The organism is Streptomyces sp. NPDC090025, assembly GCF_044748125.1.
GTDB lineage: Bacteria > Actinomycetota > Actinomycetes > Streptomycetales > Streptomycetaceae > Streptomyces.
On sequence record NZ_JBIVFL010000001.1, the window covers coordinates 997491 to 1112128 of the forward strand.

A 114638-nucleotide genomic window follows, 5' to 3' on the forward strand; every position below is an offset into this window, starting at 1 on the left:
GTGGCGAGGACGACCGCGGGGGCCTTGAGCACGAAGCAGCGGCCGGTCTCCCGCTCGTAACAGAAGACGCCCGCGACCCGGCCGAAGGCGTCCTTCAGGATCCGGGTGACGGTGCACTCCTGGAAGACCTTCAGACCGCTCTCGTAGTCGCCGGTCGCCCGGTGGTCCTCCTGCTGGAGCTGGACGGTCTGCTGCTGGAGGGTGCGGATCAGTTCGAGCCCGGTGCGGTCGCCGACGTGCGCGAGCCGCGGGTACTCGTGGCCGCCGAAGTTGCGCTGCGAGATCCGGCCGTCGGGGGTGCGGTCGAACAGCGCGCCCCAGGTCTCCAGCTCCCACACCCGGTCCGGCGCCTCCTGCGCGTGCAGTTCGGCCATCCGCCACTGGTTGAGGAACTTCCCGCCGCGCATGGTGTCGCGGAAGTGGGTCTGCCAGGAGTCGTGCGGGTTGGCGTTGGCCATGGAGGCGGCGATGCCGCCCTCGGCCATCACCGTGTGCGCCTTGCCGAAGAGGGACTTGCAGATCACGGCGGTACGGGCGCCCCGCTGCCGTGCCTCGATCGCCGCGCGCAGCCCGGCGCCCCCGGCGCCGACCACGATGACGTCCCAGCGCTGGCTTTCCGTGTCGGTCATGTCAGAAGAACCTCGGGTCGTCGAAGGCGCCGGTGGCGAGCAGGTACACGTACAGGTCGCAGACCGCGACGCTGATCAACGAGGCCCAGGCGAGCCGCATGTGATGGGCGTTCAGCCGCCCGGCCCAGGTCCACAGCCGGTAGCGCACCGGATGCTTCGAGAAGTGCCGCAGCCGTCCGCCGACGACATGGCGGCAGGAGTGGCAGGAGAGCGTGTACGCCCAGATGAGGCCGATGTTGACGACGAAGACCAGGGTGCCGAGCCCGGCGTGGCCCCAGGCGTAGTGCTGGTCGCGGAAGGTCAGCACGGTGTCGTACGTCAGGATGCCCGCGACCGGCAGCGCCAGGTAGAAGAAGTACCGGTGGACGTTCTGCAGGATCAGCGGGAAGCGGGTCTCGCCGGTGTAGCCGCGGTGCGGCTCGGCGACCGCGCAGGCGGGCGGTGACGCCCAGAAGCCCCGGTAGTACGCCTTGCGGTAGTAGTAGCAGGTCAGCCGGAAGCCCAGCGGGAAGATCAGGATGAGCAGCGCGGGCGACAGGCCCCACCAGCTGCCGAACAGCTCCCAGTTGGGGCCGCCGCGCATCGGCGCGCAGTTCTCCGCGAGGCACGGCGAGTAGAACGGCGAGACGTAGGGCGCGGCGTAGTAGTGCGCGTTCGCGAAGGCCCGCCAGGTCGAGTAGGCGATGAAGGCGAGCAGTCCGGCGGCGGTCCCGGCGGGCGCCAGCCACCAGCGGTCGGTGCGCAGATGGCGAGCGGCGATGGCGGCGCGCCCCGGGGAGCGCACCCCCGTCGCCGCCGCTCGACTCGGTGGGGGTTCGGTACCTGTGGCCAACAGGGCCTCCTCGGCTCTACGGCGCGTGGCGGTCGCGTGCTCCCAGGCCCTCGTCGTCGGTGTCCGTCCACAGCCCGCTGTCGTACGGGGTGTCGGGGACGGTCACCATGCTCTCGGCGCGGCCCTCGGGCGGTGGCGCGGGTGCGCCCCGATCCGCTCCGACGCGGCGTTCCAGGTCGTCGACCGTGCGTTCCAGGTCCTGCAGACGGCGCCTGACGGCCGCCAGATCGTCCTGAACGGACATGGTTGCCCTCACTTCCGGAGCGCGGGTCGTACGCGAGTGTCGCGCGTCACATCCCGCTTGTGAAGCCGTGTGCACGGGATTCCACTCGTCCGGAGCGTCTGCGGCGAACGGCGGTTGGGCCGCACGAGTGGGGTTTGCCGGGCGTGCCGCCGTGTCGTCGGCACCTGATCCGCTCCGTCCTTTTCAGTGTATGAGCAATAGGTGTGATCATCTCCAAATGGCATAAAACTGGACGAAGGGGTACAAGTCATGTCCCAGGTCGGCGCCCCTCGCGGGAGGACATGCTCCAGGAGCCCCCGCTCCCGCACGCTCCGCTCCGTCGCCACACTCGGCAGCACCGTCCTCGCCCTCGCCGTACTGGCCGGCTGCTCCTCCGGCGACAGCGGCGACGAGCCGCCCGCCGCCGCCCAGGACAACGCCCCGGCCGCGCGCGAACAGGTCGCCGACGGCGGCACCCTGCGCTGGGCGGTCGACGCGCTGCCCACCACCCTCAACACCTTCCAGGCCGACGCCGACGGCGCCACCGCCCGGATCGCCGGAGCGGTGCTCCCCGCCCTGCACACCCTCGACGAGCGCGGCAGGCCGCGGCTCAACCCCGACTACCTGGAATCGGCCGAGGTCGTCGAGACCGAGCCCAAGCAGGTCGTCCTCTACAAGCTCCACCAGCAGGGGGTGTGGAGCAACGGCCGCGAGATCGGCGCCCCCGACTTCGTCGCCCAGTGGCGCGCCCTCAGCGGCCGCGACACCGCGTACTGGACCGCCCGCAACGCCGGGTACGAGCGGATCGAGAAGATCGAGCGCGGCAAGAACGACCTGGAGGTCCGGGTCACCTTCGCCAAGCCGTACGCCGACTGGCGCGCGCTGTTCTCACCGCTCTACCCGAAGGAGGTGATGGGCAGCCCCAACAGCTTCAACGACGGCGCCCGCACCGCCCTCAAGGCCACCGCCGGTCCCTTCGTCCTCAAGACGGTCGACCGGAAGACCGGCAGCGTCACGCTGGCCCGCAACCCCCGCTGGTGGGGCCAGACCCCCAAGCTCGACAGCCTCGTGCTCACCGCCGTGCCCCGCGACAAGCGGGCCGCCGCGCTCGCCGACGGCACCCTCGACCTCGCCGAGATCGACCGGTCCGCCGCCGAGCGGATCGCGCTCGCGGTACGCGACTCCCGGGCCGGGAACACCGGCGCGGGCGGCGCCCTCGCGCACGGCCCCGGCGCCGGGATCACCCCGGCCGCCGCCCTCAGGTCCTGGGCCCTCGCCCACGGCTCCGACGAGGAGAAGGCCGAGGAGGTCAGGGCCGCCCGGGAGAAGAACCAGCAGGCCATCGCCCGGTACGCGACCGAGCAGAAGGGCCTCGCCGGATTCGTCGTCCGCAAGTCCCTGGAGCCCGCCTACACCCAGCTCTCCCTCAACGGGGAGTCCGGGGCGCTCGCCGACGAGCGGGTCAGGCGCGCGGTGGCCCGGGCCATCGACCGGCGCGAACTGGCCGAGACCGTGCTCAAGCCGCTCGGGCTGCCCGCCGTGCCGCCCGGCAGCCACCTGGCGCTGCTCGGCCAGGCCGCCTACGCCGACAGCAGCGACGCGCTCGGCGGCCAGGACACCAAGGAGGCGCAGGCGCTGCTCGCCGACGCCGGCTGGGTGCCGGGCGGCGCGCTGACCAAGCCCGCCGGGACCAAGGCGGGCAGCGAGGCCGCCAAGAAGGGGGCCGCACAGAAGAAGGAAGGTTCCGCCACGGAGGACGCCGGGGCGGACGGCGCCGAGAAGGCGGCCGAGAAGAAGAAGGACGCCGATGAGAAGGCCCGCCGCGACGACACCGCCTCCGACGACGGCCTCTACATCGTCGGCGACGACAAGCCGGGCGACCGCCCGGCCAGCCCGCTGATCGGCGCGGGCGGCCCGGAGAACGGCACCAACATCCTCGCCCCCGCCCCGGTCGCCGCCTTCCAGGGCGCCGCCCTGCTGCACCAGGCCGAGTCCCTCGACACCGGCACCACCGGCGCGGGCACCCAGGCCCAGTCCCAGGTCCAGGCCCACCCGGTCAAGCCGGTGGCCGGTGCCTACGCGCCGCGCGGCTCCGCCGCCCCGGCCGCCGTGGACACCGCCGCCATGAAGGCGCTCGGCAAGGACGGCAAGCCGCTCAGCCTGCGGTTCGTCCTTCCGTCGGGCCCCGGCTCCGAGTCGCTGCGCGCGGTCGGCGACCGGATCGTCCGGATGCTCGACGCGGTGGGCATCCGTACCGAGGTCACCAAGGTCTCCGACGAGAGCTTCTTCAAGGACCACATCGCCTCCGGCGACTACGACCTGGCGCTCTACTCCTGGCCCGCGACCGCCTTCCCGGCCACCGACGCCCGGCCGATCTTCGCCAAGCCGGAGCCCGCGTCCGACGGCTCGCTGCTCGTCGAGCAGAACTACGCCCGGGTCGGCACCGACCGCATCGACCAGCTCTTCGACCAGGCGGCGGCCACCCTCGACGAGGACGAGGCCCGCGACCTGGTGCGCCAGGCCGACGCCCGGATCTGGGCGGCGGCCGGGTCCATCCCCCTCTACCAGCGCCCGCAGCTGGTGGCCGCCAAGCCCGAGGTCGCGAACGCGGGCGCCTTCGGATTCGCCGCCCCCCGCTACCAGGACATCGGCTTCAAGAAGCCCCGGTCGGCGAACGGCGCCGAGCGCAACAAAAGGTAGGCCGAACACGAGGTGACCGTTCGCGGAAGGTCATGGGACCGAGGCCGTGACAGGGCCCGGCGGGGCTTCGGATCCAGCATCCTGGATCCGGAAGCCCCGCCGGGCCCGGCCCGTACCCCCGGCAGGACCCGGCCCGTCCCCGCACCCCCGGCGACCCGGTCGGAGCAGTGGGGCGCCAAAAACACCCCATTACCCGAAAGCACCCCGAAAATCCAAGTCGCAAGCTCAGAAGCAGCTCAATTTCCTTGCCCGCCGGTCTCCCGGGCGGGCAGGATCACCACGGCCCCTTGACCCGGCCGCACGACCCCCTCCTCGCACACCCACATGTGCGCAACCCCCCAGTAGACCCTCTCGGACCCCGGGTGGGGAAGCCCCTTGCACAGGGGCCCCGTACCATAGGACATAGCCGTGGCGCGTCCGCCCGGCGGGCGTACGGAACTGACGCCGATTCCCACGATCCGAGAGAAGCGCAAGCACCCATGCCCACGCGCCACGACATCCGCAACGTCGCCATCGTCGCCCACGTCGACCACGGCAAGACGACCATCGTCGACGCCATGCTCAAGCAGGCCGGTGCCTTCGCCGCCCACCAGCAGCTCGACGACCGCATGATGGACTCGAACGACCTGGAGCGTGAGAAGGGCATCACGATCCTGGCCAAGAACACGGCGGTGAAGTACCACCCCAAGGACGGCGGGGCCCCGATCACGATCAACATCATCGACACCCCCGGCCACGCCGACTTCGGCGGCGAGGTCGAGCGCGGTCTGTCGATGGTGGACGCGGTCGTCCTCCTCGTCGACGCCTCCGAGGGCCCGCTCCCGCAGACCCGCTTCGTGCTGCGCAAGGCCCTCCAGCAGCGCAAGCCGGTCATCCTCTGCATCAACAAGACGGACCGCCCGGACTCCCGGATCGACGAGGTCGTCAACGAGACCTACGACCTGTTCCTCGACCTGGACGCCGACGAGGACCAGATCGAGTTCCCGATCGTCTACGCCTGCGGCCGTGACGGCGTCGCCTCGCTGACCAAGCCGGAGGACGGCACCGTCCCCGCCGACTCCACCAACCTGGAGCCGTTCTTCTCCGCCATCCTGGAGCACGTCCCGGCCCCGACGTACGAGGAGGACGCGCCGCTCCAGGCCCACGTCACCAACCTCGACGCCGACAACTTCCTCGGCCGCATCGCGCTGCTCCGCGTCGAGCAGGGCGAGCTGCGCAAGGGCCAGACGGTCGCGTGGATCAAGCGGGACGGCACCATCTCCAACGTCCGCATCACCGAGCTGATGATGACCGAGGCGCTCACCCGCAAGCCGGCCGAGGTGGCGGGCCCCGGTGACATCTGCGCCGTCGCCGGTATCCCGGACATCATGATCGGCGAGACCCTGGCCGACCCGGAGAACCCGATCGCGCTGCCGCTGATCACGGTCGACCAGCCGGCCATCTCGATGACCATCGGCACCAACACCTCGCCGCTCGTCGGCCGTGGCGGCACCGGCAAGGGCGCCGACGCGAAGACCGCGGTCAAGGACCGCAAGGTCACCGCCCGCCAGGTCAAGGACCGCCTCGACCGCGAGCTCGTCGGCAACGTGTCGCTCCGCGTCCTGGAGACCGAGCGCCCCGACGCCTGGGAGGTCCAGGGCCGTGGTGAGCTCGCGCTCGCCATCCTGGTCGAGCAGATGCGCCGCGAGGGCTTCGAGCTGACCATCGGCAAGCCCCAGGTCGTCACCAAGGACGTCGACGGCAAGGTCCACGAGCCGGTCGAGCGCCTCACGGTCGACGTGCCCGAGGAGCACATGGGTGCCGTCACCCAGCTCATGGGCGTCCGCAAGGGCCGCATGGACAACATGTCGAACCACGGCTCCGGCTGGGTCCGCATGGAGTTCGTCGTCCCGTCCCGCGGCCTCATCGGCTTCCGTACGGAGTTCCTCACCCAGACCCGCGGTACCGGCATCGCGCACTCGATCCACGAGGGCCACGAGCCCTGGTTCGGCCCGCTGCAGACCCGTAACAACGGCTCCCTGGTCGCCGACCGCGCCGGTGCGGTCACCGCGTTCGCGATGACCAACCTGCAGGAGCGCGGTGTGCTGTTCACCGACCCCGGCACCGAGGTGTACGAGGGCATGATCGTCGGCGAGAACTCGCGCTCCGACGACATGGACGTGAACATCACCAAGGAGAAGAAGCTCACGAACATGCGGTCCTCGTCGGCCGACTCGTTCGAGGCGATCGTCCCGCCGCGCAAGCTCTCCCTTGAGCAGTCCCTGGAGTTCTGCCGCGACGACGAGTGCGTCGAGGTGACCCCGGAGGCCGTCCGTATCCGCAAGGTCAACCTGGACCAGCGCGAGCGCGCCCGCGCCGCCTCCCGCGCGAAGAACGGCTGACCCTCCGCGGTCACGGCGCGCACCGCGCGCTTCCCGGCAGGAACGGCTGAACCCCGCTCCTGAGCGGAAGATCACATTCAGGGCCCGGCCCCTCGTACCACGTACGAGGGGCCGGGCCCTTCCGCTTCTCTTTGGCACCTCCTGGAACGACCCGGGGTCAACTTTTCGTCAACCTCATTTCGGAGGGGTGGTGTCCGGATATCGGCCGTCGCTCTCCGGAACGTGTGTTAACGGTCCGTTTCGTCGGTGTCTGTCTGTGCTCAGTTTGTCCGGATTTCGGGCTTCCCGGCCCTGGCGATGTTGTCAAAACGAGACCACTTAAGTGTGGTTTACGGCCCGGGCGTACTTAATAGTTGGCTCCATTGAGCTCGGGTCAATGGGTCACGCACTGTGGGGAGTGCCGACTCACGAGCACGCTCGGGGTACTGGGGTGAATCGCCGTCAGGGGTGTCGGCGGGACCTGGAGTACCCCTCTTGTAGTGACAAGTGGACTCATGAGGAGGAACCCCATGCGCGGTGCCAAGAGCGCCAAGTGGGTAACGGGCGCGATCGTTGTCGCCCTGGCAGCGACCGCCTGTGGCGGGGGCAAGGGCGATGGCGGCTCCGACGCCAAGGGCAAGGCTGACCCGAACGGGATCTTCTCGGTCGAGCTCGGCGAGCCCGAGAAGCTGCTGCACACCGGTGACACCATGGAGAGCAACGGCTCTCTCGTGATGCAGAGCCTGTTCTCGACGCTGGTCAAGTACAAGGCCGACGGCTCGCTCGAGATGATCAACGCCGAGTCGCTCACCACGACCGACTCGAAGACGTGGACCGTCAAGCTCAAGCCGGGCTGGACCTTCCACGACGGCACCCCGGTGACCTCGAAGTCCTTCGTGGACGCGTGGAACTGGAACGCCAACGTCAAGAACGCCATGGGCCTCGCGTCCTGGTTCTCCGACATCAAGGGCTACGAGGCCCTGCACCCGGAGAAGGAGGGCGCCCAGCCCACCGCGGACAAGCTCGAGGGTCTGAAGATCGTCGACGACAACAGCTTCACCATCGAGCTGAAGTCGTCCGTTCCGGCCTTCGGTCACAAGCTCGCCTACATCCCGTTCGCGCCGCTTCCGGCGTCCTTCTACAAGGACCCCAAGGCCGCGGGCGAGAAGCCGGTCGGCAACGGCCCGTACAAGTTCGAGTCCTGGGACCACAAGAAGCAGATCAAGGTCGTCCGCTTCGACGGTTACAAGGGTCCGAACAAGGCCAAGAACGGCGGTGTGCTCTTCAAGAACTACACCGGCCTCGAGGCCGCGTACGAGGATCTGAAGTCGGGCAACCTCGACGTCCTGCGCCAGGTCGGTCCGAAGGACCTCCCGGTCTACCACCAGGACCTCGGCGACCGTGCCGTGGACGCCGACCACTCGGCCATCCAGTCGATCGCCGTCGCGTTCTACGCCGACCAGTGGGCGAAGCCGAAGCCGGTCGACGTCAAGGTCATCCAGGGCCTCTCGATGGCCATCGACCGCGCCACCATCACCAAGACGGTGCTCCAGGGCACCCGTGAGCCGGCGACCGGCTGGGTGGCGAAGGGCGTCCTGGGCTACCAGGAGAACGCCGCGGGCGACGTCACCAAGTTCGACCCGGCCAAGGCCAAGGAGCTCATCGCGGCCGGCGGCGGTGTCCCCGGCAACAAGATCTCCATCCAGTTCAACGCCGACGGCGGCCACAAGGAGTGGGTGGAGGCTGTCTGCAACAGCATCACCCAGGCCACCGGCGTCGCGTGCACCGGTGACAGCAAGCCGGACTTCCAGGCCGACCTCGCGGCCCGCAAGGCCAAGCAGGTCAAGTCGATGTACCGCTCGGCCTGGTCGCTGGACTACCCGGTCAACGGCAACTTCCTGAGCGACCTGTACCGCACGGGTGCCGCCGGTAACCAGGGTGGCTTCTCCAACGCGGACCTGGACAAGAAGCTGGACGCCGCGGCGAGCGCCAAGACGCTCGACGAGTCGGTCAAGCTCTTCCAGGAGGCCGAGAAGGACCTGGTCAAGTACATGCCGTCGATCCCGCTCTGGTACTACAAGGTCAACGCGGGTTACTCGGAGAAGGTCAACGGCGTCAAGTACGACCAGGCCGGCGACCCGATCCTGTACAACATCGAGGTTGTGAAGTAAACACCTCAGCGTAGTCCGCACGCCGGGCCGTGGTCTGACGGATCGTCAGGCCCGGCTCGGTGCCCTACGCAGCGGCCGGGGGGCCCTTCGAACGACATCGCGTGTCCGATGACGCGCGTCGATCGAGGGTGCCCACCCGGCTTCCGCTGTGTGACATCTCAACGGAGGCATGATGGGGCGCTATGTCGCACGACGACTGCTCCAGATGATCCCGGTCTTCCTCGGGACAACCTTTCTCATCTTCTTCATGGTCTACAGCCTGCCCGGCGACCCCGTTCTCGGGCTGTTCGGCGAAAAGGGCGTGGACCCGGCGACGCTGGCCGCGAAGAGGCATGAACTGGGACTGGATCTGCCGATCTGGCAGCAGTACTGGAACTACATGACCAACATCGTTCTGCACTTCGACTTCGGCACCCAGCTCCGCAACGGGCGCCCGGTCACCGACGTGCTGGGCGATGCGTTCCCCATCACGCTGCAACTCGCGGCGCTGGCCTTCGCTTTCGAGCTCGTCTTCGGAATCGGCCTGGGCATCATCGGCGGTCTCAAGGCGGGTCGCCTGGCGGACAACGCCATCCTGATCTTCACCCTCCTGATCATGTCGATCCCGGTCTTCGTGCTGGGCTACATCATCAAGATGGTCTTCGCCTTCCAGCTCGGCTGGATCGAACCGAACGTCAGCGTCGACCAGAAGTGGTCCGAGCTGATCGCGCCGGCCATCGTGCTCGGCGGACTCTCACTGGCGTACGTGGCACGACTGACCCGTACGTCGATGGCGGAGAACCTGCGCGCCGACTACATGCGCACCGCGGTCGCCAAGGGCCTGCCGCGCCGCCGCGTCGTCGGTGTCCACCTGATGCGCAACTCCATGATCCCGGTCGTCACCTTCCTCGGCACGGACATCGGTGCCCTCATGGGCGGTGCGGTCGTCACCGAAGGCATCTTCAACATCAAGGGTGTCGGTGGTGTCATCTACGAGTCCATCACCCGCCGCGAAGGCAGCACCCTCGTCGGACTCGTCACCATCCTCGTGATCGTCTACCTCGTCACGAGCCTGCTCATCGACCTGCTGTACGCGGTCCTGGACCCGAGGATCCGTTATGCCTGACGTGACCAAGACCGCCGCCCCGGCAGAGGGCACCGTCGACGCCGTCACCGTCGCCGCGGCCGGCGACAGCGCGGTGAAGCAGGAGAAGGCGCGCTCCCTGTGGGGCGACGCGTGGCGCGACCTGCGCCGCAACCCGTACTTCCTCGTGGCGTCGGTGCTGATCTTCTTCCTGCTGCTCATCACGGCCTTCCCGGGCCTGTTCACGAGCGCGTCGCCGACCACCGGCGACCTCGTGCACCACTACATGGGCAAGCCCGAGCTCAGCAAGATCGGCTCCGAGGGCTGGCTCGGCTACGACATCCAGGGTCGTTCGGTCTACGCGCGCCTCATCCACGGCACGCGCGCCTCGATCATGGTCGGCGTCGCCGTCACCCTGATCGTCACCATCCTGGGCAGCATCATGGGTATGCTCGCCGGCTACTTCGGCGGCGTGATCGACGCGATCCTCTCCCGGATCACCGACATCTTCTTCGGCATCCCGTTCCTGCTCGGCGCCATGGTCGTGCTCCAGTCCTTCGCGGAGCGCACCATCTGGGTCGTCGTCTTCGCCCTGGCGTTCCTCGGCTGGACCCAGATCACCCGCGTGATGCGCGGTGCCGTGATCACGGTCAAGCAGGCCGACTACGTGCACGCCGCCAAGGCGCTGGGCGCGGGCACCACCCGCATCCTGATCAAGCACATCCTGCCCAACGCCATGGCGCCGGTGATCGTGGTCGCCACGATCGCGCTCGGTGGCTACATCTCCGCCGAGGCGACGCTGTCGTACCTCGGTCTCGGTCTGGCCGCGCCGACCGTCTCGTGGGGTGTCGACATCTCCGCCGGTGTCCAGGCGATCCGGACGTCGCAGCACATCCTGCTGTACCCGTCGATCATGGTGAGCATCACCGTCCTGGCGTTCATCATGCTCGGCGAAGCCGTCCGCAACGCCCTCGACCCCAAGATGCGCTGAGGAGGGCGTACACGTGAGCACCATCGACAAGACCGCGACCGTCCCGGCGCCGCGCGACGGCGACGACCACACCGGTCCGCTGCTCGAAGTCCGTGACCTGCACGTCGAGTTCCACACCCGTGACGGTGTGGCCAAGGCGGTGAACGGCGTCAACTACTCGGTCGACGCCGGCGAGACCCTGGCCGTGCTCGGTGAGTCCGGTTCCGGCAAGTCCGTCACCGCGCAGGCCATCATGGGCATCCTCGACATGCCGCCCGGCAAGATCCCGCAGGGCGAGATCCTGTTCCGCGGCCAGGACATGCTGAAGATGTCAGGCGAGGAGCGGCGGAAGATCCGCGGCCGGAAGATCGCGATGATCTTCCAGGACGCGCTGTCCTCCCTCAACCCGGTCCTCACCGTCGGCTACCAGCTGGGCGAGATGTTCCGCGTCCACCAGGGCCTGTCCAAGAAGGAAGCCACGGTCAAGGCCGTCGAGCTGATGGACAAGGTGAAGATCCCGGCCGCCAAGGCCCGGGTCTCCGACTACCCGCACCAGTTCTCCGGCGGTATGCGCCAGCGCATCATGATCGCCATGGCGCTGGCCCTGGAGCCGGACCTGATCATCGCGGACGAGCCCACCACGGCGCTCGACGTGACCGTCCAGGCCCAGGTCATGGACCTGCTCGCGGAACTCCAGCGCGAGTACAACATGGGTCTGATCCTGATCACCCACGACCTCGGCGTCGTCGCCGACGTCGCGGACAAGATCGCGGTCATGTACGCGGGCCGGATCGTCGAGCAGGCCCCGGTGAACGAGCTGTACGGGCGCCCCGCGCACCCCTACACCCGCGGTCTCCTCGACTCCATCCCGCGCCTGGACCAGAAGGGCCAGGAGCTGTACGCGATCAAGGGTCTGCCGCCGAACCTGCTGAAGATCCCGTCGGGTTGCGCCTTCAACCCGCGCTGCCCCAAGGCCGACGACATCTGCCGCACCGACGTGCCGGCCCTGGTGCCGGTCACCGAGCAGGACGGTGGCGAGCTGGTCGGCCGCAAGAGCGCCTGCCACTTCTGGAAGGAGACGATCCATGGCTGAGCTCAGCAAGAACGAGGAGGCCGCGGACGTGTCCGAGGCGGAGGCCGTAGCCGCCATCGAGGCACCCGCCCAGCGTGGCGAGCCGATCCTCCAGGTGCGCAACCTGCAGAAGCACTTCCCGCTGACGCAGGGCATCGTCTTCAAGAAGCAGGTCGGCGCGGTCAAGGCCGTCGACGGCGTGTCCTTCGACCTGTACCAGGGCGAGACCCTGGGCATCGTGGGCGAGTCCGGCTGTGGCAAGTCCACGGTCGCCAAGCTCCTGATGAACCTGGAGCGGGCCACCGCGGGCGAGGTCTTCTACAAGGGCCAGGACATCACCAAGCTGTCCGGCCGTGCCCTGAAGGCCGTCCGCCGCAACATCCAGATGGTGTTCCAGGACCCGTACACCTCGCTGAACCCGCGGATGACGGTCGGCGACATCATTGGTGAGACCTTCGACATCCACCCCGAGGTGGCCCCGAAGGGCGACCGGCGCCGCAAGGTGCAGGAGCTCCTCGACGTCGTGGGTCTGAACCCGGAGTACATCAACCGGTACCCGCACCAGTTCTCCGGCGGTCAGCGCCAGCGCATCGGCATCGCCCGCGGCCTCGCGCTCAACCCGGAGATCATCATCTGCGACGAGCCGGTGTCGGCCCTGGACGTCTCCGTCCAGGCGCAGGTCATCAACCTGATGGAGAAGCTCCAGGACGAGTTCAACCTGTCCTACATCTTCATCGCGCACGACCTGTCGATCGTCCGGCACATCTCCGACCGCGTCGGCGTGATGTACCTGGGCAAGCTCGCGGAGATCGGTACCGACACCGAGATCTACGACCACCCGACCCACCCGTACACCCAGGCGCTGCTCTCCGCGGTGCCGGTGCCGGACCCGACGGCGCGCGCCAACCGGGACCGCATCATCCTCACCGGTGACGTCCCGTCCCCGGCCAACCCGCCGTCGGGCTGCCGCTTCCGCACCCGCTGCTGGAAGGCCCAGGACAAGTGCTCGGTCGACGTGCCGGTCCTCGCGATCCCGGAGCGCTTCCGTGGTCAGGACACCCCGGCCGCGCACGAGTCGGCGTGCCACTTCGCCGAGGAGAAGGACGTCATCCACGCGAGCTGATCAGGCCGCGCGGGTGACTCCCGTACCACGAAGGCCCCCGACGCCCCCTCAGGGCGTCGGGGGCCTTCGCCGTTCCGGCGGAGCCGTCCGTGTCGTCCATGCCGTCCATGCCGTTCATCCGGACGCCGTAAAAGTGCACTCGCTACCAAACCGGGTGATATTGGGGCCTAAGTCACATTGAGGACCGAGGACCAGTACATCAGGAGGCACTCCATGCGCGGAGCCACGCACGCCAAGTGGGCCGCACTGGCCACCGCAGTCGCCCTCGCGGCGACCGCATGCGGCGGTGGCGGTGACAGCGGTGGCGGGGGCGCGGACGGCGTCGTGACCTCCTCGTGGGGTGACCCGCAGAACCCGCTCGAACCGTCGAACACCAACGAGGTGCAGGGCGGCAAGGTGCTGTCCATGATCTTCCGGGGTCTCAAGCAGTACGACCCGAAGACCGGCGAGGCCAAGGACATGATGGCCGAGAAGATCGAGACCTCGGACTCGACCAACTTCACCATCACCCTCAAGGACGGCTGGACCTTCTCCAACGGCGAGAAGGTGACCGCCCAGTCCTACGTCGACGCCTGGAACTACGGCGCCCACCTGAAGAACAACCAGAAGAACGCCTACTTCTTCGGCTACATCGAGGGCTACGACAAGGTCCACCCGGAGAAGGGCGACGCCACCGCCGCCACCATGAGCGGCCTCAAGGTCGTCGACGAGAAGACCTTCACCGTCAAGCTGACGCAGAAGTTCTCCACGTTCCCCGACACCCTCGGCTACGCGGCCTTCTCGCCGCTGCCGAAGGCGTTCTACAGCGACCACGCGGGCTGGCTGTCCAAGCCCGTCGGCAACGGCCCGTACACCGTGGACTCGTACTCCAAGGGCTCCCAGATGATCCTGAAGCGCTGGGACACCTACGCGGGCCCGGACAAGGCGCAGAACGGCGGCATCACGCTCAAGGTGTACACGGACAACAACACCGCCTACACCGACCTGACCGCCGGCAACCTCGACCTCGTCGACGACGTGCCCGCCTCGCAGCTCAAGAACGTCTCCGCCGACCTCGGCGACCGCTACATCAACACCCCCGCCGGCATCATCCAGACCCTCGCCTGGCCGTTCTACAACCCGGAGTTCAACAAGCCCGGCCAGGAGAAGCTGCGCAAGGGCCTGTCGATGGCCATCGACCGCCAGCAGATCACCGACACGATCTTCCAGAAGACCCGCACCCCCGCCAAGGACTGGACCTCCCCGGTGCTCGGCGCCGACGGCGGCTACAAGGAGATCTGCGGCGACGCCTGCGAGTACAACCCCACCGAGGCGAAGAAGCTGGTCGCCGAGGGCGGCGGCATCCCCGGCGGCACCCTGAAGATCTCGTACAACGCCGACACCGGCTCCCACAAGGAGTGGGTGGACGCCGTCTGCAACTCCATCAACCGCGCGCTCGGCAACAACAACGCCTGCGTCGGCAACCCGGTCGGCACCTTCGCCGACTACCGCAACCAGGTCACCGCGCAGAAGCTCGCCGGACCCTTCCGGGCGGGCTGGCAGATGGACTACCCGCTGATCCAGAACTTCCTGCAGCCGCTGTACTACACCAACGCCTCGTCCAACGACGGCAAGTACACCAGCCCGGAGTTCGACAAGCTGGTGAACCAGGCCAACGCCGAGTCCGACACCAAGAAGGCCGTCGAACTCTTCCAGCAGGCCGAGGGCGTCCTCCGCGACGACATGGGAGCCATCCCGCTCTGGTACCAGAACGGCAGCGCCGGCTACTCGGACCGGGTCGAGAACGTGACCCTCAACCCGTTCAGCGTCCCCGTCTACGACCAGATCAAGGTCAAGTGACGCCGTAGCAGGTCGGCGAGGCGTACGGCCCGGCCCGCGGACCCGCGTGCCGGGCCGTACGCCTTTCCTCGAAACCCCCGGAGCCTGACATGGGTCGATATGTGATCCGGCGGCTGCTGCAGATGATCCCGGTCTTCTTCGGCGCGACGCTGCTGATCTTCCTGATGGTGAACGTGATGGGCGACCCCATCGCGGGACTGTGCGGCGACCGCCAGTGCGACCCCGCGACCGCCGCCCAGCTGAAGAAGGAGTTCGGCCTCGACAAGCCCGTCTGGCAGCAATACCTGACCTACATGGGCAACGTCTTCACCGGCGACTTCGGCACCGCCTTCAACGGCCAGCCGGTCACCGAACTGATGGGCAGCGCCTTCCCCGTCACCATCCGGCTGACCATCGTCGCCATCATCTTCGAGGTCGTCATCGGCATCACCCTCGGCGTCCTCACCGGCCTGCGCCGCGGCCGCCCCGTCGACACCACGGTGCTCCTGCTCACCCTGGTCGTCCTCTCCGTCCCCACCTTCGTCACCGGCCTGCTGATCCAGCTGCTGCTCGGCGTGAAGTGGGGCTGGATCAAACCGGCGGTGTCGCCCGAGGCCCCCTTCGACGAACTCATCGTCCCCGGCCTCGTCCTCGCCTCCGTCTCGCTCGCCTACGTCACCCGGCTCACCCGCACCTCGATCGCCGAGAACAAGCGCGCCGACTACGTCCGCACCGCCGTCGCCAAGGGCCTGCCGCGCCGCCGGGTGATCACCCGGCACCTGCTGCGCAACAGCCTGATCCCGGTGGTCACCTTCATCGGCGCCGACGTCGGCGCGCTGATGGGCGGCGCCATCGTCACCGAACGGATCTTCAACATCCATGGCGTGGGCTACCAGCTCTACCAGGGCATCGTGCGGCAGAACACCCAGACCGTGGTCGGCTTCGTGACGGTCCTCGTCCTGGTGTTCCTGATCGCCAACCTGCTGGTCGACCTCCTGTACGCCGTCCTTGACCCGAGGATTCGCTATGCCTGAGCAGCCGCAGCAGCCTGAGCAGCCGCACCGGCCCCAGCAGCCCCACCGGCCCGAGCAGCCCCAGCGGCCCGAGCCGCTTGAGTCGTACGAGGCGGGCCGGGCCATCGCCCCCACCGGCGCGGGCGGCGCGGCCGATCTCGCCACCGCCGAGGCGGAGAGCCTGGAGAAGGTCCCGGGCGGACCGTCCGGCGGCCCCGACGGCACCGGACCCGACGGGGCCGCCGCCGACCGCAAGCCACGCTCCCTGTGGTCCGACGCCTGGCACGACCTGCGCCGCAACCCGATCTTCATCGTCTCGGCGCTCGTCATCCTGTTCCTGGTCGTCATCTCCATCTGGCCGTCCCTGATCGCCTCCGGCGACCCGCTCGACTGCGACCTGGCCAAGGCGCAGGAGGGCTCCCAGCCGGGACACCCCTTCGGCTTCAACGGCCAGGGCTGCGACGTCTACACCCGCACCGTGTACGGCGCCCGCACCTCCGTCACCGTCGGCCTGCTCGCCACCCTCGGCGTCGCGATCCTCGGCAGCATCCTCGGCGGCCTCGCCGGCTTCTTCGGCGGCACCTGGGACGGCATCCTGTCCCGGATCACCGACGTCTTCTTCGCCATCCCCGTCGTCCTCGGCGGCCTGGTGCTGCTGTCCGTGGTCACCAGCGCCACCGTCTGGCCGGTGATCGGCTTCATGGTGCTGCTCGGCTGGCCCCAGCTCTCCCGGATCGCCCGCGGCTCCGTCATCACCGCCAAACAGAACGACTACGTGCAGGCGGCCCGCGCCCTCGGCGCCTCCAACTCCCGGATGCTGCTGCGCCACATCGCGCCCAACGCGATCGCCCCGGTGATCGTCGTCGCGACCATCGCGCTCGGCACCTACATCGCCCTGGAGGCGACCCTGTCGTACCTCGGCGTCGGCCTGAAGCCGCCGACCGTCTCCTGGGGCATCGACATCTCCTCGGCCTCGCAGTACATCCGCAACGCCCCGCACATGCTGCTCTGGCCCGCCGGCGCGCTCGCCGTCACGGTGCTCGCCTTCATCATGCTCGGCGACGCGGTGCGCGACGCCCTCGACCCGAAGCTGAGGTAGGGCCATGCTGCTCGAAGTGCGCGACCTGCACGTGGAGTTCCACACCCGGGACGGGGTGGCCAAGGCGGTCAACGGCGTCAACTACTCCGTCGACGCGGGCGAGACCCTCGCCGTGCTCGGCGAGTCGGGCTCCGGCAAGTCGGTGACCGCCCAGGCCGTCATGGGCATCCTCGACATCCCGCCCGGCAAGATCAGCGGCGGCGAGATCATCTTCCAGGGCCAGGACCTCCTGAAGCTCAAGGAGGAGGAGCGGCGCAAGGTCCGCGGCGCCAAGATGGCCATGGTCTTCCAGGACGCGCTGTCCTCCCTCAACCCGGTGCTCAGCGTCGGCGACCAGCTCAGCGAGATGGTCATCGTCCACAAGGGGATGTCGAAGAAGGACTCCCGCGCCAAGGCCGTCGAACTCATGGACCGGGTCCGCATCCCGGCCGCCAAGGAACGCGTCGGCCAGTACCCGCACCAGTTCTCCGGCGGCATGCGCCAGCGCATCATGATCGCCATGGCGCTCGCCCTCGAACCCGAGCTGATCATCGCCGACGAGCCCACCACCGCCCTCGACGTCACCGTCCAGGCCCAGGTCATGGACCTGCTCGCGGAACTCCAGCGCGAACTCAACATGGGCCTCATCCTCATCACCCACGACCTCGGCGTGGTCGCCGACGTCGCCGACAAGATCGCCGTCATGTACGCCGGACGGATCGTCGAACAGGCCCCCGTGCACGAGATCTACAAGGCCCCCGCCCACCCCTACACCCGCGGCCTGCTCGACTCCATCCCGCGCCTGGACCAGAAGGGCCAGGAGCTGTACGCGATCAAGGGCCTGCCGCCCAACCTGCTCGCCATCCCGCCCGGCTGCGCCTTCAACCCGCGCTGCCCGCTCGCCCAGGACGTGTGCCGCACGGACGTGCCACCACTGTACGAGGTCACCGAGTCGCCCGTACCGCGCTCCAGCGCCTGCCACTTCTGGAAGGAGACGATCCATGGCTGAGCCGATCCTCCAGGTCCGCGACCTGGTCAAGCACTACCCGCTCACCCAGGGCATCCTCTTCAAGAAGCAGGTCGGCGCGGTCAAGGCGGTCGACGGCGTCGACTTCGACCTCGCCCAGGGCGAGACCCTCGGCATCGTCGGCGAGTCCGGCTGCGGCAAGTCGACGGTCGCGAAGATGCTGGTCAACCTGGAGCGCCCGACCGCGGGCTCCATCTCGTACAAGGGCGAGGACATCACCAAGCTGTCGCAGCGCGCCCTGAAGGCGGTGCGCCGCAACATCCAGATGGTGTTCCAGGACCCGTACACCTCGCTGAACCCGCGGATGACGGTCGGCGACATCATCGGCGAGCCGTACGAGATCCACCCCGAGGTGGCCCCGAAGGGCGACCGGCGCCGCAAGGTGCAGGACCTGCTCGACGTCGTCGGCCTCAACCCCGAGTACATCAACCGCTATCCGCACCAGTTCTCCGGCGGCCAGCGCCAGCGCATCGGCATCGCCCGCGGCCTGGCCCTCCAGCCCGAGATCATCGTCGCGGACGAGCCGGTCTCGGCGCTCGACGTCTCCGTCCAGGCGCAGGTGGTCAACCTGCTCGAACGGCTGCAGAACGAGTTCAAGCTGTCGTACGTGTTCATCGCGCACGACCTGTCGATCGTGCGGCACATCTCGGACCGGGTCGGCGTCATGTACCTCGGCCGGATCGTGGAGATCGGCTCCGACGCGGAGATCTACGACCACCCCACCCACCCCTACACCCAGGCGCTGCTCTCCGCCGTCCCGGTCCCCGACCCGGACGCGCGCGAGCACCGCGAGCGGATCATCCTGGCCGGGGACGTGCCCTCCCCGGCGAACGTGCCGTCCGGCTGCCGCTTCCGCACCCGCTGCTGGAAGGCGCAGGAGCGCTGCGCCCTTGAGGTGCCGCTGCTCGCGGTGCCGGCGGAGTTCCGGCTGACGAACACTCCGGCGAAGCACGACTCGGCGTGCCACTTCGCGGAGGAGAAGCAGGTGGTGCCGCCGGAGAACGGGAACGGGAACGGGGGCGGGGGCGGTGGCGGTGGCGGGGTGCCCGGGCCCGTGATCGAGAAGAAGCCCGAGGCCGCCCCGGAGGACCGCGAGGCAGGTCCGGCGGACGACACCCCGGACGAGCCTTAACGCGGCGGCAACGCGACGGACTTCGGTCCGATATACGGACGGCACACGCTGTACGGCGTACGGCCGTGCGGGTGCCGTAGGCCGGTCGGGGTGCCATGCCGCCCCGCCCGGCCGCCCGCGTTTTCGGCCCTTTCCGCCCTGTCCTGAGCCCGACTTGACGCATGAGCTTCCCGCATATGCGGAACCGCTTGTTTCGGCCCATCGCGACCGTGAGTATGCGCCTCGTGACTGTGACACGAACGGCACGTCTCACCGGCGCCGCCCTGTGCGCCGCGCTCGCCCTCGTCATCGTCGTCTGGCTGGTGCGCGACCTCGCCGCGTTCGGCCCGACCGCCGAACTGCTCTGGTACTGGGCCGGGGACCACGGCTTCCGGCTCGCGCCCGCCGCCACCACGACCCTCGTCGACCCGCTGCTGCTCGCGGCCTACGTCACCACCGCCGTCGTCGCGCTGCGCTCACCGCTGGCCGGTCCTGCACTCGCCGTCACCGGCCTCACCACCCTCGCCCTCCGGCTCCCCGGCCTGTGGGCCGCCGGGGTCGAGGCGCTCGCCACCACACTGCTCGCGCTCGGCCTCGGCGCCGCCCTGGTCATCACCGCCGCCGCCGGACGGCGCGACGCCGTCCCCGGCGACCTGCCGGGCCCCGACCGGCCCCGTACCGGACCGGCCTGCGCGGCGGGGGCGTTATGCGCGGCCGCGGCCCTGCTGTGGGCGGCCTGGGAGATCCGCTGGGCCTCCCTCATGCCCCCCGAGTACACCCTCGGCCGCTTCACCGGCGGCCGCTCCCTGCTGCTGCCCGCGCTCGCCGTGCCGCCCGGCTGGTACGACACGGTGCTGGTGGTGGCCCTCCTTGCCGCCGCGGGCGGCCTGTTCGCCCGCGCCCGGCACGCCCGCCCGCTCGGCCTGACCGCGGGCCTGCTGCTCGTCGGCGCGGGCACGGCGGGCACGGCGGCGGCGCTGCGCGACGAGTGGCACACCTATGTGCCCGAGTACGACGTGTACGCCACCGCCTACGACATCGGCTGCTGCCTCACCCTCGCGGCGGGCCTCGCGATCCTGCTCCTCCTCGGCCGCCCGGCCCGCGCCCGCCGCATCCCCCACCACCCGATCGCGGCCCTGCCCCCGGCCCCGCCGGTCCGTCGCCCGCCGGGCTGGTGAGGCTCACGAGACGGCTGTGCCGTTCCGTGCTGTTCGCTTCGAACAGGCCCTGAAGTTAAGGGAGTTGTCTATGGTGCGGACATGACATTGCGCCGTAGGCTCCTGCTCTCCGCACATGCCGTCGTCTCCGTCGTCGCCGCCCTGGCCCTGAGCGCGGCACCCGCCCAGGCCGCGGACCCCGTCCGTCCACTGGACGACCGCATCAGGCCCCACCACGACGACGCCGAGCTGACCACGAGCTCCCGGCCGGAACTCCCGGACGCGACCAACGAGGCACCCTCCTCGGGGCAGATCGTCAACCCCGCCGAGACGGCCCCGGCCACGGTCGAACGCCCGGCGGAGGAGAGCACCGGCTCCGAGCCGAGGGGCGAGGAGCGGGGCGAAGCACCGGGCGACTCGCCGGCCGAACCCCGCTCGCCCGAGACCGGCCCGCGCGCCGACGCCGAGAACGAGACCCAGAACGAGTCCCAGAACGGCCCGCGCGGCGGTGACGCCGACGTGGTCAACCCGGCGGCCCCCGGCATCGAGGCGGCCGCGGGCGCGGCGGTGGCCGGCGGAGCGGCGGCAGCGGCAGCCGCTGCCGCCGCGGCGGCGGGTGCGGCCGCGGGCGGGGGTGGCGGCGGCGGTGACGGTACGGGAAGTGGCTCGGGTGAGGGTCCGGGCGGCGGGTCCGGTGACGGCTCGGGGAATGGCTCCGGTGACGGTACGGGGCAGGGTTCGGGTGACGACGCCGGTGACGGGTCGGGCAATGGCTCGGGCGATGGGTCCGGTGACGGGTCCGGGGATGGCTCCGGTGACGGTACGGGGCAGGGTTCGGGTGACGAGCCCGGCGGTGGGTCCGGCGATGGCTCGGGCGACGAGCCCGAGAGCGGCCCGGGCGAGCGGCCGGACAGCGGCTCCGAGGATGTGTCCGGCACCGGCACCGACACGGACACCGACACGGACACGGACGCCGGTTCGCAGGGCCGGGACCAGGACACCGACCGGCCCTCGCGGGACGAGCCCACGGAGGAGGAGCCCACGGAGGACGAGCCCTCGCGGGACGCGACCGACCGGGACGGCGACTCCGACGCCGACCGATCCGACGTCGACGCCGAGGACCGGGAAGAGACCGCGCCCGGCTCCGGCCGCGACGGCGAGGACGGTCGACAGGACACGGACCCGGGGGAGTCGTCCTCGGACGACAACGACCGAGGAGGGGACCGTCAGGACAGCGATGATTCCTCGGACCGTGAGGGCCGCGAGGAGTCGTCCGACCGTCAGGACAGGGACGACTCCTCCGACCGCCAGGACGACGACGACCGGGGCGAGGACCGTCAGGACCGCGACGATTCCTCGGACCGTCAGGACAGGGACGACTCCTCCGACCGCCAGGACGACGACGACCGCCAGGTCCGCCAGATGATCGAGCACGATCGCGACGGCGGCGACTCCGACGATTCGGGCGACGATTCGGGCGACGATTCGGGCGACGACTCCGGCGACGAGTAGCTAGCTCCGCCCCAGCCCCAGCGACCGCCGCAGGAAGTCGACCTGGAGCAGGAGCAGGTTCTCCGCGACCTGCTCCTGCGGGGTCATGTGGGTCACACCCGACAGCGGCAGCACCTCGTGCGGGCGGCCCGCCGCCAGGAGGGCGGAGGAGAGACGCAGGGTGTGGGCCATCACCACGTTGTCGTCGGCGAGGCCGTGCACCAGCATCATCGGGCGGGCCGGGGCGACGGCCCCGGTCAGACCGCCCGCGTCGACCAACGAATTGGCCGCGTAGACACCGGGCGCGGCGTCCGGCAGGCCGAGATAGCGCTCGGTGTAGTGGGTGTCGTAGAGCCGCCAGTCCGTCACCGGCGCGCCCACCACCGCCGCGTGGAACACATCGGGGCGCCGCAGCGCCGCCATCGCGGCCAGGTAGCCGCCGAAGGACCAGCCGCGGATCGCCACCCGGCCGAGGTCGAGCGGGAAGTCCTCGGCCAGCGCGTGCAGCGCCGCGACCTGGTCCTCCAGGGCGAGGGTGAGGTCCCCTGCGACGGCCTTCTCCCAGGCGGGGGAGCGGCCCGGCATCCCGCGCCCGTCGGCGACCACCACCGCGAAGCCCTGCTCGGCGAACCACCGCGAGGTCAGATACGGGTTGTGCGCGGCGAGCACCCGCTGACCGTGCGGACCGCCGTACGGGTCGAGCAGCACCGGCAGCGGCCCGTCGCCGTCCCGCCAGGTGGAGGGCAGCAGCACGGCGCAGGGGATCCGCCGCTCGCCCGCCTCGACGAGCCGGACGTCGGCGGCGAGCGAGGGCCGCTCCGCGTACGAGCCGACCTCGGCGACCTGTCCGCTGTCGCTCAGCACCCGCACCCGGCTGCCCGGCACGTCCGTACGCGCCGACGAGAGCACCGTCACGGCGCCCGAGCGGACCGCACCGTGCACGCCCGGTTCGGTGGACACCCGGACGGCGCCGCCGACGGCGTCGGGCAGGTGCCCGACCCGGTAGACGTGGATCTCGCCCGTCTCGGGAGCCCCGGACGCCTCCGCCGCCGCACCGGCCGACGCCGAAATCAAGACATCTTCGGGACCGACGTCGAGCACGGCCCGTACGTGCAGTCCGGCGTCCGTGAGGACCCGCTCGCCGACCACGAGCGCCCGCGCCCCGCTCGCGTCGCTCAGCCGCACGAGCCGCCCGTCCGGCGTCCACACGGGCACGCCGGGGAACAACTCGACCCACACCGGATCCCGTTCGACCAGCAGGGTCTTCGTGTCGCCCGTCCCGGGGTCGACCGAGAGGTACGCGGTGCTCCGCTGGTCCCGCGCCTGCACCAGGAGCAGCGGCGCGCCCGCCGCCGACCAGTGCACCCGGGCCAGATAGGGGAAAGAGGCCCGGTCCCACAAGACCTCGGTGCGATTTCCGGACAGATCCACGACGAAGAGCCGGACGTCCGCGTTCGCCGTCCCCGCGGCCGGGTAGGCGACCCGCTGCGGCTCGCGGCCGGGGTGCGCGGGATCGGCGATCCACCAGCGCTCCACCGGGCTCTCGTCGACCCGGGCGACGAGCAGCCGGTCGGAGCCCGGCGCCCACCAGAAGCCCCTGGCCCGGTCCATCTCCTCCGCGGCCACGAACTCGGCGAGCCCGTACGTGACCCCCGCCACCGCCTCGTCCGCGTAGGGCGCGGCCACCGCCCGGTCGGGGAAGGCGGCGGCCTCGTCCGCGCCGGTCACCCGCAGCGCCCCGCCCGCCGCGTACGCCACCAGGCGCCCGTCCGGCGAGGGGCGCGGGTCGACCACCGGACCCGGCACCGGCAGTTCGCGCGCGGTGCCCGCCCGCAGCTCCGCCACGAACAGGCGTCCGGACAGCGCGAACGCGGCCCACTCGACCGCCGCGTCCGTCGCGTACCCGACGATCCCCGCCGAGCCCTCCCGGCTGCGCTCGCGCCGGGCCCGCTCCTCGGCCGACAGTTCCTCGGCGGCGCCGTCGAGCAGCACCGCCGGGTCCGCCGCGAGCCGTTCCACCGGGGCGTCGGGGCCCCCGGGCCCGTCGAGGTCGAGCACCCACAGCCGGTGCGCGCGGTCGGTGGGGCCGCCCGAGCGCAGGAACACCACCCGGGAGCCGTCAGGGGCCACGGTGAAGCCACGGGGCGCGCCGAGGGTGAACCGCTGTGTCCGCGCGTACTGCCGGGGGAAGGAGACCGGAGCGGGCTGCTCCGAAGCCGTCGACCGCGGTGCGTGGGACGGCTGTTCATGAGGCGAAGTCATGTGACCGAAACTAGCGTCCGTGCGCCCCCTCATGCCTCCGTACACCGATCGATGCGATCGCACGGATAGTTATGATCCGTAGCGCTAGGTGGGTATGCATCCTCATGGCACATGCCAAGCGAACGTCCGACCGTTCATCCCGAACATCCGACCGAACGTCCGACTGAAGAAGTGTGGAGGTGAACCGCCGTGGCACTCTCGATCTCGGTGGTGGTGCTGCTGGCGATCGTCGTCTTCCTTCTGATCCGGAAATCCGGACTGAAAGCCGGCCACGCGGCGATCTGCGCGCTGCTCGGCTTCTACCTGGCGAGCTCGTCCATCGCCCCCTCGATCAGCACCCTCACCACCAACGTGGCGAGCATGATCGGCGGCCTCAAGTTCTGACGCCGGGCCGACGCCGCGGTGCGGGCCCCGCCTCGTAGGGTGGGGCCATGACCGCTCTCCCAGCCCGTCGTCTGCTCCTGGTGCACGCGCACCCGGACGACGAGTCGATCAACAACGGCGCCACCATGGCCAGGTACGCGGCCGAGGGTGCCCTGGTCACCCTCGTGACCTGCACCCTGGGCGAGGAGGGCGAGGTCATCCCGCCCGGGCTCGCCCATCTCGCGCCCGACCGCGAGGACCGGCTCGGCGCCCACCGGGTCGGCGAACTCGCCGCGGCCATGAAGGAGCTGGGCGTCACCGACCACCGCTTCCTCGGCGGCCCCGGCCGGTTCCGCGACTCCGGGATGATGGGCGTCCCGCAGAACGCCCGCCCCGGCGCCTTCTGGGCCACTCCGGTCGACGAGGCCGCCCCGTACCTCGTCGAGGTGATCCGGGAGACCCGCCCGCAGGTGCTCGTCACGTACGACCCCGACGGCGGCTACGGCCACCCCGACCACATCCAGGCCCACCGGGTCGCCATGCGCGCCGCCGAGCTGGCCGCCGACCCCGGCTACCGCCCCGACCTCGGACCGGCCCACGCCGTCGACAAGATCTACTGGAACCGGGTGCCCCGGCCGGTGATCGAGGCGGGCTTCGCCCGGCTCGCCGCCGAGGGCTCCGTGTTCCCCGGCGACGCCGTCGTCGGCGACGTGCCCGGCGTGGTCGACGAGGACCGGATCACCACCGTCATCGCGGGCGGCCCGCTCGACGACGACAGCGTCGCCGCCCGCAAGCGCGCCGCGATGGCCGCCCACGTCACCCAGGTGGCCGTCGACGGCCCCTTCTTCGCGCTCTCCAACGACCTCGCCCAGCCGATCCAGACCGACGAGTACTACGAGCTGGTCCAGGGCGTCTCCGGCGCTCCCGAGGGCGTACGCGAGACCGACCTGTTCGCGGGGGTGACCTCGGCATGAGCACCTCCCGCAGCCGCGCCTCCGGCTCCTCGGATTCCTCCGGCAAGGCCTCCGGCAAGGGCACCGGCAAGGGCACTGGCGACGGCCCCGGCACGGTCCCGAAGGGCTCCGGCGCCGCCAAGTCGCCGCGCGTCAGCGCGACGCCGCGCGGTGCCACCCCCACCGGTACCTCCACCGGTACCTCCACCGGTACCTCCACCGGTACCTCCACCGGTACCTCCACCGGTACCTCCGGCGGTACCTCCGGCGGAAGCTCCCACGCGGCCGGTCCCGCCTCCCTCTCCGCCACCGCCCGCTATGTCTGGTACGGCGTCCTGTTCGTCCTCGGCGCGGTCGTCGGCACGGCCGGTTCGCTCGTCCAGGCGGCCTGGTTCCCGCTCGGTCTGCTGCTCGCGCTGCTCGGCACGGTCGCCGTCTTCTACGGCGGCCGCCGGGCCACCGGCAACCAGGTCGGCGTCGCGGCGGCGGGCGGCGGCTGGCTGGTCGCCATCGTGCTGCTGAGCTTCGGGCGCCCGGAGGGTGACGGCCTGTTCGGCGGCGGCGTCGGCGAGCTCGTCTTCCTGTTCGGCGGAATGGCGGCGGCTGTGATGTGCGCCACGATGGGCCGGCCGGCCCGGCCGGGGCTGTGAACAGGCCGAGTTGACGCGAGATCGTCTTGACTTCACCCCCCGCGCCCCTGGCGGATCCACGCCGGGGCCGGTGCGGGTGGGCGGCGGCCAGTATGGTGGTGGCGCCGTCGTCCGCCCGGATCACCGCGAGCATCAGCAACAGCGGGCGGCGGAGCCAACCGGGAGATCCTGCTTTGAGTCGTGAAACTGGTCGAGAGACTGACAGTTCGTCCTCCGGCGCCCAGGGGCGCGGCGGGGCCGCCTACCCCTCGGGCACTCCGCCGTACGGTGTGCGGGGCGGTCAGGAGCCCGCTCCGGAGGCCGCGAAGGCCCCGGAGGAGCCCAAGACCGAGACCACGCTGACCACCCGGATCCGGATCAACATCCCGGGTTCGCGGCCGATTCCGCCCGTCGTCGTCCGCAAGCCGGTCGGTGACACCCAGGGCGGCGGCTTCGAGGTCCCGGCCGCCGACCGGGCGGCCACGGCCGAACGGCCCGCCGCCGCCGAGGCACCCGCGCCCGCGCCCGTACCGGCCCCCGTGCCGGAACCCGAGCCGGTGGCGCCGCCCGCGCCCGCCCCGGTGGAGGAGAAGGCGAGCGACTGGTTCGCCCCGCGCAAGGCCGCCCCGGCGCCCGCGCCCGCCGCGCCCCCGGTGGCGCCCGCGCCGCAGACCGCTGCGGCGCCCGCCCCGGCCGCCCCGACGCCCGGCTTCGCGGGCTCCGCGTCCGGCGGCGTGCCGACCGTGGGCAGCACCACCCAGAGCATGCCGATCGTGACCCCGCTGACCGGCGCGGGCCACACCCCGCCCGGCGGCACCCCGATGTACGACGCGGGCCCCGGCCACACCCCGGCCGCCGGTACCCCGGTGTACGACGACGGCTACGCCCCCTCGGGCCAGGCCCAGGGCCAGGCCCCGGGCGATGGCCAGGGCGTCGGCAACCCGCTGTACGACGACGGCGGCCCCGGCTACGACCGCCCCGGCTACGACGGCCGTGACACCTACGGCAACGCCTTCGGCGCCAACCCGGCCCACGGCAACCCCGGTCACGGCAACCCGGCCCACGGCAACCCGGGCTACGACAACGGCCCGGCGCACACCCCGCCCGGCGGCCACCCGATCGTCGACGCCACCGGTTCGCCCGTCGGACCCACCACCTCGGTCACCGGCAGCAGCCCGGTCGTCGGCCCGGACCGCGCCCTCGGCGTCGCCCCGCGCCGCGCCGAGCCGCCGCGCATGTCGGACGACACGGCGATCCTGACGCCGCAGCCGCCCGCGCCCGCGGCGGGCCCGTTCGGCGGCCAGGACCAGGGACACGTCTCCGGCAACACCGTGACCAGCGGCATGCCCGTGGTCCCGGCGGGCCCCGGCGGCGGCCACGGCACCGGGCCCGGCCCGGACCTGACGCCCCGCATCCCGGACCGTCAGGACCAGCACGCGCGGCAGGCCCAGGCGCCCGCGCCCAAGCCTGCCCCGAAGCCCGCGCCCGCCGCGAAGAAGGCGAAGAAGAAGGGCCGCTCCAAGCTGGTCCTCGTCGGCGTCGGCGTGGTCGTCCTGGCCGGTGTCGCCTACGGCGCCGGGCTGCTCATGAACCACTCCGACGTGCCCAAGGGCACGACGGTGCTCGGCGTCGACATCGGCGGCGGCACGAAGGACGAGGCCGTCGCCAAGCTGGACGCGGCCCTCGGCAAGCGCGCCCACGCGCCGCTCCAGCTCGACATCGGCGGCAAGAAGGCCGAACTCGCCCCGGACAAGGCGGGCCTCGCCCTGGACGCCCAGGAGACCGTGCGCGCGGCGGCGGGCAACGACTACAACCCGGTGTCGGTCATCGGCTCCCTGATGGGCGGCCAGCGGGTCGCGAAGCCGGTGTTCCCGGTCGACGAGGAGAAGCTGGCGGTCGCCCTGACGGACCTGGCGGGTGCCAGCGGTTCGGCCACCGACGGCACGATCCTGTTCGCGCCGAACAAGGTGACCCCGGTCGAGGGCAAGGCGGGCAAGGGCGTCGACGTCCAGCGCGCGATGATCGCCGTCAAGGACGCGTACCGCGCCCAGGTCGAGACCGGCCGTCCGAACGCGATCGAGCTGCCGGTCGTCACGCGCCAGCCCAGCGTCACGAAGGACGAACTGGAGCGGGCGATGGAGGAGTTCGCCGAGCCCGCGATGTCGGCGAACATCACCATCAAGGCGGGCGGCAAGAAGATCGACTTCGGTCCCGGCCGCTCGCTGCCGAAGATCCTGTCCATGAAGGCCGTCGACGGCCGGCTGGTCGAGGTCTACAACAAGGAGGCCATCACGGACCTCCTGGACGGCGTCTTCGCCGGCATCATGATCACCAAGGCGGACGGCTCCAAGCACGAGGTGGGCGCGGACGACGTGGCGTTCGTGATGCGCGACGCGCTGCGCGGCAAGACGAAGGCGGAGCGGACGAAGACGATCGATCTGTCCGGCAACGGCTGATCCCTTCTCCGCTCGCGCACGCGAAAGCCCCGTCGGACCGGGGGACCTCCGGCCCGACGGGGCTTTCTCGTGCCCGAGGGGCGGGCCCGCTACAACACCCGCGTGAACCAGGCGACCTCCCCGGCGCCCTCCTCCTCGGTCACCCGGTCCCGGGTGAACCCCAGCTTCTCCATGACCCGCAGGGACGGCGCGTTCCACGTCCCCACCGTCGACCAGAGACGTTCCCGCCCGGTCGCGGCGGCCGCGTCGAGCACGGCGAGCGCCGCCTCGGTGGCGTAGCCGCGCCCGTGGGCGTGCTGGAACAGCTCGAACGCGATCTCGGGCTCGTCGAGATCGGTACGGCCGGTGATGAGGCCGCAGTAGCCGATGAAGTCGCCCTCCTCGCGGCGCACGATCGGCAGCAGCGCGATGCCGGAGGTCTCCGTACCGGCCAGGAACTCCACGATCGCGTTCCGGATCCGGTCGACGGGCGGCTTCCCCTTGCCGCGTTCGGCGAGGAGTTCGCAGAAGACGGGGGCGTCCGATTCGGCCCACGGCCGCAGGATCAGTCGCTCGGTCTCCAGGTGGCAGGGCATGGGCGGGTACGCGTTCATGGCCTCACCCTGCCGTACGCCTCCGCCCTCGCGGTGGCCGCCCCGCGCAGCCCGTACGCGCCGACGGCCCCGGCCCACAGGAGCAGCGGGAACGCGGCGACGCGCTCCATGCCGCCCATGCCGAGCCCCAGGTAGGTGCGCGACAGGAACAGCGCGAGGGCCGCGAACGCCACCACCCCGAGCACGCCCGCCGCCCGCCGCAGCGCCGCCGGGACGGTGTCGGTGAGGGCGAACCCGGCGGCGACGAGGCCGATGTTGCCGAGCGCCATGATGAGCAGCGCGCCCAGGACGTGCTGGTTCTCGTCGACGTCGGCGGGCGCGAGCCCGGCGAGCGCGAAGCCCACCCCGGCGGCGGCGAGCAGCCCCCGCGCGATCCCGGCGCCCGCACCGCGCCGCCACAGCGCGCGCCCGGTCAGGACGACGCCGACGACGAGCAGGACGCCGAGCGCGACGAACGAGAAGTTCATCAGGTCGTGCCGCGGCGAGCAGATGTAGCGCGGCTCCGGCTCCGACTGGGTCGCGCAGAGCGCGTTCCCCAGGTCGCTGATGTTGTTGTCCATCCAGCTGTACGGCGTCGCCGCCCACGCGCTCCCGACGACCACCTGCACCACGAAGAACTGCACCACACCCAGCACCCAGGCCGCGTACCCGATTCTGGCCTTCAACTGCCCACCCCCGTCACGTGTTTCCGTGCGACTTTCCGTGCGACCCAGCCGATCACGGCGGACGGGTCCTGGTCGCTCCGAGCAACCCCCGGACCGGGGTGGGGCGTACCCCAGCGCCGCACGGGGCGTCAGGCCGCCGCCCCGTGGTGGGCCAGCACCGCGTGCTGGGCGGGGCTGCCGGTGTGGTCCGTGTGGACGGTCGCGGCGGTCAGCCGGGGCACGGAGTGGATGAGGGCGTGCTCGGCGGCGACGGCGAGTTCGTGGGCCTGCACGACGGTCAGGTGCGGGTCGACGACGATGTCGGCCTCGGCGCGCAGGGCGTGCCCGATCCACCGCATCCGCACCTGCCCGAGGTCGCGCACCCCGTCCACGGCGCGCAGCGCGTGCTCGGCCTTGTCGACGAGGGCGGGGTCGACGGAGTCCATCAGGCGCCGGTAGACCTCACGGGCCGCGTCGCGCAGCACGGCGAGGATGGCGAGGGTGATGAGCAGCCCGACGATCGGGTCCGCGTACCGCCACCCGACGGCCGCCCCGCCCGCGCCGAGCAGCACGGCGAGCGAGGTGAAGCCGTCGGTACGGGCGTGCAGGCCGTCGGCGACGAGCGCGGCGGAGCCGATCCTGCGGCCGGTGCGGATGCGGTGGCGGGCGACCCATTCGTTGCCGATGAACCCGACCACGGCCGCCGCGGCCACCGCCCACAGGTGGGTGATCTCGCGCGGGTTGAGGAGCCGGTCGATCGCGGTCCAGGCGGCCAGCGCGGAGGACGCGGCGATGGTCACCACGATGGCGATGCCCGCGAGGTCCTCGGCGCGGCCGTAGCCGTAGGTGTAGCGCCGGTTCGCGGCGCGGCGCCCGAGCACGAACGCGATCCCGAGGGGGAGGGCGGTCAGCGCGTCGGCGGCGTTGTGGATGGTGTCGCCGAGCAGTGCCACGGACCCGGACAGCGCGACCACGGCCGCCTGTATGACCGTCGTGACGCCGAGGGCGACGAGCGACAGCCACAGGGTGCGCATCCCCTCGCGGGAGGTCTCCATCGCGGAGTCGACCTTGTCGGCGGCCTCGTGGCTGTGCGGCGTGAAGAGGTGGGTGACCTCGTGCCACAGCCGCGCCCACGGCGAACGACCGTGGTCGTGGCCATGGTCGTGCTCGTGGTCATGAGCGTGATGGCCGTGATCGTGATCGTGATCGTGGTGATGGTCGTGGGTGCGCACGGCAGGGCCTTCCGGGAGGCGGACAGGGCAGCACGGGCAGGCCGGACCGTGACGGCCGGTCCGACCACCTCACCATACAGGAACATATGAACAGGTCTTCAAGTGTCATCGGTATCATGGGCGCCATGGGCCACGAACTCGACGGCGGACGACGCGCCACCACCCGCGAACGCCTCGACGCCGTGGGCACCGACGACGTGGCCGCCACGCTCCAGGCCCTGGCCACCCCGTCCCGGCTGCGGATCCTCGCCCGCCTCCAGGAAGGCCCGTGCGCCGTCACGGCACTCGCCGAGGCCGTCGAGATGGAACCTTCGGCCTGCTCGCACCAGCTCCGCCTGCTGCGCAACCTCGGCCTGGTGGCGGGCGAGCGGCAGGGCCGCTCGATCGTCTACTCGCTGTACGACCACCACGTCGCCCAACTCCTCGACCAGGCCCTGTTCCACGTCGAGCACCTGCGCATGGGCCTGCGCGACACACCCCCGGCGACGGCGGCCCCGGCCACGGCCTAGGCGCGCCGGGTACCTCGGTGCGGCCGGGTCAGACCCTGAGCGGCACGACCGCGTCGCCGCCGGTCAGCACGTCCAAGTAAGCCTGGATGTCGCCGGGGTCGGATGTGGCGATGACGTTGGCGCGGATCTGCACCGCGGTGAGCGCAACGAGCCCGTCCACCGGGTCAGGGCGCTTCTTCGACGGAAGACCGGCCTCCCCGATGAGCTCTCCCACGCGCCGCCACTCGGACTCGGTGTAGCAGCAGATGACGGCGCAGTCCTTGAGCGAGCGGGCGAGGTGCACCTGACTGGCGCCGCGCCGCCACGCCTGGGCCACAACGGGAGCGGGGACGACCGGCAGCCCCTTCGTGCGGTGGCGGTTGTGCCGGACAAGGGCGAGGCCGGGCTTGGGTGTGGCCAACGCGATGAGCATTCCCGCGTCGTAGACGACATTGCCCAGGGTGCTCACGTCAGGGCAGGTGGCACATGAGAGGTTCATGCCGTTGCTCCTGAGCGACGGGCGCGGCGGCGGCTCTCCGAGCGTGCCTCGGCCGCTGCGATCTCGGCTTCGACGCGAGCGACCTCGGCCGGGTCGAGATCTTCCTGAGGCGGCCACTCCAGGGCCTCGGCCTCGGCCTCGACGGCCGCGATGCGGGCATCGATCCTGGCAAAGGCGGCAGCCACCTCAGCCAGTCGCTCGGCCTCCGCGTGGGCGGCCCTCACAAGAAAGGCGGACACGTCCAGGCCATGCTCCGCGGCGACCTTGCGGATCAGCTCGGCGTCTTCCGGCTTGAGGCTGATGGAGATGCGCGTCTTGGCCATGTCATCAACGTAACACGCCGTATTACGCATGGTTCGCTCCTTGTCGGAGGGCAGCCCTGGCCATGGCCGGGCCGCCCCAGAAGGGCCAGAGGCCCGGCGGCTCAGGCGACGGCGGCGGCTGGGGCTCGCTGCGGCAGTCCGGGCAGAGGGATTCGTCCGCCAGGGGCCGGAACAGCAGCGGTTGGGTGTGTCCTGAGCCCTCGCATTCGCGGAGGGTGGACACCCGGGGCGGCGGGGGTGCGACGGGGACCGGGGGCACCTCGCGGAGGATGTAGCGCAGCAGGCCGCCGGGGCGGGGGATGGGCGTGCTGCGGCCGGGGAGGCAGCGGCTGACGGCCGCCCGTACGCCTTCGGGCAGGTGCCCCGCCGCCAGCCATCCTGCCACCAGGCCGGTCAGCTCCGGCAGCATGCCGCGCGGCACGTTCAGCCTGCGGTCGAGCGCGGTCAGTGAGTCCAGCAGCTGCCGGGCCTCCGGGGGATGGTTGGAAGTGTTACCGAAGGTGTTGGCTTTTGGATGACGACCGACGGCCCGACCGGTCGGCTCACCGGCGGCCGGAAACCCGTCCGTCGGAGACGCCGGAGGAGCCGGAGGGGCCGGAGGAGCGACCTCCACCTCCGGCTCCGACTCTGGCTCCGGCTCCGGTTCAAACTCCGGTTCAAACTCCGGTTCAAACTCCGGTTCGGGCTCAGGCTCCGGCTCGGGTACGGGGGGAGCCGGCGGTACCTGTACGCGTCCCGCTCCTCCGCCTGCCCGTACGAGTGAAGCCTGTTCCGCGGTCAACGCCACGCTCGAGACAAGCTGCTGGGTTGCCCACCGCCCGCGCGCCCCCTGCTCCCGCCACTCGTGGACGAAGCCGGTCTTCTTCAACAGCCGCTTGGCGCACAGGAACGCGCACTTGCCGATGCCGACCTTCTGGGCGGTCTTCCACAGCGACTCGTTGGCGTTCGCGGGCAGCGCCAACTGCAAGCACAAGATGCGGACCGCATCGGAGTTGAGCTCGTCGTGGCGCAGAATCTCGTGCGGCGTCTGGGAAAAGGCGCGTTCGGGCGCGATAACATGCCGAAGCATTCCGGGTGCTCCTTCGTGTAAGCACTCGTAGTGAAGGCCCTCGCTGCTGGTTGCACCCAGCTCGGGGGCCGCTTTTCGCTCACCGTATCGCACGTTCCGTGGTCATATGCTCACTCGAAGTGATGAAACAACGGGGGCATCGGCACGGCGGGAACCGCAGAATCGATTCGATCTGCACCCCTCCCCGCCGGGGCCGGAACACCCTGGTCTTCGACCAGGTCCGGCCCCCGTCACGGGACACCCGCAACGTCATCATCACCACTCGCCGCCGTACCGCTGCTGCTTCGCCCGCAGCCACTCCTTCACCTGAGCCGTCTCGCTCGTCGTCGCCACCCGCAGATCGGTCGCCTTGATCGTGGCCACGAAATACACGAAGCGCACCCGCCGGTGCTCTCCCTCCACTCCGAGGACCTTGCCCGGGCCGTACACGTCGGTCCCCGTGTGAGCGACGAAACTGCCGGGTCCGTGAGGGGTCGCCATCATGCGCCTTTCGCTGTGTGTGTTGTTTCCGTCACACAGTGACGCGCCCGGCGCTAGCCTCGACAGGGGGACACGCGTGACATCGCGAACGGCACATCAGCGCTCGTGGGGAGGTCGCCGATGGCGATCGAGGACAACCCGGTTACCCGGAAGGAATACGGCGAGGAGCTGCGCCGCCGAAGAGAGGCGGCCGGCCTGACGCAGGACCAGCTCAGCGAGCTGACGATCATCTCGCGCTCGCACCTCGCACATATGGAGGCAGGGAGGAGACGCCCGTCGCCGGACGACGCCAAGCGGCTGGATCGTGAGCTGAAGGCGGGGGAGTTCTTCCAGCGGTTCCTGCCGACCCTGGACGGCAAGGCCGTCGCCGAGCACTTCGCGGAGGCCCTGGAGTTCGAGGGCGAGGCGATCGTCATCAGGGAGTACGCCCCGAAGGTCGTCCCGGGCATCCTCCAGACGGCCGCGTACGCCGCCGAGGTGCTGAACTCGGGTTCCACGCCGAAGAGCGACGAGGAACGTGACCAGCTGCTCGTCACACGACTGGAGCGCGCCCAGATCCTGGAGGACTTCGACTCCCCGGTGGTGTGGGTGCTGCTGGACGAGGCCGTCATACGGCGGCCGGTCGGCGGCCCGTCGGTGATGTGCGAGCAGTTGCGGCACATCGTGGCTCTTGGCGAGAGCCGCCGTATCCGGGTGCATGTCCTGCCGTTCTCGGTCGGCTATCACGCGCTGATAGAGGGCGAAGTCAAGCTGATGTGGTTCGCGGACCAGCCGCCGATCGCGTACACCGAAGGGCTCAAGTCGGGCCGTGTCTGGGAGAATCCGGACGTGGTCCGGGACTGCCAGCTGGCCTACGATCATGCCTTGGGCGACGCGCTGTCCCATCGCGGGTCGCTGGCTCTGATCAGATCCGTCGCGGAGGAATACGAGCATGCAGCACGGCAACAAGATGAGCGTCCCTGACGCCTCTGTCCTCCCCGCCTGGCGCAAGTCCTCCTACAGCGGCGGGAACAGCGGCGACTGCATCGAGATCAGCGAGGCGTTCGCCTCCTGGCGGAAGTCGTCCTACAGCGGCGGCGACAGCGGCGAATGCCTCGAAGTCAACGACGCCTGCCCCGCCTGCGTCCCCGTCCGTGACTCCAAGAACCCCCACGGCCCCGCCCTCGTCTTCACCGCCGCCGCCTGGTCCGCCTTCGTCGACGGCGTGAAGTAGTCCGGCAGCGACAGCCGCTCAGCGGAACGCGGCCACGTTCCTCGTCGCCCACTCCGCGAAGGCCCTCGGCGCGCGCCCCAGGACCCGTTCCACGTCCGGGCTGACCGCCAGCTCGGCCGGGGTCGGGGCGCCGAGGATGTCGAGGGTGTCGTTGGCGACCTGTTCCGGCATGACCTGGGTCATGCCGGCCAGCGCCTCGGCGCGGGTGAGTTCGTGGAACCGTACCGGCGTGCCCAGCGCGGCGGCGATCGCCGCCGTCTGGCCGCGCGGGGTGATGACCTCGGGACCGGTCAGCTCGTAGACGCCACCGACGTGCCGGTCGTCGAGCAGGCAGGCCGCGGCGACGGCCGCGATGTCGTCGGGGTCGACGACCGGGACGCCGGTGTCACCGAACGGGGCGGCGACGAGGCCGCTCGTACGGATCGACTCGGCCCACCACAGGGCGTTCGAGGCGAAGCCGCCGGGCCGGACGATCGCCCATTCCGGCGCGGCCTCCCGTACCGCGTCCTCCACCGCGCGGACCGCGATCCGGGTCGTGCCGTACGGCCGGGTCGAGACGCCCTGCGAGGACAGCAGGACGATCCGGCGGACGCCGCTCGCCACCGCGCGGTCGATGATCCCGGCGGGGCCCTGCGCGCCCGGCGCGTGCATGTCGCCGGACAGCAGCAGGAACAGCGCCTCCGCTCCCGCCAGGGCGGGTTCGAGGGCCGCCGGGTCGGTCAGGTCGGCCACCAGATGACGGCCGCCCTCGGGGGCCGCGGCCGCGTGGCGGGACACCGTCGTCACCTTCCGGCCCGCCTCGGCGAGGGTCCGCGCGAGCGGTCGGCCGACGTTGCCGGTCGCACCGGTCACCACGATCATGTCCATCAACTCCTCATCAAGGGCCGCCTGTTGGGGCCGCATGTCATCGACGCTAGGAGACGGGCTTACCTTCCGTAAGGACCTACCTGGAGGTAAGCTCCGGACATGGCGGACGGCTCGCAGCTCACACCGACCGGCACCGACGCGCGGTATGACGTGTTTCACACGGACTGCCCGGCGCGCGACATGGTCGACCACGTGACCAGCAGATGGGGGATCTGGGTGCTGATCTCCTTGCGGAGCAACGACCTTCGGTTCTTCGAACTGCGCGAGAGCATCCAGGGGATCAGCGAGAAGATGCTCTCCCAGACCCTGCGCGCGCTCGTCGCGGACCGCCTGGTCTGGCGCAAGGTCGAGCCGACGACACCACCGCAAGTCACGTACGGACTCACGGACTTCGGCCGCAACCTCGGCGAGCCCTTGCAGGAGCTGTTCGACCGGATCACCCGGCAGCTGTCGCTGGACGGCGTACGCCCGGGGCCACGGAGAGGTACGGGGTGACGGGGTGAAGGGCACGGGGGGCTTTCTCACCGGCGGGGTGGCCGGCGCGGCGCTGGCCGCGCTCGTCGTCGGTGTGATCGTGGAGAGCGTGCCGCTGTTCGTCGGCGGGCTGCTGCTGCCGCTCGGGTACGGGGTGGCCCACCGCCTCGCCACGGCGCCCGGGCGGCGGCGCGAGCTGGAGACGGTGCCGGTCGTCGCGCTCGCGCGGATCGACGCGCGGTCGGTGCCGGAGCACTCGACCGACAAGTCCAGTGACGTGCCGGTGGAGTTCCACCTGGAGGTCGTACCCGACGACGGGGTCGGGGCCGCCTTCCGGGTCGAGGTGCGGCAGGACATCGACGCCGTCGACCTGCCCGACCACCGGCCCGGAGGCGTCGTCGCCGTCCGCTACCCGCCCGGCGAGCCCTGGCGGGCGCGAATCGTGCGGCGGCCGACACCCGCGTGGGCGGAGCGGATCGCCGAGGCGCGGCTCGACGCTGTGCCGGGTGCGGTACGGGTCACCGCGCCGCCCGACCGGGACGGAGCCGCCTGCGTGCTCGGCGCGGTCGGGCTGCTGCTCGGGGCGGCCTGTGTGGTCGTGCCGCTCCGGGGCGAGCTGTTCGGGCCGGAGGCCGCCGAGGCGGGCCCCACGCCCACCGTGACCTCGTCCTCGTCCTCGACGGTGGTCGTCACGGGCGCGGGCACCGTCACCATCGGCGCCGGGCAGTCCTTCCGCGACCCCGGCGAACTGCGCCGGGCCGTCGACTCGCTCGTGCAGCACACGGACACCCGCCAGGTCCTCACCGTCATCGTGAAGGAACGGGTCCTCACCTATGTGCCCGCGGCCTCCGGCGCCCCGGGGTTCGACGTGCGCACGCTGCCGTTCGACCGCATCCCCGGTCTGATCACCGAGGCCACCACCGACCTCGGGGTGCGGGCCCCGCAGGAATGGCAGGTCACCGCCGAGAAGCTGACCGGCTCCGTGACCGTCCGGGTGAGCGTCACCGGCGCCGGTGGCACGGCGCTGCTCGAAGCCGACGGCAAGGGCGAGGTCGTCCGCCGCGTCAAGGCGCACTGACCCGAAGGACGCGAAGGACGCGAGGGGGAGACGGACAGATGGATCTGGAGCGGGGCTGGGGCTGGGACTCGGGCGGTGACTCGGTCTGGGGCTGGGACTGGGGCTGGGACGGCGTCCTGCTGGACGTCGTGGCGCTCTGGTGCGCGTTGTGCGTGGTGGTGGCGGTCGTCGGGTTTCTGCGCTCGGCGTTCGGGCTCAGCACGGCCCAGCGCCGGGTCCACGTCACCGGACGGATCGAGCGGGTCGACGAGGTGCGGCACGGCCGTACGCACCGCGACGGCATCGGCGTCGTCGTCACCTTCACCGACCCGGCCACCGGCGAGCGGCACACGGTCACCAACGACGGCGAGTGCGGCGACCCGGTCAGGACCGCCTGGACCGGCCGCGAGATAGGCATCCACTACCCGCGCGGCTTCCCGCACGCCTTCCGCTTCAACGACCCCCTCGTCAGTCCAGGGAAGGGCCTCGTCCTGCCCGCCACGGCCGTCTTCCTGCTCTACGCGGGGCTCGTCACCTGGGCGGCCATCGCCTGGGAGTGGCCCTGGGCGCTGCTCGGTGCGGGCCTGCCCTGGACCCTGTTCGCCGTGCCGTACCTCCCGCAGTCCCTGAGCGAGCGCAAGGCCGCCCTCCGGCGCCTGACGACCGTTCCCCCCGTCCCCGGCCGGGTCGTCGCCGTGCTCCGGCACACCAGCACTGACGCGGACGGCGACACCTCCACCCAGCACACCCCGGTCGTCGCCTTCACCACCCACGACGGGACCGACGTCATCGCCTACCGCGACGAGGACCTGAAGGACCGGGAGAAGTCCCTCGGCCGGGAACTCGCCATCCACTACGCGCCGGACGACCCGGCGGTCTTCACCGTGGACCTGGCGGCCGAGCAGCGCGGCCGGCGCTCCGACGCCGTGTTCGGGTTCGTGATCACAGTCATCGGCATCGGCCTGCTCGCCGCCGGCCTGATCCTTCTGCTCGGCCCCTGAGGTCAGCGCCGCCCCCCGGCTCAGCAGCGCTAGTTCAACAGCGCCCGCGCCGCCTTCGCCCGGTTCCTGATCGTCTCCGCCGCGCTCGGCTCCACCGCGTCCATGATCGTCGCGTACGCCTCCATCTCCGCCGCCCCGGTCAGGAAGTCGCCGCGCTGCACGAGGAGTTCGGCGCGCTGGAGGCGCAGCTTGGCCGGGTGCGAGGGCAGCAGCAGGGAGAGTTCGACGGCCCACAGGGCGACGTCGGAGCGCTCCGGCCGGGTGGACGCCCAGGCCCGGATGTTGTTCAGGATGCGCAGCACGATCGCCGCCGGGGTGGCCGGGCGCAGCATCGACGGGTCGAGGGCCTCGCCGGTGGCGCCCGCGACGAGGAGTTCGGCGTCGGTGCCGGTCATCGGACGGCCGCCGGTGAACGGGTCGGCGAGGTGCAGCTCGGCCGGGTCGCCGAAGCCGACGACGAAGTGGCCCGGCAGGCCGAGGCCGTACACCGGGGCACCGGCCCTGCGGGCGACCTCCATCCAGATCACCGACAGCAGGATCGGCAGCCCGCGCCGCCGCCGCAGCACCTCGTGCAGCAGTGACGACTCCAGTCGCTGGTAGTCGGCGGGGACGCCCTGGAAGCCCGCGCGGCGGCCCAGCACGTCCGCCAGGGCGGCCACCCAGACGTCGGCGTCGGCGCCGCGCGTGCCGAACGGCACCAGACCGGCGAGCCGGTCGAGTTCGATCTCGGCGAGGTCCAGGTCGGCCTGGGTGACGGCGGGGTCGGCGACGGCGCAGACCAGCAGACAGAGCCGGACGAGGTCGGGCCGCTCGGACCTGGCCTCGGCCGCGAACTCCTGCCGCCAGTCGGTCGCGTCGGCCCCGTCACCGGCGTCCGCGCCGGTGTCGTCCGGGCCGGCGCCTGCCGGGCCGTCTCCTTCGGTCACCCGTCCGTCCCTCGATAGTGGTGGTAGTGGTGGTGGACGCTGAATCCCATGGTCTCGTACAGCGCGCGGGCACTCTCGTTGTCCGACTCGACCTGGAGCCAGGCCGCCGACGCGCCCTCGTCGAGCGCGCGGCGGGCGAGCGCGGTCATCACGGCGGTCGCGAGGCCGCGCCGACGCTGCTCCGGGGCGACCTCGACGGCCATGAACCCGGCCCAGCGGCCGTCCACGACCATGCGTCCGATCGCCGCCGGTATGTCTTCCGTGCCCGGTACGGAGGCGAACCACACACTCGGACCGCTGCCGAGCACCTTGGTCACGTGCGGGCCGGGCTCGCCGAAGCGCTGGTAGCGGCGCAGCCAGGACTCGTCGGCCGCGCGCGCGAGCCGTACCGCCGAGATGTCGGCGTCGAGGTCGCCGACCGGCGCGAGCCCGGCGATCCGCACCTGCGCCGACACCTCCCGGGTCCAGCCGCGCGCGTCGAGCTCCGCGCACAGCGTCTCCTGGGCGTCCTGCGCGCCGGTGGCCGTCTGGAGGTACGCCGGGAGCCCGCGGGCCGCGTACCACTCCCGTACGCGGGTCAGGGCGGCGTCCAGCGGCAGTCCCGGATCACCGAGCGGGAGCACGGAGTTGGCCCGCCGGGTGAAGCCGTCGGCGGCCCGCAGGGTCCACTCGCCGAGCGGCTCGCTCTCCACCGGCTGCCAGGCGCGGGCGGTGACCCGGGCCAGCTCGGGGAAGCTCGCGGCGGGGCCGCGACGGCGGGCCGGTGCGGCGGGGACGACCTTTCCGGAGACCAGCCTTCCGGCGTCCACGCGGACACTCTCCCCGGTCCTTCTTGTGATCAGCAGCACACCCGCGTCCCATGATGTGAGAACGCCGACCACGTCGGTGTAGATCTCACCGGGCGCCGCCGTCTCCGTCACGTACCGAACAGAGACGCGTTTTCCCACGTCAGCCCCGGTGATTCGGACCTCGAACCGTGCTCCGCCCGTGAATTCCACAGCTTCTGCGCCCCTCCTGTTCGGATCGCCCCCGAGAACGGAGATACTAGGGGCGGGCATCGACGACACCGCGCTCCCGCGCAGACCAGCCCTATCGAGGAGGAACGACAGCGTGACCTACGTCATCGCGCAGCCTTGTGTCGACGTCAAGGACAAGGCGTGCATCGAGGAGTGCCCCGTCGACTGCATCTACGAGGGCAGCAGGTCCTTGTACATCCACCCGGACGAATGCGTCGACTGCGGGGCCTGTGAGCCGGTCTGCCCGGTCGAGGCGATCTTCTACGAGGACGACACTCCTGAGGAGTGGAAGGACTACTACAAGGCGAACGTCGAGTTCTTCGACGAGCTCGGCTCGCCCGGTGGTGCCTCCAAGCTCGGCCTGATCGAGCGCGACCACCCCTTCATCGCCGCCCTGCCGCCGCAGAACGGCTGATCACCCGCTGATCCGCTCCGGTCCCGTACGGCGTCGCCGCCGTACGGGACCGTCGCGTTCTCACCTACCCACGAGGTACGAGGAAGTGAGCCACACCGTGAGTGCCGTCTCTTCGCGACTGCCCGTCTTCCCCTGGGACAAGCTGGAGCCCTACAAGGCCACCGCCGCCGCTCACCCGGACGGCATCGTGGACCTGTCCGTGGGCACCCCCGTCGACCCGGTCCCGACGCTGATCCAGGAGGCCCTGGTCGCGGCGGCGGACTCGCCGGGCTATCCCACGGTGTGGGGCACGAAGGAACTGCGCGACGCGCTCACCGACTGGTGCGAGCGGCGCCTCGGCGCGACCGGCTTCGCCCACGAGAACGTGCTGCCGGTGGTCGGCTCCAAGGAGCTCGTCGCCTGGCTGCCGACGCAGCTCGGCCTCGGCGCCGGCGACAAGGTCGCCTACCCGCGCCTCGCCTACCCGACGTACGAGGTCGGCGCCCGGCTCTGCGGCGCGGAGCCCGTCGTCTACGACGACCCGACCGAGCTCGACCCGGCGGGCCTCAAGCTGCTGTGGCTCAACTCCCCGTCCAACCCCACCGGCAAGGTGCTCGGCAAGGACGAGCTGACCCGGATCGTGGCCTGGGCGCGCGAGCACGGCGTGCTGATCTTCTCCGACGAGTGCTACCTCGAACTGGGCTGGGAGGCCGACCCGGTCTCCGTGCTGCACCCGGACGTCTGCGGACGCTCGTACGAGGGCATCGTCGCCGTCCACTCGCTCTCCAAGCGCTCCAACCTGGCGGGCTACCGGGCCGCGTTCATCGCCGGTGACGCGGCCGTCCTCGGCGAGCTGCTGCAGATCCGCAAGCACGGCGGCATGATGACCGCCGCCCCCGTGCAGGCCGCGACCGTCGCCGCGCTCGGCGACGACACGCACGTGGCCGAGCAGCGGGCCCGCTACGCGGCCCGCCGGGCGTCCCTGCGCGCCGCCCTGGAGGCGCACGGCTTCCGGATCGAGCACAGCGAGGCCAGCCTCTACCTGTGGGCGACCCGCGACGAGCCGTGCTGGGAGACGGTCGCCTACCTGGCCGGGCTCGGCATCCTGGTGGCGCCCGGCGACTTCTACGGCGAGGCGGGCGAGCGCTTCGTGCGGGTCGCGTTCACGGCCACGGACGAGCGGGTCGCGGCGGCGGTCAAGCGGCTGGGCTGAGGCCACGAGCGCGCGCCCCTGAAGGCGCGTGCCGACGGGCGCGGGCCGACGGGCGCGGGCGTACGGGAAGGGCCCGAGGAGCTGATGCTCCTCGGGCCCTTCCCGTACCCCGTGGGGGCGGGGTGGTTCAGCCGCCGATCGGCATGCCGCCGAGCAGGCCGCCCGGCGCCGGGGCGGCGGCGGGCAGACCGCCGAGCGCGCCCGCGGCGGGGCTCTCGGCGCTCTCGGCGGCGGCACCGGCGGTCTCGCCGAGCGCCTGGCCCGCCTGGCCCGCGGTGTCGCCCGCGATCTTCTGGGCGGCCGGGGTGGCGGTGCGGCCGGCCGCGCCGACGGCCTTGCCCGCCGCCGGGACGGCCGAGGCGACGGCCTGGCCGCCGGTCTTGCCGACGACCCCGGTGGCGGTCTGCGCGGTGGTGTCCACGGTGCTGCCCGCGTCCGCGGCGTCCAGGGCGGAGAGACCCGACAGCGCCTCGGTCGGGGCGACGCCCTGGTCCAGGGCGCTCGCGGAGCCGGCCGCACCGACCACGGGGGCTGCTCCGGCCGCGACGATGAGGGCGGCGCGAGCGATCCGGCGGGTCAGGGGGAGGGACATGGTGCTCCTTCGACGGGAGAGGACGTTTTCGCGCTGACAACCGGCCCTGGGGCGGGGGAGGTTGCGGAGGCCGAAGGTAAAGACTGGGTAATGCGTCGTATTGTCGGGTGGGGAGGAAAGCGGACGAACGCGTCAATGCCGGGCGACGCCGTTCTGGGTGTGCAGAACCGTCACTTCCCTTGCCCGGTAAGGATCTTGCGGAGACATGTCAGCGCCGGTGAACGCTTTACGGAGCGCTCCGCGCCGCACCGGGCGCATGACACCTCAGGGTGACAGTCCGTACGGACGCCCGCCCCCGCGCGGAACGCGGCGGAGCTACGGGACGGAGCTACGGGGCGGCGCTGCGTGAAGGTGTTTCGCGGTGGTCCCGCGCGCAGGTGCTGTGTGGTGGAGCTGTGGGGTGGTCCTGCGCGATGGCGTTGCTTCGCGAGCCCGCGCTACTTCGCGAGCCGCAGCCGGACCGTCGTGCCGTCCGTGCCGCGCCCGCCCGTGGCCTTGCGCCACGCGCCCGAGGAGTCGTCCGCGACCCACACCCGGTCCCCGTACGCGACCTCCGTGAGGTGCAGCGTGCCCGCCCGGGCCACCGCCCACTGGGCCAGCTCCCAGCCGCGCCGCTGCTGCCCGTCGAGGCCGCCGGAGCCGTCGAGGCCGCCGGAACCCTCGGGGCCGCCGCGGTCGTCCCGTACGCCCCCTCCGCCCCGTACGTCCACGGACAGCTCCACCGCGGGCGGCGCCGCGTTCGCGCCGACCGACCCCGCCCCGCCGCCGAGCGGCTTCGGCACCGTCCCCTTGCCGAACGCGCGCGCCAGCTCGGCCCGCACGACCGCCGGATCGCCCGGCACCTGCGCCCGCAGGTCCGCCGTGCACGACAGCGCGGCCGGGGCGCGCCCGGTCAGCGCGGCGGACAGCAGCGTGGCGTCCGGCTCGTGCTTCGCGTACGCCTGCGGGAAACCGCTGCGCTGCACCTTCTGCGCCGCCACCGTCAGCGGCAGCCGCGAATAGCCCGGCACCTTCTCCAGGCCGTCGTAGAACCGCCCCGACGCGTACACCGGGTCCAGGATCTGCTCCGGCTTGCCCCAGCCCATCGAAGGACGCTGCTGGAAAAGTCCGAGCGAGTCCCGGTCGCCGTGCTGGATGTTGCGCAGCCCCGACTCCTGGGCGGCGGTCGCGAGCGCGATCGTCACCGCGCGCTCCGGAAGGCCGCGCGAGGTGCCCACGGCGGCGATCGTCGCCGCGTTCGACGCCTGCTCAGGAGTGAATTCGTACTGGTTCGCCCCGCTGCCGATCCGGCACCGCGGCGCGCCCATGCTGCCCGTCATGTCGTGCACGACGACGTACCCCACCAGGCCCAGGAGCACGACGAAAGCCGCCGTGAGACGGCCTCGGCGGCCGCGACGGCGGGGACGGGGGAGACGGCTGGGGTCGGACACGCGCCCCACCGTACTTGAGGCCGAGTTAGGGTCGGCACATGGCTGACACCGCTCCTCACCGTGACCCGCTGCCCGCCGCGCCCGCCGCGCCGCTGGACCTCTCGCTCGACGGGGCGGCACTGACCGCCGCGCTGGTCGACAGCGCGTCCGTCAGCGGCACCGAGAAGCCCCTCGCCGACGCGATCGAGCAGGCCCTGCGCGCCCTGCCGCACCTCACCGTCGACCGCCACGGCAACAACATCGTCGCCCGCACCTTCCTCGGCCGCGAGGAGCGCGTGGTGCTCGCCGGGCACATCGACACCGTGCCGATCGCCGACAACGTGCCCTCGCGGCTCGACGAGGACGGCATCCTGTGGGGCTGCGGCACCGCCGACATGAAGTCGGGCGTCGCCGTCCAGCTGCGGATCGCCGCCACCGTGCCCGCGCCCAACCGCGACCTCACCTTCGTCTTCTACGACAACGAGGAGGTCGCCGCCCACCTCAACGGCCTCGGCAAGATCGCCGACGCCCACCCGGACTGGCTCGCGGGCGACTTCGCCGTCCTCCTGGAGCCCTCCGACGGTGAGGTCGAGGGCGGCTGTCAGGGCACCCTGCGGGTCAAGCTGCGCACGGCGGGCGAGCGGGCCCACTCCGCGCGCTCCTGGATGGGCTCCAACGCCATCCACGGCGCCGCCCCGATCCTGGCCAGGCTCGCCGCGTACGAGCCGCGCAGGCCCGTCATCGACGGCCTGGAGTACCACGAGGGCCTCAACGCGGTCGGCATCCAGGGCGGCGTCGCCACCAACGTCATCCCCGACGAGTGCGAGGTCACCGTCAACTACCGCTACGCGCCCGACCTCACCCCGGCCGAGGCGCTCGCGCACGTCCGCGAGGTCTTCGCGGACTGCGGCGTCGCCGAGCTGATCGTCGACGACGAGAGCCCCGGCGCCCTGCCCGGCCTCTCCCACCCGGCCGCGGCGGCCTTCATGAAGGCGGTCGGCGGCAGCGCCCACCCCAAGTTCGGCTGGACCGACGTGGCCCGCTTCAGCGCCCTCGGCGTCCCCGCGGTCAACTACGGACCCGGCGACCCGATCTACGCGCACAAGCGCGACGAGCACGTGCACGTCGAGCGGATCCACCACTGCGAGGCGCGGCTCCGCGACTGGCTGACGGAATGATTCCCGTAATTTCGCTTTTCTTCACCTCTGTCGACCTACCCTGACCGGACCGGAAGATCAGCGCCGGTCGATCAGAGGCAACGGCGAGAGGAGCAGGCCATGGGTGTACCCGAGGAGCCGAAGAAGCTCGAGGAGCAGCGGCTGGGACCGGTGATCAGGCGCCGTGACCAGGTCCAGCCCGGCACCACCGACCAGCGCCTGCTCGACACCGAGGGCGACTCGGAGTGGGTGCACACCGACCCCTGGCGGGTCATGCGCATCCAGTCCGAGTTCGTCGAGGGCTTCGGCGCGCTCGCCGAACTGCCGAGCGCGATCAGCGTCTTCGGCTCGGCCCGCACCAAGCCCGACTCGCCCGAGTACGAGGCGGGCGTCCGGATCGGCCGGGCGCTCGTCGAGGCCGGGTTCGCGGTGATCACGGGCGGCGGCCCCGGCGCCATGGAGGCCGCCAACAAGGGCGCGCGGGAGGCCAAGGGCATCTCCGTCGGCCTCGGCATCGAGCTGCCCTTCGAGCAGGGGCTCAACGCGCACGTCGACATCGGCGTGAACTTCCGCTACTTCTTCGTCCGCAAGACGATGTTCGTGAAGTACGCGCAGGGCTTCGTGGTCCTGCCCGGCGGCCTCGGCACCCTCGACGAGCTCTTCGAGGCGCTGACCCTGGTGCAGACGCGGAAGGTCACCCGCTTCCCGATCGTGCTGTTCGGCTCGGCGTACTGGCAGGGCCTGGTCGACTGGCTGCGCGACTCGGTCGTGGCGGGCGGCAAGGCGAGCGAGCACGACCTGCTGCTGTTCCACGTCACGGACGACGTGGACGAGGCGGTGGCCCTCGTCACGAAGGAGACGGGGAAGTAGCGCTCAGCCCCGCCGGCGTCTGAGGCGCGGGGTCCGGGGCGGAGCCCCGGTTCCGGGAAGGGGCGGGGGGGGGGAGAGGCCCGCCGCAGGCGCCCCCCACCCCGCCCCTTCCCCTCCCCCCCCCGACTACGCCAGCCCGCGCCGGGCGACGGCGGGCGCCCGATGCCCGGCGATCGACGCGACCATGTCCAGCACCTGCTTCGTCTCGGCGACCTCGTGCACGCGGTACACCTGCGCGCCGAGCCACGCCGACACGGCCGTCGTCGCCAGCGTCCCCAGGACCCGCTCCTTGACCGGCCGGTCGAGCGTCTCCCCGACGAAGTCCTTGTTGGACAGGGAGACGAGCACCGGCCACCCGGTCGCGGCCATCTCGCCGAGCCGCCGCGTCGCCTCCAGGCTGTGCCGCGTGTTCTTCCCGAAGTCGTGCCCCGGGTCGATCATGATCCCGTCCCGCCGGACGCCCAGCTCGACCGCGCGCTCCGCGAGTCCGACGGTGACGCGCAGGATGTCGGCCATGACGTCCTCGTACGCGATCCGGTGCGGCCGGGTGCGCGGCTCGACGCCGCCCGCGTGGGTGCAGACGAGACCCGCGCCGTACTTGGCGGCGACCTCGGCGAGACCGGGGTCGACCCCGCCCCAGGCGTCGTTGAGGACATCGGCGCCCGCCTCGCAGACCGCCTCGCCGACCTCGGCGCGCCAGGTGTCGACGCTGATCACGACGTCGGGGTGGCGGCGGCGGACCTCCGCGACGAAGCCGACCGTACGGCGGGCCTCCTCCTCGGCGGTGACCTCCTCGCCCGGGCCCGCCTTCACGCCGCCGATGTCGATGATCGCCGCGCCCTCGGCGACGGCCTGCTCGACCCGGGCGAGCGCGGGCTCGTCCTGGAAGGTCGCCCCCTGGTCGTAGAACGAGTCCGGGGTCCGGTTCACGATCGCCATGATCACCGGCTCGCGCGGCCCGAATTCACGCCGTCCCAAGCGGAGCATGCCTTTTGTCCTCCCTAGCCGGGGTCGCCTGCGTCGTGTGCGTCGTCTGTGACCCTAACTGTCGGCGGCGCATGGCACGATCGGCACCGGACGTTTTCCACGGACGGGGAGAGGCGCGCAGTGTTCTGGTTTCTGCTGATCACGATGGTCGTGGTCGTCGCGGCGGTCACCCTGGCGGTGGTCGGCGGCGGCGACAGCGAGGTGCTGCCCGAGGCGGCCCCCCAGCAGCTGGTCGATCCGCTGCCCGCCACCCGCCCGGTCGACCGGGGCGACATCGAGGCGCTGCGGCTGCCGATGGCGCCGCGCGGCTACCGCATGGCGGACGTCGACGACGTCCTCGACCGGCTCGCGGCCGAGCTGGCCGAGCGGGACGCCCGGATCGCCGACCTGGAGGCCGCGCTCGCGGGTTCGGGCGCGGGGGCCGGTTCGCTGGCTCAGGGTCAGGCTCAGGACGGCGGCCCGGCGGGCTCCCAGGGCTCCCAGGGCTCCCTCGGCGGTACGCGGGAGGGTTCGGCGTGAGCGAGCAGGGCGGGGCCGTCCCGGGCCCCGACGGACGGCCGCGCTGCCCCTGGGGCCTGTCGACCGACGACTACGTGGCGTACCACGACGAGGAGTGGGGCCGCCCGGTCCACGGCGACGACGCCCTCTTCGAGCGGCTGTGCCTTGAGGCGTTCCAGTCCGGTCTTTCCTGGATCACGATCCTGCGCCGCCGCGAGGGCTTCCGCGCCGCCTTCGCGGGCTTCGAGATCGCGAAGGTGGCCCGGTTCACCGACGCCGACCGGGAGCGGCTCCTCGTCGACGAGGGCATCATCCGCAACCGCGCCAAGATCGACGCCACCCTCGCCAACGCCCGGCTGCTCGCCGACTGGGCCCCGGGTGACCTGGACGCCCTGATCTGGTCCTACGCCCCGGACCCGGCGACCCGCCCGGTCCCGCGCGGCACCGCCGACATCCCGGCGGTCACCGACGAGTCGACGGCCCTCTCCAAGGACCTGAAGAAGCGCGGCCTGCGCTTCATCGGCCCGACGACGGCCTACGCCCTGATGCAGGCGTGCGGGCTCGTCGACGACCACCTGGCGGACTGTGTGGCCCGGGGCGGCGCGGCGGCCCGCTGACGGGCCGCCCCGGCGCCCCGCCGGGCGGGGTCAGGGCCGGATCAGCGGCCCAGGTACGTCGGCTTCTCCTTGGCGATGAAGGCGTCCACCGCGATCCGGTGGTCCGCCGATGCGCCCGCCCGGGACTGGAGCTCGTCCTCCTTGTCCAGCGCCTCGGACAGCGAGTGGTCCGCGCCGAAGGCCAGGGACTCCTTGAGCGCCGCGTAGGCCACGGTCGGGCCCGCGGCCAGCTTGCGGGCCGTCCGCAGGGCCTCGTCGGCCAGCTCGGCGGCCGGCACGAGCCGGTTGACCAGGCCGAGCTCGTACGCCTCCTGGGCGCCGATCGAGCGCGGGAAGAGCAGCAGGTCGGCGGCGCGGCCGGGGCCGATCACACGGGGCAGCGTCCAGGACACGCCCGAGTCCGCGGTGAGTGCCACACCCGCGAAGGACGTGTTGAACGACGCCGTGTCGGCGACCACCCGGTAGTCCGCCGCGAGCGCGAAACCGAAGCCCGCACCGGCCGCGACCCCGTTCACCCCCGCCACCACCGGCTTCGCCATCCCGGTGAGCGCCCGGACGATCGGGTTGTAGTGCTCGCGCACCGTGTTCATGGTGTGCGAGGTGCCGGACTCCTGGTCCTCCTGGAGCAGCCCGACGTGCTCCTTCAGGTCCTGGCCCACACAGAACGCCCGGTCCCCGGCCGCCGTGAGCAGCACCGCGCGTACGGCTCCGTCGGCGGCGGCCGCCTCGACCGCGTCCCGCAGCGCCACCTTGGCCGCCACGTTCATCGCGTTCATGGCCTCCGGACGGTTGATCGTGATGGTGGCGAGCCCGTCGCCCACCTCGTACAGCACCGTGTCGGCCATCGATGATCCCTTCGCGTCTTCTCGGGTGTTCCCGCGTCTTCGCTTCGCTGGACCTGCTCAGCATGGCGGAGATCACCCCGCTCGCACATGTGAGCTGCGTCAAAGAATCGCCGCCTCCGAAGCCGCCCCCGGCCGAGCCGCGGCGGCGAAGTATCGCAGGTGGACCGGTGAAATGTGTGGCTTTGTGAAAGCGCGTTGCGGAAGCGATGCCACCTGATGTTGGTCATCGGGTCCTGTGATGCGGGATAATGACCTGGAAGCAATCGTGTTCGATGCTGACGATGAGCTGGTTTCAGGAAGGGGAACGAGCATGGCGGCCATGAAGCCGCGGACGGGTGACGGCCCGCTCGAGGTGACAAAGGAGGGGCGGGGCATTGTCATGCGCGTTCCGCTCGAAGGCGGCGGCCGGCTCGTCGTCGAGCTGACCCCGGACGAAGCGAAGGCGCTCGGTGACGCACTGAAGGACGTCGTCGGCTGACCCTCACCTGACGAGTTTTGCCGCTTCTGCCCCGGTACGGTACCCACCGCACCGGGGCAGCGGTGTATCCGGGGTCGGGTACCGCGCCTGGCTCAGGCGCCCCGGCGGACCGCGCAGAGCAGCCCGTCGCCCACCGGCAGCAGCGTCGGCAGCAGCTCCCGGCTCTCCCGGACCGTGCGCAGCAGCTCCCGTATCCGCTGCACCTCGGCGGGCTGGGCCGCCGAGTCCACCGTACGGCCGTCGGCGAACACGCCCTCGAAGCAGACGAGCCCGCCGGGCCGCAGCAGGCGCAACGATTCAGCGAGATAGTCGAGCAGTTCCAGCCGGTCGCCGTCGCAGAACACCAGGTCGTATCCGCCGTCCGCGAGCCGCGGCAGCACGTCCAGCGCCCGGCCCGGGATGAACCGCGCCCGGTTCCCCGCGAACCCCGCCGCGCGGAACGCCGCCTTCGCGTGCGCCTGCCGCTCCGGCTCCACGTCCACCGTGGTCAGCACGCCGTCCGGCCGCATCCCGAGCAGCAGATAGATGCCGGACACCCCGGTGCCCGTACCGATCTCCGCCACCGCCTTGGCGTCCGCCGTCGCCGCGAGCAGCCGCAGCGCCGCGCCGGTGCCGGGAGACACCGAGGGCAGCGCCGCCTCGCGGGCCCGGTCGCGGGCCCAGCGGAGCGCTTCGCCCTCGGCGACAAAGGCGTCGGCGAACGCCAAGCTCGTCTGCCGGTTGGCGGTAATGGCCCTCTCCCTGTCCCCGATATCGACGTACGCGACGCCACAGTTGACGCAGGCGTCGACTGTATCCGCTGCGCCCGGGAACCCGCAGATGGGACCGCGCGTTCCTACAGACAGGAAGCGACGGGGACGCCGGGACCGGAGACCGCCCCAAATTCGCGTAAAGATTCTTATCCGGAGCTAACGGGCGAGGTGGCTATGGTAGGGGCTCCACTGGACACCACCAGAGCCGACAGGGGAGGTGCGGCTGCGCCTGTGGATCGGAGAGGGAGGCTGCGGCGCCTTCTCGGGTCGGCGGGTGAGCCGAAATCCGTGATTGACACCGCTGACCGTTCCCGCACCGCCGATTCCGCACCCACCACCGCGACGTTCGCGCCGGACGCGGAATCGCAGGCGTGGACTCCGCCCAGCTGGGAGGAGATCGTCAGCACGCACAGCGCCCGGGTGTACCGGCTCGCCTACCGCCTGACCGGCAACCAGCACGACGCCGAGGACCTCACCCAGGAGGTCTTCGTCCGCGTCTTCCGCTCGCTGTCCTCCTACACGCCCGGCACCTTCGAGGGCTGGCTGCACCGCATCACCACCAACCTGTTCCTGGACATGGTCCGCCGCAAGCAGCGGATCCGTTTCGACGCGCTCGCCGACGACGCCGCCGAGCGGCTGCCGAGCCGCGAGCCGTCCCCGCAGCAGGCGTTCAACGACACCCACTTCGACGCCGACGTGCAGCAGGCCCTGGACACCCTCGCGCCCGAGTTCCGGGCCGCGGTCGTCCTCTGCGACATCGAGGGCCTGTCGTACGAGGAGATCGCCGCGACCCTCGGCGTGAAGCTCGGCACCGTCCGCAGCCGCATCCACCGCGGCCGCTCCCACCTGCGCAAGGCCCTCAAGCACCGCTCGCCCGAAGCGCGCGCGGAGCGGGCCCTCGCCGCCGTCGGATGGGAGGGCGAACCGGCGTGACCGGGACCACTCCGTCCGCTTCTCCCGAGGAACAGCGGCTGACGGAACACCACCTCGGGGACCGGCTCGCCGCGCTCGTCGACGGCGAACTCGGCCACGACGCGCGCGAGCGCGTCCTCGCGCACCTCGCCACCTGCACCCGCTGCAAGGCCGAGGCCGACGCCCAGCGCACCCTCAAGAGCGTCTTCGCCGCCGCCGCGCCGCCACCGCCGTCCGCCGGGCTGCTCGCCCGGCTCCAGGGGCTGCCGGGGCAGCCGGGGGGAGGGGATGACCGGGGGGGACCCTTCGACGACCTGCTGCGGGCCGGCGGCGTCCGCTCCGACGGCTTCGCCACGGCGGCGCCCGTCACCCCCGACACCGGCTTCCGCATACACGAGGTCGGCGACCGGGGCTCGGGCCGTGGCCGCCGCTTCGCCTTCGCGGCGGCCAGCGCGGTCTCCTTCGCGGCGATCGCCCTGAGCAGCACCCTGTCCATCGACGCGCCCCGGCCCGGCCAGGGCACCGGCAACAACGTCACCCCGCTGCGGGCCCCGGCGACCTTCGCCTCCGGATCCCGCCGCGAAACCCTCCCGGAGACCGCCCCGGCGACCCTCCCGGTGACGGCCCCCGCCACCCTGGTCCCCGCCCGGCTGGAACTCTCGCCGTTCGCCCCGCCGATGAACCCGGTGATGCGCCTCGCGTACGAGCCCGGCTACCCGACGGCCAGTCCGGCCCCCGGTCCCTCCCACCGCTGACCGGTGACCTGGTTGAATCCTCCTGATTGAATCCAGGGACGTTTCATCCAGGGACAGGGGCGCGCCGCCCGGCGATGCGGGCGGCGCGGACAGGCCGTCCGGTGCGGGGAGAGCATGAAGAACGGTAAGCCGACGTGGTGGAGCCGGCCGTCGGACACGGGGGCGGCCGAAGCCGCCGAGGACGCTGACTTCACCCTGGCCGCGCCGGTCGCTCCGGCTGCCCCGGCTCCGGCTGCCCCGGCTCCGGATCCGGCTGAGCCCGCACCTGCGGAGCCGGAGCCCGCCACCGAGGTGCTGCCCGTGCAGGCCCCGCAGGACGCGGCGCCCGAGGCCGTACCCGCGCCCGAGGCCGAGCCCGTACCGGCGCACGCGGAGCCGCACCCGCACACGGACCCGCACGGGTACCCCGAGCCACAGGCGGCGCGGGCCCCGCAGCCCGCTCCGCCGCTCCACGCGCCCGACCCCTACGCCACGCCGCCCTACGGCGAGCCCGGGCCCTGGGCCGCCGCGCCGCCGGTGGAGCGGCCGATGGCGGCCCCGGCCCCGCTGCCGCTCCCGGCCCCGGCCCCGGCGTACGACCCGTGGGGGGTGCGGCCCATCGGGCCTGCCGAGCAGGCGCCCAAGAAGAAGCGGCGCGGGCTGGCGCTCGTCGGGGCGCTGGCGTTCGCGCTCGTCACCGGCGTGATCGGCGGCGGCATCGGCGCGTACGTGGAGCGCAACGGCGGCATCAGCACCGTCGAACTGCCGCAGGCGGGCCCGCAGGACACCGACCGCGCGCCCGGCAGCGTCGCCGGGATCGCCGCCCGGGCGCTGCCCAGTGTCGTCACCATCCACGTCAGCGGCGGCGGCTCCTCCGGCACCGGCACCGGCTTCGTGCTCGACAACCGGGGCCACATCCTCACCAACAACCACGTCGTCGACGCCGCCGCGTCCTCCGGCGACATCTCGGTGACCTTCAGCAACGGCGAGTCCGCCCGCGCCAAGCTCATCGGCCGCGACACCGGCTACGACCTCGCCGTCATCCAGGTCCGGGGCGTCTCGGGCCTCAAGCCGCTCGCCCTCGGCAACTCCGACAACGTCCGGGTCGGCGACCCGGTCGTCGCCATCGGCGCGCCCTTCGACCTGTCCAACACGGTCACCTCCGGCATCATCAGCGCCAAGGAGCGCCCCATCACGGCGGGCGGCGAGAAGGGCGACGGCAGCGACGTCAGCTATGTCGACGCGCTCCAGACCGACGCCCCGATAAACCCCGGCAACTCCGGCGGCCCGCTGGTCGACGGCAAGGGCCAGGTGATCGGCATCAACAGCGCGATCCGCGCGGCGGGCAGCGGCTCCGGCGGCGAGAGCGGCGGCCAGGCGGGCTCCATCGGCCTCGGCTTCGCCATCCCGGTCAACCAGGCCAAGCGGGTCGCCGAGGAACTGATCAACACCGGCAAGGCCACCCACCCGGTGATCGGCGTCAGCCTCGACATGGCCTACAGCGGCGACGGCGCCCGGGTCGGCGACAAGGGCAAGGGCGGCACCGGCTCGGTCACCCCCGGCGGCCCCGCCGCCAAGGCGGGCGTCCGCCCCGGCGACGTCATCACCAAGGTCGACGGCCAGCGCGTCCACAACGGCGAGGAACTCATCGTCAAGGTCCGCGCCCACCGCCCCGGCGACCGCCTCGAACTCACCCTGACCCGCAACGGCAAAGAGCAGACAAAGACCCTGACCTTGGGATCCTCCAGCGGAACCTGAGCACGGGGCACGCACGCAGCACAGTTGGTGCCCGCCCGCCACGTGGAGGACACCACCCGGTACCCGCCGGACGGTTTCGGCGGGTACGGTGGAGCGGGCCCGGGACCGGCGTGAAGGAGCTACAGGGTGTTCAGCGACATAGGCGCGCTCGAGCTGGTGACGCTCGTGGTGCTGGCCGTGCTCATCTTCGGCCCCGACAAGCTGCCGAAGGTCATCCAGGACGTCTCGCGGTTCATCCGCAAGGTCCGCGAGTTCTCGGACAGCGCCAAGGCCGACATCCGCAGCGAGCTCGGCCCCGAGTTCAAGGACTTCGAGTTCGAGGACCTGAACCCGAAGACCTTCATCCGCAAGCAGCTCGCGGAGAACGAGGACCTGAAGGACCTGAAGGAGCTCCGCTCCACCTTCGACCTCAAGAAGGAGATGAACGACGTGGCCGACGCGGTGCACAGCCGCGAGTCCGCGCCGTCCGTCGCGCCCGCCGCGACCCCGAGCGCCCCCGCCGCCGTGAACGGCAGCGGCACCGGGCCCGATCTGCTGAAGAAGCAGGACAAGCCGGACGGCGGCGAGCGTCCGCCGTACGACGCGGACGCCACCTGACGACGGCCTGTCACCGACCCACTGCGCGTGGGTGGCTATCCTCCCTCTGTTGACGGAACGAGGAGGCGGCCGAGATGAAGACGACGAGTCGGGTGGAAGCCGATGGCTTTCTGCGCGCACCCTTCGCCTGGTACGGGCTCGACGAGGCGTTCACCGGCCCGCGCCGGCTGATGCAGATCGGCACGGCGGCGGACGGGAGCGTGCAGCACGGGTCGGTGGGCCACGGTGACGAGCCGTCGATAAAGTCGGAGGCCGCCGGGCAGGAGAAGGAGCGGTTCGCGATCGTCGTGACGGTCGCCGCGAACCCCGTACGCCGCACCGGCGACGGCACCGGCGTCCTCGACGCCACCACCGTCTCCTCGGCCGCCTGGCTGGCCGGCTCGGGGCTGCTCGCCCACACCTGGCCCGCGCAGCTCGACCACATCCGGCGCGACAACTGGCTGGACCAGCAGACCGAGACCGCCTTCGAGCTCGCCGACGACCTCGAAGGCCCCGCCTGGTCCACCCTGTCGCTGCCCGTGGACGGCGTCCCCGTGCCCTTCCACTACCGCGAGTCCGAGTTCGGCTGGGTGCTCGCCGGATCCGCGACGGACGTCCACATCGGCGCGTACGGGCGCGGGATGAGCGCCTACGGCCTCGCCTTCGCGCAGGTGAAGGACCTCGGCGCGTACGCCTGACCGGATCGGTTCCCGGGTACGGCGAAGGGCGCCCCGCACACGCGCGGGGCGCCCTTCGCCGTGCCTCGTGTTCCGAGAGGCCCTAGAACTTGTTGCGCGGGGTGATGCCCAGGCTCATGCCCGACAGGCCGCGCGCCCGGCCGCCCAGCTTGCCCGCGATCGCGCGCAGCGCCGCGCCCGCCGGGGACTCCGGGTCCGACAGGACCACCGGGCGGCCCTCGTCGCCGCCCTCGCGCAGCCGTACGTCGATCGGGATCGAGCCGAGCACCGGCACCGTCGCGCCGGTCGTCCGGGTCAGGCCGTCGGCGACCTTCTGGCCACCGCCCGAGCCGAACACGTCGACCATCTCGTCGCAGTGCGGACAGGGCAGCCCCGACATGTTCTCGACCACGCCGACGATCTTCTGATGGGTCTGCACGGCGATCGAACCGGCCCGCTCGGCCACCTCGGCCGCCGTCTGCTGCGGGGTGGTGACGACCAGGATCTCGGCGTTCGGCACCAGCTGCGCCACCGAGATCGCGATGTCGCCGGTGCCCGGCGGCAGGTCCAGGAGCAGCACGTCCAGGTCGCCCCAGTACACGTCCGCGAGGAACTGCTGGAGCGCGCGGTGCAGCATCGGGCCGCGCCACACGACCGGCGCGTTGCCCGGGGTGAACATGCCGATCGAGATGACCTTCACGCCGTTCGCCGACGGCGGCATGATCATGTTCTCGACCTGGGTGGGACGGCCGTCCGCGCCCAGCATCCGGGGCACGCTGTGGCCGTAGATGTCGGCGTCGACGACACCGACCTTCAGGCCGTCCGCCGCCATCGCCGCCGCCAGGTTCACGGTGACCGACGACTTGCCGACACCGCCCTTGCCGGACGCCACCGCGTAGACCCGGGTCAGCGAGCCCGGCTTGGCGAACGGGACCTCGCGCTCGGCCGTGGTGCCGCGCAGCGCCGCCGCCAGGTCCTTGCGCTGCTCGTCGCTCATCACGTCCAGGGCCACGTCGACACCGGTCACGCCGTCGACCCGGGAGACCGCCTCGGTGACCCGCTGGGTGATGGTCTCGCGCATCGGGCAGCCGGAGACGGTCAGATAGACCGTGACCGCCACCCGTCCGTCGGCACCGATGTCCACCGACTTGACCATGCCGAGCTCAGTGATCGGCTTGTTGATCTCGGGGTCGTTCACCGTCGCCAGTGCCTCGCGCACCGCGTCTTCCGTAGCCATGTAGTGATGGTACGGCGCCGACCACGGCCACATGAAAGACCCGTCAGCGGTCGGGTACGTCACTCCGCCCCGCGCCGTCCGGCGGGAATAGATCACGCGGGTCACGGCGGTCGCCGTCGCGGTTCTCCAGCTCCTTCATCAGGTCCTGGAGCTCGGAGCGCATCCAGTCGCGGGTGGCCACCTCGCCCAGGCCCATCCGCAGCGCCGCGATCTCCCGGGTCAGGTACTCGGTGTCGGCGATCGAGCGCTCGTTCTGCTTGCGGTCCTGCTCCAGATTGACCCGGTCCCGGTCCGCCTGCCGGTTCTGCGCGAGCAGGATCAGCGGAGCGGCGTACGACGCCTGGAGCGACAGCATCAGGGTCAGGAAGATGAACGGGTAGTTGTCGAAGCGGAGCTCGCCGGGCGCGGACACGTTCCACACCACCCAGGCGATGATGATCACCGTCATCCAGACGATGAACCGGCCCGTGCCGAGGAAACGCGCGATCCGCTCCGAGAGCCGCCCGAACGCCTCCGGGTCGTACTCCGGGAGCATCCGGGGACGCCGGATCCGGGGCTGGTCCAGCCGGATCCGCGGCAAGGACCGCTCCCGCTCCTTCTCCCGCTCCTTCTCCCGGTCCCGTTCCTTCTCGCGCTCCTTCTCCCGGTCACGCTCCCGTTCGCGCTCCCGGTCCTTCTCCCGGTCGCGGAGCCGGTCGCGCAGCCGGTCCCGGTCCTTCTGCCGGTCCTTCTGCCGGTCCCTCTCCCGGGGCCGCCCCTTCTCGCGGTCGCGCTCAGCCACCGTGCGCCCCCTCCTCGTGGAACTCCGTCTCCCGCCAGTCGTCGGGCAGCAGGTGGTCGAGCACGTCGTCGACCGTCACCGCGCCGAGCAGCGAACCGCTCTCGTCCACCACCGGCGCCGCCACCAGGTTGTACGCGGCGAAATAGCTGGTCACGGCGGGCAGCGGGGTGTCCGGGCCGAGCGGCGGAAGTCCGCTGTCCACCATCCCGCCGACCAGCGTGAACGGCGGGTCCCGCAGCAGCCGCTGGAAGTGCACGGTGCCCAGGTACTTGCCCGTCGGCGTCTCGTCCGGCGGCCGGCACACGTACACCTGCGCCGCGAGCGCGGGCGACAGGTCCTGCTGCCGCACCCGGGCCAGCGCGTCCGCGACCGTCGCGTCCGGCCGCAGCACGATCGGCTCGGTCGTCATCAGACCGCCCGCGGTGCGCTCCTCGTACGACATCAGGCGCCGCACGTCGGCGGCGTCGTCCGGCTGCATCAGGGTGAGCAGCCGCTCCTTGTCGTCCTCCGGCAGCTCGTTCAGGAGGTCGGCCGCGTCGTCCGGGTCCATCGCCTCCAGGACGTCGGCGGCCCGCTCCTCCTTCAGCTCGCCCAGGATCTCGATCTGGTCGTCCTCCGGCAGCTCCTCCAGGACGTCGGCGAGCCGGTCGTCGTCGAGCGCGGCGGCCACCTCGACCCGGCGCTTGGGGGAGAGGTGGTGCAGCGCGTTGGCGAGGTCGGCCGGGCGCAGCCGCTCGAACGTGGCCACCAGGCTCTCCGCGCCCTGCCCGTGCTCCTCCAGGGAGAAGCCGCTGACCGCCGACCAGTCGACCGTCAGGGTCTCGCCCTTGCGGCGCAGCGCGCCGCCCTTGCCACGCCGTACGAAGACCTTGTCGATCTCCCAGTCGCGGCGGGCCGGGAGCTGCTGGACGGCCACGTCGAGGACGGTGACCTCCTCGCCGGTCTCCACCAGCGTCACCCGCCGGTCGAGCAGCTCGCCGAGGACGAGGCGCTCGGTGGGGCGCTGCTCGAAGCGCCGCATGTTCACCACGCCGGTCGTGATGACCTGGCCCGACTCCACACCGGTGATCCGGGTCATCGGCACGAACACCCGGCGCCGGGACAGCACCTCGACGACCGCGCCGAGCAGCCGCGGCGGCCTGCGGCCGACCCGCAGCATCGCCACCAGGTCGCTCATCCGGCCGACCTGGTCGCCGACCGGGTCGAACACCGGCACTCCGGCGAGATGGGAGACGAAGATCCGGGGGGCGCCTGCCGCCATGCCACGCGCCTCCTCGATGCCGCACGATTCGGGTCGGTCTGGGACGCTCGTCCCGCTTGCCGGGTTCAGGCTAGCCCGTGCCGACCGGTGCCGCTTCGGCAGAGCGCCCGTCCGGCTGCCTGCGGGCCGCCCGCCACGCCCGGGTACGCTGCGGTCTGCCGCCCCCCACCGGCTCCGGACCCATGGCCCGGCTTCTTCCCCCACCGCCAGAGAGGCGCCCAGGTGTCCCTTCTCCCTCCGTCCTCGCGCATCCGCGGGACCGTCGTGCCGCTGGCGCTGTGCGCCGGCCTCGTGGCCGGCCTGGCCGGCTGCGCGGCCGACCCGGACGAGGGGACCAACGGCGTCGGGAAGCTGGAAGCCTCGGCGATCGAGAAGAAGGCGCAGACGGCGGCGGACGCGGCCAAGGCGGTACGGCTGTCCGGCACGCTGGTCAGCAAGGGCGGCGCGTACAAGCTCAACATGCGGCTCAAGGCGGACGGCGCGGCCGGGTCGGTGACCACGAAGAACAGCACCTTCGAGCTGCTGCGGGTCGGCGACGCGCTCTTCCTGAAGGCCGACGCGGGCTTCTGGGAGCACGACGAGGCGGCCCCGAGCCCCTCCGAGCCGCAGTCCGACGAGGCGGGCTCGGAAGCCGCCGACAAGCTCGGCGACATGTACGTGAAGGTGCCGCAGGACGACCCCTCGTACAAGCAGCTGCGCGGCTTCACCGACATGAACCTGCTGCTCGACGGTCTGATCGGGCTGCACGGCGACCTGGTCAAGGGCGAGCACGAGACGATCGGCGGGGTGCGCACCATCAATGTGAAGGGCGGCGAGGACGGCGAGGGCGGCTCGCTCGACGTGTCGCTCGACGGCACGCCGTTCCCGGTGCGGTTCGCGCGGGGCGGCGGCGCCGGGGTGGTGGTGCTGTCGGAGTGGGACAAGGACTTCCCGCTCGCGGAGCCCGAGAAGGGCCAGACGCTCGACTACGGCAAGCAGTTGCCCCGGACCTGAGCCCTGGGCGTTCTGAGCGGCTAGCGGCGGCGCTTGCGGCCGAGCAGCAGCTTCGGCAGCGCGGCGGGCACCGGCCGCCGGGTGATCCCCGGGGACGGCAGCGGCGCGGCGGCCAGCGAGCCGTCCGGCAGGTCGGTGGTGGACCCGCGCGGGTCGAGCCGGACGAGCCGGCACTCGCGCGCCCAGCGCTCCGGCATGGCCTCGCCGTCGGAGGCGTTCAGCCGCTTGCCCTTGAGCTCGGCGACGGCCGCGTCCCACTCCGCCGTGCCCGGCGGGATCTCCCGTACGGCGGCGGTCCAGGCGACCACCCGGCCGCCCTTGTCCTTGCTGCGCACGGTGACCTCGGCGGTGCCGCCGTCGACGAGGCCGGGCAGCGGCTGCTCGCCGGGCCCGTCTCCGACGAGGTGGGCGGCGCCGTCGTGCCACACGTGCCACAGCGGCCGGGCCGCCGCGACCTCGCCCCGTACCCAGATGAGGCCGGACTTCTTGGTGGCCTCCTCGACGAGGGCGGGCCCGAGCAGCGCGTCAGCAGTCATGCCCGCAGCTTAGGGCGTGGCACGCCGCGCCGGTCCGGCTCACAGCCAGCCGTTGCGCTTCAGGGTGCGGTGGATGGAGAAACAGACCACGGCGATGGTGCCCATGACGAGCGGGTAGCCGTAGGTCCACTCCAGCTCCGGCATGTGCTCGAAGTTCATCCCGTACACGCCGCAGACCGCCGTGGGGACGGCGACGATCGCCGCCCACGAGGTGATCTTGCGCATGTCCTCGTTCTGCGCGACGGTCGCCTGCGCCAGGTTGGCCTGGAGGATCGAGTTGAGGAGTTCGTCGAAGCCGACGACCTGCTCCTGGACCCGGGCGAGGTGGTCGGCGACGTCCCGGAAGTACTTCTGGATGTCCGGGTCGACCAGCCGCATCGGCCGCTCGCTCAGTAGCTGCATGGGCCGCGTCAGCGGCGACACCGCCCGCTTGAACTCCAGGACCTCGCGCTTGAGTTGGTAGATCCGTCCGGTGTCGGTGCCGCGCGTGGAGCCCTTCGCGGCGGGCGAGAAGACGTCGATCTCCAGCTGGTCGATGTCGAGTTCGACGGCGTCGGCGACCGCGATGTAGCCGTCGACGACATGGTCGGCGATGGCGTGCAGCACGGCCGACGGGCCCTTGGCGAGCAGTTCGGGCTCGCTCTGCATCCGGTGCCGGAGGTTGCGCAGCGAACCCTGGCCGCCGTGCCGGACGGTGATGACGAAGTCGGGGCCGGTGAACACCATCACCTCGCCGGTCTCCACCACCTCGCTGGTCGCGGTGAGTTCGGCGTGCTCCACGTAGTGGATCGTCTTGAAGACGGTGAAGAGGGTGTCGTCGTACCGCTCCAGCTTCGGCCGCTGGTGGGCGTGGACGGCGTCCTCGACGGCGAGCGGGTGCAGCCCGAACTCGGCGGCGATGCCCGCGAATTCGGCCTCGGTCGGCTCGTGCAGACCGATCCAGGCGAAGCCGCCGCTCTCCCGCACCTGGCGCATCGCGCCGCGCGGGGTCAGGCACGCCCGGTCGTCGACCCGGCGGCCGTCGCGGTAGACGGCGCAGTCGACCACGGCGCTCGCGGCCGTGGGGTCGCGGGTGGCGTCGTAGTTCGCGTACGGGGAGGCCGAGACGGCCCCGGTCTTGCGCCGCGGGTGCAGCAGGGACGGCCGCACGGCGGCACGCAGGTCACGGATCATCGACATGGCGGGCTCCTTCACGGAGAGGCCGTCGGCGAGCGTGGCGCAGCCCGGAATCTGGACGTGACGCTGTGTCGTCCACAAAGCGGGCGGCACCGGGGTTCGCGGTGACGGCGTTCGCTACAGACAGGAAAGGAGAAGTGCTCTTCCGTCGTACGAACTGCCGGAGAGGAGGGGACCCACGACACCGGGGGTCCGCCACGTCAACGCAGGGAAGAACGCACCGGGCTCGGATGCGGTGCGGCGGAAGAGCGGCTGGTACTGCCCGATCGACTTCGATCCATCGCAGTCCCACCTCCTCCGGCCGGTCCCTCGTGAGGGATGACGTGTGACGAGCAGTCGGCTATCCCGACCAGTGGCCAAGACTATCAGCCGACTGAGGGTCAATCCCTTACTTTGCCCGTTCCATACGCGCTTTATGCTCGCGGCATGGCAGAAATTCTCGCTCTGGTCGAGGCCCGGCTCCGCACGGCCCTCGGCGAGCCGGACGCGCGCGCCGCGGTCACCTTCCTCGGCACCGACCGGATCGAAGTGCTCCGGTTCATCGACACCGAGGCCGGGCTGGTCCGCTACGCGACCCTCGGAATGTCCGCCCAGCCGATGGCCGACCCGACCTCGGCCCTCGCCGACCCGGTCAAGGGCCCGCGCGCCGAGCTGGTCCTTTCGGTACGGGTCGGCCGCGCCGACACCGACCAGGTGCTCCGCCCGCTGGCCGTGCTCGCCGCCACCCCGCAGGTGGAGGGCGTGGTCGTGGCCCCCGGCGCCTCCCTCGACGTCGGCGACCCGCTGTGGCCGGGCGCCCCCTTCACCTCGGTCCTGGTCGCCGAGTCCGGCGGCCTGGTCGAGGACCTGGAACTCGACCCGCCGTACGACCCGGTGCGCTTCCTGCCGCTCCTCCCGATGACCCCCACCGAGGCTGCCTGGAAGCGGGTGCACGGGGCGCAGGCCCTGGAGGAGCGCTGGCTGACGAACGGCACGGACCTGCGCGATCCGCTGCGGAGGCCGGTGGCGCTGGACTGAGGCCGCGGGGCTGGACCCCGGACACACCACGAGGCCGCCGGGTTGCCCCGGCGGCCTCGTGGTTTCTCAGGTGACCCCCGGATCAGCTCCGGGGGTCACGGCTCGGTCAGCCCTCGTCCCACATCTGGGGAATCGGCCTTCCCGTCCACGGGTCGATCCCCGCGTCCCGCAGCCGGTTCTCGGCTTCGAGATTCACGTACGGGGTGGATCCCGCCCCGCGCAGCGACTCGTCGCTGAGCGGGAACTCGGCGGAACCGTCCGCGAAACCGTCCGCGAAACCGTCCGTGAGGATGTTCGTCAGGAACTCGGTCATGCCGTACGGGTAGCGGGCCCACCCGCCGTGGTGACGTGACCACACGGCCACCGGCCAGGCGTCCGGGTCCGGCCCGGCGGTCATCCAGCACAGCGCGTCGGCGCCGCTGCTCTCACCCCACACCAGCATGTCCCGAAGGTCGGGGCGGTCGGGCAGGGACGCGTCCTGCCAGTTCGCCATGCCCTCCTCCCGGAGGGTGTCCTCGGGCAGCCGGTCGACCGTCAGCGCGGCCGCGGGCCGGCCGACCCGCGGCACCGAGACGAAGACGTCCTCGCCGAGGGTTCCGGCGCCGAACCGGTCGACGAACGCCTTGTAGTCGGCGGGGAAGACGAGACCGTAGTCCGCCTCCACGGCGGTCCAGTCCACCGTCTCGGTCAGCTCGTGCAGCGGAGTGACCATCTCGAAGAGCCTCGGCGGCCTGTCGTGCATGTGCGACTCGCTTTCCGTCATGGCGTGGCACCTACCGGCACCGGGCCTCCTTGGTGTTCGACCAGTCCGATGTTGCGCCAGGTGCCGAATCTGTTGCTGTACATGGTGTTCGGCACGATTTCATCCAGCTTGAGCTTCCCCGGCTTGCCGTTCAAGGTCGAGGTCGCCTTCATCACGTACGCCGTGGGCACGGTCCGGTCCTCCGCGTACACCGGGGTGACGCTGTAACGGACCAGCTCGCCCCGGTCGATCGCTTCCTTGACCTTGACCTCGTGGGAGTACATGTGGCCGGGCATTCCGGGGTCGTCCTTCGCGACCCTGGTCGCGTTGGCCGAGCGGGCGCAGGTGGAGATGTTCGCGGGGTCCAGCCCGTCACCGCCGAACTGGCCGCCGATGAGGTGGCAGGCGTTGACCCATGACCCGGGAGGCCGGTTCCCGAGGTAGCCGGCGTAGTCACGGGCCCACTTGTAGCCGGGGGGAGCCACTTCCTTCCAGTTGGTGTCCTTGCCCGGGTTGGCGGCCAGGTAGGCGCTGTCGAGGCACGCCGTGGCACCCGTGGCCCGGTTGCCGTGCGCCGTGTCCACGTCTCCGTACTTGATCCAGCCCTTGCCGTCCTCACGGCAGTCGCCGTCGTCGTCCTGGCCGTTGCCGGTGCCCGGTCCCGGGTCCGCGCCCGGCGCGCCCTGGGTGTCCGGGGCCTGGTCCGGGCTGAAGACCTCGGCGGCACCGCCGGCCAGCATGGCCAGCAGGTTGGCGCCGCTGACGACCATGTCGACGCCCTTGGTGGCCGTCCAGATGGCCGTGCCGGGGTCCCAGTCCGGCTTGGGGATGTGCTTCGGCGCCGGCGGCGGGTTCTTGCCGGTGTAGGGGTTCTGCGGGATGGGGGGCTTGGGCGGTGCGGTCGGCTTCTTCGGCCGGGTCAGGGTGGAGGTGCCGCCGCGGTTCCGGCCGCCGCCCCCGTAGTTGTTGCCGCTTCCCGAGTTGTCGATGCGGCCCGACGAACCCGAACTCGGCGGCGAACCGTTACCGCACATCCAGTGGTTGCAACTGCTGGGCGGGTTCGGGCAGATGGCCACGCCCGCGCCGCAGCGGTTGCCGCTGCCGATGCTGTTCTCACCCGCGATGAACGCTTCCCAGAACGAGCACGCGACCGGACCCGCCACCCGCTTCAGCCACCAGGTCTTGGAGGTCTTGCGCCGCGGGTCGAAGCAGTCCCACACCAGGTGACCCGTCGGGTCGATCCCGTTCATCGAGCTCGCGTTGGCGTACGTGTAGCGGTTGGCCTGGACCGAGGGGTCCGGGTCCAGCTGCCACGTGTCGCGACTGGTGAAGCCGCCGGTGCCCGGCTGGTACCAGCGGGCCGCCATGTTGACCTCGCCCGTGGACGGGTCCGTCCAGCCGGACTGGTAGCCGACCGACGGGCTCGTGCCGTTGCCCGCGGTCACCTTGCCGGAGGCGTCGTACGCGCGCGAGGAGCTGACCTGGGTGCCGTCCGCCGTGAGGCTGGCGACCAGGTCGGTGTGGCCGTCGGTGACGGCGAGCCGCGCCGAACCCGCGGTCCCGGTGGTGGCGCTGGCGAGCAGCGTGCCGCCGGGGGTGCGGCTGTAGGTGGAGGTGCCGTCCTTGACCAGGTTGTTGGAGCCGCCGTCGTACTGGAAGGCGGTGCCGTTGTGGGTCATGACCCGGTCGAGCGAGTCGTAGGTGAAGGTGCTCGTGCCGTTCGTCACCGTGCGCTCGAAGGCGTCGGAGTTGATCGTGCGAGCCGGTCCCGCGGTGTCCGTGATGCCCTTGACCGTGCCGCGAGCGGAGTAGTCGAAGGTCTGGGTGCCCCAGGTCTGGAGCCGGTTGCGGGAGTCGTAGGTGCCGGTGATGTCCCCCTTCTTGGTGAGGTTGCCGGCCTTGTCCCACTCATAGGCGGTGGTGGTGCCGCCGCTGGTCTCGGACGTCATGCGTCCGGCCAGGTCGTAGCCGTACGTCCGGGCGCCCGCCCCGGCCGTACCCGACGTGGTCTTCTTGACCAGGCGGTTGTCGAGGTCGTACTCGTAGGCCGTGCCCTGGACCTGGGTGCCCCCGGTGGTCTTCTTGACGCTGTCGTCCGCGAGGCGGCCGAGGCTGTCGTAGGTGTACGAGCGCTTCGAGCCGACCGTCCAGGTGCCACCGGCGCCGGGGCGGGCGTACTCGTCGGCGGTCGGGCGTCCGGCCGCGTCGTAGTCGCTGCGCACCTGGGTGCCGGTGAGCGGGTCGGTCGTGGTGTCCAGACGGCCCGCGGTGTCGTAGGTGAAGGCCGTCGCGCCCGCCGCGTCCGTCCGGGCCGTCATCTTGCCGTCCGCGTCGTACGCGTAGGACGAGGTGCCGCCCGGGCCGTCCGTGGTCAGGAGCTGGCCGCGGTCGTTGTAGGTGTACGTGCTGCCCGCGGCGACGCCGTCGCCGCCGACGCCGGTCAGCCGGCCGGCGAGGTCGTACGACAGCGACCGGGGCCGGGTGGCCACGGCGGTGCCGGAGCCGGTCTCGGCGGTGAGCCGGCCCAGGTTGTCGTACGTCTTCTGCCGCTTGACGTTGCCCGGCAGCAGTTCGGTGACGAGCTGCCCGGCCGCGTCGTAGACGTTCGTCCAGGTGCGGACGTCCGGGTTCCAGTGCAGGGTCGTGGCGGGCTCGATCGTCGACTCCGGCTGACCCCACGCGTTGAACGTGTAGTACGTGGCCTTTCCGCGACCGTCGGTCAGGCGCGTGCGGTTGCCCGCCGCGTCGTAGCCGAAGGTCGTGGTGATCGAGTCGGCGGGCGTCGCGGTGACGGGCTCCACCTGCTTGGTGACCCGGCCGAGCGCGTCGTACGTGTACGTGCTGCGCGCGCCGGTCGCCGAGACGGACGCGGTGACGTTGCCGTCGGCGTCGTACTCGGTGCTCGTCGTGCGCAGGGCCGTGGCGCCCGTGCCGTAGTCGGTGACGGAGGTCGGGCTTCCGGCGAGGTCGTACGCGGTGACGGTCCTGCGGCCGGTCGCGTCCTTGCGCTCGGTCGGGCGGCCGAGACCGTCGTAGCCGGTGCTGCTGACGCCGCCGGCCGGGTCGGTGACCGTCAGGCTCTGGCCGGCCTTGTCGTACGTCGAGCTGGTGATCCGCCCGCCGGGCGTGGTCGAGGAGACCTGGTTGCCGGCGTCGTCCCAGGTGTACCGGGAGACGAGGTTCTGGAGCGTGGGCCTGCGCTCGACCGTGGTGGCGGTGAGCTTGCGGCCCAGCTCGTCATAGGTGGATTCGGTGCGTGCTCCGGTCGGGTCGGTCGCCGACAGCGGCAGACCGGTCGGGGTCCAGGTGTAGGTGGAGACTCCACCGCCGGACAGGCCGGTGGGGGTGCCGCCGAGCCCGGTCGCGCCCGGGGCCTGCAGGCCCTGCGCACCACCGGCGGCGGGATCGGTCGAGCTGACCAGGTTGCCCAGCTGGTCGTACGCGTAGGTACGGACGCGGCCGAGCGGGTCGGTCGTGGAGGCCGTGTTGCCGACGGCGTCGTACGTCGTGCGCGAGACGGCCGTGATCGGCGCGGTCGCACCCGGCGGGGTGTAGTCGGGCAGCGTGAGCGCGACGGTGCGGCCCAGCTTGTCGGTCTCGGTCCTGGTCACCAGGCCGCGCGGGTCGCGCGTCTCGGTGGCCTCGCCGAAGGTGTTGTAGCCGGTGAGGGTCTTGGGGGTGACGGCCGTGGCCGCACCGCCGTTCTCCTCGGCCTGCACCTGCGGTGAGGTCTCCTCGACCGGGCGGCCGAGCACGTCGAACCGGCCGGTGCTGGTGATGCCGCGCGGGCTGGTCCGGGTGAGCGGAAGACCGCGCTGGTCGAACGTGGCCGTCGAGACCCGGGTGGTGGTGCCGTCGGTGACGGTCTGCTTGGTCGGGTTGCCCACCGCGTCGTACTCGGTGGTCGACGTGACCTTCTTGCCGGTGCCGTCGACGGACTGGGTCTGCTCGGCGACCCGGTCCTCCGCGTCGTACGCGAAGGTGGAGACCCGGTTCAGACCGGTCGGGTCGAACACCGTGCGGGTGACCCGGCCGAGCGCGTCGACCGTGTTCACGGTGGTGGCCCCGCCGGGCGCGGTCGACGACACCGGGTTGCCCGCGCCGTCGTAGACCGTCGTGCCGAGGACGATGTCCTTCTTGGTGCCGTCGGCCTGGGTGACCCGCTTCGCCGTCGCCGTGGCCTTGAGGCCGTCGTCGTAGTAGGTGAAGGCGGTCGTGGCGCCCATGGCGTCCGTCGTCGAGGCCAGTCGGCCCGCCGGGTCGTACGCCTTCGACTCCAGGACCAGGTCCCGGGTCTGCCCGGACGGGTCGCCGGTCCAGTTCTTCAGGACCGACTCGGCGACCTGGCCGCGCTTGGTGTAGCTGGTCGTGACGACGTTGCCCGCGGGGTCCGTCGCGCTGATCACCCGGCCCAGGGCGTCGCGGCCGTACGTGGCCTTGTTGCCGGCCGCGTCGGTCACGCTGTCGTTGAGGCCGCGGCTGTCGTAGCCGTAGGTGGTGGTGCGGGTGGCGTCGCCGCCGGTGGTGTCCTCCGTCGATTCGGTGAGCAGGTGCCCGTCGGCGTCGTAGGCGCGGCTGATGCGCGCGGTGTGGGTGACGCCGGTGATCTCGTTCTGCACGCCCGGGCCGGTCTCCGCGACGACGCGGGACATGGCGTTGTAGGCGTACGAGGTGGTGACACCGGCGGGGTTGGCGTCGGAGATCTGGGTCTCGGTCGCCTTCCGGCCGATGCCGTCGTAGGTGTACGTGCTGACCGCGCCCGACGGTGCCGTGGTCCTGGCCAGGTCACCGGAGGCGAAGTACGCGTACGAGACGGTGGCGCCGCCGGTGGACTTCTTCGAGGCCACCAGACCCGCCGGGACGGTCCCGCCGCCCACCGCGGCCTCGGTGCCCGTGGTGTAGGTGGTGACCGCGGTGCGGCCGTCGACCGAGGTGACGGTGTCGGTCAGACCGAGGGCCGTGTACGAGGTCGTCGTCCGGTAGCGGGTGTCGCCAGGTCCGGAGGACCGGCCGTCGAGGATCGCGGTCTGCTTGCCGTTGCGCAGGTCCAGCTTGTCCGCGGGGTTGTTGTAGTACTCCGCGAAGGAGGTCCAGCAGGAGTTGGCGTCCCGGCAGGTCGTCGTCGAGACGGTGTTGCCGCGCTCGTCGTGACCGGTGATCGTCGCGTGCCCGTTGGGGTCGGTGACCGTGTGCAGGAAGCCGCCGGTGTCGTACGCGTACGTGGTGACACCGCCGTCCGCGTTCGTCGTGGCCGTACGGCGCTGGCCGCGTACCGCGTCGAAGGTGCTGGACGTCTTCGCGCCCGTCGGGTCGGTGACGGTCACCGTCGACGACAGCGAGGAGCCCGAGGCGTAGGCGCGGGCGCCGTAGTGGCGGGCCACCTGGTCACCGGTGAGGGTGCGCGGGTAGACCGCGACCTCGTCGATCTGGCCGGTGAGGTACTGCACGCCGTCGCCCGGGGAAGCGGGCCACCAGGAGGTGTACCCGGCACCGATGTAGGTGCGCTGGTTGTTCTCGTGGGTGACCGGCACGGTGGTGGTCTGGGCGACCTGGGCGCCGTCGAGGTACAGGGTGTGGGTGGCACCCTTGGCCGTGACGACGGCATGGTGCCATTCGCCGTCCGTGACCGTGTTCGGCGAGGTGTTGGTCGCGGCGACGCCACGGGTGAAGTACTGGCCGTGGAGCTTGTTGTCCGAGCCCACGTACAGGACGGGGGCGTAGGAGGCGGCGTCCGGGAGCGGCTTCTCCTGGTCGCTGAAGAGCACGCCCGGCTTGGTGGTCCTGAACCACAGCTCGGTCGACAGGTCGGTGCTCGACTGGTGGCCGCCGGTGAGCTCGGCCCAGCCGTCGCCCTTGAACTCGGCGGCGGTTCCGTCGCCGGGCCCGAACGCGCCGGGCACGCCGAGCGCCGTCTTCGTGTAGGTGCCGTCGGCACCGGCGGCGGCGACCTTGTTGCGGACGGTGGTGCCGCCGGTCTCGTCCAGCTGCCAGTAGCCGGCCGGGGCGTCCGCCATCACGACGCCCTCGTACTGGCTCCCGTTGCCGGAGACCAGCCGGTTGCGGGCCTTGAAGTGGTCCGCGACGGTGGCCGCGTCCAGCTCCTTGGAGTAGAAGGCGGCCTCGTCGAGCTGCCCGCTGAAGTAGCGGGTGGCCGGGGCCTGGGAGTCCCACGCCTCGCTGGAGTAGCCGCCGCCGAGGTAGGCGTAGGCCAGGGTCTCCGGGTGGACGGCGTCGGGCTGCGAGCCCAGCTTCACGCCGTCCAGGAACAGCGACTGGCCGTTGGGGCCTCCGGTGAGCACGGCGTGGTGCCACTTGTTGTCGGTGACCTTCGTGCCGCCCATGACGGGCCAGCCCGCGGACGGGGCGGTCCAGAAGTGGCCGCGCAGCTTGCCCTCGGCGTCGATGACCAGGCTCGGGTTCCACATCTGCGGAACGGTGCCCAGCTCGGTGTTCTGCAGGGCGAGCAGCACGCCGCTCGGCTTGTCCGTGCGGAACCACAGCTCCACGGACAGGGACGCGGCCCCCGCGATCGACTCGGACGGGACCTGGACGGCGCCCTTGGTGCCGTCGAGGGTGATCGCGCCGTCGTCGCCGTCGAGGAACGCGCCGACGCCGTCGAGGGCGACGCCGTCACGGTAGGAGCCGTTGCCGCCGGCGGATATCTCGTCCGCCGCGGCGGCTCCGCCGCTGTCGCCGAAGCGCCAGTAGTTGACCGGGCCGGAGGCGCGGACCGCGTCGCTGTACGCCTGCGAACCGGCGGAGTACCGCGGCTCGGAGATCTGCCAGACGCCGCCGTTCTCGTCCGTCACCTTGGTCGCGCGGCCGGTGTCACCGTCGTACTCGACCTCGGCGCTCACCCGGCCGGACGGCAGGGTCGCCTTGGTCAGCTTCGAGGAGCCGGTGCGGGCCGCGAAACGGGCCTTGATCGCGCCCGCGTCGAGCGCGCGGTGGTAGACCGCGACCTCGTCCATCAGGCCCTGGTAGTAGCGGGTGCCGTAGGTGCCCGCGCCGTCCCAGCTCTGGTCGGTGAAGCCGGCGCCCAGGTAGGTGAAGGTCTTGCTGGAGTGGCTGACCGGGCCCGCGAGCGTGCCCACGGCCGTGCCGTCGAGGTAGAGCGTCTGCCCCGTGCCGGAGCTGGTGATGGCCGCGTGGTGCCAGGTGTTGTCGGTGACCACGGCGGGCGAGGACATCGGGAGCACCCCGCCGTCCGACTTCTCGAACGCGCCGCGCAGCTTGCCCGCCGAGTCGACGAACAGGACCGGGTTGTAGACGCCGGGATGCGTCGGACCCAGCCGGTCGTTCTGGAAGCCGACGAGCACGCCGTTCGGCTTGTCGGTCTTGAACCAGAGCTCCACCGACAGCACGGTCGACGCGGCGAGCGTGGACTCGGGCAGCTCGATGGAGGAGGTGGTCCCGTTGAAGGACACGGCCTTGTTGCCGGTGGCCGCCAGGGCACCGGCCGAGCCGAGGGTGACGTCGCGGTAGTGGGCGCCGTTCATCCCGGTGCGGGAGACCGCCTCACTGGCCGCGGTCTCGCCCTCGCCCTCGTTCAGCCGCCAGTAGCCGACCGGGCCCGCGTCCTGCACGATGCCCCGGTAGTGCGATCCGGCCGTGTACGTGTAGCCGGAGCACGCGGTGCTGGAATCCGGCGGGCAGACCTTGGTCAGCTGGTCGCCGCTGTAGGTGTACGACCAGGTCAGGGCGGGGGCGGCGGGGCCGACGGCGTCGGTGGACACCGAGGCCACGTGCGCGCCGCTCCAGGTGAAGGTCAGCGCGCGCTTCGACAGCGCGTCGGTGGCCTTGGTCAGCTTGCCACCGGTGTAGGTGAGCAGCTGCTCGCGGCCGTGACCGTCCTTGACCTTGGTCAGGCGACCGGTGGCGTCGAAGGTGTGGAGGGTGGCCGCCGCGTCGCGCAGCGTCCAGCCTCCGCCGGTGACGGCGGTGAGCACGTCCGCGGAGCCGGACGGCGCGCTGTAGCTGCCGTCGCTGTTCTTGCCGAAGCGGACCTGGCTGCCGCTGTCGAGGGTGATCAGGAGGCTGCCGTCGGGTTCGGCGACGGCCCGCATGTCCCAGCGGGTCGCCCAGCCGGTGCCGAAGGCGTTGGTGGTGCGCGGGTCCTGCGAGTTGTAGGTGCGGGTGACGGCGAGCTCGGGGCCCGCGCTCGGCACGGCCGCGTCGGTGGCGGCGGTGGCGTAGTTGCCCGCGCGTTCGCCGAACGTCCGCCCGCTGTCGGCGCCGCCCAGGTGGGAGGTGATGACGGGCTGCGGCACCTGCGTGGTGAGGATGGAGGGGGCGGTGCGCGAGGACTGGTCCTTGCCGTCGTTCGCGTACGCGTACCAGGCGTAGGTCTTGGCCCAGTTCAGCCAGCCCGCCGGGACCGTCCAGCTCTCGGACGCCGCGTGGGTGTTGCCGCGGCAGTTCTTCCGTACGTCCTTGCCCTCGACCTCGCACACCTCGAACTGGTAGGTCAGCGAGCCCGGGGACTTGTCCAGGTCGGTGGCCCGCGCCCACAGCGTCGGGTTGAGGGTGTCGATGACCGTGCCGCTCGGCGGGGCGGCGGCCGTCAGGTACGGCGGGGAGTTGACGGCGTCGAAGCGGACCGTGGGGCCCGGGACTCCGTCGTCGACGAAGCTGCGGACGCCGTACTCGTCCATGGTCCACTGGAGGGTGTACGTGCCGGGCGCCAGCGGGGCGATCTTGGCGTCGACGGTGGCGGAGCCGCCGGGGCCCACGTCGTACGGCATCGGCGTCCACCGGATCTTGCTCCAGTAGTCACCGCCGACCTTGTTGCCGTTGGCGTCGAACAGGTCGTAGCGCAGCTTGTAGTTGCTCGTCCTGCCCCAGGTCTGCTGCCCCTGGTTGGTGACGGTGACCTTGAAGGCACCCTCGGAGGTGGCCGTCGGCGGGGTGACGAAGCCGCCGAGGCCGTACGTGGCCCCGTACTTCGACCAGGTGACGTCGAGGCTGGGCTTGCCGTTCGGATAGTTGTCCGAGCCGAACTTCTTCCAGCTGTACGAGTCGTTCGTCGCTGCCTTCACGGCGAGGCCGTAGTTGGGCTTGCGGCCGTGCGTCCAGTCGTCGACCAGCTTGCGGCCGGACTCGCCGAGCGGGATCGACTCCCAGGCGGCGGCGCCGCAGGGCCAGCTCGACGAGCCTTCCGGCCGCCAGGCGTGCGCGAACGACTTGGAGCCGAGCGCGCCGCCGGTGGCGGGGCCGGGGTAGCTGTTGGTGCTGCCCTCGGACCAGTTCGAGGTGATCTCGTGGACGGTCACCGGCCGTGCGGTGCACGAGTACGAGAAGGTGTTGTAGAGGCTCAGGTTCGCGTTGATGACGAACGCGTTCTTGAGGGTGGTGTCCAGGCCGTTGAACTTCAGGAACGAGGCGGCCTTGTGGCTGCCGCCGTCGTACGTACCGGCCTTGAGCTCGGTGGAGCCGGAGAAGTTCTGGGTGTACGGCGACTCGACGTAGGTGCCGGAGGCCGCCTCCAGGCCGTTGACCGAGGGGTCGACCTTCACCGGGAAGACCCGCTCCGGTGCCGACAGCCACTTCTGGTCAAGCTTCACGACCAGGACCTGCTGGGAGCCCTCACGGGCGAGGCCGTAGGTGACTCCGGAGGAGATGGCGCCCTCGTCGGAGCGGGGGTCCTTCTTGGAGTCCTCCATCCAGCCTGCGGGCATGGAGCCCTGCTGACGGCCCGCGCCGTCGTGGAAGGTGACGCCGCCGTGCCCGTCGAGCTTCGCCGTCAGCCCCTTCAGGGCCAGCGGGAAGCGCCACTCGGTCGGCGCGGCCTTGTCCTTGAGGATCAGCGTCTCCTTGACGGAGTCGCTTCCGGCGATCAGTTCCACGTCGGCCGAGGGGCGGACGTCGGGGTACGTGATCACGCTGCCGACGACCCGGCCCTGCGAGCGGGCCGCGCCCTCGATCGCGTAGCCGATCGCGGCGGTGTCGTTCACACCGAGGCGCACAAACGTTTCCGCGTCGGCGAACTCGGAGAAGTAGATCTTGTCCTCGGTCGACCTCGCCTGCCAGCCGGACCCCGGGGTGGCCTCGTCGCGCGCCGACGGCGCCTTCGCGAGCCGGGTGTCGACCGGCTTCCAGGCGCCGTCGGCGCCACGGAAGTTGACCCGCTCGTTGTAGTAGCGGGTCGTGAAGGTGCCGTCCGGATTGGCGAACGTCCGCGCGTCGGCGGCCCGCTTGCCGGGTACCTCCGTGCTGGCCTTGGGATCGAAGCCCTGCGGAGCGGCCCGTCGTGGGGACGGGGCGTTCCGGTACGAGGGCAACGGGGTCTTGGGCGCCTTGCCCAGCTGCAGCCGGGTGGTGCCGGAGTCGGGAGCGAGTTCGCCGGACGCCTTCAGGGCACCGGCGCGACCGCCGGACGCGTCCGCGTCCGTGGCGTCGCCCGAGGCGCTGTGGCCGCGCCCGCGGGCCGACCCCCAGCCCTGCTCGGGCCGTTCGCCGGCACTCGGCCCGGATCTCGCTGCGGTCGACTGGCCGACCGCCAGCGCCGCTTGTTCTGTGCCCGCGAGCACAGTCATGGTGATCGCCATGGATATGACGAGTGGACGGGTGATACGCACCGTAGGAGCCCCCACTGAGTTGATCAGAGGGGGCAGTCGTATCCGGACTCACAGCCAGTTCACAAACTTTGACCGGAAGTTGATCCCTTGATCGTTCGCACCATCGGCGGTCATATCCGATCATGTCGACATAGATCGATGGGATACCCCTTCGGCGGGACTCCTGTCGAGTGATCAGGATCACTCGACAGGGGCTGAACCAAGCCGTCAGACAGGCCCTAGCGGGCGAAGACCGCCACGCCGTCCTCCGTCGCGTGCCTCGGGGCGAGTTCGGCGGCCTCGTGGGTGAGCGCGCCGCGCCGTACCCGGACGATTCCCGCGCCGATCACGGCGGCCACGCCCGCCACCACGAACGGCATGTGGACGTCGCTCCACTCCTCGATCCTCGGCGCGAGGTACGGGGCGGCGGCCGCCGCGAACCAGCGGACGAAGTTGTAGCCCGCGCTGGCCACCGGGCGCGGCGCGTCCGAGACGCCGAGGGCCAGTTCGGTGAAGACGGTGTTGTTGACGCCGATGAACGCGCCGGAGAGCACCGTGCAGACGACGGCCGTGGTGTGGCTCCCGTACCCCAGCACCACCACGTCCGCCGCGAGCAGCACCAGCGAGCCGCCGAGCACCTTCAGCGAACCGAAGCGGCGCTGCAGCCGGGGCGCGACGAGCACCGAGAAGACGGCGAGCAGCACGCCCCAGGCGAAGAACACCGCGCCCGACTTGTACGGCGTCATGTTCAGCACGAACGGGGTGAAGGCCAGGACCGTGAAGAAGGCGTAGTTGTAGAAGAAGGCCGCCGCGGCGGCGGAGGCCAGCCCGCCGTGGCCGAGTGCCTTCAGGGGATCGAGCAACGAGGTCTTGCGGGCGGGCTTCGGCTGTTCCTTCAGGAACACCGTGATGCAGAGGAAGCCGATCGCCATCAGGGCGGCGGTGCCGAAGAACGGGTAGCGCCAGCTGGCGTCGCCGAGCAGGGCGCCGAGCAGCGGCCCGCACGCCATGCCGAGGCCGAGCGCCGACTCGTACAGCAGGATCGCCGCCGCGCTGCCCCCGGCCGCCGCGCCGACGATCACGGCGAGCGAGGTGGAGACGAAGAGCGCGTTGCCGAGGCCCCAGCCGGCCCGGAAGCCGACCAGCTCGCCGACCGAGTCGGAGGTCCCGGCGAGCGCGGCGAAGAGGACGACGAGCGCGAGCCCGAGCAGCAGGGTGCGGCGGCCGCCGATCCGGCTGGAGACGAAACCGGTGACCAGCATCGCGACGGCGGTGATCAGGAAGTACGAGGTGAAGAGCAGCGAGACCTGGCTGGGCGTGGCGTCGAGGCCCTGGGCGATCGACGGCAGGATCGGGTCGACCAGGCCGATGCCCATGAAGGCGACGACGGAGGCGCCGGCCGTGGCCCAGACGGCGGGCGGCTGGCGCAGCAGACCGCCGCCGGTGGCCCCCTCGTCGAGCGGATCGGACTGCTCGGGCCTGCCGGACCTGGCGGTCCGGTCCGTGGATGTGCCGGGTTCCGCGGGCTCCTCGGTGTGTGCCATGTCCGCTCCTCCTGATGGTTGGGATATACACACAATAAGTTAGGCGAGCTAAAGAATGCAACATACATCTAAGTGGAGGGGTGGGCTCCGGGGCGGGACCGGGTGAACTCTCCGGCCGGACGGGTGATCGTCCTTGACGCCGGGCCGAACCGGTAGGACCGTTGAGCCCTATGAGGGGCGAACCCAGTTGCCCGAAGTGCGGTGGCCGGGTCAGGGCGCCCGGTCTTTTCGCCGACTCCTGGCAGTGCGACGTGCACGGCTCGGTGCACCCGCTTCAGCCCGTGATCCCGCCGAGCGTCGAAGCCCTCGGCGTCGTGGTCCACCGGGCCCATGTGCCGGTCTGGATGCCGTGGCCACTGCCCGTCGGCTGGCTGTTCACGGGCGTGGCCTACGCGGGCGACGACCGCAGCGGCGGCCGCGCGACCGCCGTCGCCTGCTCGGGCCCCGGACCGCTCGGCGGCATCGGGGAACTCCTGCTCGTCGCGGAGGAGCTCGGTGTCGGACTCGGCGCGCGCTACGCCGGGATCGACGGCCCGGACCCCGGACCCGGCATGTCCATCGAGAAACCGCCCCAGGTCAAGGTCCTCGCGGCCGGTCGGCCGACCCCGCTGTGGCACGTGCACGGCGCCCCGCCGGACCGCGCCGTGTTCGCGGGCGAGGCGCGCGGCCTGTGGCTGTGGGCGATCGTCTGGCCGGAGCAGTCGGGCCTGCTGATGTACGACGAACTCGTCCTCACCGACCTGCGCGACGCGGGTTCGGAGGTCGAACTCCTGCCGTGCGGGGCGCTCACCCCGCGCCTGCTCGCCTGACCCGCTCGCCTGACCCCCGCTCGCCCGACGCCCGCTCGGGCCGCGGTCCGCCCCGGGCGGGGCCGACCGCCGTCGTGCCCCGGGTAAGGGGCGGGCCCGTCGCGGGATCCGTACGGGGGTGGCTTCTGCGCCCGTTATGCTGGAGCGTCCCTCATGTCCGCCCCGAGCCCCCGGAGTCCCGCGTCGTGCGCATCGACCTGCACACCCACTCCACGGCATCGGACGGCACGGACACCCCGGCCGAGCTGGTGCGCAACGCCGCCGCCGCCGGACTCGACGTCGTCGCGCTGACCGACCACGACACCACCCGCGGGTACGCGGAGGCCATCGCCGCCCTGCCCGCCGGGCTCACCCTCGTGACCGGCGCCGAACTGTCCTGCCGCTACGAGGGCGTCGGCCTCCACATGCTCGCGTACCTCTTCGACCCCGAGGAGCCCGCGCTGCTCGCCGAGCGCGAACTGGTCCGCGACGACCGGGTGCCGCGCGCCCGCGCGATGGTCGGCAAGCTCCAGGACCTCGGCGTGCCCGTCACCTGGGAGCAGGTCGCCCGGATCGCCGGGGACGGCTCGGTCGGCCGCCCGCACGTCGCCGAGGCGATGGTCGAGCTGGGCGTGGTCCCGGACGTCTCCGCCGCCTTCACCGAGGAGTGGCTCGCCGACGGCGGCCGCGCGCACGTCGACAAGCACGAACTGGACCCGATCGACGCGATCCGCCTGGTCAAGGCGGCCGGCGGCGTCACCGTCTTCGCCCACCCGGCGGCCCTCAAGCGCGGCGAGTGCGTGCCGGAGTCCGCGATCGCGGCGCTCGCCGACGCGGGCCTCGACGGCATCGAGGTCGACCACATGGACCACGACGAGCCGACCCGGGCGCGGCTGCGCGGCCTGGCGAAGGAGCTGGGGCTGCTGACCACCGGCTCCAGCGACTACCACGGCGCCCGCAAGACCATCGGCCTCGGTGACTTCACCACCGACCCCGAGATCTACGGCGAGATCACCCGCCGCGCCACCGGGGCCTTCCCGGTCCCGGGCGCGGGCGGACGCCGCTAGCGCGCGGCGCACGCCGCCGGGGCGAGTCTGCCCGCCGGAGCCCGAGGCTTCCGGCAGGATCACGCACGTACGCATCCGCGTGTCTCGCGTGTACCGCGTGCGAGCCGCGCACGGGCCTGCTTTCCGTGAGCCCGGGCCCGCGCCCGTACCGCGCCGCACCGCGTCCCTCGCACCTCTTCCCCACCTGCCGGGCTGCACCCTGCCCACCCTCCGGAAGTCTTTATTCCGGATGTTCGTGTACACCCCTCCCGCAAGGCCCATCACCGTGTTCGACGTCGCCGTCTTCGGCTCGCTGTTCCTGACCCTCTTCGTGATCATGGATCCCCCCGGGATCACGCCGATCTTCCTCGCGCTGACCTCCGGCCGTCCGGCCAAGGTCCAGCGGCGGATGGCCTGGCAGGCCGTCGCCGTCGCCTTCAGCGTCATCACCGTCTTCGGCCTGCTCGGCCAGCAGATCCTGGCGTATCTGCACGTCAGCGTGCCCGCGCTGATGATCGCCGGTGGTCTGCTGCTGCTGCTCATCGCGCTCAGCCTGCTCACCGGGCAGACCGACGAGCCCAAGCAGACCAAGGACGTCAACGTCGCCCTCGTCCCGCTCGGCATGCCGCTGCTCGCCGGACCCGGTGCGATCGTGTCGGTGATCCTCGCCGTGCAGCACGCCGACGGCGTCGCCGCGCAGATCTCCGTCTGGGCGGCCATCATCGCCATGCACGTCGTGCTCTGGCTGACCATGCGCTACTCGCTGCTGATCATCCGCGTGATCAAGGACGGCGGCGTCGTCCTGGTGACCCGGCTCGCGGGCATGATGCTCGCCGCGATCGCCGTGCAGCAGATCATCAACGGCGTCACCCAGGTCATCAAGGGCGTCTGAGCCCGGACGCCACTGCGCCCCCGTACGGATTCCGAGTCTCGGAGTCCGTGCGGGGGCGCGGTGCGTGTGTTGAGTGGGCCGTCGGCGTTACGAAGCCGTCGACTCGGCCGGGCGGATCCAGATGCGCTGGCCGACAGCGGCGGCCTGCTGCACGATCCGGTTGACGGAGGCGGCGTCCACGACGGTGGAGTCGACGGGCGTGCCGTCGATGTCGTCGAGTCGCAGAATTTCGAAGCGCATGTGGCTTCTCCCTTCGTCTGGAGTTGATCCTCCTGCTGGAGAACTAGGTGTTCGTACCTGTTCAACGGTGTGCATCCTGCAAACATTCCCTACGCTAAGGAAATTTTTTGGATGGCTAACTACCGCCAGGTAAGGACATCCTCCCCGACCCGTGTTACGACCGTGCGTCCACCGCGTTTCCGCTGGTCAGAAGGTTTTCCTCGGCGGTCGGCGCAGCCCAGAACGCGGTGAGCAGGTCCGCCAGCTCCCGCGGATGGGACACATTGGGGGAGTGACCCGCCCCGGCGATCACCGTGTGCCGCGCCCCGGTACGGGCCGCCGCCGCCGCGAGCTCCGCGACCGGCCAGACGGTCTCCTCGTCCCCGTACACCAGCTGCACCGGCATCCGCAGCTCGCGCAGTTCCCGCAGCGCCGCCGTGCCGTCCGGGTCGCCGAGCAGCAGCCGTCCCGCGCCCGCGAGCTGCGCGATCCGGGTCCGCATCCAGCGGCGCCGCAGAAAACCCACCAGCTCCGGCGGATCGCCCGCACCCGGCTCCTCGCCCCGGCTGTCCAGCCACCGGGTGGCCCGCCACACCTGCTCCTTCGAGGCCACCGCGAGCGCCACCCGCAGCGCCCTGACCCGGATCCGCTGCGGCCGGGCGACCCGGCCGGGGCCCGAGGCCAGCAGGGTCAGCGACAGGAAGGCGTCCGGCGCCCGCTCGGCCGCCGCGCGGGCGACCAGACCGCCGAAGGAGTGCCCGAGCAGATGCACCGGGCCGTCCCCGAGCGCCGCCGCCTGCGCCACCACGTCGAGCGCGAGCGCCCCGCGCCGGTACCCGGCCCGGCCGCGCGGTCCCGGCGACTCGTACTGGCCCCGGCCGTCGACGGCGACCGCCCGGTACCCGGCCTCGGCGAGCGGGCCGAGCAGCCCGAGGAAGTCCTCCTTGCTGCCGGTGTACCCGGGCAGCAGCAGCACGGTCCCGCGCCGGCCCCCGTCGGCGTGCGGGTCGGCGGCCGTGTCGAGCACGGCGAACTCGCCGCGGACCGTGGAGAGCCGGTAGGTCCTGGTCCTGGGCGGCAGTGCGAGGGAGCGGGGCTTGCTCATACAAGCGACTCTAACCGGGGTCCGACCGGGGTGAACGACCACCGGCCCGGTCCTCCGTGGGGGAGGACCGGGCCGGTGCGGTGGTGCGTGCCGTGGGCTCGCGCCCGGGTGCTTACGCCTCCGGGGCCGCGGCCTTCTTGGCGACCCGCTTGCGCGGGGCGGCCTTCTTGGCGGCCGGGGCGGCCGCAGCCGTCTCGGCGGGGGCCTCGGCGACGGGCTCGGCGGCGACGGCCTTCTTGGTCGTACGCCGACGGGGCGTCGTCTTCGGCTCCGAGGCGTCCGGCGCCTCGGCCACGACGGCCTTCTTCGCGGTGCGCTTGCGCGGCGCGGCCTTCTTCGGCGCGGGAGCGGCCTCGGCCGGAGCCTCGACCGCCGGGGTCTCCGCGACGGTCTCGGCGACCGGCTCGGCGGCCTTCTTGACGGTCCGCTTGCGCGGGGCCGCCTTCTTCGGCGCCGGAGCCGTCTCGGCCGGAGCCTCGACGACCGCGGTCTCCGCGACGGTCTCGGCGACCGGCTCGGCGACCTTCTTCGCGGCCCGCTTGCGCGGCGCGGCCTTCTTCACGACGGGCGCGGGGGCGGCCTCGACGGGCGTCTCGGCCGGAGCCTCGACGACCACCACGGCGGCGGCCTCGGCGGTCGACGTGACCGGGCTGGACGCCCGGCGGGTCGCCCGACGGCGGACCGGCTTGGCCTCCTCGACCGGGGCGGCGACCGGCGCGGCCTGCTCCACCGGGGCCTCGGCGGCCTGGGTGGTGCTGGTCACCGGGCGGGTGGCCCGACGACGGGCGCGCGGCGGCTTGGCCTCGGCGGCCTGCGCCGGAACGGCCACGGCGACGGGCGCGGTCGCGGTCGCCGGGGCGGCCACGGCCTGCTCGGCCTGCGCGGGAGCGGCAGCCACCGGAGCGGTCTTCACCGGAGCGGCCGACTTCGCCGGGGCGGTCTTCGCCGGAGCGGCCTGCGCGGGCACGGTCGCCTTCGCGGGCACGGTCGCCTTCGCGGGCGCCGGCGCGGCCGTCCGCCGGGTCGCGGCGAGCGCGGCGGCGGCCGTCTCCACCGTCTGGAAGGTCACGGTGTCCTCGGCCGGACGACGCACCCGGCGCCGACGCGGCGCGGGGGTCTGCGCCGGAGCGGCGGCGACCGGCGCCTTGGCCACGGGGGCCTTCGCGACCGGGGCCTTGGCGGCCGGAGCGGCGGTGGTGCGGGCCGGGGCGGCCTCGGGCTGCGCCTTGCGGGTACGGCCACGGCGGCCACGCGGCTCGTCGGCCGGCGCCGGAGCGGCGGCCTCGGCCACCGGCGCCGGAGCGGCGACGGGAGCCTCGAAGACCGGTGCGGCCGGGGCGGCGACCGGTGCGGCCTGCGCCTGGACCGGGGCCTGGACCTGCGGCTGGGCGGCGGCCTGCGGGGCGTTGCCACGGGTGCGGCGACGGCGCGGGCGGCGCGGACCGGCCGGAGCCTCGGCCTCGGCGGGAGCGGCGGCCGGAGCGGCGGGCTCGGCGACCGGGGCCACGGCGGCGGGAGCGACGGTCTCGGCGACCGGGGTGGCCTGTGCGGTCGTCGGGGCGGCCGGGGTCACCGTCTCGACGACCGCCTCGGCCGTCGCACCCGCACGGGTACGGCGACGCTGGCGCGGCGCGCGGGCCTGGCGCTCCTCGGTCTGCTCGCGGTCGCGGTCACGCTCGCGGTCGCCACCACGGGGCCGGTCCCGGTCACGGTCGCGCTCGGGGGTGCGGCCGCCACGGGCCCGACGGCCACCCGGCTCGCCGAGGTCCTCGATCTCCTCCGCGTCGAGACCGGCGCGGGTGCGCTCGGCGCGCGGCAGGATGCCCTTGGTGCCCTCGGGGATGTCCAGGAGCTCGTACAGGTGCGGGGAGCTGGAGTACGTCTCGACCGGGTCGTTGAAGTCCAGCTGCAGCGCCTTGTTGATCAGCTGCCAGCGCGGGATGTCGTCCCAGTCGACCAGCGTGATCGCGGTGCCGGTGGCACCCGCGCGGCCGGTGCGGCCGGTGCGGTGCAGGTAGGTCTTCTCGTCCTCGGGCGTCTGGTAGTTGATGACGTGCGTGACGCCCTCGACGTCGATGCCACGGGCGGCGACGTCGGTGCAGACCAGCACGTCGACCTTGCCGTTGCGGAACGCGCGCAGCGCCTGCTCGCGGGCGCCCTGGCCGAGGTCACCGTGGACCGCGCCGGAGGCGAAGCCGCGACGCTCCAGCTGCTCCGCGATGTCGGCGGCGGTGCGCTTGGTGCGGCAGAAGATCATCGCGAGACCGCGGCCACGGGCCTGCAGGATCCGCGAGACCATCTCCGGCTTGTCCATGTTGTGGGCACGGAACACGTGCTGGGTGATGTTGCGGTGGGTCACGCCCTCGTCGTCCGGCGCGGTGGCGCGGATGTGGGTGGGCTGCGACATGTAGCGACGGGCCAGGCCGATGACGGCGCCGGGCATGGTCGCGGAGAACAGCATGGTCTGCCGCTTCGGCGGCAGCATGTTCATGATCTTCTCGACGTCGGGCAGGAAGCCCAGGTCGAGCATCTCGTCGGCCTCGTCCAGGACCAGGGCCTTGACGTGCGACAGGTCGAGCTTGCGCTGCCCGGCCAGGTCGAGCAGTCGGCCCGGGGTGCCGACGACCACGTCGACGCCCTTCTTCAGGGCCTCGACCTGCGGCTCGTACGCCCGGCCGCCGTAGATGGCGAGGACGCGCACATTGCGCACCTTGCCCGCGGTCAGCAGGTCGTTGGTGACCTGCTGGCACAGCTCACGGGTGGGGACGACGACGAGCGCCTGCGGCGCCTCGGTCAGCTGCTCGGGCTTGGCCCGGCCCGCCTCGACGTCGGCGGGGACGATCACGCGCTCCAGGAGCGGCAGGCCGAAACCGAGGGTCTTGCCCGTGCCGGTCTTGGCCTGGCCGATGACGTCGGTGCCCGAGAGGGCGACCGGGAGGGTCATCTCCTGGATGGGGAAGGGGGTCACGATGCCGACGGCTTCGAGGGCCTCGGCGGTCTCGGGAAGAATCCCGAGGTCTCGGAACGTAGTCAGGGTGCTGCCTCTTCTGTGAGACGCGGCGCGAGGCGAACGAAGGGGGTCTCACCGTGCCGGGATCCGCCGTCGGGACCGGGATCGGTCACCGTCGGGTGGCGCGGGCGCGGGACCACTGCCGTCGCTCGAGCGTCTTGCCGCTGAGGGACCCTTCGGCGGGTCCGCCGGAAGGGCTGTCGGGCCGGAGCCGATCGGGCCACCGACCGGGCATCCTCATTCATCAGTCGGCCCACCGAGTGCGTCCGTACGTGCGAAAGCATGTCCGGATACTCAGCAGGCGCAATACCACTGTACCTCGGAATCGCGCATGTGTGTCGGGAGATTTCCCGGCGAGGCCGGTGTCACACCCGCCCCGCAGGGTGTACGGCGCCTCCGGCGCCCCGGCGAGGGGCCCGGGCGGGGCCTCGGTGGCCGTGCGCGGCGGGCTATTGTGCGGTTCATGGAGACGCCTGACAACGCCACACCCACCGGTATCGCCGCCCAGGACTGGGCCACGGCCTCGGCCGTGCCGCAGTACCGCGCCGCCGTGATCGACCTGCTCGGCGCGCTGGCCTACGGCGAGCTCGCGGCCTTCGAGCGGCTCGCCGAGGACGCCAAGCTGGCGCCGACCCTCGGCGACAAGGCGGAGCTGGCGAAGATGGCCTCCGCCGAGTTCCACCACTTCGAGCGGCTGCGCGACCGGCTCGCCACCGTCGAGTCCGAGCCGACCGCCGCCATGGAGCCGTTCGCGAAGGCGCTGGACGACTTCCACAAGCAGACGGCGCCGTCCGACTGGCTGGAGGGCCTGGTCAAGGCGTACGTCGGCGACTCGATCGCGAGCGACTTCTACCGCGAGGTCGCGGTCCGCCTGGACTCCGACACCCGCGCCCTGGTGCTGTCGGTGCTCGACGACACCGGCCACGGCAACTTCGCCGTCGAGAAGGTCCGCGCCGCGATCGACGCCGACCCGCGGGTCGGCGGACGGCTCGCGCTGTGGGCCCGCCGGCTGATGGGCGAGGCGCTGTCGCAGGCGCAGCGGGTGGTCGCCGAGCGCGACGCGCTGTCCACCATGCTGGTCGGCGGCGTCGACGGGATGGCCGCGGGCTTCGACCTCGCCGAGGTCGGCCGGATGTTCTCCCGGATCACCGAGGCGCACACCAAGCGGATGGCGGCCCTCGGCCTCGCGGCCTGACGACCTGGGGGCTTGTCCCGGCTAACCCGCCGTCGCCGATGATCGGCGCAGTCGGCGGGAGGCCGGGCGGATCAGCAGCGAGAGCAGCACCGCGGCGATCGCGACGGCGCCGATCAGGGTGGCGAGGAAGTGTCCGGGGCCGAGCGCCCCGTGGGTGACGAGGGCGCCGAAGGCGGCGCCCAGCGCGCCGGTGCCGAGCACGACGACACGCTCGGGGAGGCGATCGGGGAGCCGGTGCACGGCGACCCAGGCCAGGGCGAAACCGAGCAGAGCGGAACCGAGGGCTTCCAGGAACACGGGGGATCACCTCGCGTGCGGTGCGGGGCGGGCAGTTCGGTCACAGGCGTCCTACCCGGTCACATCCGTCGACAATCCTCCCGGTCCCCCCTGACGTGGGCATTTGGCCGCACGGCGGGCCGCACGGCCGTACCCGCGGCGGTACCCGCGGCGGACCTGCGGCCGGACATGACGAAGGCCCGGTGGACTTGAAGTCCACCGGGCCTTCGTCATGCTTCGGGAAGAGCGGCTCAGATGTTGCCGAAGCCGACCCGGCGCACGGCCTGCTCACCGATCTCGACATACGCGATCTTGTCGGCCGGGATCAGGATCCGGCGGCCCTTCTCGTCCTCCAGGCTCAGCAGCTGCGCCTTGCCGGCCAGCGCGTCGGCAAGCGCGCGCTCGACCTCCTCGGCGGACTGTCCGCTCTCCAGCACGATCTCCCGGGGTGCGTGCTGCACGCCGATCTTGACCTCCACGGCTATGTCCCTTCGAACGGTCAGCCTTGCGCGATGGGTCCCGCGCCGTACTCGCCACACATTAGCCCGGTGAGGGGACGGACACGGCCTGCCGGGGAACGCCAAGAGCGAACAGCGTCGTCCCGGGTCAGCGAGCCGGTCAGCGAGCCGGTCAGCGCCGGTCGGCCCGGGTCAGTGGCCCTCGGCGGTCAGCTGGTCGTCCACGCCGTGCAGCGGGAAGCCCGCGATGCCGCGCCAGGCCAGCGAGGTCAGCAGGGCCACCGCCGTGTCGCGCGGCACCGGCGACTCGCTGGACAGCCAGTAGCGGGCGACGACCTGCGACACCCCGCCGAGGCCGACGGCCAGCAGCATCGACTCGTCCTTGGACAGGCCGGTGTCCTCGGCGATCACCTCGGAGATGGCCTCGGCGCACTGCAGCGACACCCGGTCGACCCGCTCGCGCACGGCCGGCTCGTTGGTGAGGTCCGACTCGAAGACCAGCCGGAACGCGCCGCCCTCGTCCTCGACGTACGCGAAGTAGGCGTCCATGGTCGCGGCGACCCGGAGCTTGTTGTCGGAGGTGGAGCCGAGCGCCGTGCGCACCGAGAGCAGCAGCGACTCGCAGTGCTGGTCGAGCAGGGCGAGGTAGAGCTCCAGCTTGCCCGGGAAGTGCTGGTACAGGACCGGCTTGCTGACCCCGGCCCGCTCGGCGATGTCGTCCATGGCGGCCGCGTGGTAGCCCTGGGCGACGAACACCTCCTGGGCCGCGCCGAGCAGCTGGTTCCGGCGGGCGCGGCGCGGCAGGCGCGTGCCCCGAGGCCGTGCTGCCTCTGTCTGCTCGATGGCGCTCACGCCGCCTCCAAAGTTCGATCCATGCGCGCGATGGCGTCGCGCCGCCATCGTACTTTTGGGTAACCCGGCGGTGCGCGCCGCGCAGGCAGAATTTCACGGACCGGACGCCCGGGGCGAGAGGCGTCCGGCAACAAGATGGTCATGCGTTCGCGTGAAACTCGCGGGAGAGAGGCGTCACGACCCGCGCCTGCGGGGTGACCGCGGCGCGCCGACGGGGCCCCCGGCGGCCCCGCGTCAGCGGTAGTCGTCCTCGTCCAGCTCCACCACGCGCGCCTGCTCGGCCGCGTCGGCGGCGTCCGCCGCCTCGTGCTCGATCTGGGCGAGCGGCACGTCGTCCCGCTCCCGCAGTTCGGCCCGCTGCTCGGCCGCGTCGGCCTCCGGAATCTCCTGGTCGAGCACGACGTCCCCTTTCCCGGCCTGCTCGGTGAAACGCTCGGCGAAGGTGTTCGGCTCGTTCGGGTCGGCAGTCATGCGGTGCCTCCGGGAGGTCCGGTGAGGGGGTCCGCGGGTCCGTTCCGACGCCCTTCACTCCGAGCGTAGGAGCAACCAGGGCCCGCCGCACCCGATCCTGTGACGCCGCACACACGCGCCCCGGCGTGATCGTCTCGTAATATCGCTGCCATGTCCTCGACCGAGCTGCCGGAAACCCGCACCGCCGCCGCACCGCCCGCGGCCCGGCCGCGCACCGTGCGGGTCGCCGACGGCGAGCGGCTGCGGTCCGTGGCGCTCCCCGGACTGACCCTGACCGTGCGCTCCCGGCCCGCCGAGCGGGCCGGACTGCCGCCCGCGCTGTACGTGCACGGCCTCGGCGGCTCCTCGCAGAACTGGTCGGACCTGATGCCGCTGCTCGCCGACCTGGTCGACGGCGAGGCGGTCGACCTGCCCGGCTTCGGCGACTCGCCACCGCCGGACGACGGCGACTACTCGGTGACCGGCCACGCCCGCGCGGTGATCCGGCTGCTCGACTCGGCGGGCCGCGGCCCGGTGCACCTGTTCGGCAACTCGATGGGCGGCGCCGTCGCCACCCGGGTCGCCGCCGTCCGCCCCGACCTGGTGCGCACCCTCACGCTTGTCTCCCCGGCCCTGCCCGAGCTGCGCGTCCAGCGCACCGCCTGGCCGACGGCGCTGCTCGCGCTGCCCGGGGTCGCCTCCCTCTTCGCCCGGCTCAGCCGGGACTGGACCGCCGAGCAGCGGGTCCGCGGGGTGGTCTCGCTCTGTTACGGGGACCCGGCCACGGTCTCCGACGAGGGCCTGCGGCACGCCGTCGAGGAGATGGAGCGCCGCCTCGAACTCCCCTACTTCTGGGACGCGATGGCCCGCTCCTCGCGCGGCATCGTGGACGCCTACACCCTGGGCGGCCAGCACGGTCTGTGGCGCCAGGCCGAGCGGGTGCTCGCGCCGACGCTGTTGGTCTACGGTGGCCGGGACCAGCTGGTCGGCTACCGGATGGCCCGAAGGGCGGCCGCCGCGTTCCGCGGCTCCCGGCTGCTCACCCTTCCCGATGCCGGGCACGTCGCGATGATGGAGTATCCGCGGACGGTGGCCACGGCGGTGCGGGAACTGATCACCGATGCCGCGAGGGACGCGGCCGAGGGCGGGAGCTGAGCCGGACCGTGGGACGACATAGTCGCAAGGGGCCCGCGGCCCCGGTGGCGGACACCGGGAAGCGGGAGGCCGAGAGGCCGGGGACAGGACGACGCCGCCGGGCGGAGGACGAAGGCCCCGGCCCGGCACCCCGGACGCAGGGCGCGCCGCGCCCGCAGCAGCAGAACCACCCGTACGGGAGCCCGTACGGCACCTCGGACCCGAACCCGAACCCGTACGAGAACACGTACGGGAACGGGTACGACACGCCCGGTCAGGGCACCCCCGCCCACGGCACGCCCCTCCACGGCACTCCCGCCCACGGCACGCCGGTCCACGGCACTCCGCCGCACGGCACTCCCCGGCACCGGGCGGCGCACCGCGCCGGCGGGCCCGCCGCGCCCGGCGCCCCCGCGTACGACACGCCGATGCACGGCACCCCCCGCTTCCAGGGCCCGTACGGCTCCGACGCCTCCGGCGACACCGCGCGCGGCGCGCACCCGGTGCACGACGAGCGGACCGCGACCGGTCCCCGGCCCTACATCCCCGGGCCGCGCAAGGACGCGGGGCCGGGCACCGGACCGCTGCCGGTGGTGGGCGCGGCCGCGTCCGGCGGCGGCGCCGCGACCGTCACCGGCACCGACACGGCGGCCCCCGCCGGGCGGGCCCCCGGCCGGCTGGGCCGTACCCTCACCGGGATAGCGGCGGCGGCCATCACCACCGTGCTCGCCGTCGTGGTGGCCGGACAGGTCACCGACCGGGACTCCGGCGGCTCGGCCCCGCAGGCGCACGGCGCCGCCGACGGCGCCGCCGAGCGTGACCCGGTCGACGGGCAGGCGTCCCGCTCCGACGACCGGCCCGACCGTGCCCCGGCGACCGTGCCCGCGAAGCCCGCGCCGCCGAGCTACGACCAGCTGATGGCCCGCCAGTTCCCGATCGACCCGAAGCTGACCGCCTCCGGTCACTTCGTGGCGGTGCCCGGGTTCGACAAGGCGCCGGGCCACGGCCGCAAGATCCGCTACCGGGTCGACGTGGAGGAGGGGCTCGGGCTCGACGGGGCGCTGTTCGCGCAGGCCGTGCAGAAGACCCTCAACGACCCGCGCAGCTGGGCCGGGAACGGCGAGATGACCTTCGAGCGGATCTCCAGCGGGGACCCGGAGTTCGTGGTCAGCCTGGCCAGCCCCGGCACCACCGGCGACTGGTGCCGGAAGTCCGGCCTGGACACCACCGTCGACAACGTGTCCTGCGACTCCGCCTCCACCCAGCGCGTGATGATCAACGCCTTCCGGTGGGCTCAGGGCTCGGTCACCTTCGGCAAGCAGGCGATGCACGCCTACCGGCAGATGCTCATCAACCACGAGGTCGGGCACCGGCTCGGGCACGGCCATGTGAGCTGCCGCACCCCGGGCGCGCTCGCCCCGGTGATGCAGCAGCAGACCAAGTCGCTGGACATCGACGGGATCAAGTGCCGCCCCAACCCCTGGGTGCACCCCGGGAGTTGACGGAAGGTCCGGCGGCCCGCCGGACCCGCACGCCACCCCCTTGTCCACATGGTGGGACAGATGTCTCGGGAACGCGGGCGGCGCGTTGACATCGATCACCCGTTCGTCCAGAGTTCTCGGCATGTCGCCCCGTCCCGCCGTCTCCGATCGCGCCGCCCTTGAGCTGGCGCTCTTCGGCGTGACCGGACACGCGGTCGCCGACATCCTCTGTCGCTGACGCAGCCCGAGCGCTCGTCGGCCCTCTCCCGCCCCTCGCGTCCTACGCGATGGCAAGCCGTCCCGCGCGCCCGGGTTCCCGCCCGCAGGCGCGCGTCCGTGCTCCCGGGGTGATCCCGCCCCGTCCCCGGCCCCTCTCGCGTCTGCGGAACTCCCTTGCTCCGCGCGGCCGTTCGCCGCGCGTCTCCGCAGCTCCTCCGCGCCCCGGCGCGGACCACCACCCCGAGAGGTGTCCTTCCGATGCGTCCTTCGTCCCTCGTTTCGCGCCGCGTGGCAGCGGCCGCCGTCAGCGTCGTCCTGGCCTCCGGCGCCGCCGCCTGCGCCGGGCCGCAGGACAGCTCCGGAGGCTCCGGCGCCAAGGCGGGCGGCGCCGGTGCCGCCCCGCGCAAGGGCGGCACCCTCACCGTCCTCAACAGCGAGGCGCAGAGCGACTTCGACCCCGCCCGGCTCTACACCTCCGGCGGCGGCAACGTCCCCTCCCTGGTCTTCCGCACCCTCACCACCCGCAACCGCGAGGCGGGCGCCGCCGGGACCGAGGTCGTGCCCGACCTCGCCACCGACACCGGCCGCCCCAACAAGGACGCCACCGAGTGGACGTTCACCCTCAAGGAGGGCCTGCGCTACGAGGACGGCACGCCCATCACCAGCGCCGACATCAAGTACGGCATCGAGCGCTCCTTCGCCGCCGAACTCTCCGGCGGCGCCCCGTACCTGCGCGACTGGCTGGTCGGCGGCGACACCTACCAGGGCTCCTACAAGGACCCCAAGGGCCTCGCCTCCATCGTGACGCCCGACGCCCGCACCATCGTCTTCAAGCTCCGCAAGCCCGAGGGCGAGTTCCCCTTCGTCGCCACCCAGACCCAGTTCACGCCCGTCCCCAAGGCCAAGGACACCGGCGCCCGTTACGAGGAGCACCCGGTCTCCTCGGGCCCGTACAAGGTCGTGAAGAACGACAACGACGGCGAGCACCTGGTCCTGGAGCGCAACCCGCACTGGGACCCGAAGACCGACCCGGAGCGCAAGGCGTACCCGGACCGGATCGACGTCCGCTCCGGCCTCGACGAGGCCGTCATCAACCAGCGGCTCGCCACCTCGGCGGGCGCCGACGCCGCCGCCGTCACCACCGACACCAACCTCGGCCCGGCCGAACTCGCCCAGATCGGCGCCGACAGGGAGCTGGCCGCCCGGGTCGGCACCGGCCGCTTCGGCTTCACCAACTACCTGGCCTTCAACCCGAAGGTGAAGCCCTTCGACAACCCCAAGGTGCGCGAGGCGATCTCCTACGCCGTCAACCGCACCAGCGTCGTCAACGCGGCGGGCGGCTCCGCGCTCGCCGAGGCCGCCACCACCTTCCTGCCCGAGAAGGCCGCCTTCGGCCACACGCCGTACGACCACTTCCCGGCCGGGAAGACCGGCAACCCGGACAAGGCCCGCCAGCTCCTGAAGGAGGCCGGATACCCGAACGGCCTCACCGTCACCCTGCTGCACTCCACCGCCCAGAACCGGGCCACCAGCCCCGAGATCGCCACCGCCGTCCAGGAGGCCCTCGCCAAGGCCGGGATCACCGTCAAGCTCGACGGCCAGGAGAGCAACGCCTTCAACGAGAAGCGCTGGAGCGTCAAGGACGCCCCCGGCCTCTTCCTCTCCCGCTGGGGCGCCGACTGGCCGGCCGGCGGCCCGTTCCTCGCGCCGATCTTCGACGGCCGCCAGATCGTCACCGACGGCTCCAACTACAACCACGCCCAGCTGAACGACCCCGCCGTCAACGCCGAGATCGACGAGATCAACAAGCTCACCGACCTCAAGGCCGCCGCCGCCCGCTGGGGCGCCCTCGACAAGAAGATCGGCGCCCAGGCCCTCGACGTGCCGCTGTTCCACCCCGTCTACAAGCGCCTGGTCGGCAAGGACGTCAAGAACGTCGTCATCTCCGACTGGACCGGCGTGCTCGACGTCTCGCAGGTCGCCGTCAAGTGACCAGCACCCTCACCGCCGTCCCGACGGCGCCCGTGGCGGGCGGCACCGCCGCCACGGGCGCCGCCCGGCGGGTCCTGCGCGTGCTGTGGACCCGCCCCGGCGCCCTCGTCGCCGCCGCCGTCCTCGTCCTGCTCGTCGTCCTCGCGCTCGCCGCCCCGCTGCTCGCCGCGCTCGCCGGACAGGACCCGCACACCTACCACGACGACCTCGTCGACTCCGCCCGCGGCGGCGTCCCGTACGGCACCTTCGGCGGCGTCAGCGCCGACCACTGGCTCGGCGTCGAACCCGGCACCGGCCGCGACCTGTTCGTCCGGCTGCTGTACGGCGCCCGGATCTCGCTGCTCGTCGCCGTCGGCGCCACCGCCGTGCAGATCGCCCTCGGCGTGCTCATCGGCCTCGCCGCCGGACTCGGCAAGCGCTGGATCGACACCGTGCTCGGCCGGGTCACCGACGTGTTCCTCGCCCTGCCGTTCCTGGTCCTCGCCATCGCCCTGACCGCCGTCGTCCCCCGCGACTTCCCGCGCCCGCTGCTGCTCATCCTGGTCATCGGACTGCTCGGCTGGGCCGGCACCTCGCGGATCGTCCGGGCCCAGACCCTCACCCTCAAGAGCCTCGACTTCGTCGCCGCCGCCCGGCTCGCGGGCTCCGGACCCTGGCGCACCGCACGGCGCGAACTGCTGCCCTCGCTCGCCGCGCCCGTCCTCACCTACGCGGCGATCCTGGTCCCCGGCAACATCGTCACCGAGGCGTCGCTGTCCTTCCTCGGCGTCGGCGTCACCCCGCCCACCCCCTCCTGGGGCCAGATGCTGTCCTCCGCGCAGACCTGGTTCCGCGCCGACCCGGCGTACGTGCTGCTCCCGGCCGGACTGCTGTTCGTCACCGTGCTCGCCTTCACCGTCCTCGGCGACGCCGTGCGGACCGCGCTCGACCCGCGCGAGGAGGGCCGGGTCGCGGTGGGCACCCGCAAGGCCGCGAAGGCCGCCCGTGGCGCGCGCGCCGCCGGTACGGCAGACGCCTCACGCAAGGAACGTTCCTCATGACCGGCCTCACCGGCCCGGGCGGCCTCACCCGCCATCTGCTCAGAAGGCTCGGCGGCGCCGTCCTCGTCCTGCTCGCCCTCTCCGTCCTCGTCTACGCGCTCTTCTACCTGGTGCCGGGCGACCCCGCCCGGCTCGCCTGCGGCGAACGCTGCAACCCGCAGCAGATCGCCCAGGTGCGCAGTCAACTCGGCCTCGACCAGAGCGTGTTCGCGCAGTACGCGCACTTCCTCCAGGGCCTGTTCACCGGCCGCGACTACTCCACCGGCACCGGCGTGCTGCACTGCGACGCGCCCTGCCTCGGCCTCTCGTACCAGAACGACCAGCAGGTCACCCAGCTCATCCTGGAACGCCTGCCCGCCACCGCCTCGCTCGCGCTCGGCGCCATGGTCGTCTGGCTCGCCGTCGGCATCGGCACCGGACTGCTCTCCGCGCTCCGCCGCGGCGGCCCCACCGAACGCCTCCTCACCCTGCTCACCCTCGCGGGCACCGGCACCCCCGTCTTCATCCTCGGCCTGCTGCTGCTCATGGCCGTCTGCGCCTACCTCCAGTGGCTGCCCTTCCCCAGCTACGTGCCGCTCGGCGAGGACCCCGAACAGTGGGCCTGGAACATGCTGCTCCCCTGGCTCACCCTCGGCCTCTTCGAATCCGCCAAGTACGCCCGGATCACCCGCGGTGCCACCCTGGAGACCCTCGCCGACGACCACATCCGCACCTTCCGCGCCTACGGCGTCGGCGAACGCGCCATCGTCACCCGGCACGCGCTGCGCGGCGCCGTACCCCCGGTCATCGCGCTCACCGCCATCGACCTCGGCACCATGTTCGGCGGCGCCGTGCTCACCGAGTCGCTGTTCGGCATCCCCGGCCTCGGCAAGACCCTCATCGACGCCGTCCGCCACGTCGACCTGCCCGTCGTCGTCGGCGTGGTGCTCCTCATGGGCGTCGCCGTCGTCGTCGCCAACGTCGTCGCCGACCTCCTCTACGCCCTCGCCGACCGAAGGGTGGCCCTCGCATGACCGTCCCCGCACCCCGTCCCCGGACCACCGGCCAGGCCCGACTCCCGGCAGGGGAACCCCTGGTGAGCGTCGACCGGCTCTCCGTCTCCTTCACCGACGGCGTACGGGCCGTGGACGACCTTTCGTTCACCCTCGACGCGGGCCGGGCGCTCGCCCTCGTCGGCGAGTCCGGCAGCGGCAAGTCCACCGTCGCCGGAGCCCTCCTCGGCCTCCACCACGGCACCGGCGCCCAGGTCGAAGGCCGGGTCGTCGTCGGCGGCATCGACGTCGCCGCCGCCACCCCCGCCCAACTCCGGTCGCTGCGCGGGGGAGTGGCCGCCATGGTCTTCCAGGACCCGCTGTCCGCGCTCGACCCCTACCTCGCCATCGGCGACCAGATCGCCGAGGTGCACCGGATCCACCACCCCGGTTCGCGCCGCGCCGCCCGCGCCCGCGCCGTCGAGGTCCTCGACCGGGTCGGCATCCCTGACGCCGCCCGCCGCGCCCGCTCCCGCCCGCACGAGTTCAGCGGCGGCATGCGCCAGCGCGCCCTGATCGCCATGGCCCTCGCCTGCGCACCGCGCCTGCTCGTCGCCGACGAACCCACCACCGCCCTCGACGTCACCGTCCAGGCGCAGATCCTCGACCTGCTGCACGAACTGCGCCGGGAGACCGGCACCGCCCTGCTGCTCGTCACCCACGACGTCGGCGTCGCCGCCGAGAGCGTCGACGACGTCCTCGTCATGCGCGGCGGCCGCGAGGTCGAACGCGGCCCGGTCGCCCGGGTGCTCGGCGCGGCGACGGAGCCGTACACCCGCGAACTGCTCGGCGCCGTGCCCCGGCTCGACGGGCCCGTGCACCGGCCCGTGACGACCGCGGCACCCGCCTCGGCTGCTCCTCCGGCCGCTTCTCCGGCCGCTCCCGAGGGCGAGCCGCTGCTCGAAGCCGTCGGCCTGCGGCGGGAGTTCGGGCGCGGCGCCGGGCGGGTCACCGCCGTCGACGGCGTCTCGCTCACCGTCCGCGCCGGGGAGACCCTCGGCATCGTCGGCGAGTCCGGCAGCGGCAAGACCACCCTGGGCCGGATGCTGGTCCGACTGCTCGACCCCACCGCGGGCGAACTCCGTTACGGGGGTACGGAGATCGGCCGCATGAGCGACAAGACACTGCGCCCGCACCGGCGCGAACTCCAGATGGTCTTCCAGGACCCGGTCTCCTCGCTCAACCCGCGCCGCTCCGTCGGCGAGTCCGTCGCCGACCCGCTGCGCGCCGCCGGACAGCTCGACGACACCCGGATCCGCGCCCGGGTGCGGGACCTGCTCGACCGGGTCGGCCTCGACCCCGACCGCTACGACGCCCACCCGCACGAATTCAGCGGCGGCCAGCGCCAGCGCGTCGGCATCGCCCGCGCCCTCGCCGCCGAACCCCGGCTCATCGTCTGCGACGAACCCGTCTCCGCGCTCGACGTCACCACCCAGGCCCAGGTCACCCGGCTGCTCGCCGACCTCCAGGCCGAACTCGGCCTCGCGCTCGTCTTCATCGCCCACGACCTCGCCGTGGTCCGCCAGGTCAGCGACCGGGTCGCGGTCATGCGCGCGGGCCGGATCGTCGAACAGGGCACCGTCGCCGACGTGTACGGAGAGCCACGTGAGCCGTACACCCGCAGGCTGCTCGCCGCCGTCCCCGCCCTCGACCCGGCGCTCGCCGCCGCCCGCAGGGAACGCCGCCACGCCCTGCGCCAGGAGCCGGGCGAGGACCCCGTCGCCGCCTGACCGAGGGTGATCGGGTCACCCCGTAGCGCGACAGAACGCGACCGGGGTGGGAAAGTTACGTGCATTCACCCCTTCCGGTGGTGCGACGGACAACCGTCCGCCGCACCACCGGCACATCCGCTTACGTTCTTCCCGCTGCGGGTCACCGGACCGAACGGTGACCGCCGTCACGGGAGAACGGGGGTGTGCTCATGCGGATCGGACTGCTCACGGAGGGTGGCTACCCGTTTGTCGCGGGTGAGTCCGGACTCTGGTGCGACCGCCTCGTCCGCGGCCTCGCCCCGCACGAGTTCGACCTCTACGCACTGAGCCGCGACGCCCGCCAGGAGCGCGCCGGACGGCTGACCCTGCCGCCCAACGTGAAGAGCGTGCGCACCGCCCCGCTCTGGGCCGCCCCCGACGACACCCGCCCCGGCGGCCGGACCGGGCTGGGCCGCTGGGGCACCGGCGCGCGCGGCTACGGACGGCGCGAACGCCGCCTGTTCGAGGACGCCTTCCACTGGCTCGCCGAGGGCATCTGCGCCGAGCCGTCCCGTACCGACACCGCCGACCGTGGTGGTGACCGTGGTGGTGCCCGCGGCACCGACCCGGGCGCCGACTCGTTCGCCGCCGGGCTCTACGGCCTCGCCGAACTCGCCCGCGCCCACGGCGGACTCGGCACCGCGCTCCGCTCCGAGAGCACCGTCCGGATCCTGGAGGCCGCCTGTCGCGCGCCCGGCGCACGCCGGAGCGTGGCGGGCGTCACCGTCCCCGGCCAACTCGCCTTCACCGAACAGCTGGAGCGCGCCCTGCGCCCCCTCTCGCTCGGCTGGTACGACGAGCCCGAAGGCCCCGAGACCGCCGAGACGCCCGGCGGCCTCGCCCTCGTCGACCTCTGCCACGCCGCCTCCGCCGGAGCCGCGGCCCTCCCGGGACTCCTGGCCAAACGCTTCTTCGGCACCCCGCTGCTCGTCACCGAGTACGGCGTCCAGCTCCGCGCCCACTACCTCGCCGCCACCGGCGCCGCCCTCGCCACCCCCGTACGCGCCCTGCTCGCCGCCTTCCACGGCCGCCTCGCGGGCGAGGTCTACCGGCAGGCCGCCCTGCTCACCCCCGGCAACGCGCACGCCCGCCGCTGGCAGGAGAAGTGCGGCGCCGACCGGGCCCGGCTGCGCACCGTCCACCCCGGCCTGGACGCCGACCGGTTCACCGAGGTCGGCGAGGACGAGGAGAGCGGCGACCCGGCCACCCTCGTCTGGATCGGCCGCGCCGAACCCGCCAAGGACCTCATCGCCCTGCTGCACGCCTTCGCCGAGGTACGCCGCCGACAGCCCGACGCCCGGCTGCGGATCATCGCCGTACCGGTCCGCGACCCCGGCGCCGCCGCCTACCTCGCGCACTGCCGGGGCCTCGCCGAACAGCTCTTCCCCGACGAGGCGTCCGGCGCCCACGCGATCGGCGAGAACCCCGTCTCCTTCGAGGAACTCGGCGGCCCCGAGGCCCCCACCCTGGAGGACGCCTACGCCGCCAGCGCCGTCGTGGTGCTCTCCAGCGTCGTCGAAGGGTTCCCCACCGGCCTCGTCGAGGCCATGTTCTGCGCCAGGGCCACCGTCTCCACCGACGTCGGCGCCGTCGTCGAGGTCATCGGCGGCACCGGACTCGTCGTCCCGCCGCGCAACCCCAAGGCCCTCGCCGACGCCTGCCTCGCGCTGCTCCGCGACCCCGAGCGCCGCCACCGGCTCGGCGCCGCCGCCCGCGCCCGCGCCCTGGAACTGTTCACCGTCGAACAGAACCTGGCGGCGTTCCGCGGCATCTACCTCGAACTTCTCTCCCACTCGCCGGTCCGCCGCCGCACCACCAGCGGCGTGCCCTTCGCGCACCCCGCGGAGGCCCATGTGCCCGGCAACTGGGCGGCCCTGCCGGTCAACGCGGCGGCCGGAGCGGGAGAGTCCGATGTCTGAAGGAGGCACCCCCATGCGCGGCCCCGCCGCACCCACCAGCCCCGGCCCCTGGGACTCCCGGTCCGAGGCGCTGCTCCGCACCCCGGCCCTCGGCACCCCCGCTCTCGGCACCCCGTCCCTGGGGACCCCGGCCCTCGGCACCGCCCTGCCGCCGGGCGCCCTCGACCTGGCGGGCCCGCTCGCCACGTCGGCCGCGCCCGTATCCGTACCCGTACCGGAGCCCGTGCCCGTACCGGTGTCCGTACCGGCGTCCGCACCGGGGCCTGCCGAAGCGATTCAGCAGACGGCACCGGCCCCGGCACCGAAAACGGCACCGGTCCCGACACCGAAACCGGCTCCGGCCGCGCCGCCGGTACGGCCCCGGCGCGGGCCCGCCGACCCCGTCAAAGCCCTCATGCACCGCCACCGCGAACTCTGCGAACGCGCCGTCGACCCGCTGGAGATCGCCGCCGGACTCGAAGCCCACGGCGTCACCGACCGCACCGCCGCCCGCTTCCGGCACCGGGACGTCTTCTCGCTCGCCGAGGAGCTGTACGCGCGCGTGCCGCGCGGCGAGACCGGCACCGGGCCCGCCGCCCCCGGCACCGACCCCGGCCGGGGCGGCGGTTCCTGGCCGCTCACCGTCTGCGCCCCCGGCGCCCTCGCCGCCGCGGCCACCGCCGCCGTCACCGTCAGCACCGACGGCACCCGCACCGCCGCCGCGCTCATCGGCCTGCTCGGCGTCGCCACCGCCCTCGTCCTCGCCACCCACCGCGGCCCGCTGCGCGCCCCCCTCGGCACCGGCCCCGCCACCGTCCTCGGCACCCTCTGGCTGCTCGGCTACGCGGCGGGCGGCGACGGACTGCTCGACCAGCTGCTGCGCGGCGGACCCGATGGCCCCCCGGCCCTCCACACCGTCCTCGACGGCCCCGTCCCCGACGGCACCTGGACCCTCGACACCGGGCCGCTGCTCGCCCTCGCCCTGTCCGTCGCCCCCGCCGCCTGGTGCGCCCGGCTGTTCGCCGCCCGCGCCCGGCACCGGCTCGCCGCCAGCCGCGGCCTCGCCGACTTCGCCGCCGGCACCCGACCGCTCCTCCTCGGCAGCGTCGCCCTGCACCTGACCGCGCTCGCCGCCCTGCTCGCCCTCACCGACTTCCACCCCGGCGCCCTCGCCCTCGGCGCCCTCCTCCTCACCGCCCGGCTGCTCGCCGCGCACGGCCTGCCCGAAGCCGCGACGAGCGCCATCGGGGCCGCCTGCGCCGCCGAGGCCCTCGGCCTCGCGACCGTGCTCGCCGCCCGGCTGCCCGGCCTCGACCCGCTCGGCGCCCCGGTCCGCACCCTCGTCGCGCTCGGCGGCCCCGCCGCCCTGCCCACCCTGGCCTGCGGCCTCGCCGCGGCCGCCCTCCTCGTCCACGCCACCGAGGCCCTGTCCCGGGCCTCGGCCCACGTCTGACCCCTGCCCCGTCCCTGCCCCACCCCACCCCTGCCCGACCCGCGCGCACCCGCGGAGCCGACGCCGCGGGCGCGCCCCCTACCCGAACCCTCCCAAGGAGACGAACGAAACATGACGCCCCACCTCCCCACCACGGCCGGTCGGCACGAAGGGGCCGCACGATGAGGGTGCTGCTGCTCGGAGCCAACGGATTCATCGGCCGGTTCGTCGCCGACCGGCTGCTCGCCGACCCGGCGGTGCACCTCACCGCCCTCGGCCGCGGCGACGACGCCGACGTACGGTTCGACCTCGCCAGCGGCAGCCCCGGCGCGCTGACCCGGTTCCTCGACGCCGTCCACCCAGGGGTCGTCGTCAACTGCGCCGGAGCCACCCGCGGCGGCGCCCGCGAACTCACCCGGCACAACACCGTCGCCGTCGCCACCGTCTGCGAGGCGCTGCGCCGCAGCGGCTGCGGCGCCCGGCTCGTCCAGGTCGGCTGCGCCTCCGAGTACGGGCCCAGCCAGCCCGGCTCGTCCACCGCCGAGGACGCGGTGCCCCGGCCGGGCGGCCCGTACGGCGTGTCCAAGCTCGCCGCCACCGAACTCGTCCTCGGCTCCGGCCTCGACGCGGTGGTGCTCCGGGTGTTCTCGCCGGTCGGCCCCGGCACCCCGGCGGGCTCCCCGCTCGGCCGGCTCGCCGAGGCCATGCGCCGCGCCATGCAGGCGGGCGACGCCGAACTCAAGCTCAGCGGCCTCGGCGTGCAGCGCGACTTCGTCGACGTACGGGACGTGGCCAGGGCCGTGCACGCGGCCTCGCTCTCGGCCGCCCAGGGCGTGGTCAACATCGGCACCGGCCGGGCCGTGAAGCTGCGCGACGCCGCCGCCGTGCTCGCCAGGGTCGCCGGGTTCGCCGGCCAGCTGCACGAGCTCGACGGCCCGCCGCCGCACCGGGCGGTGATCGGCCAGCCGCGCGGCGAGGCGACCATCGCCGAGCAGCTGGCCGCCGCCCCCTACCCGTACCCGGACGGCTGCGGACCCTGGCAGCAGGCCGATGTGCGCACCGCCCGCGACCGGCTCGGCTGGCGGCCCCGGATCAACCTGGAGGAGTCGCTCGCCGACATCTGGATGGAGGCGGCATGCCGCATCTGACCGCCACCGAGGCCGGGACCGTCCTCGGCACCGGTCTCGGCGTCCCCGGCTACGCGCATCCGCTGCTCGCCCCGGTCGAATGGGCCGAGCTGACCCGGCCCGGCACCCCGCTGCACTGGGCGGTGCTCAACGTCGCCGACGGGCCCGGCGCCCGGCCCGACCCGCACTGCCTGGAGGCGGCGGGCAAGCTGCGCAACGCGGGCGTCCGGGTGCTCGGGCACCTGGACCTCGGGCACGGCTCGCGCCCGTTCGGCGAACTGGTCACGGACGCCCAGCGCTTCCTCGACTGGTACAAGGCCGACGGCTTCTATCTGGACCGGGCGCCGTCGGACCGGGCCGACCTGCCCGGCGTACGGCGCGTCGCGGCGACCCTGGAGGCGCTGCGGGAGGACACCGTCCACCTGGTCCTCGGGCACGGCACCCATCCGTACCCCGGCTACGCGGAGACCGCCGACCAGCTGGTCACCTTCTCCGGCGGATGGGCCGACTACCGCTGGTCGCAGGTGGCCGAGTGGACCGCGGACTACCCGCCGGGGAAGTTCGTCCACCTGGTGCACGGGGTGCCCAGGACACACCTGGACGAAGCGTTGCGGATCGCCCGCTGGCAGGGGGCCGGAACCGTGTTCATGACGGACAGAAGGGGGCAGCCAGGACAAACGGACCACTTCCAGGCGCTGCCCGGCTACTGGGACGAAATCGTCTCGCGGATCGGACGGGGTGTCTCGGAATGAGAAGGGCCATGGCAGTGTTGTGCGGAGAACAACCGTAGTGAACTACCGACCAACGGAGTCCCCGTGTCGCTGCCACCCCTGGTCGAGCCGGCTGCCGAGCTCACCGTAGACGAGGTCCGCAGGTACTCCCGTCACCTCATCATCCCGGACGTCGGGATGGACGGACAGAAGCGGCTGAAGAACGCCAAGGTGCTCTGTGTGGGCGCCGGCGGGCTCGGCTCCCCGGCCCTGATGTACCTGGCCGCGGCCGGTGTCGGCACGCTCGGCATCGTGGAGTTCGACGAGGTCGACGAGTCGAACCTGCAGCGCCAGATCATCCACAGCCAGGCCGACATCGGCCGCTCGAAGGCCGCGTCGGCGCGTGACAGCGTCCTCGGCATCAACCCGTACGTGAACGTGATCCTCCACGAAGAGCGGCTCGAGGCCGAGAACGTGATGGACATCTTCAGCCAGTACGACCTGATCGTCGACGGCACGGACAACTTCGCGACCCGCTACCTGGTCAACGACGCGTGCGTGCTGCTGAACAAGCCGTACGTGTGGGGCTCGATCTACCGCTTCGACGGCCAGGCGTCGGTCTTCTGGTCCGAGCACGGCCCCTGCTACCGCTGCCTCTACCCGGAGCCCCCGCCGCCGGGCATGGTCCCGTCCTGCGCCGAGGGCGGCGTCCTGGGCGTGCTGTGCGCGTCGATCGGCTCCATCCAGGTCACCGAGGCGATCAAGGTCCTGGCCGGCGTGGGCGACCCGCTGGTCGGCCGTCTGATGATCTACGACGCCCTGGAGATGCAGTACCGCCAGGTCAAGGTCCGCAAGGACCCCGACTGCGCGGTCTGCGGCGAGAACCCGACGGTCACCGAGCTCATCGACTACGAGGCGTTCTGCGGCGTCGTGTCGGAGGAGGCCCAGGAGGCCGCGCTCGGCTCGACGATCACTCCGAAGCAGCTCAAGGAGTGGATCGACGACGGCGAGAACATCGACATCATCGACGTCCGCGAGCCGAACGAGTACGAGATCGTCTCGATCCCGGGCGCCCGCCTGATCCCGAAGAACGAGTTCCTGATGGGCACCGCCCTCCAGGACCTCCCGCAGGACAAGCGCATCGTCCTGCATTGCAAGACGGGTGTCCGCAGTGCGGAAGTCCTCGCGGTCCTGAAGTCCGCGGGCTTCGCGGACGCGGTGCACGTGGGCGGCGGCGTCATCGGCTGGGTCCACCAGATCGAGCCGGAGAAGCCGGTCTACTAGGCCGAGCGCTGCTCCGTGGCAGTGAGGGGCCCGGATCCGTCGGGGACGACGGGGCCGGGCCTCTTCGTGTGCGCGGTCCCGCGCCGTCGGCGCCGCCGGTCAGGGGGAGCGGGGCACGCGTGACGTGCTGATCACCCGGACGGCGCCCCGGGGCGTCATCGCCCGCCGCTCCTCCGGACTCGCTGTCCAGCAGTCGCCCGGCGCGGCCTCCCAGACGAATCCGCCGGGGCGGCCGAGTACGAGGACCCCTCCGCGCACCTCCTGGACCTGGCCGGTCAGGGCCCGCTGCCCGTCGGTCACGATGTCGCCGATTCGGTACCTCATCGTTGTTCTCTTCCTTCGCGAATCCGTCGTGGACGGGTTCACCATGGCAGCCCGCATCGGACGTATCTGCCCGTATATCAGGGACAGTTGGGCCTTTGGCCGGTACGGTCGAAGAGGGCCGAGAAGTCCGAGCCGAAGGGGTTGACGTGAACGCCGCTCTGCGCTCCGCCATGCGGGACGCCGGGGTGTCCCCTCGTGAACTCGCTTACCGGGTGGGGGTATCCGCCAAGCAGGTCGAGCGTTGGCTGTCTAATGGGGAACTGACACCTCATGCGAGGAACCGTGAGGATGCCGCCCGCGCACTGGGAGTGAACGAAGAGATGCTTTGGCCGCAGACAGTGAAGCAGCGCATCAAGACCGGCGCCGATCGCGAGATCATCCACAGCTATCCCTACCGCTCGGCGTGCCCGTCCACCGTCTGGGCGGAGCTCGTCGCCGGGGCCCGGGCCGAGCTGTTCCTCGCGGGCTACACCAACTACTTCTTCTGGACCCAGGTGCCCGCGTTCGCCGAGACCCTTCGCCGCAAGGCGGAGTCCGGGTGCCGGGTGCGGTTCCTGCTGGGGGATCCGGTGGGGGAGGTGACCCGGCAGCGTGAGGTGGTCGAGGATGTGGCGCTGTCCGTGTCGACGCGGATCCGTATGACGCTGGGGGAGCTGGCGCGGCTCGGGGCGGTGGACGGGGTGGAGGCGCGGTTCAGTGCCGCCGAGGACGCCGTGAACCACGTCAGCCTGTCGGTGTTCCGGTTCGACGACGACGTCCTGGTCACCCCGCACCTCGCGCGCCTGGTCGGTCACGACTCGCCGCTGCTGCATCTGCGGCGGCACGGCGACGGCGGCATGTGGTCGCGGTTCACCGAGCACGCCGAGGAGCTGTGGGGGCGCGCGGTGCCCGTGTAGGGGCGAGGGGCGGCCGGCCCGGCGTACGGGCGGTTCAGCCCGCCGGGCCTGACCCGCCCTAGCGGGCCGCCGGGACCTCAGCCGCAGGTCGTGCCGTACGCCGGGACCTTCGCGCTCAGGAGATACGCGTCGATCGTCTTCGTCGCGCAGCTCGACGAGCCGTACGCGCCGTGCCCCTCGCCCTTGTTGGTGACCAGCACGCCGACGCCCGCCCCCAGCGCCTTCGCCATCCGCTCCGCGCCCTCGTACGGGGTCGCCGGGTCGCCCGTGGTGCCGACCACCAGGATCGCGGCGGCGCCCGGGGCGCTCGCGTCCATGGTCGTGGTGGCGCCCTTGACCGGCCAGTCGGCGCACCAGCCCGCCGTGTCCCAGGCGAGGAACGCGCCGAACACCGGGGACAGGCCCCGGAATTCGGGCAGCAGCGCGCGGGCCTGGGCCAGGGTGGGGCGTTCGGCGGAGTCGGCGCAGGAGATCGCGCGCTGGGCGTGGGACTGGGTGGAGTAGTGGCCGCGGGCGTCGCGGTCGTTGTACCAGTCGGCGAGCGCCAGGAGTTCGGCGCCCGAACCGCCCTCCGCCTTCGTCAGCGCCGACGTGAGCAGCGGCCAGCTCTGCTCCGAGTACAGCGGCATCACCACACCGGTCAGCGCGAGCGAGTCGTTCAGCCGGCGGTCGCCGACCGCCAGCGGACGGCGGTCGAGCCGCTCCAGGAGCCGGGCGATCCGGCGGGTGCCGTCCTTCGGGTCCTGCCCGGTGGACTTCAGATAGTTGTCCAGGGCCCGCTGGAACCCGATCGTCTGGTTGCGCGCGTGCCCCACCGAGTCGGCGGTCGGGTCGACGACCGCGTCGAGCACCATCCGGCCCACGTTGCCCGGGAACAGGTGCGCGTAGGCCGCGCCCAGCTGCGTGCCGTACGAGATGCCGAAATAGTTCAGCTTGTCGTCGCCGAGGACCTGCCGGATCAGGTCCATGTCGCGGGCCGTGTTGTCGGTCGTGGTGTACGGCAGGACCGTGCCGGAGCGGCGGGCGCAGCCCCGCGCGAAGTCGGTGGCGTCGGCCCGGAACGCCCGCTCCTCCGCCGCCGTCTCGGGCGTGGAGTCGACCGTACGCTCCGCCCGCTCCTGCTCCTTGTCGTCCCGGCACACCACGCCCGCGCTGCGCTGCACCCCGCGCGGGTCGAACGACACCAGGTCGTAACGGGTGTTCAGGGCCGTGTACTCGGCGGCGCCGCGCGGCAGGATGTCGACGCCGGAACCGCCGGGCCCGCCGAAGTTGAAGAGCAGCGAGCCGATCCGGGCGTCCGGCGACCCGGCCTCCTTGCGGATCAGCGCGACCGGGATGGTGCGCCCGGCGGGCTCGGCGTAGTCGAGCGGCACCCGCACGTCCGCGCAGCGCCACGACGAGCCGGGGGCCTCCCCGCCCTCGGGCGCGGCGCAGCGCTTCCAGGCCGGGCGCTGCCCGGTGAGCGCGGCGGGCAGGCCGGGGCTGCCGCCGGGGGCGGCGGACGCCTTCCCGTCGCTCTTCGCGGAAGCGGTCGGCGCGGCGGAGCCGGAGGCTCCGGCGGACCCGGTGCCGAGGGGGTCGGCCGAGACCGTGCAGCCCGTGACGCCCGTCGCGAGCAGTCCCGCGAGCGCGACGGCCGCCCCTGTCCTGATGAACGAGCGCCCCATGCGCCACCCCCTGGTCCGAGCCGGCCGATCCGGGCCGGACGGCCATCGTAATCAGCCGCAGGTGGTCCCCGACGCGGGCACCTTGCCCTCCAGGAGGTAGCCGTCGGTCGCCCGCTTCACGCACTTGTCGCCGCTGCTGTACGCCCCGTGTCCCTGGCCCTTGTAGGTGAGTTCGACGCCGACGCCCTTGCCGAGCGCGTCCACCATCGACTTCGCCCCCTCGTACGGGGTGGCAGGGTCGCCGGTGTTGCCGATGACCAGGATCGGCGCCGAGCCCGCCGCCGACACGTCCGGGTGGTCCCAGGTGCCGGGCACCGGCCACTGCGAGCAACTGGCCAGCCCCCAGCCCATGAAGTCGCCGAACACCGCCGACGCCTTGCGGAACTCGGGCAGCCGCTCCTTGGCCTGGCCGAGGGTGTAGCGCTCCTTGAAGTCCACGCAGTTGATGGCGGCGTTGGCGGCCTGGATGTTGCTGTAACTCCCGGTCTGCGTGCGCCCGTTCATCGAGTCCGACAGGGCGAGCAGCAGTGCCCCGTTGCCGCCGTCGGCCTCGTCGAGGCCCTGCTCCAGATAGGGCCAGAACTCCTTGGAGTACAGGGCCTGCGCGATGCCGTTCGTCGCCTGCGTCTGGGTCAGCTTGCGGTCGCCGATACCGGAGATCGGCCGCTTGTCGAGCTCGGCGAGCAGCCCGGTGATGAACTCCTCGATCTCGGCGACCGAGGAGCCGGGAAGGACGCACTCCTCGCCCCGGCCGACACAGTTCTTCGCGAAGTTGTCCAGCGCCAACTGGAAGCCCTTCGCCTGCCCGAGCGCGCCCTCCTGCACGCCCGCCGCCGGGTCGACGACCGCGTCGAACACCGCGTGGCCGACCTTGTCGGGGAACAAGTGGGCGTACACACCGCCGAGTTCGGTGCCGTACGAGATGCCGAAGTAGTGCAGCTTGTCGTCGCCGAGGACCCGCCGCATCAGGTCCATGTCGCGGGCCGCGTTCTCGGTGCCGACCTGGGGGAGCTGGGTGCCGGAGTTCTTGGCGCAGCCGTCCGCGTACGTCTTCTGCGCGTCGGACAGCGTCTTCTCCTCGGCGGCGTCGTCCGGCGTGAAGTCGAGCGCGTAGTAGGCGTCGAGCTCCTTGTCGGTGGCGCACTCGACGGGCACGCTGCGGCCGACCCCGCGCGGGTCGAAGGAGACCAGGTCGTAGCGGGACCGCAAGGTCTCGAAGTCGGCGGCGAAGCCGGGCAGTCCGGTGACGCCGGAGCCGCCGGGGCCGCCGAAGTTGAAGAGCAGCGAGCCGATCCGGCGGTTCTGGTCGGCGGCCTTGGCCCGGATCAGGGCCAGGTCGACGGTCTTGCCGGTGGGCTTCGCGTAGTCGAGCGGCGCCGTCATGAAGGCGCACTCCCAGGCCGTGCCGCCGGGCAGCGGGGAGGGGGCGGGCCCGCCGCCCTCGGCCGGGGACGGCGGCAGGCAGGCCGCCCAGTCCAGCTTCTGGGCCGCGAGCCCGTCGAGCCCCCCGCCGCTGCCGGGCCCGCTGGACTCGGGGGCGGTCGCCGACGCCGAGCCTGAGTCGTCGGAGCAGCCCGCCGTGGCGGTGAGCAGGGCGGTCGCGGTCAGCAGAGCGGCGCTACGGGCGGCGCGCCGGGCGGCGAGGATCGGCATGGACCCATCGTGTGCCGCCCGGCGGGCACCCGCGCGGGCGGAGGGCCATGCGGGTGGCCGAGGCCCGGGGCAGCGGGGCGAGGGCCGTCAGGCCCGTACCGCCGCCGTCAGGCCCGTACCCCTCGCTCGTACGCCCGCCCCTCCGGTCAGGACACCGGCCCCTCCGGTCAGGACACCCGCTCCCAGCCCCGCTTCGGGTCGCGGGTGGCGAGCTTGCCGGGGGTGCGGCGGCGGTAGACCACGAACGGCCGGAAGAGGTACTTCACCGGCGCGGCGAACATGTGTACGAGCCGGGAGAAGGGGATCAGGGCGAACAGTGCGAAGCCGAACAGCACGTGCAGCTTGAACACCAGCGGCGCGCCCGCCATCAGCGACCAGTCCGGCTGGAGCGTGAACAGCGAACGGAACCAGACCGCGATGCCCTCGCGGTAGTTGTAGCCGTCGGTCGCGCCGGTCGAGTTCAGGACCGTCGCGAGCAGGCCGAGCGCCATCGCGCCGAGCAGCACCGTGTACATCAGGTGGTCGCTCTTCAGCGTCGCCTTCCGCACGGCCGGCACCCGCATCCTGCGGTACACCAGGATCCCGATGCCGACGGCGGCGGCGATCCCGGCGACGGCGCCCGTGGACACCGCGAGCAGGTGGTAGGCGTGGTCGCTCAGGCCGATCGCGTCCGTCCACGACATCGGGATCAGCAGCCCGACCACGTGCCCGAGCACCACGAACGCCATCCCGAAGTGGAACAGCGGCGAACCGATCCGCAGCAGCCGCGACTCGTGCAGCTGCGAGGAGTGGGTGGTGATGCCGAAGCGGTCGTGGCGGCCGCGCCAGATCGTGCCCGCCACGAGCAGCACGACCGCGAGATAGGGCGCGATGCCCCAGAGCAGCAGGTCCATCAGCGCGAGATCCCTTCGGCGGGCCCGTCGGCGGCGCGCCGGGCGGTACGAGTCGTCGGCCAGGGCAGCTCCACGCCCGGCCCCAGCGGTTCCAGCGCGCCCAGCGGGTCGACGCCGACCAGCTCGCGCGGCGGCCCCGACCTGGCCAGCGCCTTCGCCTCCTCCTTGGTCCGGGGCGAGGGGCCGGGCAGCGTCGCGCAGACCGCCTCGACGACCCGCGTGTACGGTGTGTCCGCGGCCGTCAGGGCGAGCCGCAGCAGCTCGATCCCGGCCCGGTGCTCCTGGAGGAGTTCGGTCCCGGCTCCGGTGTGCCGCCCGGCGAACTCCAGGGCCGCGGGCAGGAAGTCCGGCAGCTCGCCGCCGGTGTCGGTGTCCGCGCCGCCGAACTCCAGGCCGTGCGCCCGGTACAGCTCCTTCATCCGCACCAGCGAAAGGCCGCGCCGCCGGGTGTCGCCGTCCGTCCACCAGGTCAGGTACAGACAGCGGCGGTTGCGGGTGTCGAAGGTGTCGGAGTAGTGCGCGGCGAGCGCGACCGGGTCGGTGCACTCGACGTGGTCGAGGAACACCGCCAGCGGATGCTCGGCGGACGTCTCCGGCAGCTCGTCCAACGCGGCCCGCAGCAACGGGAGTTCCGCGTACAGGAGCTGGTCGGGGTACTGCAGGCAGCGGGCCGCGACGAGCCGCGTGATGGCGTCCGGGTCGACCCGGTGGGGCACCACGGGGGCCGTCCGCGGGTGGCGGTGGCTCATGACGCGCTCCTCGTCGGTCCGAGGTTCAACATGACCCGGGCGGCGGCCGGTTCCGCCGGTGCCGCCGGTCCGCCCGGCTCGGCCCCGGCCACCGGGCACCCCTCGTCCAGCGGATGCGCGTCCGCCAGCGCGTCGGCATCCGCCCGGGCCGCCGTCGGGATCACGTACCGGTCCTCGTACTTGGCGATCGCGAGCAGCCGGAACATGTCCTCCAGCTCCTGCCCGGTCAGCCCGACCGCCCGCGCCACGCTCTCGTCGCGGCCCTCGCCCAGGTTCACCGACCGCATGTACGAGCGCATCGCCGCCATCCGGCGCAGCACCGCCTCCACCGGGTAGGGGTCCCCGGCCGTCAGCAGCTCCGCCAGGTACGACACCGGGATCCGCAGCGCGTCGATCGCCCCGAACAGGTTCCCCACGTCCTCGCCGTCCCGGCCGGTCGCCGCCACCGCGTCGACCACCGGCGACAGCGGCGGCACGTACCAGACCATCGGCATCGTCCGGTACTCCGGATGCAGCGGCAGCGCCACCTGGTAGGTCGCGATCAGGTCGTACACGGGGGAGCGGCGGGCCGCCGCCAGCCACTCCTCGCTGATCCCCGACGCCCGCGCCGCCGCGACCACCGCCGGATCGGCAGGATCGAGGAAGCACTCCAACTGCGCCGGATACAGGTCGTGTTCGTCCTCCACGGCCGCCGCTTCGGCGACCTTGTCGGCGTCGTACAGCATCACCCCGAGGTAGCGCATCCGGCCCACACAGGTCTCCGAGCACACCGTCGGCATCCCGACCTCGACCCGCGGGAAGCAGAACGTGCACTTCTCCGCCTTGCCGGTGGCGTGGTTGAAGTACACCTTCTTGTACGGGCAGCCCGACACGCACATCCGCCAGCCCCGGCAGGCGTCCTGGTCGACCAGGACGATGCCGTCCTCCTCGCGCTTGTACATCGCGCCCGAAGGGCACGACGACACGCACGCCGGGTTCAGGCAGTGCTCGCACAGCCGGGGCAGATAGAACATGAAGCTCTGCTCGAACTCGAACCGGATCTGCTCACCGACCCGCTCGCGCACCTTCTCCACCAGCGGGTCCTTCGGCCCGTGCTCGGGCGCGCCGCCCAGGTTGTCGTCCCAGTTCGGCCCCCACTCGACCTTGTCGAGCGGCTCCCCGGTCAGCTCCGACACCGGCCGCGCCACCGGCAGGTCGTCGCCCGCCGGGGCCTCGGTGAGATTGCGGTACTCGTACGTCCACGGCTGGTAGTAGTCGTCGAGCTCCGGCAGCTCCGGGTTCGCGAACAGCTGCCCGAGCCGCTTCAGCCGGCCGCCCGCCCGCAGCCGCAGCCGCCCCGAACGGGTCCGCTCCCAGCCGCCCTTCCACCGCTCCTGGTCCTCCCAGCGGCGCGGATAGCCCTGCCCCGGCAGCGTCTCCACATTGTTGAACCACACGTACTCGGTGCCCCGCCGGTTCGTCCACGCCTGCTTGCAGGTGACCGAACAGGTGTGGCAGCCGATGCACTTGTCGAGGTTCATGACCATCGCGATCTGTGCCATCACGCGCATGGATCAGTACTCCACCTTCTGGTCGCGGCGGCGGATCACCGTCACCTCGTCGCGCTGGTTGCCGGTCGGGCCCAGATAGTTGAAGGCCCACGTCAACTGGGCGTAGCCGCCGACCAGATGGGTCGGCTTGAGCATCACCCGGGTCAGCGAGTTGTGGATGCCGCCGCGCCGCCCGGTCTTCTCCGTCTTCGGCACGCCGACCGTGCGCTCCTGCGCGTGGTTCATGTAGACCGTGCCCGGCGGCATCTTGTGCGACACGATCGCCCGGGCGGTGACCACACCGTTGCGGTTGACCGCCTCGATCCAGTCGTTGTCCGCGACCCCGATCGCCGCCGCGTCCTGCGGCGACATCCACACCGTCTGCCCGCCGCGGCCCAGCGTCATCATGTACAGGTTGTCCTGGTACTGCGAGTGGATCGCCCACTTGTTGTGCGGGGTCAGATAGCGCACCGCCACCTCACGGCCCTCGGACCCGTCCCGTGCCGTGCCCAACTCCGGTTCCCCGTACAGCCGGTGCATGTCCAGCGGCGGCTTGAACACCGGCAGCGACTCGCCCACCTCGTGGATCCAGTCGTGGTCCAGGAAGAAGTGCTGGCGCCCGGTGAGCGTGTGCCACGGCTTCAACTGCTCGGTGTTCACGGTGAACGCGCTGTAGCGCCGCCCGCCCGACTCGCTGCCCGACCACTCCGGCGAGGTGATCACCGGCACCGGCCGCGCCTGGGTGTCCGCGAACGTGATCCGCTTGCCCTCGGCCTCCGCCGCCAGATGCGCCATCGGCTGCCCGGTCCGCGCCTGAAGCTTCTCGAACCCCTGCGTCGCCAGGCGCCCGTTGGACGTGCCCGACAGTGACAGGATCGCCTCGCAGGCCCGCTGCGCCGTGTCCAGGCGCGGCCGGCCGTCGGCGACCCCGCCCCGTACCAGACCGTTCTTCGCGCCCAGGTACGCGACCTCCTCGCCGACGTCGAAGGTGATCGCCTTCGTCGTCACCCCGAGCTTGTCGACCAGCGGCCCCAGCGCGGCGAACTTCTCGCCCACCGCCCCGTAGTCCCGCTCCACCACCGCCAGGTTGTACATGGTCCGCCCCGGCACGGGCGCGCACTCGCCCTTCGACCAGTCCAGCGCCACCCCGCCCGGCTGCGCCATCTCGCCGCCGGGCGTGTCGTGCTGCAGCGCCGTCGCCACCAGGTCCTTGCGCACCCCCAGGTGCTCCTTCGCCAGCTCGCCGAAGCGGACCGCGAGGGCCTGGAAGGCGTCGAAGTCGGACCGCGCCTGCCACGGCGGGTCGACCGCCGGGGTGAACGCGTGCAGGAACGGGTGCATGTCCGTCGACGACAGGTCGTGCTTCTCGTACCAGGTCGCCGCGGGCAGCACCACGTCCGACAGGAGCGTCGTCGACGTCATCCGGAAGTCGATCGCGAGCAGCAGATCGAGCTTGCCCTCGACGTCCTCCTCCCGCCACGTCACCTCCTTCGGCGTGCAACGCGGCCCGTCCGACGGCAGGTTGGAATGGGTGCCGAGCAGATGCTTCAGGAAGTACTCGTTGCCCTTCGACGACGAACCGAGCAGGTTCGCCCGCCATACGTTCAGCACCCGAGGCCAGTTCTCCGGCGCGTCCGGGTCCTCGCCCGCGAAGCCCAGCGAGCCGTCCTGGAGCGCCCGCACCGTGTCGCCGACCGGATCGTCCTGCGCGCCGAGCTCCAGCGGATTGCGGTCGAACGTCGGGTACGACGGCATCCAGCCCATCCGGGCCGCCGCCGCCAGACAGTCCGCGCCCGTCATCCCGTCGAACCGGCCCTCGGCCAGCGGCGACGCCAGCGACTCGGCCGGCAGCGTGTCGTACCGCCACTGGTCGGTGTGCAGATAGAACCAGCCCGCGCCGATCATGTGCCGGGGCGGCCTGCCCCAGTCCGACGCGCTCGCCAGCGTCGCCCAGCCGGTCACCGGACGGCACTTCTCCTGGCCCACGTAGTGGCCCCAGCCGCCGCCGTTGCGGCCCTGGCAGCCGGTCAGCGTCAACAGCGCGAGGAACGCCCGGTAGATGGTCTCCGAATGGAACCAGTGGTTGGTGCCCGCGCCCATCAGGATCATGCAGCGGCCCTCGGACCGCTCCGCCGTGTCGGCGAACTCCCGTGCCACCCGCGCCGCCTGGGCCGCGGGCACCGACGTCAGCGTCTCCTGCCAGGCCGGGGTGCCGGGCGCGGCCGCGTCCTCGTACGAGGACGGCCACTCACCCGGCAGTCCGGGCCGCGCCACCCCGTACTGCGCCAGCAGCAGGTCGAACACGGTGGTGACGAGCGGCCCGCCGTCGGTCAGCCGGCGCACCGGCACCCCGCGCCGCAGCACCTCGCCCTCCTCGTCGAAGCGCGGCAGCACCACCTCCGCGGACCCGCCCCCGGCCGACGCGCCCTCCGCCGACCCGCCCTCCTCGTGGAGGGTCAGCCGCGGCCGTACGTCCCCGAGGTCCAGGTTCCAGTCCGGCTCACCGCGCTCCCCGCCGGTGCCCCAGCGGTGCCCCAGCGTGCCGTTCGGCACCACGGGCTCCCCGGTCACGTCGTCGACGAGCACCGTCTTCCACTCGGCGTGCTCCGCCTCCGCCGCCTCGCCGCCGAGGTCCCGCGCCGTCACGAACTTCCCCGGCACCAGGCCCTGTTCGGTCTCCCGCAGCGACACCAGGAACGGCAGATCCGTGTAGCGGCGCGCATAGTCCGCGAAGAACGGCGTCTCCCGGTCGACGAAGAACTCCTTGAGGACGACGTGCCCCATGGCGAGCGCCAGCGCCCCGTCGGTGCCCGGATGCGGATGCATCCACTCGTCGGCGAACTTCGTGTTGTCGGCGAAGTCCGGCGACACCGTCACGACCTTCTGGCCCCGGTAGCGCGCCTCCGTCATCCAGTGCGCGTCCGGCGTCCGGGTCACCGGCACATTGGAGCCCCACATCAGCAGATAGGCCGCGTCCCACCAGTCGCCCGACTCCGGCACGTCCGTCTGGTCGCCGAACACCTGCGGCGACGCCACCGGAAGGTCCGCGTACCAGTCGTAGAACGACAGCATCGGCGCGCCGATCAGCGAGTGGAAGCGGGCGCCCGCCGCGTGCGACGCCATCGACATCGCCGGGATCGGCGAGAACCCCGCCACCCGGTCAGGGCCGTGCTCGCGGATCGTGTGCACATGCGCGGCGGCGGCGATCTCGATCGCCTCGTCCCAACTCGCCCGCACCAGACCGCCCTTGCCCCGGGCCTGCTGGTAGGTGCGGCGGCGCACCGGATCGCGCTGGATGTCCGCCCAGGCCAGCACCGGGTCCTTCAGGCGCTGCTTCGCCTCCCGGTACATCGACAGCAGCGTGCCCCGCACATACGGGTAGCGCACCCGGGTGGGGGAGTAGCTGTACCAGGAGAACGAGGCGCCGCGCGGACAGCCACGCGGCTCGTACTCGGGACGGTCGGGACCGACCGAGGGATAGTCGGTGGCCTGCGTCTCCCAGGTGATGATGCCGTCCTTGACGTACACCTTCCACCGGCACGAACCCGTGCAGTTGACGCCGTGCGTCGAGTACACGACCTTGTCGTGGCTCCAGCGGTCCCGGTAGAACGCCTCGCCCTCCCGGCCCCCGGTGCGGTGCACCTCCCGCAGGTCCTCGGAGACCTCGTCCCCCGCGGCACGGGAGAAGAACCGCCCCGCGCGCAGCAGGGTCTCGGCGGCGTTGGGCTCGGGCACGTCCGGCTCCTTCGGTACGACACGGGTGCGGCGAGTGCGGTCGCCGCCGGTTCGACCATAGATCCGACGAATCGGGCACAACGGGGGTCATTGGTCCCGACCGGCGGTGACCAAATCCCGCATTTCTCCCACCGGATGGTGTGTCAGGGTGGCCGGGTGAGCGCCGCAGGCCGATGGATCCCGAATCAGCACGGCGCCTGGGCCATGCTCGTCGTCCCGTTCGCGGCCGGCGTGCTCATCGGCGATCCCGTATGGGCCCAACTGCCGCTGTTCGTCGCCTGGTTGCTGGCGTACGTGGTCACCTTCCACGCCCAGCAATGGCTACGGCTGCGCCGCCTCGCCCACCGGGCCTGCCGTACCCCGCGCCCCGCGACCCGGGCCGCCGGACCCGGCAGGCCCGTCGGGCCGTCCGCACCCGCCGGGGCATCCCGCCGAGGCGCGTCCGCCCGGCCCGCCCGCCATCTGCGCCACGTCCGGCCCGTACTCGTCCTCGGCACCGCCCTCGCCGCCCTCGGGGTGCCGCTCGCCGTCCTGCACCCCTGGCTGCTGCTCGCCGCCGCCGCGGCGACCCCGTTCCTCGCCGTCAACCTCCGGTACGCCGCCCACAACCGCGAACGCGCCCTGCTCAACGGCCTCGCCGCCGTCGTCCCCGCCTGCGGGATGCTGCTCGTCACGCTGCGCCTCGGCGGCGGCACCCTCACCGCGGGCCTCGCCCCGGCCGCCGCCTGCCTGCTCTACTTCGCCGGCACCGTCCCGTACGTGAAGACCATGATCCGCGAACGGAACTCGGCCGCCTACCGGCGCGGCTCGATCGCCTACCACGCCCTCGCCCTGCCGGCCGCGACCCTCCTGAACCCCTGGCTCGCGCTGCCCTTCACCCTCTACCTGGCCCGCGCCGCCGTCCTGCCGGGGCGCGGCCTGAAAGTCCCGGTGGTCGGCGCCGTCGAGGTCGGCTGCTCGCTGCTGCTCCTCGGCTTCCTGACCGCCGGGTACGGGTGAGGGGTCCGGCCCTACAGCGCCTCGCGCCGCGTCAGCCAGTTGAAGCAGATCCAGCCCGGAAGGACCGGCAGCCACAGTGTCAGGAGACGGAACAGCAGCACCGCCGGGGTCGCCACCTCGATCGGCAGCCCCACCGCCACCAGACCCAGCGTCAGCGCACCCTCGACCGCGCCCACACCGCCCGGCGTCGGCGCCGCCGAACCGAGCGCGTTGCCCGCCAGGAACACCACGGCCACGCTCGCGTAGCTGATCGTCACGTCACCGTGGCCGAAGGCCCGTACCGACGCGTCCAGACAGAACACGAACGCGCCGGTCAGCAGCAGCATCCCGCCGATGCCGGTGAGCAGCTTCATCGGCCGCTGGAGCACGTCCAGCATGCGCGGCACCACACCCGCGAACAGCGACCGCAGCCGCGTCGACACGAACCGGCGCATGAACGGGATCGCCGTCACCACCAGGACCAGCACCGCGACCGTCAGCAGACCCGCGATCACCGTCCTCGACGGCGAGAACGACTGCGACTTCTCCGTCCCCGTCAGATAGCCGAACGACAGCAGCAGCAGGATGTGCGCCCCGAGCCCGAACAGCTGCGACGCGCCCACGCTCGCCACCGCGAGCCCCGGCCGCACCCCCGCACGCTGCAGGAACCGGGTGTTCAGGGCCACTCCGCCGACCGCCGCGGGCGCCACGATCTTCACGAACGACCCGGCGACCTGCGCCACCACCGTCCGCCAGAACCCGACCCGCTCCGGCACGAAGCCGAGCAGGCTCATCGCCGCCGCCACATAGCTCAGCGCCGAGAACAGCACCGCCGCCGCCACCCAGCGCCAGTCCGCCTGGCTGACCGTCGACAGCGGCGTCCGCGCGATCTGCGACAGCAGGAAGTACGCGGCGACCGCACCCGCGATCAACGACACCAGCGTCCGCGGCTTGATCCGCTCCAGACGCACCGGCTCCACCGGCGCCTGCGGCCTGATCAGCAGCACCTGCTGCCGGATCTGCGCCAGCAGATCCTCCTCGCGGGCCTCGTCGAGCGCGACGTCGAGCGCCTTCTTCTCCGCCTTCTTGTCGGCCTGCTTCTCCGCCCGCTCCGACTTCTTGTCCGGCTCCAGATTGGCCTGCGCCCGCGCCTCCGCCCGGGCCAGCTTCGCCGCCTCCGACGCCGCGAGCACCGCCTCGCGCTCCCGCGCCGACCGCTCCCTGGCCCGCCGCCGCAGCTCCGCGCGCGTCGACCGGCTCAGCGCGATCGGCTGGAGCAGCGGCAGACAGTCCGCGATCGCGTCCGGGCCCAGCACCTCCACGGCCGCCGCCACCGCGCGCTCCGCACCCACCCGAAGGCCGAGCGTCGTCAGGAGCTGCGCGATGTCCATCCGCAGCACCAGATCACCCGCGGCGATCTCACCGCCCCGCAGATCCGTCAGGATCACCTTGCCGGAACGATCCACCACAATCGCGTCACCCGCGAGCCTGCGATGCGCGATCCGACGCGACTGCAACGCCTTCACCTGCCGCCACGCACTGCGCACCAGCTCGTCGGTGATCTCGTCGTCGTCCAGCGAATCCAGCGTCCGCCCGCCCAGGTGCTCGTAGACCAGCATCACGGCGTCCGGACCCAGCTCCGAGGTCGCGATCAGCTTCGGCGCGTTCGCCCCCGCCGCGATCGCCGCGTACGCGAGCAGCGCCTCCTGCTCAAGGGCCTGCCGCAACGACACGATCGACCGCCGGGTGGTGATCGTCCGCAGCGTCAGCCGCCGCCACGCCCGGTAGAAGAAACCGTGCGCCTGCTGCTCCCGGTCCACCACCGTCACATCGAGCGGCGAACCCTCCTCCAGGGTGACGATGTAGCGCCGCCCCCGGTCCCCGGCGTCCGCCGACGCCGCGTCCGGCAGACCCTCGGCGCGCAGCGCCGTCACCGGCCGGAAACCGACCCGCCGCAACCCGGCGAGCAGGGTCTGCCCGGTCGGCCGGACGTTCGGCGAGCCGACCGCGTACAGCGTGCCGTACGCCACCGTCCAGCCGATCAGCACCGTCAGGATGATCGAGAACGCCGTCGTGTACCCGGCGACCAGCATCGTGAACGCGTCGAGCAGCAGCACCACCCACAGCAC

At 72.3% G+C, this 114638-nt stretch carries 97 protein-coding genes and 1 pseudogene (2 of these 98 cut by a window edge); 56 read left to right on the plus strand and 42 right to left on the minus strand.

The features are described from left to right. The 3 genes in view from ACIPXM_RS04745 to ACIPXM_RS04755 are tightly spaced (at most 16 nt apart) and all read right to left on the minus strand, a layout consistent with a single transcriptional unit that may run on beyond the window. A protein-coding gene (locus ACIPXM_RS04745; protein WP_401651905.1) for a fumarate reductase/succinate dehydrogenase flavoprotein subunit crosses the window boundary here: on the minus strand, positions 1–629 show its 5' end (the start). It extends 1339 nt beyond the left edge of the window; only the first 629 of its 1968 coding nucleotides appear in the window; it begins with the start codon at positions 627–629; its stop codon lies beyond the left edge, outside the window. A 1-nt stretch (position 630) separates the two neighbouring features. Beyond that, entirely contained in the window at positions 631–1461 is an 831-nt protein-coding gene (locus ACIPXM_RS04750; protein ID WP_401651907.1) for a hypothetical protein, read from the minus strand. A gap of 16 nt (positions 1462–1477) precedes the next feature. Next, positions 1478–1705 (minus strand): hypothetical protein, encoded by a 228-nt coding sequence (locus ACIPXM_RS04755; protein ID WP_401651909.1) that lies wholly within the window; start codon positions 1703–1705, stop codon positions 1478–1480. A gap of 249 nt (positions 1706–1954) precedes the next feature. On the opposite strand from ACIPXM_RS04755, the gene ACIPXM_RS04760 reads away from it, so the two are divergent. The 14 genes from ACIPXM_RS04760 (at position 1955) to ACIPXM_RS04825 (ending at position 21859) form a co-directional block, all read left to right on the plus strand. Further along, the gene (locus ACIPXM_RS04760) at positions 1955–4384 is read left to right on the plus strand and encodes an ABC transporter family substrate-binding protein (protein ID WP_401651911.1); all 2430 of its coding nucleotides are present in this window, start codon (positions 1955–1957) and stop codon (positions 4382–4384) included. A gap of 479 nt (positions 4385–4863) precedes the next feature. Then, a complete protein-coding gene (typA, locus tag ACIPXM_RS04765; protein WP_401651913.1) occupies positions 4864–6765 on the plus strand; it encodes a translational GTPase TypA in 1902 nt (633 codons plus the stop codon). Positions 6766–7274: 509 nt separating this feature from the next. Beyond that, complete coding sequence (locus ACIPXM_RS04770; protein WP_401651915.1) at positions 7275–8915, plus strand: ABC transporter substrate-binding protein; 1641 nt, start codon at positions 7275–7277, stop codon at positions 8913–8915. Between the two features lie 172 nt (positions 8916–9087). Continuing rightward, the gene (locus ACIPXM_RS04775; protein WP_401652503.1) at positions 9088–10020 is read left to right on the plus strand and encodes an ABC transporter permease; all 933 of its coding nucleotides are present in this window, start codon (positions 9088–9090) and stop codon (positions 10018–10020) included. Further along, the gene (locus ACIPXM_RS04780) at positions 10013–10969 is read left to right on the plus strand and encodes an ABC transporter permease (protein ID WP_401651917.1); all 957 of its coding nucleotides are present in this window, start codon (positions 10013–10015) and stop codon (positions 10967–10969) included. Before ACIPXM_RS04775 ends, ACIPXM_RS04780 begins: the two co-directional genes overlap by 8 nt. A 13-nt stretch (positions 10970–10982) precedes the next feature. Beyond that, the gene (locus tag ACIPXM_RS04785) at positions 10983–12041 is read left to right on the plus strand and encodes an ABC transporter ATP-binding protein (RefSeq protein ID WP_401651919.1); all 1059 of its coding nucleotides are present in this window, start codon (positions 10983–10985) and stop codon (positions 12039–12041) included. Beyond that, on the plus strand, positions 12034–13143 hold the full coding sequence (locus ACIPXM_RS04790; protein WP_401651921.1) for an ABC transporter ATP-binding protein: 1110 nt from the start codon (positions 12034–12036) through the stop codon (positions 13141–13143). The genes ACIPXM_RS04785 and ACIPXM_RS04790 overlap by 8 nt, the downstream gene beginning before the upstream one ends. A gap of 213 nt (positions 13144–13356) precedes the next feature. Continuing rightward, positions 13357–14982 carry an ABC transporter substrate-binding protein gene (locus ACIPXM_RS04795; protein ID WP_401651923.1) on the plus strand — a complete coding sequence of 542 codons (1626 nt, stop codon included), beginning with the start codon at positions 13357–13359 and terminating at the stop codon, positions 14980–14982. 89 nt (positions 14983–15071) lie between these two features. After that, positions 15072–15995 (plus strand): ABC transporter permease, encoded by a 924-nt coding sequence (locus tag ACIPXM_RS04800; RefSeq protein ID WP_401651925.1) that lies wholly within the window; start codon positions 15072–15074, stop codon positions 15993–15995. Then, positions 15988–17073: an ABC transporter permease gene (locus ACIPXM_RS04805; RefSeq protein WP_401651927.1), complete on the plus strand. Its 1086-nt coding sequence runs from the start codon at positions 15988–15990 to the stop codon at positions 17071–17073. The genes ACIPXM_RS04800 and ACIPXM_RS04805 overlap by 8 nt, the downstream gene beginning before the upstream one ends. 4 nt (positions 17074–17077) lie before the next feature. Beyond that, positions 17078–18061 (plus strand): ABC transporter ATP-binding protein, encoded by a 984-nt coding sequence (locus tag ACIPXM_RS04810; protein ID WP_401651929.1) that lies wholly within the window; start codon positions 17078–17080, stop codon positions 18059–18061. Continuing rightward, positions 18054–19211, plus strand: a complete 1158-nt coding sequence (locus ACIPXM_RS04815; protein WP_401651931.1) for an ABC transporter ATP-binding protein — start codon at positions 18054–18056, stop codon at positions 19209–19211. The genes ACIPXM_RS04810 and ACIPXM_RS04815 overlap by 8 nt, the downstream gene beginning before the upstream one ends. A 215-nt stretch (positions 19212–19426) precedes the next feature. Continuing rightward, positions 19427–20368, plus strand: a complete 942-nt coding sequence (locus tag ACIPXM_RS04820) for a hypothetical protein (RefSeq protein ID WP_401651933.1) — start codon at positions 19427–19429, stop codon at positions 20366–20368. Positions 20369–20449: 81 nt separating this feature from the next. Beyond that, a complete protein-coding gene (locus ACIPXM_RS04825; protein WP_401651935.1) occupies positions 20450–21859 on the plus strand; it encodes a hypothetical protein in 1410 nt (469 codons plus the stop codon). Here the strand turns inward: ACIPXM_RS04825 and ACIPXM_RS04830 are convergent, their stop codons facing one another. Further along, positions 21860–24100, minus strand: a complete 2241-nt coding sequence (locus tag ACIPXM_RS04830; protein WP_401651937.1) for a prolyl oligopeptidase family serine peptidase — start codon at positions 24098–24100, stop codon at positions 21860–21862. A gap of 189 nt (positions 24101–24289) precedes the next feature. On the opposite strand from ACIPXM_RS04830, the gene ACIPXM_RS04835 reads away from it, so the two are divergent. The 4 genes from ACIPXM_RS04835 to ACIPXM_RS04850 all read left to right on the plus strand — a co-directional run bounded on the left by ACIPXM_RS04835 (position 24290) and on the right by ACIPXM_RS04850 (position 28501). Beyond that, the gene (locus tag ACIPXM_RS04835) at positions 24290–24484 is read left to right on the plus strand and encodes a hypothetical protein (protein ID WP_046911704.1); all 195 of its coding nucleotides are present in this window, start codon (positions 24290–24292) and stop codon (positions 24482–24484) included. A 47-nt stretch (positions 24485–24531) separates the two neighbouring features. Beyond that, positions 24532–25437 (plus strand): N-acetyl-1-D-myo-inositol-2-amino-2-deoxy-alpha-D-glucopyranoside deacetylase, encoded by a 906-nt coding sequence (gene mshB / locus ACIPXM_RS04840; RefSeq protein WP_401651940.1) that lies wholly within the window; start codon positions 24532–24534, stop codon positions 25435–25437. After that, the gene (locus ACIPXM_RS04845) at positions 25434–26066 is read left to right on the plus strand and encodes a DUF6113 family protein (RefSeq protein ID WP_401651942.1); all 633 of its coding nucleotides are present in this window, start codon (positions 25434–25436) and stop codon (positions 26064–26066) included. Before mshB ends, ACIPXM_RS04845 begins: the two co-directional genes overlap by 4 nt. A 269-nt stretch (positions 26067–26335) precedes the next feature. Beyond that, a complete protein-coding gene (locus ACIPXM_RS04850; protein ID WP_401651944.1) occupies positions 26336–28501 on the plus strand; it encodes a hypothetical protein in 2166 nt (721 codons plus the stop codon). 89 nt (positions 28502–28590) lie between these two features. On the opposite strand, the gene ACIPXM_RS04855 is transcribed toward ACIPXM_RS04850, so the two are convergent. The 3 genes from ACIPXM_RS04855 to ACIPXM_RS04865 all read right to left on the minus strand — a co-directional run bounded on the left by ACIPXM_RS04855 (position 28591) and on the right by ACIPXM_RS04865 (position 30970). Beyond that, complete coding sequence (locus ACIPXM_RS04855) at positions 28591–29094, minus strand: GNAT family N-acetyltransferase (protein WP_401651945.1); 504 nt, start codon at positions 29092–29094, stop codon at positions 28591–28593. Further along, entirely contained in the window at positions 29091–29759 is a 669-nt protein-coding gene (locus ACIPXM_RS04860) for a DUF998 domain-containing protein (protein WP_401651947.1), read from the minus strand. Before ACIPXM_RS04860 ends, ACIPXM_RS04855 begins: the two co-directional genes overlap by 4 nt. A gap of 128 nt (positions 29760–29887) precedes the next feature. After that, positions 29888–30970, minus strand: coding sequence for a cation diffusion facilitator family transporter (locus tag ACIPXM_RS04865; RefSeq protein WP_401651949.1), 1083 nt, complete (start codon positions 30968–30970; stop codon positions 29888–29890). Between the two features lie 125 nt (positions 30971–31095). On the opposite strand from ACIPXM_RS04865, the gene ACIPXM_RS04870 reads away from it, so the two are divergent. Next, the gene (locus tag ACIPXM_RS04870) at positions 31096–31479 is read left to right on the plus strand and encodes an ArsR/SmtB family transcription factor (protein WP_401651951.1); all 384 of its coding nucleotides are present in this window, start codon (positions 31096–31098) and stop codon (positions 31477–31479) included. A 28-nt stretch (positions 31480–31507) separates the two neighbouring features. On the opposite strand, the gene ACIPXM_RS04875 is transcribed toward ACIPXM_RS04870, so the two are convergent. From ACIPXM_RS04875 to ACIPXM_RS04890, 4 genes are all read right to left on the minus strand, one after another. After that, positions 31508–31957 (minus strand): hypothetical protein, encoded by a 450-nt coding sequence (locus ACIPXM_RS04875; RefSeq protein ID WP_401651953.1) that lies wholly within the window; start codon positions 31955–31957, stop codon positions 31508–31510. Continuing rightward, positions 31954–32280, minus strand: coding sequence for a DUF1778 domain-containing protein (locus ACIPXM_RS04880; protein WP_401651955.1), 327 nt, complete (start codon positions 32278–32280; stop codon positions 31954–31956). Before ACIPXM_RS04880 ends, ACIPXM_RS04875 begins: the two co-directional genes overlap by 4 nt. 22 nt (positions 32281–32302) lie before the next feature. After that, complete coding sequence (locus ACIPXM_RS04885; RefSeq protein WP_401651957.1) at positions 32303–33349, minus strand: hypothetical protein; 1047 nt, start codon at positions 33347–33349, stop codon at positions 32303–32305. Positions 33350–33604: 255 nt separating this feature from the next. Next, on the minus strand, positions 33605–33730 hold the full coding sequence (locus ACIPXM_RS04890) for a hypothetical protein (protein ID WP_401651959.1): 126 nt from the start codon (positions 33728–33730) through the stop codon (positions 33605–33607). Positions 33731–33949: 219 nt separating this feature from the next. Between ACIPXM_RS04890 and ACIPXM_RS04895 the strand changes: the two genes are divergently transcribed. Continuing rightward, positions 33950–34792, plus strand: a complete 843-nt coding sequence (locus tag ACIPXM_RS04895) for a Scr1 family TA system antitoxin-like transcriptional regulator (RefSeq protein WP_401651961.1) — start codon at positions 33950–33952, stop codon at positions 34790–34792. After that, the gene (locus ACIPXM_RS04900) at positions 34761–35042 is read left to right on the plus strand and encodes a DUF397 domain-containing protein (protein WP_401651963.1); all 282 of its coding nucleotides are present in this window, start codon (positions 34761–34763) and stop codon (positions 35040–35042) included. The genes ACIPXM_RS04895 and ACIPXM_RS04900 overlap by 32 nt, the downstream gene beginning before the upstream one ends. Before the next feature lie 18 nt (positions 35043–35060). On the opposite strand, the gene ACIPXM_RS04905 is transcribed toward ACIPXM_RS04900, so the two are convergent. Next, positions 35061–35903, minus strand: a complete 843-nt coding sequence (locus tag ACIPXM_RS04905; RefSeq protein ID WP_401652505.1) for an SDR family oxidoreductase — start codon at positions 35901–35903, stop codon at positions 35061–35063. Between the two features lie 105 nt (positions 35904–36008). Here ACIPXM_RS04905 and ACIPXM_RS04910 point away from each other — a divergent pair, with 105 nt between their 5' ends. The 3 genes from ACIPXM_RS04910 to ACIPXM_RS04920 are packed head-to-tail and all read left to right on the plus strand — an operon-like array spanning position 36009 to position 38441. Beyond that, the gene (locus ACIPXM_RS04910) at positions 36009–36404 is read left to right on the plus strand and encodes a winged helix-turn-helix transcriptional regulator (RefSeq protein ID WP_401651965.1); all 396 of its coding nucleotides are present in this window, start codon (positions 36009–36011) and stop codon (positions 36402–36404) included. A gap of 4 nt (positions 36405–36408) precedes the next feature. Further along, positions 36409–37461 carry a hypothetical protein gene (locus ACIPXM_RS04915; protein WP_401651966.1) on the plus strand — a complete coding sequence of 351 codons (1053 nt, stop codon included), beginning with the start codon at positions 36409–36411 and terminating at the stop codon, positions 37459–37461. A gap of 38 nt (positions 37462–37499) precedes the next feature. Continuing rightward, positions 37500–38441 carry a DUF3592 domain-containing protein gene (locus ACIPXM_RS04920; protein ID WP_401651968.1) on the plus strand — a complete coding sequence of 314 codons (942 nt, stop codon included), beginning with the start codon at positions 37500–37502 and terminating at the stop codon, positions 38439–38441. 29 nt (positions 38442–38470) lie between these two features. Here the strand turns inward: ACIPXM_RS04920 and ACIPXM_RS04925 are convergent, their stop codons facing one another. Both ACIPXM_RS04925 and ACIPXM_RS04930 read right to left on the minus strand, forming a co-directional pair. Next, positions 38471–39367, minus strand: coding sequence for a tetratricopeptide repeat protein (locus ACIPXM_RS04925; protein WP_401651970.1), 897 nt, complete (start codon positions 39365–39367; stop codon positions 38471–38473). Beyond that, positions 39364–40365: a GNAT family N-acetyltransferase gene (locus ACIPXM_RS04930; RefSeq protein WP_401651972.1), complete on the minus strand. Its 1002-nt coding sequence runs from the start codon at positions 40363–40365 to the stop codon at positions 39364–39366. The genes ACIPXM_RS04925 and ACIPXM_RS04930 overlap by 4 nt, the downstream gene beginning before the upstream one ends. A gap of 112 nt (positions 40366–40477) precedes the next feature. Here ACIPXM_RS04930 and fdxA point away from each other — a divergent pair, with 112 nt between their 5' ends. Together fdxA and ACIPXM_RS04940 are read left to right on the plus strand one after the other, a co-directional pair. Further along, positions 40478–40798: a ferredoxin gene (fdxA, locus tag ACIPXM_RS04935; protein ID WP_003985062.1), complete on the plus strand. Its 321-nt coding sequence runs from the start codon at positions 40478–40480 to the stop codon at positions 40796–40798. A gap of 97 nt (positions 40799–40895) precedes the next feature. Next, positions 40896–41990 (plus strand): bifunctional succinyldiaminopimelate transaminase/glutamate-prephenate aminotransferase, encoded by a 1095-nt coding sequence (locus tag ACIPXM_RS04940; RefSeq protein ID WP_401651974.1) that lies wholly within the window; start codon positions 40896–40898, stop codon positions 41988–41990. Between the two features lie 127 nt (positions 41991–42117). Here the strand turns inward: ACIPXM_RS04940 and ACIPXM_RS04945 are convergent, their stop codons facing one another. Next, positions 42118–42582: an ATP-binding protein gene (locus ACIPXM_RS04945; protein WP_401651976.1), complete on the minus strand. Its 465-nt coding sequence runs from the start codon at positions 42580–42582 to the stop codon at positions 42118–42120. 437 nt (positions 42583–43019) lie between these two features. Beyond that, positions 43020–44012, minus strand: coding sequence for a hypothetical protein (locus ACIPXM_RS04950; protein ID WP_401651978.1), 993 nt, complete (start codon positions 44010–44012; stop codon positions 43020–43022). A gap of 38 nt (positions 44013–44050) precedes the next feature. Here ACIPXM_RS04950 and dapE point away from each other — a divergent pair, with 38 nt between their 5' ends. Together dapE and ACIPXM_RS04960 are read left to right on the plus strand one after the other, a co-directional pair. Further along, entirely contained in the window at positions 44051–45169 is a 1119-nt protein-coding gene (gene dapE / locus ACIPXM_RS04955; RefSeq protein WP_401651980.1) for a succinyl-diaminopimelate desuccinylase, read from the plus strand. A 99-nt stretch (positions 45170–45268) separates the two neighbouring features. After that, positions 45269–46018: a TIGR00730 family Rossman fold protein gene (locus ACIPXM_RS04960; RefSeq protein WP_401651982.1), complete on the plus strand. Its 750-nt coding sequence runs from the start codon at positions 45269–45271 to the stop codon at positions 46016–46018. A gap of 126 nt (positions 46019–46144) precedes the next feature. Here ACIPXM_RS04960 and folP read toward each other — a convergent pair whose 3' ends face one another. Next, positions 46145–47005, minus strand: a complete 861-nt coding sequence (gene folP, locus ACIPXM_RS04965) for a dihydropteroate synthase (protein ID WP_401651984.1) — start codon at positions 47003–47005, stop codon at positions 46145–46147. A 120-nt stretch (positions 47006–47125) separates the two neighbouring features. Here folP and ACIPXM_RS04970 point away from each other — a divergent pair, with 120 nt between their 5' ends. Beyond that, complete coding sequence (locus tag ACIPXM_RS04970) at positions 47126–47524, plus strand: DivIVA domain-containing protein (protein WP_401651986.1); 399 nt, start codon at positions 47126–47128, stop codon at positions 47522–47524. Next, the gene (locus ACIPXM_RS04975; protein WP_401651988.1) at positions 47521–48120 is read left to right on the plus strand and encodes a DNA-3-methyladenine glycosylase I; all 600 of its coding nucleotides are present in this window, start codon (positions 47521–47523) and stop codon (positions 48118–48120) included. Before ACIPXM_RS04970 ends, ACIPXM_RS04975 begins: the two co-directional genes overlap by 4 nt. A 41-nt stretch (positions 48121–48161) precedes the next feature. On the opposite strand, the gene ACIPXM_RS04980 is transcribed toward ACIPXM_RS04975, so the two are convergent. Beyond that, positions 48162–48965: an enoyl-CoA hydratase/isomerase family protein gene (locus ACIPXM_RS04980; RefSeq protein WP_401651990.1), complete on the minus strand. Its 804-nt coding sequence runs from the start codon at positions 48963–48965 to the stop codon at positions 48162–48164. Between the two features lie 310 nt (positions 48966–49275). Here ACIPXM_RS04980 and ACIPXM_RS04985 point away from each other — a divergent pair, with 310 nt between their 5' ends. Beyond that, positions 49276–49443 carry a DUF3117 domain-containing protein gene (locus tag ACIPXM_RS04985; protein ID WP_205628308.1) on the plus strand — a complete coding sequence of 56 codons (168 nt, stop codon included), beginning with the start codon at positions 49276–49278 and terminating at the stop codon, positions 49441–49443. 92 nt (positions 49444–49535) lie between these two features. Here ACIPXM_RS04985 and ACIPXM_RS04990 read toward each other — a convergent pair. Next, a pseudogene (locus ACIPXM_RS04990) lies at positions 49536–50226 on the minus strand (O-methyltransferase). A gap of 143 nt (positions 50227–50369) precedes the next feature. On the opposite strand from ACIPXM_RS04990, the gene sigE reads away from it, so the two are divergent. The 5 genes from sigE (at position 50370) to ACIPXM_RS05015 (ending at position 54873) form a co-directional block, all read left to right on the plus strand. Continuing rightward, a complete protein-coding gene (gene sigE / locus ACIPXM_RS04995) occupies positions 50370–51128 on the plus strand; it encodes an RNA polymerase sigma factor SigE (RefSeq protein WP_401651992.1) in 759 nt (252 codons plus the stop codon). Beyond that, complete coding sequence (locus tag ACIPXM_RS05000; protein WP_401651994.1) at positions 51125–51862, plus strand: anti-sigma factor family protein; 738 nt, start codon at positions 51125–51127, stop codon at positions 51860–51862. The genes sigE and ACIPXM_RS05000 overlap by 4 nt, the downstream gene beginning before the upstream one ends. Positions 51863–51976: 114 nt before the next feature. Then, the gene (locus ACIPXM_RS05005) at positions 51977–53599 is read left to right on the plus strand and encodes a trypsin-like peptidase domain-containing protein (protein ID WP_401651995.1); all 1623 of its coding nucleotides are present in this window, start codon (positions 51977–51979) and stop codon (positions 53597–53599) included. A 126-nt stretch (positions 53600–53725) separates the two neighbouring features. Further along, on the plus strand, positions 53726–54196 hold the full coding sequence (locus ACIPXM_RS05010) for a sec-independent translocase (protein WP_401651997.1): 471 nt from the start codon (positions 53726–53728) through the stop codon (positions 54194–54196). Between the two features lie 74 nt (positions 54197–54270). Next, entirely contained in the window at positions 54271–54873 is a 603-nt protein-coding gene (locus tag ACIPXM_RS05015) for a hypothetical protein (RefSeq protein ID WP_401651999.1), read from the plus strand. 82 nt (positions 54874–54955) lie between these two features. Here the strand turns inward: ACIPXM_RS05015 and ACIPXM_RS05020 are convergent, their stop codons facing one another. The 3 genes from ACIPXM_RS05020 to ACIPXM_RS05030 all read right to left on the minus strand — a co-directional run bounded on the left by ACIPXM_RS05020 (position 54956) and on the right by ACIPXM_RS05030 (position 58131). Beyond that, entirely contained in the window at positions 54956–56089 is a 1134-nt protein-coding gene (locus tag ACIPXM_RS05020) for an Mrp/NBP35 family ATP-binding protein (RefSeq protein WP_401652001.1), read from the minus strand. 43 nt (positions 56090–56132) lie between these two features. Next, positions 56133–56792: a DUF1003 domain-containing protein gene (locus ACIPXM_RS05025; RefSeq protein ID WP_401652507.1), complete on the minus strand. Its 660-nt coding sequence runs from the start codon at positions 56790–56792 to the stop codon at positions 56133–56135. Between the two features lie 70 nt (positions 56793–56862). Further along, a complete protein-coding gene (locus tag ACIPXM_RS05030; RefSeq protein WP_401652003.1) occupies positions 56863–58131 on the minus strand; it encodes a magnesium transporter MgtE N-terminal domain-containing protein in 1269 nt (422 codons plus the stop codon). Positions 58132–58353: 222 nt separating this feature from the next. Here ACIPXM_RS05030 and ACIPXM_RS05035 point away from each other — a divergent pair, with 222 nt between their 5' ends. Continuing rightward, a complete protein-coding gene (locus ACIPXM_RS05035) occupies positions 58354–59124 on the plus strand; it encodes a hypothetical protein (protein ID WP_401652005.1) in 771 nt (256 codons plus the stop codon). A gap of 20 nt (positions 59125–59144) precedes the next feature. Here ACIPXM_RS05035 and ACIPXM_RS05040 read toward each other — a convergent pair whose 3' ends face one another. Then, positions 59145–59660: a hypothetical protein gene (locus tag ACIPXM_RS05040; RefSeq protein WP_401652008.1), complete on the minus strand. Its 516-nt coding sequence runs from the start codon at positions 59658–59660 to the stop codon at positions 59145–59147. A 39-nt stretch (positions 59661–59699) separates the two neighbouring features. After that, a complete protein-coding gene (locus ACIPXM_RS05045) occupies positions 59700–60839 on the minus strand; it encodes a magnesium and cobalt transport protein CorA (RefSeq protein ID WP_401652010.1) in 1140 nt (379 codons plus the stop codon). A gap of 423 nt (positions 60840–61262) precedes the next feature. On the opposite strand from ACIPXM_RS05045, the gene ACIPXM_RS05050 reads away from it, so the two are divergent. Beyond that, positions 61263–61853 (plus strand): suppressor of fused domain protein, encoded by a 591-nt coding sequence (locus tag ACIPXM_RS05050; protein ID WP_401652012.1) that lies wholly within the window; start codon positions 61263–61265, stop codon positions 61851–61853. 106 nt (positions 61854–61959) lie between these two features. Here ACIPXM_RS05050 and ACIPXM_RS05055 read toward each other — a convergent pair whose 3' ends face one another. The 3 genes from ACIPXM_RS05055 to ACIPXM_RS05065 form a co-directional block, all read right to left on the minus strand. Next, positions 61960–62616: an SMI1/KNR4 family protein gene (locus ACIPXM_RS05055; protein ID WP_401652014.1), complete on the minus strand. Its 657-nt coding sequence runs from the start codon at positions 62614–62616 to the stop codon at positions 61960–61962. Then, complete coding sequence (locus ACIPXM_RS05060) at positions 62613–73130, minus strand: LamG-like jellyroll fold domain-containing protein (RefSeq protein WP_401652016.1); 10518 nt, start codon at positions 73128–73130, stop codon at positions 62613–62615. Before ACIPXM_RS05060 ends, ACIPXM_RS05055 begins: the two co-directional genes overlap by 4 nt. Positions 73131–73390: 260 nt before the next feature. After that, the gene (locus ACIPXM_RS05065) at positions 73391–74695 is read right to left on the minus strand and encodes an MFS transporter (protein ID WP_401652017.1); all 1305 of its coding nucleotides are present in this window, start codon (positions 74693–74695) and stop codon (positions 73391–73393) included. Positions 74696–74865: 170 nt separating this feature from the next. Here ACIPXM_RS05065 and ACIPXM_RS05070 point away from each other — a divergent pair, with 170 nt between their 5' ends. The 3 genes from ACIPXM_RS05070 to ACIPXM_RS05080 all read left to right on the plus strand — a co-directional run bounded on the left by ACIPXM_RS05070 (position 74866) and on the right by ACIPXM_RS05080 (position 77421). Continuing rightward, positions 74866–75504, plus strand: coding sequence for a DUF6758 family protein (locus ACIPXM_RS05070; protein ID WP_401652019.1), 639 nt, complete (start codon positions 74866–74868; stop codon positions 75502–75504). Between the two features lie 185 nt (positions 75505–75689). Continuing rightward, positions 75690–76550 carry a PHP domain-containing protein gene (locus ACIPXM_RS05075; protein WP_401652021.1) on the plus strand — a complete coding sequence of 287 codons (861 nt, stop codon included), beginning with the start codon at positions 75690–75692 and terminating at the stop codon, positions 76548–76550. Between the two features lie 265 nt (positions 76551–76815). Continuing rightward, entirely contained in the window at positions 76816–77421 is a 606-nt protein-coding gene (locus ACIPXM_RS05080) for a MarC family protein (RefSeq protein ID WP_401652023.1), read from the plus strand. Between the two features lie 87 nt (positions 77422–77508). Here ACIPXM_RS05080 and ACIPXM_RS05085 read toward each other — a convergent pair whose 3' ends face one another. The 3 genes from ACIPXM_RS05085 to ACIPXM_RS05095 form a co-directional block, all read right to left on the minus strand. Continuing rightward, complete coding sequence (locus tag ACIPXM_RS05085) at positions 77509–77661, minus strand: hypothetical protein (protein WP_401652025.1); 153 nt, start codon at positions 77659–77661, stop codon at positions 77509–77511. A gap of 154 nt (positions 77662–77815) precedes the next feature. Beyond that, a complete protein-coding gene (locus ACIPXM_RS05090; protein WP_401652027.1) occupies positions 77816–78745 on the minus strand; it encodes an alpha/beta fold hydrolase in 930 nt (309 codons plus the stop codon). A gap of 112 nt (positions 78746–78857) precedes the next feature. Further along, complete coding sequence (locus ACIPXM_RS05095) at positions 78858–81689, minus strand: DEAD/DEAH box helicase (protein ID WP_401652509.1); 2832 nt, start codon at positions 81687–81689, stop codon at positions 78858–78860. A gap of 529 nt (positions 81690–82218) precedes the next feature. Between ACIPXM_RS05095 and ACIPXM_RS05100 the strand changes: the two genes are divergently transcribed. Continuing rightward, a complete protein-coding gene (locus ACIPXM_RS05100) occupies positions 82219–82950 on the plus strand; it encodes a ferritin-like fold-containing protein (RefSeq protein WP_401652029.1) in 732 nt (243 codons plus the stop codon). 21 nt (positions 82951–82971) lie between these two features. On the opposite strand, the gene ACIPXM_RS05105 is transcribed toward ACIPXM_RS05100, so the two are convergent. The 4 genes from ACIPXM_RS05105 to ACIPXM_RS05120 all read right to left on the minus strand — a co-directional run bounded on the left by ACIPXM_RS05105 (position 82972) and on the right by ACIPXM_RS05120 (position 85007). After that, positions 82972–83247, minus strand: coding sequence for a hypothetical protein (locus ACIPXM_RS05105; protein ID WP_401652031.1), 276 nt, complete (start codon positions 83245–83247; stop codon positions 82972–82974). Between the two features lie 230 nt (positions 83248–83477). Then, positions 83478–83705, minus strand: a complete 228-nt coding sequence (locus tag ACIPXM_RS05110; protein ID WP_401652033.1) for a DUF3107 domain-containing protein — start codon at positions 83703–83705, stop codon at positions 83478–83480. Positions 83706–83876: 171 nt separating this feature from the next. After that, positions 83877–84536 (minus strand): TetR/AcrR family transcriptional regulator, encoded by a 660-nt coding sequence (locus tag ACIPXM_RS05115; RefSeq protein ID WP_401652035.1) that lies wholly within the window; start codon positions 84534–84536, stop codon positions 83877–83879. 234 nt (positions 84537–84770) lie between these two features. Further along, positions 84771–85007, minus strand: coding sequence for a hypothetical protein (locus ACIPXM_RS05120; protein ID WP_401652037.1), 237 nt, complete (start codon positions 85005–85007; stop codon positions 84771–84773). Between the two features lie 150 nt (positions 85008–85157). On the opposite strand from ACIPXM_RS05120, the gene ACIPXM_RS05125 reads away from it, so the two are divergent. The 12 genes from ACIPXM_RS05125 (at position 85158) to moeZ (ending at position 100085) form a co-directional block, all read left to right on the plus strand. Then, a complete protein-coding gene (locus ACIPXM_RS05125; RefSeq protein ID WP_401652039.1) occupies positions 85158–86141 on the plus strand; it encodes an alpha/beta fold hydrolase in 984 nt (327 codons plus the stop codon). Positions 86142–86149: 8 nt separating this feature from the next. Next, positions 86150–87622 (plus strand): DUF3152 domain-containing protein, encoded by a 1473-nt coding sequence (locus ACIPXM_RS05130; RefSeq protein WP_401652041.1) that lies wholly within the window; start codon positions 86150–86152, stop codon positions 87620–87622. Between the two features lie 121 nt (positions 87623–87743). Further along, the gene (locus ACIPXM_RS05135; protein WP_401652043.1) at positions 87744–87839 is read left to right on the plus strand and encodes an Ms4533A family Cys-rich leader peptide; all 96 of its coding nucleotides are present in this window, start codon (positions 87744–87746) and stop codon (positions 87837–87839) included. Between the two features lie 239 nt (positions 87840–88078). Beyond that, entirely contained in the window at positions 88079–89812 is a 1734-nt protein-coding gene (locus ACIPXM_RS05140; RefSeq protein ID WP_401652045.1) for an ABC transporter substrate-binding protein, read from the plus strand. Then, positions 89809–90852 (plus strand): ABC transporter permease, encoded by a 1044-nt coding sequence (locus ACIPXM_RS05145; RefSeq protein ID WP_401652047.1) that lies wholly within the window; start codon positions 89809–89811, stop codon positions 90850–90852. Before ACIPXM_RS05140 ends, ACIPXM_RS05145 begins: the two co-directional genes overlap by 4 nt. Further along, positions 90849–91865, plus strand: coding sequence for an ABC transporter permease (locus tag ACIPXM_RS05150; RefSeq protein WP_401652049.1), 1017 nt, complete (start codon positions 90849–90851; stop codon positions 91863–91865). Before ACIPXM_RS05145 ends, ACIPXM_RS05150 begins: the two co-directional genes overlap by 4 nt. After that, complete coding sequence (locus tag ACIPXM_RS05155; RefSeq protein WP_401652051.1) at positions 91862–93613, plus strand: dipeptide ABC transporter ATP-binding protein; 1752 nt, start codon at positions 91862–91864, stop codon at positions 93611–93613. The genes ACIPXM_RS05150 and ACIPXM_RS05155 overlap by 4 nt, the downstream gene beginning before the upstream one ends. A gap of 191 nt (positions 93614–93804) precedes the next feature. Beyond that, entirely contained in the window at positions 93805–95553 is a 1749-nt protein-coding gene (locus ACIPXM_RS05160; RefSeq protein WP_401652053.1) for a DUF3492 domain-containing protein, read from the plus strand. Positions 95554–95566: 13 nt separating this feature from the next. Then, entirely contained in the window at positions 95567–96985 is a 1419-nt protein-coding gene (locus tag ACIPXM_RS05165) for a hypothetical protein (RefSeq protein WP_401652055.1), read from the plus strand. A gap of 161 nt (positions 96986–97146) precedes the next feature. After that, entirely contained in the window at positions 97147–98112 is a 966-nt protein-coding gene (locus ACIPXM_RS05170; RefSeq protein WP_401652057.1) for an NAD-dependent epimerase/dehydratase family protein, read from the plus strand. Further along, a complete protein-coding gene (locus ACIPXM_RS05175; protein ID WP_401652059.1) occupies positions 98100–98843 on the plus strand; it encodes a spherulation-specific family 4 protein in 744 nt (247 codons plus the stop codon). The genes ACIPXM_RS05170 and ACIPXM_RS05175 overlap by 13 nt, the downstream gene beginning before the upstream one ends. A 63-nt stretch (positions 98844–98906) precedes the next feature. After that, positions 98907–100085 (plus strand): adenylyltransferase/sulfurtransferase MoeZ, encoded by a 1179-nt coding sequence (moeZ, locus tag ACIPXM_RS05180; RefSeq protein WP_401652061.1) that lies wholly within the window; start codon positions 98907–98909, stop codon positions 100083–100085. 99 nt (positions 100086–100184) lie between these two features. On the opposite strand, the gene ACIPXM_RS05185 is transcribed toward moeZ, so the two are convergent. Further along, complete coding sequence (locus ACIPXM_RS05185; protein WP_401652063.1) at positions 100185–100409, minus strand: hypothetical protein; 225 nt, start codon at positions 100407–100409, stop codon at positions 100185–100187. Between the two features lie 320 nt (positions 100410–100729). Between ACIPXM_RS05185 and ACIPXM_RS05190 the strand changes: the two genes are divergently transcribed. Continuing rightward, positions 100730–101305 (plus strand): XRE family transcriptional regulator, encoded by a 576-nt coding sequence (locus ACIPXM_RS05190; RefSeq protein ID WP_401652065.1) that lies wholly within the window; start codon positions 100730–100732, stop codon positions 101303–101305. 77 nt (positions 101306–101382) lie between these two features. Here the strand turns inward: ACIPXM_RS05190 and ACIPXM_RS05195 are convergent, their stop codons facing one another. The 6 genes from ACIPXM_RS05195 to ACIPXM_RS05220 form a co-directional block, all read right to left on the minus strand. Continuing rightward, complete coding sequence (locus ACIPXM_RS05195; RefSeq protein WP_401652067.1) at positions 101383–102972, minus strand: alpha/beta hydrolase; 1590 nt, start codon at positions 102970–102972, stop codon at positions 101383–101385. Positions 102973–103023: 51 nt separating this feature from the next. Further along, positions 103024–104625 (minus strand): alpha/beta hydrolase, encoded by a 1602-nt coding sequence (locus ACIPXM_RS05200; RefSeq protein WP_401652069.1) that lies wholly within the window; start codon positions 104623–104625, stop codon positions 103024–103026. Positions 104626–104792: 167 nt separating this feature from the next. Next, on the minus strand, positions 104793–105518 hold the full coding sequence (narI, locus tag ACIPXM_RS05205) for a respiratory nitrate reductase subunit gamma (RefSeq protein WP_401652071.1): 726 nt from the start codon (positions 105516–105518) through the stop codon (positions 104793–104795). Beyond that, entirely contained in the window at positions 105518–106267 is a 750-nt protein-coding gene (gene narJ, locus ACIPXM_RS05210) for a nitrate reductase molybdenum cofactor assembly chaperone (RefSeq protein WP_401652073.1), read from the minus strand. The genes narI and narJ overlap by 1 nt, the downstream gene beginning before the upstream one ends. Further along, positions 106264–107817, minus strand: coding sequence for a nitrate reductase subunit beta (narH, locus tag ACIPXM_RS05215; RefSeq protein WP_401652075.1), 1554 nt, complete (start codon positions 107815–107817; stop codon positions 106264–106266). Before narH ends, narJ begins: the two co-directional genes overlap by 4 nt. A gap of 3 nt (positions 107818–107820) precedes the next feature. After that, positions 107821–111531 carry a nitrate reductase subunit alpha gene (locus ACIPXM_RS05220; RefSeq protein ID WP_401652077.1) on the minus strand — a complete coding sequence of 1237 codons (3711 nt, stop codon included), beginning with the start codon at positions 111529–111531 and terminating at the stop codon, positions 107821–107823. Positions 111532–111687: 156 nt separating this feature from the next. Between ACIPXM_RS05220 and ACIPXM_RS05225 the strand changes: the two genes are divergently transcribed. Further along, entirely contained in the window at positions 111688–112530 is an 843-nt protein-coding gene (locus ACIPXM_RS05225; protein WP_401652078.1) for a YwiC-like family protein, read from the plus strand. Positions 112531–112541: 11 nt separating this feature from the next. Here ACIPXM_RS05225 and ACIPXM_RS05230 read toward each other — a convergent pair whose 3' ends face one another. Next, positions 112542–114638: the 3' portion of a flippase-like domain-containing protein gene (locus tag ACIPXM_RS05230; RefSeq protein WP_401652080.1), read on the minus strand. 609 nt of this gene lie beyond the right edge of the window; only the last 2097 of its 2706 coding nucleotides appear in the window; the start codon falls outside the window, past its right edge; the stop codon is at positions 112542–112544.

Excerpts from the sequence above, each read along its gene's own strand:
- ACIPXM_RS04755 (WP_401651909.1), bottom strand. The coding sequence starts at position 1,705 with ATGTCCGTTCAGGACGATCTGGCGGCCGTCAGGCGCCGTCTGCAGGAC.
- ACIPXM_RS04760 (WP_401651911.1), top strand. The coding sequence starts at position 1,955 with ATGTCCCAGGTCGGCGCCCCTCGCGGGAGGACATGCTCCAGGAGCCCC.
- typA (WP_401651913.1), top strand. The coding sequence starts at position 4,864 with ATGCCCACGCGCCACGACATCCGCAACGTCGCCATCGTCGCCCACGTC.
- ACIPXM_RS04770 (WP_401651915.1), top strand. The coding sequence starts at position 7,275 with ATGCGCGGTGCCAAGAGCGCCAAGTGGGTAACGGGCGCGATCGTTGTC.
- ACIPXM_RS04775 (WP_401652503.1), top strand. The coding sequence starts at position 9,088 with ATGGGGCGCTATGTCGCACGACGACTGCTCCAGATGATCCCGGTCTTC.
- ACIPXM_RS04780 (WP_401651917.1), top strand. The coding sequence starts at position 10,013 with ATGCCTGACGTGACCAAGACCGCCGCCCCGGCAGAGGGCACCGTCGAC.
- ACIPXM_RS04790 (WP_401651921.1), top strand. The coding sequence starts at position 12,034 with ATGGCTGAGCTCAGCAAGAACGAGGAGGCCGCGGACGTGTCCGAGGCG.
- ACIPXM_RS04795 (WP_401651923.1), top strand. The coding sequence starts at position 13,357 with ATGCGCGGAGCCACGCACGCCAAGTGGGCCGCACTGGCCACCGCAGTC.
- ACIPXM_RS04800 (WP_401651925.1), top strand. The coding sequence starts at position 15,072 with ATGGGTCGATATGTGATCCGGCGGCTGCTGCAGATGATCCCGGTCTTC.
- ACIPXM_RS04805 (WP_401651927.1), top strand. The coding sequence starts at position 15,988 with ATGCCTGAGCAGCCGCAGCAGCCTGAGCAGCCGCACCGGCCCCAGCAG.
- ACIPXM_RS04810 (WP_401651929.1), top strand. The coding sequence starts at position 17,078 with ATGCTGCTCGAAGTGCGCGACCTGCACGTGGAGTTCCACACCCGGGAC.
- ACIPXM_RS04815 (WP_401651931.1), top strand. The coding sequence starts at position 18,054 with ATGGCTGAGCCGATCCTCCAGGTCCGCGACCTGGTCAAGCACTACCCG.
- ACIPXM_RS04820 (WP_401651933.1), top strand. The coding sequence starts at position 19,427 with ATGCGCCTCGTGACTGTGACACGAACGGCACGTCTCACCGGCGCCGCC.
- ACIPXM_RS04825 (WP_401651935.1), top strand. The coding sequence starts at position 20,450 with ATGACATTGCGCCGTAGGCTCCTGCTCTCCGCACATGCCGTCGTCTCC.
- ACIPXM_RS04830 (WP_401651937.1), bottom strand. The coding sequence starts at position 24,100 with ATGACTTCGCCTCATGAACAGCCGTCCCACGCACCGCGGTCGACGGCT.
- mshB (WP_401651940.1), top strand. The coding sequence starts at position 24,532 with ATGACCGCTCTCCCAGCCCGTCGTCTGCTCCTGGTGCACGCGCACCCG.
- ACIPXM_RS04845 (WP_401651942.1), top strand. The coding sequence starts at position 25,434 with ATGAGCACCTCCCGCAGCCGCGCCTCCGGCTCCTCGGATTCCTCCGGC.
- ACIPXM_RS04855 (WP_401651945.1), bottom strand. The coding sequence starts at position 29,094 with ATGAACGCGTACCCGCCCATGCCCTGCCACCTGGAGACCGAGCGACTG.
- ACIPXM_RS04870 (WP_401651951.1), top strand. The coding sequence starts at position 31,096 with ATGGGCCACGAACTCGACGGCGGACGACGCGCCACCACCCGCGAACGC.
- ACIPXM_RS04875 (WP_401651953.1), bottom strand. The coding sequence starts at position 31,957 with ATGAACCTCTCATGTGCCACCTGCCCTGACGTGAGCACCCTGGGCAAT.
- ACIPXM_RS04880 (WP_401651955.1), bottom strand. The coding sequence starts at position 32,280 with ATGGCCAAGACGCGCATCTCCATCAGCCTCAAGCCGGAAGACGCCGAG.
- ACIPXM_RS04885 (WP_401651957.1), bottom strand. The coding sequence starts at position 33,349 with ATGCTTCGGCATGTTATCGCGCCCGAACGCGCCTTTTCCCAGACGCCG.
- ACIPXM_RS04895 (WP_401651961.1), top strand. The coding sequence starts at position 33,950 with ATGGCGATCGAGGACAACCCGGTTACCCGGAAGGAATACGGCGAGGAG.
- ACIPXM_RS04900 (WP_401651963.1), top strand. The coding sequence starts at position 34,761 with ATGCAGCACGGCAACAAGATGAGCGTCCCTGACGCCTCTGTCCTCCCC.
- ACIPXM_RS04905 (WP_401652505.1), bottom strand. The coding sequence starts at position 35,903 with ATGATCGTGGTGACCGGTGCGACCGGCAACGTCGGCCGACCGCTCGCG.
- ACIPXM_RS04910 (WP_401651965.1), top strand. The coding sequence starts at position 36,009 with ATGGCGGACGGCTCGCAGCTCACACCGACCGGCACCGACGCGCGGTAT.
- ACIPXM_RS04920 (WP_401651968.1), top strand. The coding sequence starts at position 37,500 with ATGGATCTGGAGCGGGGCTGGGGCTGGGACTCGGGCGGTGACTCGGTC.
- ACIPXM_RS04945 (WP_401651976.1), bottom strand. The coding sequence starts at position 42,582 with ATGTCCCTCCCCCTGACCCGCCGGATCGCTCGCGCCGCCCTCATCGTC.
- dapE (WP_401651980.1), top strand. The coding sequence starts at position 44,051 with ATGGCTGACACCGCTCCTCACCGTGACCCGCTGCCCGCCGCGCCCGCC.
- ACIPXM_RS04960 (WP_401651982.1), top strand. The coding sequence starts at position 45,269 with ATGGGTGTACCCGAGGAGCCGAAGAAGCTCGAGGAGCAGCGGCTGGGA.
- folP (WP_401651984.1), bottom strand. The coding sequence starts at position 47,005 with ATGCTCCGCTTGGGACGGCGTGAATTCGGGCCGCGCGAGCCGGTGATC.
- ACIPXM_RS04980 (WP_401651990.1), bottom strand. The coding sequence starts at position 48,965 with ATGGCCGACACGGTGCTGTACGAGGTGGGCGACGGGCTCGCCACCATC.
- ACIPXM_RS04985 (WP_205628308.1), top strand. The coding sequence starts at position 49,276 with ATGGCGGCCATGAAGCCGCGGACGGGTGACGGCCCGCTCGAGGTGACA.
- sigE (WP_401651992.1), top strand. The coding sequence starts at position 50,370 with ATGGTAGGGGCTCCACTGGACACCACCAGAGCCGACAGGGGAGGTGCG.
- ACIPXM_RS05005 (WP_401651995.1), top strand. The coding sequence starts at position 51,977 with ATGAAGAACGGTAAGCCGACGTGGTGGAGCCGGCCGTCGGACACGGGG.
- ACIPXM_RS05015 (WP_401651999.1), top strand. The coding sequence starts at position 54,271 with ATGAAGACGACGAGTCGGGTGGAAGCCGATGGCTTTCTGCGCGCACCC.
- ACIPXM_RS05020 (WP_401652001.1), bottom strand. The coding sequence starts at position 56,089 with ATGGCTACGGAAGACGCGGTGCGCGAGGCACTGGCGACGGTGAACGAC.
- ACIPXM_RS05030 (WP_401652003.1), bottom strand. The coding sequence starts at position 58,131 with ATGGCGGCAGGCGCCCCCCGGATCTTCGTCTCCCATCTCGCCGGAGTG.
- ACIPXM_RS05040 (WP_401652008.1), bottom strand. The coding sequence starts at position 59,660 with ATGACTGCTGACGCGCTGCTCGGGCCCGCCCTCGTCGAGGAGGCCACC.
- ACIPXM_RS05045 (WP_401652010.1), bottom strand. The coding sequence starts at position 60,839 with ATGTCGATGATCCGTGACCTGCGTGCCGCCGTGCGGCCGTCCCTGCTG.
- ACIPXM_RS05050 (WP_401652012.1), top strand. The coding sequence starts at position 61,263 with ATGGCAGAAATTCTCGCTCTGGTCGAGGCCCGGCTCCGCACGGCCCTC.
- ACIPXM_RS05055 (WP_401652014.1), bottom strand. The coding sequence starts at position 62,616 with ATGACGGAAAGCGAGTCGCACATGCACGACAGGCCGCCGAGGCTCTTC.
- ACIPXM_RS05060 (WP_401652016.1), bottom strand. The coding sequence starts at position 73,130 with ATGACTGTGCTCGCGGGCACAGAACAAGCGGCGCTGGCGGTCGGCCAG.
- ACIPXM_RS05065 (WP_401652017.1), bottom strand. The coding sequence starts at position 74,695 with ATGGCACACACCGAGGAGCCCGCGGAACCCGGCACATCCACGGACCGG.
- ACIPXM_RS05070 (WP_401652019.1), top strand. The coding sequence starts at position 74,866 with ATGAGGGGCGAACCCAGTTGCCCGAAGTGCGGTGGCCGGGTCAGGGCG.
- ACIPXM_RS05085 (WP_401652025.1), bottom strand. The coding sequence starts at position 77,661 with ATGCGCTTCGAAATTCTGCGACTCGACGACATCGACGGCACGCCCGTC.
- ACIPXM_RS05090 (WP_401652027.1), bottom strand. The coding sequence starts at position 78,745 with ATGAGCAAGCCCCGCTCCCTCGCACTGCCGCCCAGGACCAGGACCTAC.
- ACIPXM_RS05095 (WP_401652509.1), bottom strand. The coding sequence starts at position 81,689 with ATGACCCTCCCGGTCGCCCTCTCGGGCACCGACGTCATCGGCCAGGCC.
- ACIPXM_RS05100 (WP_401652029.1), top strand. The coding sequence starts at position 82,219 with ATGGAGACGCCTGACAACGCCACACCCACCGGTATCGCCGCCCAGGAC.
- ACIPXM_RS05120 (WP_401652037.1), bottom strand. The coding sequence starts at position 85,007 with ATGACTGCCGACCCGAACGAGCCGAACACCTTCGCCGAGCGTTTCACC.
- ACIPXM_RS05125 (WP_401652039.1), top strand. The coding sequence starts at position 85,158 with ATGTCCTCGACCGAGCTGCCGGAAACCCGCACCGCCGCCGCACCGCCC.
- ACIPXM_RS05135 (WP_401652043.1), top strand. The coding sequence starts at position 87,744 with ATGTCGCCCCGTCCCGCCGTCTCCGATCGCGCCGCCCTTGAGCTGGCG.
- ACIPXM_RS05140 (WP_401652045.1), top strand. The coding sequence starts at position 88,079 with ATGCGTCCTTCGTCCCTCGTTTCGCGCCGCGTGGCAGCGGCCGCCGTC.
- ACIPXM_RS05150 (WP_401652049.1), top strand. The coding sequence starts at position 90,849 with ATGACCGGCCTCACCGGCCCGGGCGGCCTCACCCGCCATCTGCTCAGA.
- ACIPXM_RS05155 (WP_401652051.1), top strand. The coding sequence starts at position 91,862 with ATGACCGTCCCCGCACCCCGTCCCCGGACCACCGGCCAGGCCCGACTC.
- ACIPXM_RS05160 (WP_401652053.1), top strand. The coding sequence starts at position 93,805 with ATGCGGATCGGACTGCTCACGGAGGGTGGCTACCCGTTTGTCGCGGGT.
- ACIPXM_RS05165 (WP_401652055.1), top strand. The coding sequence starts at position 95,567 with ATGCGCGGCCCCGCCGCACCCACCAGCCCCGGCCCCTGGGACTCCCGG.
- ACIPXM_RS05170 (WP_401652057.1), top strand. The coding sequence starts at position 97,147 with ATGAGGGTGCTGCTGCTCGGAGCCAACGGATTCATCGGCCGGTTCGTC.
- ACIPXM_RS05175 (WP_401652059.1), top strand. The coding sequence starts at position 98,100 with ATGCCGCATCTGACCGCCACCGAGGCCGGGACCGTCCTCGGCACCGGT.
- ACIPXM_RS05185 (WP_401652063.1), bottom strand. The coding sequence starts at position 100,409 with ATGAGGTACCGAATCGGCGACATCGTGACCGACGGGCAGCGGGCCCTG.
- ACIPXM_RS05190 (WP_401652065.1), top strand. The coding sequence starts at position 100,730 with ATGCTTTGGCCGCAGACAGTGAAGCAGCGCATCAAGACCGGCGCCGAT.
- ACIPXM_RS05195 (WP_401652067.1), bottom strand. The coding sequence starts at position 102,972 with ATGGGGCGCTCGTTCATCAGGACAGGGGCGGCCGTCGCGCTCGCGGGA.
- ACIPXM_RS05200 (WP_401652069.1), bottom strand. The coding sequence starts at position 104,625 with ATGCCGATCCTCGCCGCCCGGCGCGCCGCCCGTAGCGCCGCTCTGCTG.
- narI (WP_401652071.1), bottom strand. The coding sequence starts at position 105,518 with ATGGACCTGCTGCTCTGGGGCATCGCGCCCTATCTCGCGGTCGTGCTG.
- narJ (WP_401652073.1), bottom strand. The coding sequence starts at position 106,267 with ATGAGCCACCGCCACCCGCGGACGGCCCCCGTGGTGCCCCACCGGGTC.
- narH (WP_401652075.1), bottom strand. The coding sequence starts at position 107,817 with ATGCGCGTGATGGCACAGATCGCGATGGTCATGAACCTCGACAAGTGC.